Origin of the sequence: Leeuwenhoekiella blandensis MED217, from assembly GCF_000152985.1 — a bacterium.
Lineage (GTDB): Bacteria > Bacteroidota > Bacteroidia > Flavobacteriales > Flavobacteriaceae > Leeuwenhoekiella > Leeuwenhoekiella blandensis.
Map to the genome: position 1 here is coordinate 3,663,523 of NZ_CH672395.1, position 115,343 is coordinate 3,778,865.

A 115,343-nucleotide genomic window follows, 5' to 3' on the forward strand; every position below is an offset into this window, starting at 1 on the left:
ACTTTTTGAATTTTCTATAAATAAATTCGTTTATTTTACCAAATATTATGCAAGCATAGTAAATTGCTTGTTACTATCTTATTTTATTCAAAAAAGCCGATAAGTTAAGAAAACGATATAGTACAATTTAAAAGCACAAGTTAATATGGACTTTAGTTTAAGCGAAGAGCATATAATGATACGCGACGCCGCTCGTGAGTTTGCTCAAAATGAACTGTTACCGGGCGTTATAGAGCGCGATGAGAAGCAACATTTCCCAAAAGAATTGATCAAAAAGATGGGAGATATGGGCTTTTTAGGCATGATGGCTCCTACCGAGTTTGGCGGCGGTGGCATGGACACGATCTCGTATGTTTTGGTAATGGAAGAATTATCGAAGATAGACGCCTCAGCATCGGTAATCGTTTCGGTAAATAACAGTCTCGTAAATTATGGTTTAGCCACTTATGGCTCTCAAGCTCAAAAAGAAAAATACCTTTCCAAATTAACTACAGGTGAAAAACTAGGAGCTTTCTGTTTGAGTGAGCCCGAAGCCGGTAGTGATGCTACTTCTCAAAAAACCACTGCCATAGATCAAGGCGATCATTATATTCTTAACGGAACCAAAAACTGGATTACCAATGGCGGCTCTGCAGATTATTATCTTGTGATCGCACAAACCGATAAAGAAAAGAAACACCGCGGCATCAACGCATTTATCGTTGAAAAGGGTTGGGAAGGTTTTGAGATAGGACCTAAAGAACAAAAATTAGGAATTCGTGGAAGCGACACACATTCCCTCATCTTTAACGACGTAAAAGTACCTAAAGAAAATAGAATTGGGGAAGATGGCTTCGGTTTTAAATTTGCTATGAAAACGCTAAGCGGTGGACGCATTGGTATTGCGGCTCAGGCACTTGGGATCGCAGCAGGCGCTTTTGAGCTTGCCCGTGACTATTCAAAAGTGCGTAAAGCTTTTGGTACCGAAATTTGTAATCACCAAGCTATCGCATTCAAGTTGGCCGATATGCAGGTTGAGATCGAAGCGGCCCGTCATATGGTGATGAAAGCAGCCTGGGATAAAGATCAAGGAAATAACTACGATATTTCGAGCGCCATGGCAAAGCTACACGCCTCAAAAGTAGCAATGGATGTCACTGTCGAAGCAGTACAGGTTCACGGCGGCAATGGTTTTGTAAAAGAGTATCACGTAGAACGTCTTATGCGTGATGCCAAGATCACACAGATTTATGAAGGAACTTCAGAAATTCAAAAAATTGTGATTTCTCGCGGATTACTCAGCGATTAAATCAGCTCTGGATAGTATATACTTGATCCTACTTATGAAAAAGCCTTGAGCACGATGTCTCAAGGCTTTTTATTGGCACCCCTAAGGGTTAAATATGCCGAGGCCTGCCTTTGTCGGCAGACAGGCTTGCCACGAAATTGCACATTTGTTTCCAAACAATAACTCAAGAGCTTGCCCTGAGGTGGCTTACTTTAAACTTCTGTTCATCTAGGGTACATTCTGAAATGTTGAACGATTAAAATGAATATCCTAGTCTTAGAAAAATATCGGGTAGAAAATAATAGGGATCTGCACTTAGATAAGGCTCTTCAAGATTGGCCGCTACTCCTGCTCCCAATCCCAACTCAAAACTGAAATGTTGTCCATAAACACGCCGCATTCCGGCATTGAAAGTAACACCTGCTGAAGAAACAACGTCTATAGTATCTTCGCTTGAAATGGAAAATAAATCGGGAAGCAATGCAAACTTCAGACTTAAAAAATCTGCAGAATTCCCGGCTATCGACTTTCCTTTGCGCACTCTTCTATTTAAATTGCGGTACCAACGCGGCTCGATGCGCAGCACCGGAAGGAGTGCGTAATCAAAAGTATCGCCTGCTCCCCAAAAACCACCGTCAAAGCCAAGTTCAGAACGCAAAGCAACTGACGAAGTTAATCGCGATTCATTGTGAGCCCATATTCCGAGTAAACCCGTTTGAACTCCCCAAACCGATTTTTCTACAGCGATCTGAGTAGGTTCTTGAGCCTGAAGATTTGCAGTAAACACTACAAACAGAAAAAATACTACTTTATACATATTTATTATTTTCAGCAATATATACAATTATTCTAAAGAATTTCTTCCATAAAAAAAGCCCATTGAAAAATGGGCTTTTTGATAACGTATTAGACCGTCTCTATTTTGCGAAATAGATGTAAATACCTACCACAATTAAACAGATCACAAGCCCTACTTGATTTACATATTTGTACGGTTCTATCGAAACTTTTTTGGTGTACTCCAGTACGAAAGGCTCTTTTCTTGGAGCAATTTTTCCTATGATCAACATAATAATGATATTGGTCACAAATAGAATGGCCATCACGTGTAAATAATGTGGATAATTCTCTTCTCCAAAATAAGGCTTCATCACAAACTGACTGATGATGTATAGAATAGAACCTGACACGATTCCTATTTTTGCGGCAATCGCCGGTACGCGTTTTGTAAAATACCCTACCACGATAATGGTAAAAATCGGAATACTATAAATACCATTGATCTCTTGCAAATAACTGAATAAACTTCCTGCATTTGCAATCAAAGGAGCGATGAACATCGCTGCAAGTGCCAGGCAAACCCCAAAGATCTTCCCATATTTTACAACCACGCTTTCTGATGCTTCTTTATTGATATGTTGCTTGTAAATATCAATACCGAACAAGGTTACAGAACTATTCAACACACTGTTAAACGAACTCAAAATTGCTCCAAACAATACCGCTGCAAAGAAGCCCATTAAAGGTTTTGGCAACACTGCACGCACCAATTCTGGATACGCTAGATCACTGCTGTCAAGTCCGCCTTCAAAATAATAATACGCGATCATTCCCGGCAATACGAGAATAATAGGACCTAAAATCTTCAAGAACGCAGCAAGCAAAAGTCCTTTTTGACCTTCAGCTAAACTTTTTGCTCCCAATCCTCTTTGAATAATTTGCTGATTAGTTCCCCAATAGAAAAGTTGCACAAGCATCATTCCTGTAAAAATAGTTGCAAAAGGCACTTCTTGGCCAGGCTCTCCGGTAGAATCAAAACGCTCAGGATTTGCATCTACTAATGTACTTAAACCCTCTAGAACGCTTCCGTCACCAATAGCCATCAAACCAAAAACAGGAATCATGACACCTCCAATAATCAAACCTACGGCATTAATACTGTCTGAAACTGCAACTGCTTTCAATCCGCCAAAAACCGCATAAATAGAACCGATGATCCCGATTCCCCAAATACAAATAACCAGCGCTGTGGTATCAGAAACGCCCAGCAAAGTAGGTACGTCAAACATTCCGCTTATGGCAACAGATCCTGAATATAAAATCACCGGAAGCAACACCACCACATAGCCGGTTAAAAACAAGCCGGAGGTTATGGTCTTGGTTGTGGTATCAAAACGTTCTGCCAAAAATTGAGGTACGGTAGTAATTCCTCCTTTTAAATATCGCGGCAATAAGAAAATCGCAGTCACTACAATAGATAAAGCTGCAAGCGTCTCCCACGCCATAACTGAAAGTCCATCTTTATAAGCACTACCGTTAAGTCCCACGATTTGCTCGGTAGAAAGGTTGGTGAGTAATAGTGAACCTGCAATTACACCTGCGGTTAAACTTCGCCCTCCTAAAAAATACCCATCTGAAGTTGACTCATCAGACTTTCGCACAGCCAACCATGAGATGACTGCTACTAAAATTGTAAATGCTAAAAAGGAAATTAATGCCATAAAATAATCTTTAGATTAGCTACACCGTTGTAGTTGCTGTAGCTACAACGTTTTTCAAAAAAGGCAAAGGTAGCTTTTTCAAATTGCCCGCTTTTATTTTTATGTTTTAAAAATGTCAAAATCCTACAAAAATGCGTCAATTTTCATTCACAACAAGAATTTATGACGTGAATTTTAGATTTAGATTTTCAGCCCAGAGAATGCTCCCCAGAAAATGCGGTAAGGAGAAGCTTCAGCTATAAAATATTATCGCTTCAAAATGAATCAATTAATTCATTCTTCAAGTCCATCGCATAACAATTCTGAAAAATACTTATAATATTTATTAAACGTAAAATTTACATTTAATATTATTTGTATCTTTGACATTCAATAACAGCAACAAGCTAAATCACCTACGGTATTTTGGAAAATCTAATAGCTACACAGTCGCCCGAGCACACCGCACAATTAGGAGCTTTTCGTGCAGAAGTAATCATCAACTCTCCGGGGAGGGTAAACTTGATTGGTGAACACACCGATTATAATAATGGTTTTGTGATGCCCACCGCGATCGACAAAACGATCCAGTTTCATTTAAAAAAGAATGGAACCACATCTCAATGTCGTATAAACAGTCTTAATTACAACACCAGCTATACCTACGACCTCCACAAGGCAACCACAGATGATGCCGAGTGGACGCACTATATCATTGGTGTGACCGAAGAGATTAAAAAGTTGGGCAAAACACTCGCCGGCTTTGACTGCATGATGTACAGCAATCTGCCTATGGGAGCCGGGATTAGTTCTTCGGCTGCTTTAGAATGCGGTCTGGCAAAAGGTCTTAATGAATTGTTTGATCTTGGTCTAACCGATTTGGAGATCATCAAATTATCGCAAATGGCAGAGCATAATTATGTAGGAACCAAGTGCGGTATTATGGACCAGTTTGCTTCGGTGATGAGTAAAGAAAATCACGTGATTCAATTAGACTGCGAGAGCTTAGATTACAAATTGCTTCCGTTTGCGATAGAGCCTTATAAATTATTATTGCTTAATACTAATGTTTCTCACAGTTTATCTACAAGCGAATACAATGTACGCAGAGCGGAATGTGAAGCGGGCGTTAGCTTACTACAAAAATGGTATCCTGAGATTTCTTCGCTGCGTGATGTAACTTTAGAGCAATTGCAAAAACATCAGGACGCATTTGAACCTGTCGTTTTTAAGCGTTGTGAGTATGTCCTAGAAGAAAATCAGCGTGTTGAAGCAGCTGCCAAAGCTTTAAAGGAAGAAAATCTGGAAGAATTTGGTAAGCTTATGTACGGTTCACATGAAGGACTTCAGCATAAATATGAAGTAAGCTGTAAAGAGCTGGATTTCCTTACCGATTTTTCTAAAAACCACGATGCCGTTTTAGGCTGTCGTATGATGGGTGGCGGTTTTGGCGGCTGTACGATAAACCTAATTCACGAAGACGAAATTCTAGCGTATATTGAAGCAGCCGAAAAAGCATATCGCAAAGAATTTAATATCAAGCTTACCGCATTTACTGCAATGCCGGCAAATGGCGGAAAACGTATTCAATAAACAAATAAGCCTCACTATGGTAGATTTTAATGATAATTCACACAGACGTTATAATATTTTAACCGGAGAATGGATTTTGGTCTCTCCTCATAGAACCAAACGCCCCTGGCAAGGAAAAGAGGAAGATGTCACTGTTGAAGAGCGCCCCTCGTATGATCCTAAATGTTATTTATGCCCGGGTAACGAGCGCGCCGGAGGTCATCAAAATGAGGATTACAAAGAGCCTTGGTCGTTTGTTAATGATTTTGCAGCCCTAAAAAATGATGTCCCTCAGGCAAAATTTAAGTCGGGTTTATTGAAAGCAGAATCGGAAAGTGGAATTTGCAAAGTGGTTTGTTTCTCGCCAGATCACTCGCTCACCTTACCGGTAATGGAAACCGAAAATATTGACAAAGTAATTGCGCTTTGGCAAAAAGAATATCGCGAATTGGGCAAAAAAACCGATATCAATCACGTGCAGATTTTTGAAAATAAAGGAGCCGTGATGGGGTGTAGTAATCCGCATCCACACGGGCAGATCTGGGCACAACGCACCATCCCGCAAGAAGTAGCAAAGAAAAACAAACAACTACGAGAATATTGGAGCAATAACGGCGTTAGTCTTCTAGCTGAATATTTAAAGGAAGAATTACAACTTAAAGAGCGCATCGTTGTAGAAACAGAACATTTTGTAGCTTTAGTTCCGTACTGGGCGGTATGGCCTTATGAAGTAATGATCGTTCCAAAAAAACAGCATAAAACGATTTTAAGCCTTTCTGAAGAAGAGCGTAAAGATTATGCAAAGATCATTAAAGCGGTGACTATTAAATACGATAATCTGTTTAAGACTTCATTCCCGTATAGTTCAGGAATTCACCAGGCGCCTACAGATGGTCAAGATTGGGACTGCTGGCATTTTCATATGTCCTTCTATCCTCCATTACTGCGCTCGGCAACGGTTAAAAAGTTTATGGTAGGTTATGAAATGTTTGCAACTCCACAAAGAGACATTACTGCAGAGATGGCTGCCGAAACTTTACGTAATTTAGCAGACACACATTACACTAAAGAGTAACATGCCAACTAAAACTACATTAAAAGGAATTGCTGAACATTTGAAATTGTCGATTTCGACCGTTTCAAAAGCACTTGCTGATAGCCCTGAGATTAGTGAATCAACAAAACTCTTGGTCAAAACAGCTGCAAGACAACTTAAATACCGTCCTAATGCAATGGCACGCGGTCTTAAAAGCAGCCGAACCAACACGCTAGGCGTTGTGATTCCGAATATCATGCATAACTTTTTTGCAAAAGTTATTGTGGGTATGGAAGAAGAAGCCACCAAAAACGGCTATAGTTTGGTCACCTGTATTTCTAACGAATCTCTAGAAAAGGAAAAGCAAAGTCTCAATATGCTTAGCGATGTTTCGGTAGATGCGATTATCATAAGTCTCACTTCAGAAACACAAGAAACCAACGAAATAGAACATCTTAATGATATTTTGCATTATGATATTCCGATGGTAATGTTTGATCGCGCCAATACAGATGTTGCCTGCGATAGTGTAGTGATCAATGATTTTTCTGGAGCGTTTGAAGCTGCCAGCTATCTGTTTAATACCGGCTGTAAAAACGTAGGCTTTCTTTCTACTTTAAGCAACACTTCGGTGGGAAATAAAAGACTCGCGGGATATCAAGCCGCCGTTTCTAAAGAAGAAGGTGCGGTTCCTAAAGTTTTATATACCAAACTAGCAACGCTGGAACAAGATTTAGGAACTTTTCTTGACAAGAATGAAATAGATGCTTTGATCACGACAGATGAATCGAGCGCGATCTATGCAATGAATACGATTCGTACCAAAGGGCTGGAAGTTCCTAATGATGTAAGTGTGATAGGATTTACTGATGGAACGCTGGCGCGCAATTATTTCCCTTCGGTTACCACTGTAAAACAACAAGCGGAAATCATGGGAAAAAAAGCGATTGAAATCGCGATACGAAACATCAATGCTAAAGAAAAGCAAGCTCCCCAACAAGAAGTTATAGAAACCGAATTGGTCATCAGAAACAGTACGCGCAAGCTGTAAATTTTCAGTTTTCACAAATAAAAAAAGCCCAAAATCAGATTGATTTGGGCTTTTTCAGTTTTTCAAACCGGTCATTCAATTATTTAATGCCGCGTACTTTTTTCTCCCATTTCCAGGCAGAATCCAGTGCATCAGCAAGTGTTAATTCTGATTTCCAACCAAGTTCGTTATTGGCATGTTCTGTGTCTGCATAAGCTGCAACCACATCGCCTTCTCTTCGATCTACGATTTTATAAGGTAATTTGACTCCTGAAACTCTTTCAAAAGTCTCAATAACTTCAAGAACAGAACTTCCTGTTCCGGTTCCTAAATTAAAGACTTCGTAATTGGTTTTATTCTCATGTTCTACCAAGCGGGTCAATGCTTTTACGTGAGCTTTAGCCAAGTCAACCACGTGAATGTAATCGCGTACACACGTACCGTCTTCGGTAGGATAATCATTTCCAAACACACTAAGCTCGTCACGCAATCCTGCAGCAGTTTGCGTTATAAATGGCACTAAATTCTGCGGAACGCCTAGCGGCAACTCGCCTATCTCTACACTTTCATGTGCGCCTATAGGATTAAAATAGCGCAATGCAATGGCATTGAAATTCTCGTAAACCTTGGCCGTATCTCTAATGATCTCTTCACCGATTTGCTTGGTGTTTCCGTAAGGTGATTCTGCTGGTTTTACGGGTGCATTTTCAGTAATAGGAAGTTCATCGGCTTGGCCATAAACCGTACATGACGAACTAAAAATAAAGTTAGCTGAAGCTTTTTCTGTGAGTTCTTTCAACAAATAAACTAACGAGCTTAGATTGTTTTCATAATACAGCAACGGCTTATGAACACTCTCTCCAACTGCTTTAGAAGCAGCAAAATGAATCGCTCCGCTTACGTCTGCATATTTTTTAAAAAAAGCTGAAACGGCATTGCGATCTCTTAGATCCAGTTTTTCAAATTCTGGCTTCTTGCCGGTGATGGCTTCAATACCATCTAAAACCTCTTCAGAAGCATTAGATAGATCATCAATTACAACGACCTCATATCCTGCATTCTGCAATTCGACTACGGTGTGCGAACCTATAAATCCGAGTCCGCCGGTTACTAGTATTTTCAAAATTCTGCTACTTTATTTTCAACAGAAAGCTTTTCTAAAGCCTCGTCGATGTTAAAATCCTTAAGTGAGTCAATAATCATATCAGGCCCAAAAGCATATGTGCCGATATCTTTCTGCTTAGAAACTCCAGAAAGCGTTAGGATCGTTTTATATCCCATTTGGATAGAACCTAGAATATCGGTATCCATCGTATCTCCAATGACAATAGTTTGATCTGTAGTCAAGCCTAACTTTTTACGCGCAGCGCGCATCATCACCGGACTTGGTTTTCCTACCGAAAAAGCTTTACGCCCGGTGGCTTCTTCGATCATTTTCACGATCGCTTTGATCCCTAGGTTAGACCAACCGATTTTCTTTGGCGATGGATCTAAATTGGTAGCGATCAATTTAGCGCCACCAAGAATCATGTCTACCGCATTATTAGCCATTTCTAAAGTGAAATTTCGGCCTTCTCCTACAACCACATAATCAGGATCTTGGGTCACCAAGCTGTATCCATTTTCATGTAAACTACTTAAAAGTCCTCCTTCACCCAGAACATAAGCTGTTCCATTAGGCTTTGTAAAGCCTAAAAACCAAGCCGTTGCCATCGCGCTGGTGTACACATTATCTTCTTTAATGTGAATTCCCATGGGGCGTAATTTATTTACGACATCAATAGGACTACGCTGGCTGTTATTGGTCATAAACAAGAACGGAATTTCCCGATCCTGTAATGTTTTTATAAATGTATCTGCTCCCGGAATCAAGTCATTACCGCTGTAAATGACTCCGTCCATATCTATTAAAAATCCTTTATCCATTGGGCTATTTATTTAAGCGTAAAAATAACGTTTAATTATTAAGAGGTAGAAAGCTTAAGCAGAAAATTAGCTAAGAATCTCAGATTCATAAAAATGCGTCGCATCGTAAATCAATTCGTCAAGCTTCTTGTTTTCAAAAGCCACTCGTGCTTCATCCCAATCTAAGTAATTGACAAAATCCTGAACTGCAATATGACGGTATTGAGCTACGGTCTCGATGTTAAAATACAGTCGGCCGGTACGACGCACAAAGAAATCTGCAAGACTGTTAGTCATTTCATAATTTACACTGTACCACAATTCGGCGCGCAATAGCCGATCATTTACATCTGCATCTCTAAAGTAATTGATCTTGTTTTTAATGATATCGGTTTGCTTTCCGTAAGTTGAAACGAGATACCAAGCTTTAAACGCTGCATTCTCAATTTGAAGAAAATCTAATTCCTGCTCCAGATACTTTTGGTAATCTTCAACCTCTTGAGTATTACGCATCGCGTGGGAAGTCAATGCGATGTGTTGCGTTCGCGACTCATCGTAGGTTTTGCCAAACTTCTCTTTAAGTCGCTTACTTACGGTTTCATTAACGCGTTGCGCCATTTTACGGTATCCGGTAAGCTTTCCTCCGGCAATAGAGATCAGACCACTTTTACTGATGAAGGTCTCATCCTTTCGCGATAATTCTGAAGGATCTTTCTCATCCTCGTGAATCAATGGACGCAGCCCTGCCCAGCTCGACTCGATGTCTTCTTCGGTCAAATTTATATCTGGAAAAGTCCCGTTTACGGCATTGAGCAAGTACTTAGTATCGGCTTTAGTTGCCACTACGCGATCTAAGCTCCCGGAGTAATTGGTATCTGTGGTTCCCACATAAGTCACTCTTCCCCGCGGAATTGCAAAGATCATTCGGCCGTCTGGTACGTCAAAATAGAGCGATTGATGTACGGGTAATTTTTCTTTCGGAAAGACCAAATGCACACCTTTTGTCAAATGCAAATGCTTGTTATTCATCGACTGGTCTTTCTTCCGTAGCTTATCAACCCAGGGTCCTGTCGCAGAAACAAAAGTTCTTCCTTCTACTTCAAAGGTTTTTCCTGTGTTGTGATCCTTGCAGTTTACTGCGGTGATCTTGCCTTTGTAGTTGTAGACAAAATCTTCCATCTCACAATAATTGAGACAAATTGCACCAAAGCCGGCTGCTTTTTTCATCAGCTCTACCGTAAGTCGCGCATCATCTGTACGGTATTCTGCGTAAAAACCTCCTCCCAATAACGTGCTTTCATCAAGTATGGGTTCGCGCTCAAGAGTTTCTTCTTTGGTCAACATACGTCGCTTATCATCATCGTCTACATTAGCTAGCAAGTCATAAACTTTAAGTCCGATAGAAGTCAAGAACTTACCATATTGCCCACCTTCAATAAGCGGCAGTAGCATTTTCTCCGGTACGACAAGATGCGGCGCCAACTTGTGTACGATGGCGCGCTCAGTCCCTGATTCTTTAACCAGACCGATTTCCATCTGTTTTAAATAACGCAGACCGCCATGTACCAATTTGGTACTTTTATTACTGGTTCCTGAGGCAAAATCATTTTTCTCGATCAGGCAAACGCTCATACCACGGGTCGCTGCGTCAAGCGCGATCCCGGCTCCGGTAACTCCGCCACCAATAATGACCAGGTCAAATTTTTTCTTCTTCGCCTTTTTGATATAGCGTTTACGGTCTATGATACTGAAACGCAATTGTTTCTTTTCTTTCTCTACCGCCTCTGCATACCCCGAACGTGTACGCATCACCGCAAGCTCCCAACCTTGTTGTTTATGATTGCGCTCACGCACGCCCATCTTTGGTTCAAAAACCTGATCTGCAGTGCGTAAACCGGCAATATCCTTTTGGGTCCAAATACCCACTTTGATACCCGCTAATAAGGCTGCACCCCAGGCGGTAACTTCTAACATTTCTGGGCGGTCAACCTGCGCATCTAAAAGATCTGCCTGAAACTGCATCAGGTAATCATTAGCACAAGCACCACCGTCAACCTTCAAGGTTTTTATTTGCTTGCCGCTGTCTTCTTCCATCGCTTTGATCAAGTCGGTTACTTGATATGCAAGCGCTTCCACAGTAGCTTTCACGAGTTCTTTACGACCCGTAGAAAAGGTTAAACCTTGAATACTTCCTTTGGCGTTTCCGTCCCAATAAGGCGCTCCAAGACCGTTGAATGCAGGAACAAAAAACAGGTCTTCAAGCGGCGGAATACTTTGACAAATTGCATTGGTTTCTTCGGCATTCTCAATAATTCCTACCTGATCCCGCAACCATTGAATGGAAGCTCCTCCTACAAAAACACTTCCTTCTAAAGCATATTTTGGTGTTTTATCTTCAAGCGTACAGCACAAGGTTGTAATGAGTCCGTTTTTAGAAAACGAAGGTTTTTTCCCCGTGTTCAACAGCATAAAACAACCCGTTCCATACGTGTTTTTTGCCATTCCTGACTTATAACCACCCTGACCAAAAAGTGCCGCCTGTTGATCTCCGGCAACTCCGTAAATAGGAAATTCAGCATCTTGAAAGCTTATTGCTCCAAAATCTGAAGATGATGGCTGTACTTTAGGCAACATGGTTTTGGGGATTGTTAATTCTTCAAGCAACTCTTCATCCCAAGTCAAATCTTTAATGTTGTACAACATCGTTCGGCAAGCGTTGGTGTGGTCGGTGACGTGTTTGCCTGTGAACTTGTAGATCAACCAACTGTCTACCGTACCAAAAAGCAAATCGCTAGCTTCGGCCTTCTCACGTGCACCTTCAACATTATCGAGAATCCACTTTATTTTGGTTGCCGAAAAATAACTGTCGATTACAAGTCCGGTATTTTTCAGAATATATCTTGAAAGTCCGCGCTCCCGTAACCCTTCACAAATGGCTTCGGTACGTTTATCTAACCAGCAAATCGCGTTGTATACCGGTTTGCCCGTTTTTTTATCCCAAACAATAGTGGTCTCACGCTGATTGGTAATCCCAATTCCCTTTATAGCATCTAACGGAACGTTTGCCTTTGTGATCACCGCTTCAAAAACTTCTTTCTGATCTTGAAAGATCATCTCAGGATCGTGCTCTACCCAACCTGATTTCGGGTAATATTGTTTCAATTCCTTTTGCGAAATAGCAACAACCTTACCGTGCTCATCAAATAAAATGGCCCGAGTACTGGTTGTGCCCTGATCAAAAGCGATGATGTGTGAAGTATCCATTTATAAAAATTTATACGTGATGGTATGCTTATACTGTGCTCCCGGCTTTAAAACCGTAGATGGAAAATTGGGATGATTGGGCGTATCCGGGAAAAACTGCGGTTCTAAACACAAAGCCGGTGAAGGCCCTTGAATCGTTCCTGTCTTATTTTCTATTTTTTCAATTCCGTTGGCGCTGTAAAACTGGATTCCCGGTTGGGTGCAATACAATTCTAATTTAGGTGTGCCCGAAGGCGCCGCGAGTACGGCAGCCGGCACTTCTTTACTGTATTTTTCTAAAACATAATTGTGATCGAAACCGCCTTCAAGTTGTTCAAGTGGCTGTTCTAAAATACTGAGTTCGCGCAAGTCAAACGGCGTATTCTCAACCGGTTTTACACTTCCGTCAGGAACGTTTTGCTCTGTTTTTGGTAAAATTCCTTCTCCATTGATCAACAGTTGATGCTTTGCAATTCCTTCTCCGCTTGACGGATTCAGATTGAAATATTCATGACGGGTTAGATTCACAACAGTTTCTTTGTCAGTTGTGGCTTCTAAGCGCATTTCAAGCGCATTTTCTCCAGTCAGTTTAACAAACATTTTAGTCTCCAAATTCCCGGGATAACCTTCTTCACCATCTTTACTCAAATAGGAAAAAACCACCTCATCTTCTAGTTCAGCAACCTCCCAAAGCTTTTTCCCAAAACCTTCAAAACCGCCGTGAAGATGATTTGTTCCTTCGTTGGCACTCAAAGCGACTTTTTTCCCGTCGAGGCTCACGGTAGCATTAGCGATTCGGTTTGCGCTTCGACCTACTAATTGTCCCATAAAAATCTGATCTTCTTCATAGGAATGCAAATCGTTATACCCCAAAACCACATCAGTAAAACCGTCGCCATCAGGAACAATTAATCGTTGTAAAATCGCGCCATAGGTGATAAAATGCGCTTCCATTCCAGACGTATTTTTCAGTTTTACGCTTAAAACCGGGCGTCCATCTTCTGTTGTATCAAAGGGTTCTATTGTAATCAAAGGAAAGTTGTTTTTAAAGCTAAATATATAAAATACTAAAGGGAAACTGCGCTTATTTAAACAGGTCTTTTTGAAGCAGACTATAATTCACGAGCTTCACATTTTTATAAAAATCAAACCAAAAAAAGGCTTTCTTCGTAAGTTTTACCAGAAATAAGGATCAGCCTTTTTAAAACTATTTCATGAAATTCAAATTGCTCGTTGTGCTTTTAATTCCGTTTATAGGTTTTTGTCAGAAAAAATCTATCGACAAGTTGCTGGACACCTATAATACCCGCAGCATACCATACATTTCTGTACAGCAGCTCAAAATGAACACTGAAGCTTTTGCTATTTTAGACACGCGAAAAAAGGAAGAATTTGACGTAAGCCATCTTCCCGGAGCCGTTTGGGTGGGAGAAAAAACTGAAGATGCATTCTTAGACTCTTTAATGAATTCAAAAAAACCGGTAGTGGTCTATTGCTCGGTGGGAATTCGCAGCGAAGATTTTGGCGAAAAACTTGCGCGTAAAACCGGCAAAACCGTGAATAACCTCTACGGCGGAATTTTTGCCTGGAAAGATGCAGGCTTTAAAATCGTGGATGCTAAAGGCAAAACCACTCAAAAAGTACATACCTTTTCAAAAAATTGGGAAGATTATTTAAGGACGGGAATCCCGGTTCATTAAATTTGACTTTTATCAATTAACAACATTCAATGGGTCTATTAAGCAAAAAAGACACCGATTCTGAAAAAGATTTCGAGACAGAATTTCATTTCCCTACCTCAGATAAAGCCCTTTTGATCTTTACCCGTAATCCCGAATTAGGTAAAGTAAAAACCCGACTTGCCGGCGGTGTAGGCGATGCTGCTGCGCTTGAGATCTATAAATTTTTGCTTCAGCATACGGTTAGCATCACCCAAAATTTAAGCCTAGATAAACAGGTTTTTTATTCTGAAAAAATACGTGCTTCAGATTATTGGGATGAAAACACGTTTAGCAAAAAACTCCAGCACGGTGATGATCTGGGAGCTCGAATGCAAAAAGCATTTTCAACTGCTTTTGCCAGCGGTTATAAAAAAGCGATCATCATTGGCAGCGATATGTATGACCTTTCTCAAAAAGATCTAGAAGAAGCATTTTCAGCGCTTGATGATCACGATTTTGTGGTTGGTCCGGCTGAAGACGGCGGGTATTATTTACTCGGAATGACCTTCCTAAAGCCAGAACTTTTCAGCAATAAAACTTGGGGGACCGAAACCGTTCTTAAAGACACGCTTGCCGATTTAAGTTCAGAATCTGTTAAATTGCTAGAAACCCGTAATGATGTAGACTATTACGAAGACATAAAAGGTATCGAGGCCTTCAAGCCTTTTTTACCAGAACATTTGAAATAAAAAATCCATGAAAAAATTTATTGAAGAATCTGCGCAGTTTTTAAAAGAGCGCGGTTTTGAAGCTCCCGAAATCGGTATCATTTTAGGCACCGGTCTTGGCCAATTTGTAGACAAAGTTGAGATCATCAGCTCGGTGAGTTACAACCACATTCCCAACTTCCCAACCGCCACGGTTGAATTCCATACCGGGAAATTGATCTACGGAACCTTAGGCGGAAAAAAAGTGATCGTGATGCAAGGACGTTTTCATATTTATGAAGGCTACACCCTGCGCGATGTGAGCTACCCGGTGCGTGTTATGAACGAACTCGGCATAAAAAAACTACTCATCAGCAATGCAGCCGGAGCGATCAACCTCAACTTTAAAAAAGGCGAGATTATGCTTATCGAGGATCATATCAACCTGCAAGGCGGTTCCCCGCTAGCTTTTAAAGGGGTTGAGCAATTAGGTTCACGTTTTACTGATATGAGTGCACCTTACGATGCTGAAATGCGTGGTATTTTAAAAGATATCGCAAAGACAGAAGGAATTACGCTGCACGAAGGTGTTTATGCATCTGTAGTTGGCCCACAACTAGAAACCCGTGCTGAATATAGATTTCTTAAGATCATTGGCTCTGACACGGTTGGGATGAGTACCGTGCCTGAAGTGATCGTGGCCAATCACCTCGATTTGCCGGTTGCAGCAGTTTCTGTAATTACCGATGAGTGCGACCCCGAAAATCTAGCGCCTGTAGACATTCAGGATATTATGGCTGCCGCCGGAAAAGCAGAGCCCGATATGGTTACACTTTTTACGCAGCTCATTGAAAAACTTTAGGGTTTTTCCGCATTAAAAAAACCACAACACAATTATCTCCGTAACTACTCATGTAGTTATGCTTTTTATAACTCAAAACAAAAAACAAATGGCTAATAACAATTATTACGACCCGGCAGACCTGAGAAAATTTGGTAAGATCACCGAATGGAGCGAGGAACTGGGCACAAAATTCTTTGATTACTACGGAAAAGTTTTTGAAGAAGGTGCACTTACCGCACGAGAAAAAGCCCTTATTGCGCTTGCCGTTGCGCACACCGAACAGTGCCCGTATTGCATCGATGCTTATACCAAAGACACTTTGCAGCGCGGCGTGACCAAAGAACAAATGATGGAAGCCATTCACGTAGGTGCTGCGATCAAGAGTGGCGCTACCCTCGTACACGGTACAATGATGATGAATAAAGTGAATAAGCTAGAAATGTAGCACTTAGACCGTATTTGTTTAAACTTAATCCTATCTTAGACGCTATTGAAAAAGAAAAATAAACGCTTTTATGCCTGTTACTGAAACAAAAAAATCCCTACATAAACGTCACGACGATCTTGCTCAAGCCAATAAACAGCTTGAGATTTTATCCAGTGGAATTTTTGCCGATGGCGAACTCCCTACGTTTGCCGAGAAGATCAAAGAGACCAACCAATTTCCGTTACGACCTAAAAAACTGGAGATCCTTCAGATCAATGTGGGATATATGTGTAATCAGGTGTGTGAGCATTGTCACGTAGATGCCGGTCCCGATCGTAAAGAAATAATGACTTGGGAAACGATGGAGCAGTGTCTCGAAGTGATCAAAAACACGGGCGCGCACACGCTTGACCTTACCGGCGGTGCGCCTGAGATGAACCCTAATTTCAGACGTTTTGTAGAAGAAGCGAGTAAAGCAGGCATTAAAGATTTTATCGTGCGCAGTAACTTGACGATCATTCGCGCCAATAAGAAATACCACGATCTGCCGGAGTTTTTCAAAAAACACAATGTGCACGTAGTGAGCTCGATGCCGCACTGGACGCGTGGTAAAACCGATAAGCAACGTGGTGAAGGTGTTTTTGACAAGTCGATCAAAGCCTTACAGGAATTAAATGCGGTTGGCTACGGAATGCCGGACAGTGACTTGCGCTTGGACCTCGTGTACAATCCTAACGGTGCTTACCTTCCTTCTGATCAAGCAGGAATGGAAAAGGATTTCAAAAAAGCCCTGATGGAAGATTTCGGTATTCAGTTTCATAATCTGTTTGCGATCACCAATCTTCCTATCGCACGTTTTTTGGACTACTTGATAGCTTCAGAAAACTACGAGGATTATATGTACCAACTTGTTGAGGCTTATAACCCGGCTGCGGTGGCGAATGTGATGTGTACTAATACGATCTCGATTAGTTGGGACGGCTGGTTGTACGATTGTGATTTCAATCAAATGCTGGATTTAAAAGTAAATTCAAAAGTGAAGCATATTTCAGAATATAATGAGGATGTGCTTAACGATCGTAACATTATCATTTCTCAGCATTGCTACGGCTGTACTGCCGGCGCAGGAAGTAGCTGTCAGGGAACTGTAGCTTAATTCAACATAAAATAACCAAAAGCACGCGTTGCATTTACCGCTTTATTGAATACTAAAACCGCCATATTAATTTTTGCCCGCTCTGCGGAAGAAGACGCGCGACACAAGTCGATGCATAATGGCGTGCAACTCTTTGAAGCGCTCAATCGGCAGACTTTAAAAACGGTAAAACAAAGCGGACTCCCCTTCTTTACTTATTCTGAAAAGAATCAAAAAGGCTCCACGTTTGCTGAACGCTATACACAAGCCTTTACAGAAATTTATGACTTGGGCTATGACAATGTCATCAGTATTGGGAATGACAGTCCGCATTTAACTAAGCAGCATTTACTTACCGCCGCAAGCGAATTGCAAAACTGCCCAATGGTCATAGGTCCTTCCGTTGATGGTGGGTTTTATTTGATGGGACTGAACAGAGCGCATTTTAATGCACAAGCGCTTTTAGAACTGCCTTGGCAGACTTCAAAACTCACGCAAATCATTCTTAGAAAAGTGCGTGAGCAAAAGATTCAAGCTAAAACCCTTGAGGTACTGCACGACTTAGATTCAGCTTCAGATATTGCGCCGCTTTTACATCGTGGGCAACTTCCATATTTAATCAAAAAACTGCTTTTACGCATACATTACAGAGGGACGCGACCAATCACCAACCAAAAGTTCTTCTTTGATGCCTTTCAGTATCAAAACTACTTCAACAAAGGTTCTCCGGTTAGTTTAAGTATTTAGGACAAAACCATTTGTCTCGCGGTATGCTGTACAATCAAGCCGCTTTCCTTTACTAATCAGAAACAAAAAAATGAAATACCTTTATTTTGGGCTCATGCTCTTGCTGTGTGCAGTTGCCAATAGCCAAACTACCATTTCGGGTACGGTAACCACTGCAAGCGACGGGACGACCGTACCGTTTGTAAATGTCATTGCCGTAAATACCGATGCTGCTACGATAACCGATGAAAACGGAATGTTTTCTCTAGATGTTCCTGCTACAGCCAACGAACTACGCTTTTCAGCAATTGGCTTCATCACCCAAACCGCATCAATCAACGGGCGAACTACTATCAATATCATTTTACAAGAATCTACTACAGACCTCGACGAAGTGGTCATCACGGCGCTCGGTCTCGAGCGCGAGACTAAAGAGTTGGGCTATGTAGTGCAAACCATCGAGGCAGAAGAAGTTTCTGCGGTAAAAGCGCCTAACTTCCTCGACAATCTTGCCGGAAAATTAGCCGGGGTTACGGTTTCACAAGGTGCAACCGGCGTGGGTTCTTCTTCAAAGATCACCATTCGCGGTGAGGCTTCCTTTTCAAACAACAATCCGCTGTTTATCGTTGACGGAACACCCATCAATAACAACACGGTTTTTAATGAAAGTAACGAAGCGGCAGCCGGTTTTCAAGAGATCGATTTTGGTAACGGCGCCATGGAAGTCAATCCCGACGATATTGCTTCGGTGAGTGTGCTTAAAGGCCCAAGTGCCGCAGCGCTTTACGGCACGCGCGCATCAAATGGTGTCATTATTATCGAAACTAAAAACGGAAGTCAAAGCAAAGGTTTAGGCATCAGCATCAACACTTCGGTTTTTGTAGATACGCCTTTTAAACTTCCTGAATTTCAAAATCAATACGGGCAAGGAAATTCCGGTCAGTTTGAATTTGTTGACGGTTTAGGTGGCGGGGTCAACGACCTCATCTCCTATTCTTGGGGACCGCGTTTAGATCAAGGCTCCTTGATAGCGCAATTTGATTCACCTGTAACTTTACCTGACGGAACGATCGTTCGTGGTGGAGATACTTCGCTTTACAACGGGATCGCCATCACACCAACAGCCTTCAGTTCGCATCCCGATAACCTGAAAGATTTTTACGAGACCGGTGTGACCACGATCAATAATGTGGCGATAGGCAGCGGTTTTGACAAAGGAAACTATCGTATTTCGTTTACCGATTTACGTAGCGAATCGATCATTCCCGGAGTAAATCTGGACCGTCAAACCGTCGCTACCAAACTGAATTTTAAACCGACTGACAAAACCACGTTTAATGCTTCTATCAGTTATGTCAATTCCGGGAGTGACAACCGCCCATCTAACGGCTACGGAAGTGAGAACGTCAATTATGCGCTTGTGGCTTGGGGACCGCGCTCGCTAGACATTAACAGCTTGCGTCAATATTGGCAACCGGGATTAGAAGGTGTGCAGCACTACTCCTTCAACTATACGTATTTTGACAATCCGTTTTTTACGATGTATGAAAACCGGAACTCCTTCAACCGGGACCGGGTTTTTGGAAATATTTCTATCAAACAGCAAATCACAGAAAATCTCAGCCTTTCGTTGCGTTCCGGAATGGATTATTCTTCAGAAACGCGCCAGCTGCGTCGTGCTTTCAGCGCTAACCGTTTTAAAAATGGAGGCTACGCCGAGCACGATGTTTTTTATCGCGAGATCAACACCGATTTCTTACTGAATTACAACAACATCTTTGGCGACTTTTCTCTTGATGTTTCGCTGGGCGGAAACCGTCTGGATCAAAAAGCCAGCACCAAACAGTCACAAACGGTGAATCTTGCGCAACCGGGAATTTTCAATCTGAATAATGCTGCTTCGCCAATTGATGTGTTTCAATTTGAATCAAATAAGCGCATCAATTCTTTCTACGGAATAGCAAAACTGGGCTATCGCGACTTTCTATTTTTAGACCTTACCGGCCGTAACGACTGGTCAAGCGCGCTCGCCACGCCGTTTTCGGTAGATGGGACTTCGTTCTTTTATCCTTCGGCTTCGGCGAGTTTTATTCTTTCTGAAGTTACTGAATTACCCAAAGCTTTTTCCTATGCGCAACTTCGCGCGAGTGTAGCTCAAGTGGGTAACGATACGCAGCCTTATCAAACCAGCGGTGCGTTTATTTCGCAAACCGCTTACAATGGGCAACCCGCCTTCAGCAATCAAAATTTTATACCAAACGCTAATCTGAGACCTGAGCAAACTACGTCGTATGAAGTAGGTGCCGACATCAGATTTCTTAAAGATCGCATTCGATTAGATGCGACGTATTACAATGCGTTAACTAAAGATCAGATCATTTCGCTACCCATCGCGATCTCCTCGGGATACAATCAGCAAGTGGTGAATGGCGGTGAAGTGCGTACGCAAGGGGTCGAACTTATCGCAGATCTAACACCGATTTTAACCGCTAATTTTAAATGGAATACTACGTTCAACTTTAGTAGCAATACGTCGAGAGTGGAAAGTCTACCGCAATCTGACGGAAGGCTAACTTTAGCCTACAGCCGAATTTACGACAGTGCCAACCAGACGGTTTGGTTTCAAGTAGAAGAAGGCGGAAAAATTGGCGATATCTACGGAACCGGCTATCAAAAAACCGAAGACGGACAGTTTATACTAACTCCTTCCGGTAGCTATATTGCAGACAATAATCTCAAAAAAATAGGAAACTACACCCCTGACTTTATGCTAGGTTGGAACAACTGCTTCAGCTATAAAAACTGGAGTTTGAGTTTCTTGTTTGACTGGCGACAAGGTGGCGAACTCGTTTCACGCACTCGAGCGCTGGGAACTGTAGGTGGTCAACTTGCAGAAACAGCCAATCGCCCGGAAGCAGGTATTGTTCCGCAAGGTGTGGTCAATACAGGCACAGCAGAAAATCCGCAGTATGTGCAAAATACCACAGCGGTTTCAGCAGAAACCTATTACCGCCAATTTTACGATCGTAACCACGAAGAAAACAATGTTTATGATGCTTCGTATTTAAAACTGCGTCAGTTTTCAGTGGGATATACCTTTAATCTAAAGGATGGCTTTTTAGGCTTGAGTAACGGGATGGACATCGATCTGGCTCTTGTGGGGCGTAACCTCTTTGCCTTTTCAGAAATACCACATTTTGATCCTGAGCAACTCGCAGTGCAAGGCAGCGGCTTTATAAGCGGTGTTGAAGATATGAGCTACGCCACCACGCGCAGTATTGGTTTAAAAGCAGGCTTTAATTTCTAGGGCTTGAAGCCTATCAAAACTAGTTAGAAGATGAAAAACACGATATATACAATTCTAATCTTGAGTCTGAGCTTTTTTACGGCTTGCACCACAGATTTTGAAGAAAAAAATACCAATCCCAATGCACCGGTTAGTGTGCAACCGGGATTACTTTTACGCCAGGTTATTTATGATTTTGGCGAGCAAATGAGCTATGAAGGTTTTGCCGCAGGCGATCTCCTTTCGCAGCATCGCACGGCTTTAGACTTTAACCTCTTTGACCGTCACGCATTAAAATCGCCGCAATTGGGTGGAAATCCTTGGCCTGTTTTTTACACCAATCTTAGAGACAACGAACTCTTGCTTAAACAGGCTCAGGAAGTTGAAACCTTTAAGGTTTATGAAGGGCCGGCATTGATTCTCAAAGCGTATATGGCACAAGGCCTTACCGATTTGTTTGGCGATATACCCTATTTTGAAGCATTTAATGGAATTGATGGAACCGTCACCGCACCTTATGATGCTCAAGAAGACATCTATTTAGCAGAAGGCGGAATTCTGGACAACCTAGATCAGGGGATTGCCGCGATCAATGCCTACTCCGGCGCTGTGGCTCTAGAAGGCGATCTGTTTTTTGAGGGAGACCTCAGCAAATGGGTACAGTTTGCAAACTCCTTAAAGCTAAAAGCCTTGATGCGTATTTCAAATCAGGAAGATGTAGCGGCCGCTATCGCTTCGATTTATGCCGAAGGAAATTTCATAACTACTAATGCAGATAATGCTGTTTTTGATTTCACTTCAAGTGCTCCTAATAGTTTTCGCTTTGCGCAATTGCGGGCAGGAGATTTCAACAACTTTGTGCTTTCTGAAACTATGGAGGATATTTTGACTGATCTTGATGATGATCGTATTTCGGTATTTTTCCGTCCTTTTGCCAATTCGACTTCCGGTGAATTTAACGGACTCATCAACGGAATTGATGCCTCACAAACTTCGATCGAACCTGCTAATTATTCGTTGGCAGGAACGCTTTTCCGTGAGAACACTGCACAATTAGACGCTAATTTTATGACCGCTTGGGAAACACACTTTATCCTCGCGGAAGCTGCAGAAAAAGGTTTTATAAACGCTGATGCCGAAACCTTATACAATCAAGGTGTTCAGTTGGCTTTTGATTATTGGCTGACCGATCTTCCAGCAGATTACTTGACCGGCTCGGCTGCGTATCACGCTGCAGGAACCAAACCTATACAACAGATTATCACGCAAAAATGGATCGCTAACCTCATCAATGGCTATGAAGGTTGGATCGAATGGCGTCGCACCGGCTTCCCGGAATTTAGACCGGTAGCAGCAAGTTTGAATGACGGGATCATTCCTGTGCGTATGCCGTACCCGGCAGAAGAGCAAGCTTTGAATGCAGATAATTATCAGGCTGCGGCAGCAGCCACAAACGACAACAGTTTAAACAGTCCCGTTTGGTGGGATAATTAAAATTACCAATTTGGATATAGCAATTTGGCAGTGGATCTTGATCATCGCGTCTAGCGTGACGCTCTTTTTCCTTTCGCCTTTGGCAAAAACAACCGATGATTTTTTTAAAGCGACGCATCGCAAGAAGGCGCCCAATACCCTTATGCTTACCGGTAGTTTGATCATTTCTTGGATCTTTGCCAAGAGTATTACCAATGCGGCCAATCTGGGATTGGAATTTGGCATTGTGGGTGGTGTTGCTTATGCCGCATACTATTTCTCGTTTATAATGGCGGGTATTATCATTTATTCGCTGCGTACGCGTGGTGGCTTTACCAGTTTGCATCAGTTTCTTACCTCGCGCTTCGGTAAAAATGCAATGCGTGTGTTTTCCGTGTTGATCGCGATACGATTGTTTAATGAGGTTTGGAGCAATACGATGGTGATCGGTAGTTATTTTGGCGATATTGGCAGCACTCCATATTACGCCTCGATTATTGTTTTTACGCTGTTAACGCTTGCGTATTCGCTAAAAGGTGGCTTGAGCAGTTCGATCTTTACCGATGTTTTGCAGATGGGCCTTTTTGGGATCTTACTGTTTGTAATTTTAGGAAGTATTTATTCATCTACAAACTTTACAGTCACGGACACGCTTCAATCTGGAGTTTGGAGTTTTGATACCGGTTTAAATTTACTCTTTGCTGCGCTTATTCAAAGTTTGAGTTATCCGTTTCACGATCCTGTTTTGACAGACCGCGGCTTTTTAAGTTCGCCAAAAGTCACGCTTAGAAGTTTTCTTTGGGCAGGTATTTTAGGAGCGATCTGTATAGTGCTTTTCAGCATTATTGGGGTTTATGCTAAAGCGATGGGAATGCAAGGCCAGGCGGCTGTAGAAGTAGGAAAAGCTTTTGGTAGCGTGATCTTGTTGATCATCAATTTTATAATGATCACTTCAGCAGCTTCGACTTTAGACTCTACGTTTTCATCTTTTTCTAAACTGGCAGCAGTAGATTTAAAACTAGGTGAAAGCATCAGTTTTGGTCGACTGGCAATGTGTGTACTTGTGGTTCTGGGAACGATCCCTATCTTTTTAGATGCTGAAATTTTATCGGCAACAACCATTTCAGGAACAATGGTTATTGGCCTTACGCCTATATTCCTATTTTGGAAACTCCCCGCTCCCAAACTCAGTTTTTACCTGAGTGTTTTTTGCGGGATCGGTTTTGGGTTTTTACTGGTTTTTAAGCTTATTCCCGATTGGTGCGTTCTAACGGAAGGCCGTTATGCCGAGCTTTTATGGGCCAACATTTGGGCGGCGGGATGTTGTTTAATTTTATATATGATACCGGCATGGATAAAACTGTGGTAGATCTGGGCAACCTTAACGGAAAGGTGCTTTTGTTTGGCGGAGTGTACAGCAATCTTCAAGCTTTAGAAGCGCTGAAGCATATTGCCGAAGCGAAACACATCGCACCACAAAATTGCCTGTGCACAGGGGATATTGTGGGGTATTGCGCACAACCCGAAGAAGTCGTACAACTTTTTAAAATTTGGGGAGCGCAAAGTATTTTAGGTAATGTAGAGATCCAATTGCGAGATGGCGCAGAAGATTGCGGCTGTGATTTTAGAAAAGGTTCGCGCTGTGATGGGTTTAGTCAAATGTGGTTTCCTTATGCACAAAGTAAACTCAGTAAAAGTTCGTTAGATTTTATTGCCACTCTACCTGACCATATACAATTCCGCTTTGCAGATAAAAAGTTCGTGATGGTTCACGGCGACTATTTTAATGTTTCAGAATTTGTTTACAAGTCGACCGAGTGGTCCCTTAAACAGAAAAACTTTGATGCAACCGGTGCCGATGCGATCATCGCCGGTCATTGCGGTTTACCCTTTAATCACAGTAAGAATGAAAATCTCTGGCTCAATCCCGGAGTGATCGGAATGCCGGCAAATGATGGGAGTCCGCACGTGTGGTATGCGATCTTAGAAGAGCAGGATGGGCAATTTGAGTTTACGCATCACACGATGGATTACAATTACAAATTGGCCAACCAACATATGCAAACCGACTTTTTACCGCAGGAATACGCCCGAACCCTGATCACCGGAATTTGGGACAACACCGAAATTTTGCCGGCATACGAAAGCGGCTTGCAAGGTTTTGGCATTCAACTTTAAAGGTATTAATCTAAAAAAACGAAATTATGAGCTATTTAGAAACCACCAAAAATGTATATCGTGACGCTGCACTCACTCCAGATATTGGACTTTGTTGCACCACAAATCCCATTTGGGAATTACCTGGATTGAAAATCCCTAAGATTATGCAAGAGATGAATTACGGCTGTGGAAGCACCGTAAATGCGCGTGATCTTACTAATGATCCAAGGGTTCTTTATGTAGGCGTAGGCGGGGGAATGGAGCTTTTACAATTTGCTTACTTCTCGCGCCAAAAAAGCGGCGTGGTAGGCGTTGATGTGGTGGATGAAATGCTCGAAGCTTCGCGTAAAAACTTTGAGGAAGCTGAAGAGTTGAATCCTTGGTTCAAGAGTGAGTTTGTAGATCTTAAAAAGGGAGACGCGCTTCACTTACCTGTGGAAGACAACAGCATCGATGTAGCAGCTCAAAATTGTCTCTTCAATATTTTTCAAGCCGAAGAATTGAAAAAAGCGATTGAAGAAATGTACCGTGTACTGAAACCTCACGGCAGACTCGTAATGAGCGATCCTACTTGTGAGCAGGAAATGAATGAAACGCTACGCAACGACGAGCGCCTACGTGCATTATGCCTAAGCGGAAGTTTACCCATAAAAGAATATGTAAAAGCACTTACTGATGCCGGTTTTGGCACTATCGAAATCCGTGCGCGCAAGCCGTATCGCATTCTCGATCCTAAAAACTACCCGACAGACGAACTCATCTACATCGAATCGATTGAGGTGGCAGCGATTAAAGATCCTATGCCCGAGGATGGTCCGTGTATCTTCACCGGAAAAGCTGCCATCTATTACGGCGCAGAAGATTATTTTGATGATAAAAAAGGCCACGTTTTATTGAAAAACCAACCATTGGCCGTGTGCGATAAAACCGCCGGTGCGCTTGCTGCTTTGGATCGTGACGATATATTTATTAGTGAAAGCACTTTTCACTATGACGGTGGCGGATGCTGCTAACCGCCGGCTTGCAGCCATAGATAAAAATAAAAAGCCCCGCGATGCGGGGCTTTTTTAAATTCATTTATTTCTACAGATCAAAATCGAAAAAATAAGCCTTCTCTTGCTTAGAATCATACCAAAAATATTTGTTATAATTTTTACCATTGGTCCAACTATACTTTTGCAGTTCTACAATACGTTGTTTATCCCACCAATGAAAATCGTGCTGGATATTGAAAGCATTATCTGAATTAGTAGTGTCTATTTCGAAGTTATGAACTTCAATTATTTTTTGTGCGGTTTCTTCGTTACAATTGAAAGAAAACATATAATCTGAATCGATTCCAATGACGTCGTCAAAACAATAAATATTCTTTACATCGTCACTCAACTTGACTTTTAAAAATTCTTTAAAGCGTCTTTTATTGGCTGGAGTATCACTCAATTCAGAATTAAAAGTAGGAAACAACTCATCCAAAAATTGTTCTTTCTTTTGGCTAAGCTTATCACAGGATAAGTTGCAACTAATTAGAAAAAGGCAAAGAAGATATGTGAATAAGGATTTCATTGATTTTTTTATCATCCATTACTTCCCATTGTATCCAAAGCGACGCAACTCGCGCTCGCTGCTGCGCCAGTCTTTGTTGACTTTTACATAGAGTTCTAAATGCACTTGTTTGCCAAAGAAAATCTCGAGATCCTTTCGAGCTTCTACGCCTATGCGTTTTAGCGCCGCACCTTTATGACCGATGATGATTCCCTTTTGACTATCGCGCTCCACCATAATGATGCTGCGCATTCTAATGATATTTTCTTCTTCAACAAACTCTTCGGTATCGATCTCTACAGAATACGGAACTTCTTTTTTGTAATGCATCAAGATCTTCTCGCGAATGATCTCATTTACAAAAAAGCGCTCGGGTTTATCGGTCAACGCATCTTTTGGGTAAAATGGTGGCGACACCGGTAAAGCATCAAGAATACGATCAAACACCTGACTTACACCAAAATCTTCCAAAGCTGAAATAGCAAAAATCTCTGCATTCGGAACCTTTTCTTGCCAATGCGTGCGGCTGGCTTCAAGCAGCTCTTCATTACCTTTATCGATCTTGTTGATGAGCAGCAACACCGGAATATCAGTATTGCGAATTTTATTGAAGAAGTCTTCGTCTTTCAACTCTTTTTCGCCCAACTCAACCATATAGATCAACACATCGGCATCCTCAAAAGCCGACTTTACAAAGTCCATCATCGACGCTTGCAGCTCGTATGCGGGTTTTATAATTCCCGGAGTATCGCTAAAAATCGCCTGAAAATCATCACCATTCACGATACCTAAAATACGGTGGCGCGTAGTTTGCGCTTTTGAAGTTATGATCGAAAGGCGCTCGCCCACGATCGCATTCATCAAGGTAGATTTACCCACATTTGGGTTTCCGATGATGTTTACAAAACCAGCTTTATGCGGTTTGTTTTCGGCTTCAGATTGCAATGGATTATTATTTTGAGCTTCCAAGATTGAGGTATTTTTGAGGTTTTAAGCTGCAAAGATACGGTTTAAAATCAGCGTTTGAGATTTTGTGAGGAAGGGAAAATGTGAGTATCCCGTAATCAGAGATTCAAGATTTTGAAATGGATGAAATTTGTGAGATTTCCGCCTTTGCGGAAATGACTAAAGCGCTTCGCACTACTCAAATATTAATCGACCGGTATAAGTCTCCTCAACCTCAACAATGGGCGGACGGTTGACTGAAATTAAATCACCCGTGCTTAAAACACTTCCGCGCAAGGACTGAATGGGATTTACGATCACTTTATTGGTTCCGCGGTGATAGATATTGGCATTTTGAATGGCAAAATTTTCACCTTCAAAACGAATATCGCCTTCAAGAAATTCAATAGTTGCTGTTTCGGCTGCACCGGAAATAAAGAAATTGCTGAGTCCGTTTGCCGTGATGTTGAGCGTATTCACATCAAGCTCCAACCTAAAATCACCGTCTTTATGATAAAAGTCTTCTTCTTCAACATCTTCGCTGGTCAGGGTTAACGAGTCAAAAGACAATACGCCATCGCTTTGCACTTCATATCCTGAAGCATTACGGATTTCGGTCAGCTCTGGAGTCGTTACATAAACTTTGCTGATGTTGTAGTCGCGCACGAGATTGCAGCCGTTGTCGTTAAACAGTGTAAGAACACCATCGGTAACGCTTACTTCGATATCATCGACCAGATTTTCACCTGTGGCAAGTACTACTTTTTGCGTCTCTCCCTGTTTTACAATAAGCTGCAAACGCTCTTCAACAATGATCTTAGAAAATGCTTCTACCGGGATTTCGTGCTCGATGCGTTCCCCTTCTGCCTGAAAACAATTGAGTCCCTTTTCTGAGTTACAGGAGAGAAAAAAGATAAGGCTAAAAGATAGAAGCAGGTAATTTTTCACTGACAAGAGTTTCTGTGGAATTATTATAATGCAATTTATAGTTTAAAATCTGGCTGATTCTAAATCAAGGAATTTTAATTTTGAAATTAACGCTTTAATCCTATTATCGGAAATGTAATCAAAACATCTACATTTTCTCCATTATGCTTACCCGGAATAATTCCTTTAAGTTTCTTAAGCGCCATTATTGCCGATAATTCAGCCTCGGGAGAACCACCCTCAGCAACAATAAATACAAAATCTCCTTCAGAATCTATTTTACATCGAATATTAAGTTTGTATTTCCCTGGGATGGAAATGGTGCTATCATCAAAATATTTTGAAACCCCAGAAGCTAGAAATCTTGAAAAACAAATACGTTGCTCTTTTCTTGAGTCTTCTTTCAAACACCTTTTAGTTGCAGCACTATGATCTAAATCCTGATTTTTAACCGCTATGCTATTCTTCATTTCTTCAAGAATTGCTTCCAGATCAAAATTTTCGGACTCAAAGTCTTTAGCTTGAATAATCTTTGCTTCTTCCCCTTTTCCTATAGAAACGCTTTGAGACAATACATCAAAGAAAGGAATTAATAGAAGTATGGCGAAAATTGTCTTCCTGCACACAGTTGAATAGTTTCATCAAACATAAACATCTCAATTACAAAAACCTACTAGTTTTTTGTAAGCAATTTCAAATACTATTGTTTTGTATACTCAGCATCGGCATTGCTTATTCTTCCTCTTCGCCTTCAGCCATAAAGATCTCTTCATTAAGCTTATCTCGACGTTCTTGAGCAAGCCTTAAGACAGGGTCATATTTAGCATACTCGCCTTTCTCGTATTTTTTAATAAAGTCCTCGTAGAGTTTGAGCACCGCCCGGCGGTCTTCATAATAATTGTCTGCGATAATGGCTTTGGTATATTCTGCGTTTTTATTTTCGGGTTTCTCTTCTAAAGACCGGTTGACGTACTTCATGGCGTTTTTCCAGTCTTTCTTCATCTCATACGTACGCGCCAAAGTATAATACTCTTCATCAAGCGGAAGATCTTTATATAAAACGGCAAACAACCCGTGCGTTTCAGCCGATTTTAGATCGGCAGTATGATTGTACAATTTGGCAAGTGTCGCGTGGAGATACCAGTCTTCTGGAGAAAACTTTAAAGCTCCCAGATATTGTTCAACAGACTTCTCATATTTGCGCTTTTTATAATACAAATTCCCTAGTTTTTCTCTGATGAATTGGGTGTCTTGCCCAAGCGCGAGTAATTTCTCAAACCACTCGATGCCTTCTTCATTCCATCCTTTGTAATAATAACTTTGCGCAAGTGTGCTGATGATCTCAACATTGGTGGGATAACTTTCTAGAGCTTTAAACGCCAGTCTTTCAACTACGGGATAATCCTTCCGTTTTAGATACGAGGTAGCAACTTGAGCGAGTGCTTTTTGATGGGTACTGTCTAATGCCACAGCTTTTTCATAGTCTTCTAAAGGTTTATGCACTTTTGCTATTTTTTGCTTCAGAATACTATCAGGTTCTTTTATTGAAATTGTGCTGGGACGATTTTCATTAGCCCTTCCGCGCTGGTAATAAAAGTCTGGATTGGTTTGATAAACTGAAATTAAAGCTGAAAAAACACTATCTGCTTCTTTAAATTGACGTTTGGTGATAAGCAGTTTTCCATACTCATTCATCGCGATAACCTCATCTGTACTTGTTGCTGCCAATTTATAATTGGTCAGCGCGTCATCCAGAGTTCCTTTTGCCTGATGGGCCCGTGCCAACTTTAAATAGACCTGCTCGTTTTTATTAGCAATTTGCTCATATTGCGCAATGGCCTTGCTGTAGTTACCCACGGCATATAAACTATCTCCAATGGCCAAAGCCGAAACTTCTTGTGCTTCGGCCCGGCTGGCTAGTACTAAAAATAAAAATAAATAAAAACTGCGCATGGAGCTGTTTTAGGGTTTTAAATCTACTGTGTTTGAAAAATAATAGGCAATGAATACAGTACATTTACTGCCTCTCCACGCTGTTTGCCCGGAGTCATATTGGGCAAAGTACTTACGACACGTATAGCCTCCTCTTCTAATTTAGGATGAGGTCCTCGAGAAGCTACATCGGTAACTCGACCATTTTTATCAATTTTAAAGCGCACATAAATCCTGTTGATACCCTTAAGTCCTAATTCTTTACCCAATTTGGTATTAAAACTTGTATTTACGTGTCGAGCAACTTGTTCAGACATGCATTTTTTACGCTCCTCATTGGTTTGCAGACTTTCACATCCCGGGAAAACCGGTACTTCATCTACAACGGCATAAGGAACATCATTAAGTACTTTTTGACTTTGAGTTTCTACCACTTCAATGACCTCTATGCCTTCTCCCACAAGAGCCTCATCTAGCATAACATTATTAGGTTTTGATGGGGCTGGTGGAGGAGGTGGTAAAGCCTTTTGATTTGCCTTCTTAAAAAGATTACTTACAAGTTCACGTTCTTCTGTACTTATCTCTTCTTTAGCGTCCAAAGTTGCCTCCAGATCTGCTACTTGCTCTTCAAGGGTAAGTGCTGCTTTATTTTCGGCAAGGCCGTTGTCATCGGTACATCCTACGTAGGTTAGAATTCCCGCAATGATGGGGATCAGGACTAAGTATTTGAGCCCGGCTCTTTGTTTACTTTGTTTTTGTAACATAACTATTCGTTTTTTGATTAATGAATGATTGAAAAATGTATTGATGAATGAAATATGTTGCGTACCAAAAGCAGTATTTAATAACTGATTGTAATAGGCTTTCATTTCGGTTTTGCGCATTGCCTGAGCATCTGCGATAAATTCGTGTATTTCAGCTAGTTTATTTTGATAGATATACACCAACGGATTGAACCAAAACACCACACGCATCAACTCAAATAGCATCAAGTCGAGACCGTGCCAGTGTTTGAGATGCACCTCTTCGTGCGCCATAATGTGCGCTTTCGCTTCAGCATTGATATTTTCACCAATAAAAATGGTTCCCATAAACGTAAAAGCGGCATCGCTGTTGGGTATGGTGATCATCTTAGGCGTTGTATCATTTTTACGCTTAAACCTAAAGTAGCGCTGAATCTCCTGATATTTTCTGAACAGCATTCCCGTGCTGAAAAACACGCCGGCTGCATAAAGTAATAGATAGATACTCCAGTCTGTTTCTTGTGGTACCGGTGCAGCTGCGACCTCACTTGCTTCGGCAGTTACCACCACTTCTGGTAAAAAGAATATGTTTTCGCGCAGCGGAATTTGATTCTGAAACAATTCAAATTGCATAAAGGGCAATAAAAAGGCCAATAGCGCTGTGCTTATCAAATAAATTCTATTGATATTGAAGAAGGTTTCTTTGCGAAACCAAAGCTGGTACACAGCTAAAAACAAGGCCTGAAAAACAATAACTTCGAGTATATATCTTACCATAACTAGTCGTCTTTATTAATTTCTTTTAAAATAGATTCGAGTTCACTCGCGCTCATTTCTTTCTTTTTCACAAAGAAGGAAACCATGCTTTTGAAGCTTCCGTTAAAATAATCATTGACCATTTTAGACATCGAAGCACTGCTGTACTCTGATTTTTTCACTAACGGAAAATAAATATGACCTCTACCCTGCTTCTTAAATCCTACAAACTCTTTGGTCTCCAGAATACGTACGATTGTTGAGACTGTATTATACGCCGGTTTTGGCTCAGGCATCACCTCTAGCATCGCTGCTACATTGGCTTCACCAAGATCCCACAGGATCTGCATTACTTCTTCTTCGGCTTTGGTTAACTGTTTCATAATTTACTGTTTAGGGAATTAATTTTGCGTGTTGAACATTTCAAATATAACTAATTAATTAGTTAAACTAACAAATTAGTTAATTAATTTTCATAAAAAATCCTGTAGACCAGTATTTACAAGACCTACAGGATGCTATTTTTCCTGACTTACCAGGGCTTTACGCCGAAACACCGATACTTACAACATAACCTTCCCAGTTACGCACATTAAATACCGTACCATCTTCAAAAATGAGGTACTGCCCTTTTATTCCTTTTAAAACACCCTGATACTCTGGGGTCTTTTCAAGATTTAAACTTTTCAGTTTTTTAGGGTATTGCAACACCGGGAATTCAATATTGGTTTCCTGATTGCTGGCGATGTAGTACTCTAGTGCCTCCTCTGGAATGTATTGTTTTAAGGCATCACGCTGCTCAACAAGATTCTCATCTTCGATCTCATTCTTGAGCATTTTGCGCCAGTTGGTTTTATCAGCTATATGTTCTTTAAGAGCGACTTCGGTGATTCCTGCCAAATACCGGTTGGGAACCTCAACGATCTCAATCGCTTCGTGCGCACCTTGATCTATCCAACGCGTAGGAACTTGGGTTTTGCGCGTTACGCCCACTTTTACATTACTGCTGTTTGCGAGATATACAATATGCGGCTGTAATTGCACTTTTTTCTCATACTCCAGATCGCGATCTTCCTGATCCAGATGCGCCTTACTCAGCTCAGGTTTCATAATCCAGTCGGCTGCTTGTGGCACTTTATAAAAGTCTTCGTAGCAATAACCTTGGCGATATATCTTCTTATTAAGACCACATGCGAGGCATTGATATTTTAAAAATTCGATGCGTATTTCTTTATCCAAAAGCTGGTTTACGTGAATAAAATCATCTTCAAAAACCAAATAATATTGCACCGGATTTTGGAGTTCGGTTTGCATTTTGGTGAGTACGCCTTGGTATTGCATAAAAGTGAAGGATGTTGAATTAATTCGATTTAAAAAAAGTATTTTTAGGCGTGATTTTTTATCAATCCTAATAAACTAGAGCTCAAATATACTAACAAAATGCCGATACCCTTAGTCAATTCTATCGCCAGCTGGTTTCTCAAAAAGCGTATTCACCAGATGGAATTGTTTCTAAAATATCCTCACGAAGTTCAGAATGAATTGTTGCTGAAGTTAGTACACAAAGCAAAAAACACAGAGATTGGTAAAAAATACGGGTTTAAGGATATTCGTTCCTATAACGATTTTGCCCAACAAGTCCCTATCACCAATTATGAGGCTTCACACGAAATGATCGAGCGCGCGCGTCGTGGTGAAAGCAATATCTTTTGGCCTTCGCCGGTTAAATTGTTTGCGCAGAGCAGCGGTACCACCAATGCAAAAAGCAAGTACATTCCTGTAAGTCCGGAAGCGCTAGAAGATTGTCACTATGCTGCAAGTAAAGACTTGCTTTGCGTATACCTCAACAACAACCCAGACTCTCAATTATTTACGGGAAAGAGTTTGCGTCTGGGGGGAAGCAAAAAACTTTATGAAAGTAACGGCACTTCGTATGGTGATCTTTCGGCAATACTGATTGACAATATGCCGTTTTGGGCAGAATTCAGCAGTACGCCCGGTAATGAAGTTTCACTTATGAGTGATTGGGAAGTAAAGATGCAAGCGATCGTACAGGAGACCATTCAGGAAAAAGTGACGAGTCTTGCAGGTGTGCCCTCATGGATGCTGGTGCTTATCAATAATATTTTAGAATCTACCGGTAAAGAAAGTCTTTTTGAGGTTTGGCCCAATCTGGAGGTTTACTTTCACGGCGGGGTGAGTTTTGAACCTTACAGAGATCAATACCGCAAAGTATTACCGCGTCACGACTTTAAATATTATGAGATCTATAATGCTTCTGAAGGCTTTTTTGCGCTTCAGGATAAAAATGGGAGGAGCGATCTTTTATTGATGCTGGATTATGGGATTTTCTACGAATTCATCCCAATGAACTGTTACGGAGAACCCGACCAGAAGATCATTCCGCTTAGCGAAGTTGAAAAAGGAAAGAACTATGCGATTGTGATTACCACAAACAGTGGTTTGTGGCGTTACCGCGTGGGAGACACGGTACGGTTTACCTCTATCGATCCCTATCGCGTACGCGTAAGTGGCCGTACCAAACATCACATCAATGCCTTTGGCGAAGAATTAATTATCGAAAATGCCGAAGAAGCCCTTAAAAAAGCTACAGCACTCACAAACTCTGAAATTGTAGATTATACGGCGGCTCCCATTTTTATGGACGGAAAAGAAAAAGGTGCTCACGAATGGTTTATTGAGTTTAAAGTGGCTCCTAAGAATCCGGAACAATTCAACCATATATTTGATAAGGCTTTGCAAGAGATCAATAGCGATTATGAAGCTAAACGTAAAAACAACATGACATTAAATCCCCCTACAATTCATTATGCACGAACCAATCTTTTCTACGATTGGTTGAAATCGAAAAACAAACTTGGTGGTCAACACAAAGTGCCTCGACTTAGCAATTCTCGCGAACTTGTTGAAGAGTTACGTGTTTTAAACACAGCTTTTGCTTAAGTCTTCTTCTTTCAAAATTTCACTTTAACGAATTTTCATTCCGCTTTAACTAAAATATTGGCATATGCGCCCAGTCTCCCTTAAATTGGATGCAACAAATCACAACTCAAATTACTCACGCTTTTCGAAGCTTATAGCTTTGACACTGATAGTAACGCTGAAAACAGTGTTACTATCGGGACAAAGCAAACTAAGTCAACAAGACTTAGCATTTTCAAGAGTGCCCTCACCCATTTTATTTGCAAACAGGTATATGTCTAGTGCAGACAATACCTATGCTGTTACAGAATTGAGCTTTAATACAGCAGCTGATGAATATGCTACCTGTATGTATCAAAAAAGCCTTGTGGTAGTCTCTAACCGAAAATTGAACAGACGTACCATTTTAGGGCAAAGTGACTATAAACTTCTGGGCTTTACGCAACAAAAATCGACCTGGAGTGTTCCTTATCTTTTGCCCGGGGTTTTTACCGGTAAGACCAATCACGGCGGAATCACATTTAACAAAAACGGAACTCAAGTATTTTTTACCAAAACACTTTCTACCCCAAATACCTACGCGCTATTTACTGCTCATAAAAGCACCAGTTATAACCATTTATGGCGCGATGAAAAACAAATTATAGTAGCCGCCTCAGGATTTTCTATTGAAAACCCTTGGCTAAGTACCGATGGAAAGCTTCTGTACTTCTCCAGTAACATGCCGGGTGGTTTTGGCGGATATGATCTATATGCGGTTCAGGTTTTCAAAAATGGAGTGATTGGGAAACCTTATAATTTAGGCGCACAAATCAACTCGAGCGCTAATGAGAACTTCCCGAGTTTGAATCCTGACAACACCCAACTTTATTTTGCTTCAGACCGCAAAGAATCTATAGGTGGTTATGATATTTTTTATGCGTTTACCGATACCAAATCCTACAGCGCACCTAAAAATATGGGCACGACTATAAATTCTTCTTCTAATGAGATACGATTCATTCCCACAAGCTCGACTTCGGGCTACTTCAGCTCTAATAAAAATTCGTTAAGCAGAACAATGAACGTTTATGCTTACGAAAAAGTAGCAGCAGCTGCAGAATTTTCAACTAGTTCACAGCAAGACTAAAAGGCTTAGTAAAAAATAACTTTTTGATTTTAAGGTTAGTTTTGGATATTGAAATTTTTAGCGACAAAAAAAGGCCCGGAAAATTCCGAGCCTGTCCTTTTCTATTTCGAACCCATTAAGAAACTGCTTTCAGCTTTTTAATGGTTGATTTCTCTAATTTAAACTCTGCGTATTCTTTATCTACCTTAAAACTGTTCAAATCTGAACTTGGCAGATCAAACATCGCATCGGTAAAAATCGCTTCACATAAAGAACGTAATCCACGAGCACCCAGTTTATATTCAATTGCTTTATTTACGATATAATCTAAAGCCGGACCTGTGATCTCAAATTCAATATCATCCATCTCAAAGAGCTTCTCATATTGTTTGATGATCGCATTTTTAGGTTCAGTAAGAATTGCTCTTAAGGTTTTAGCATCTAAAGGATCCATATGCGTAAGTACCGGTAAACGCCCAATGATTTCCGGAATCAATCCAAAATCTTTCAAGTCTTTAGGAATGATGTATTTTAAAAGATTCTCACGATCTATTACATCTTCACTCATACTTGCACTAAAGCCTACCGCTTGCATATTTAAACGCTTGCTGATCACACGTTCAATACCATCAAACGCACCACCGGCTACAAACAAAATATGCTCGGTATTCACCTCGATAAACTTCTGGTCAGGGTGCTTACGACCACCTTTAGGTGGTACATTAACCGTTGTTCCTTCAAGAAGCTTCAATAAAGCCTGCTGAACACCTTCTCCGCTCACATCACGTGTTATGGAAGGATTATCACTTTTGCGTGCGATTTTATCAATCTCATCGATAAATACGATTCCGCGTTGCGCTTTTTCAAGATTATAATCTGCAGCTTGTAATAGCCGCGTTAAAATACTCTCTACATCTTCACCTACATAACCTGCTTCAGTAAGCACTGTTGCGTCTACGATCGCTAATGGCACATTGAGCATACGTGCAATAGTTTTTGCCATCAGGGTTTTACCCGTACCGGTTTGCCCAACCATTACAATGTTACTCTTTTGTATCTCTATATCATCTTCAGTTTCTGGCTGTAATAAACGTTTATAATGGTTATAAACCGCCACGGCCATAACTTTTTTGGTATAGTCCTGACCAATGATATACTCGTCTAAAAAGTCTTTAATCTCTTTAGGTTTTTTTAAAGTGAGATCACCATCTAGTCCATTCTTATCAGACTCTTTTGCCTCTTCAAGCACGATCCCGTGGGCTTGCTCAATGCAGCGGTCACAAATATGTGCGTCCAAACCTGCAATAAGCAAGTTGGTTTCAGGCTTTTTTCTGCCACAAAATGAACATTCTAATTCTTCTTTCGCCATAATTCAATCTTTTGGGTATTCAACAACTTAAAAAAGTTGGTTTACTTAATCTCTCGCGAGGATCTCGTCTATCATTCCATATTCTAAAGCTTTATCAGCTTTCATCCAGTAATCGCGATCACTATCTTCATACACCTTATCATAGGTTTGACCAGAATGCTTCGCAATAATATTGTAAAGCTCTTCTTTTAAGGTAAGAATTTCTTTAGCTGTAATTTCAATATCGCTTGCTTGTCCTTGTGCTCCACCCATAGGCTGATGAATCATCACACGAGAGTGTGTTAATCCACTGCGTTTTCCTTTAGCTCCGGCGCACAATAAAACCGCTCCCATAGAAGCCGCCATACCTGTACAAATCGTCGCAACATCTGGCTTAATAAATTGCATGGTATCATAAATCCCTAAACCGGCATAAACACTACCACCCGGTGAATTGATATAGATCTGAATATCTTTTGAAGCGTCTGCACTTTCTAAAAACAACAGCTGTGCCTGTACAATATTTGCAACCTGGTCGTTAATCCCGGTTCCTAGAAAGATAATGCGATCCATCATCAAACGTGAAAAAACGTCCATAGCAACAGCATTCATTTGACGTTCTTCGATAATATTTGGAGTAAGACCTACAGGATACATGCTGCTTACGATTTTATCATAGTACATGCTATTTATACCCTGATCTTTGATCGCGTATTTTTTAAATTCGTCTGCGTAGTTCATAGTATTTTTTTCAAGTTCTTGAAGTGCTAAGCACTCCAAAATAAAAGTTCATTAAAAAAGGTGTATTAAACACCTTACTAATTTTTAAGTAAAAAGGCGTTTCAACATACCGTTAAAACGCCTTAAAGATACTATATAAATTAGAGAATTACTAGTTGTAAACTTCTTTGACAAACTCGTCAAAAGTCACTTCTTTCTCTTTTAATTTTACATTCTCTTTAAAGAAATCAAGCAATTTTTTATTCATCAACTGCTCAGATAATCTTTTAACTTCGTCTTGATTGCTCAAAATACGTGCTGCAATACCTTCAAGCTCTTCGTCTTTAGGATCGTTTTGGCCAAACTGCGCCATCTGTGCTTTGATCATTTCTTTTGCATAAGCTTTGATCTCTTCAAAAGTGATTTGTAGCTCGTTATCTGCGATGATCTTACCTTCGATCAACTGGTAACGTAAGCCTTTTTCAGAACGCTCGTACTCTTCAACAGCCTCTTCAAAAGTCAGCTCCTTCTCTCCACTTCTCTGAATCCATTTCTTTAAGAATTCAGCAGGAAGATCAAATTCTGTATTCTCGATCAATCTTTCGGTTACATCATTAAGCAACTGCTGATCGCTTTGTTGCTTGAATTGATTTTCACCTTCTTCTTTAATTTTTTCTTTAAGCTCAGTTACCGATGTGATCACACCAGGACCATAAAGTTTATCAAAAAGCTCCTGATCTAGATCTGCAGGCTCTCTGCGGTTTACTTCTTCAATAGTAAAAGAAACTTCAAGATTTTTCTCTTTTGCTTCTTCTTCTGAAAGACCAAGGAATGAACGGTAGTCACCGGCTTCTTCAAAAAGACCTTTTGTTGAAACGGTAACGGTGTCACCCACTTTTGCTCCAACAAATGCTGAAGTATTTGCTTTACCTTTAAGCTTAGCTACTTCAAACATAGTTTTCTTTTCAAACTCAGCCTCTTCATTTACAAAACTACCAGAAACCTCATCATCGTTCTCAACCTCTTGCTTGCTGGTGATTTTTCCGTATTGTTTTTGAATCGTAGTGATTTGATTGTCTACCATTTTATCGTCAACAACAATCGTATAGCTTGTGATCGCTTTTTTAGGCTGAAGATCTACTTCAAACTTAGGCGCAAGACCTAATTCAAATTCAAAGGTATAATCACCTGCATCCCAATTAAGATCTTCTTGGTCTTTAGGTAACGGATTACCTAAAACATCAAGCTTCTCCTCGGTAAGATATTTTTGCAAACTGTCTTGCAAAAGCTTGTTAACCTCATCTACCAAAACGGCCTTACCATACTGCTTTTGCACAAGCCCCATTGGTACGTGACCTTTTCTAAAACCAGGAATGTTTGCAGACTTTCTATAATCTTTAAGTACTTTTTGTACTTTCTCATTATAGTCGTCTTTTGCAATATCTACCTTAAGTACTGCATTTAAATCATCAATATTCTCGCGTGTAATATTCATCTTCTAGTGATATTTTCCTATAAAATTTGGAGTGCAAAAGTACATCTTTTTTATATCTACGCAAAGTTTATAAGCGTTTGGTATTCAGCAAGCTTCTAATCCTCTTTTATTAGCGCAAAAAGCATAGACTGAAACAGCGATAGCAACAAACTAAAAATCAATGCCCACCAGATGCCATCAACTGCAAAACCACCTACAAAATAGTCTGCGATAAGTATGATGATCGCATTGATAAAAAGCAGAAAAATCCCAAATGTTATTATGGTAATAGGTAGCGTGAATATGATCAAGATAGGTTTTACAATAAGCCTTAATAGCGCAAGAACAATAGCCACAATAAAAGCGGTGAAGAACGAAGTCACTGCTACTCCGGGCAGCAAATACCCTAGAATGATCACAGCCAGCGCAGTAAGTAAAAGTTTTATAAGCGTTTTCATAGATTTATATTTAGTATAAAAAGAAGTTGAAAGCTAAAAGCATTGCTGTTCCCTCACGAGTAAAAATAAAAAAATCGCCACCGGAAACCGATGGCGATTTATATAAAGTAAACTTAATGTTTTACCTAGTTACTGATGTTTACCGTACCATAACTACCAATATTCACGGTAGGAATGGTTGAACCGTACATTTCATTAATTGCAGCAATTGCTTGATTTGCTAAATAGGCATATCCTCTTGGCGTAGGATGCACCCCGTCTAAAGAAAAAGCACCACCGGTTGCAAAAGTCGAAGTCAAGGTTCCCGCATCGTAAGAAATTCCACTTGAAGCCAGTTGATTCAAAATCGCACGTGCATCAACAAAAGCCAAACCGTTTGCTTGAGCCACAGCTTGAATGGTCGCGTTGTATGAAGTTTGTGCTGCAACTACTGCAGCCTGCTCTTCAGGAATTAAAACATCTGCATCACCTAAAGGCACTCCAACTCCTATCACAGAACTTGGATTACTAGGATCTGCAAGGGTACCTAAAGTACTAGACGCAGTCAAAACGATTAAATCTTCAGGAGTTGCTTGTCTAATATTTGGTAGCGTTCCACCGGCAGGATTTGGCAATGTGGTTAGGTTTTCATCTTCAATAACCACAGCATTTTGTCCTTCTTGAAAGTTGATTGTACGTGCATCACGCTCTTCCGGAGTAATGACGCCTAAAGCAGCATACTGCGCAAGACCTCCATTGTATTGTGCATAAGCTTGGTTTACTCCTGCAGCTGTTGCAGCATCTAAAGGAATTGCGTTATAAGGTACAGTAGTGAAAAATGGAATTGAAGTCACATCTGGAATATTAAAAACCACTCCACCAGAAGCAGAAGCCGCTAACGCCTGAACTTCCTGACTGTAAACACTTGCAAAAACGTTAGGATCTGTAATATCATTAGGACCATAGCTAGACGGATCTAAATTTCCTGTACGATCTACTCCTGTTCCACCACTTGTCGCATAGCTTAAGATATCATTATTCCCAATCCAAAGTGAGAAAAATGACGGACTTTGTGCCGCTGCGTCACCGATGATGGTTGCGTCTGCAGCTGATGCAAAACGCACAAAATAAGGATTAGAAGCTCCGGTCAAAACTCCGCCGATATTTCCGTAACCCGGTGCTACCAAATGAAAACTCTTTGCTCCGGGAACCCCCATATTATTGAAAGAACCCTCAAGACCATTGGCAATATCTGTAGTCGCTGTACCTTGAAGACGCACAGGTCCAGGGTTTCCATCAGCATCTACAGCTAACACAAAACGGTTGGGCTGAATCTGCGTTCCGTTTGCTAAAAGTCCACCTGTATTATCATCAACAAGCGGCTGTGTAAATTCGCCTCCACCTGCTAAGGCAAACTGCCCTGCAAGAATGTTAGGTAAACTATTTTGCTGCCCTGTGACATAGAGTGCACCATCAGCATAACCCGCAGTCAAGGAATTTCCTACAGCCACATAATTTGAAAGATCTGCAGAACCACTGGAGTAAACTCCGCCATCTTCAATAGGATTGTCTAATTCTGCCTCACAAGCTGTTAAAAGCACGGCTGACAAAGCCATATATTTAATATAATTTTTCATCGTCTAGCTTTTTTAAAGTTTATAAGTGAGTCCTATTCCCGGTACAAATGCACTTGATTTGTATGTTCCACCAAAAGAAGAACCGTCATCTACATAATCATAGGATTCATTAACCTCTTTAAATCGAACATACAAGAACGAAGCATCTATTGCGAAACTATTTGAAATCGCATACGAGAGTCCTGCTGAAAAACCGTTGCTATCATTACGTGGGGTTTCTGGCGCAAAATAACCGGATTGTACCGGAGACTCGTCAAAGTAGTATCCTGCACGCAGCATAAATTTCTCACTCGCAGCGTAACCAAACCCAAACTTATAGATTGAAGAATCTTGGTAATTACGAGGATTAATAGACTCAGAACCATCTGCAAATACGATATCAAGATCTTCATAAACGCTCCAGAAAGTACGGGTGTAATCAAAGTTGACAACCCATTTATCTTTGCTGTAAGAACCACCCACAGTAAGTTCTGCAGGAAGCGGAAGTGACGCATTAAAGCCTTGAGTACCGTTAGAAGGTATTCCTGTTCCACCTACAACTATTGGCTGCCCACTGTCATTTGGGAAATTGGCAAAAGTTGCTGTACCGTCTTCTGACTCTAAAATGATCTCTGAACGATAGTTTGCACCAAACGTTAGATTGTCGCTTGCTCTAAACATCGCGCTCACCGAATATCCCCAATTGGTAACACCACTATCATCGATAGTAACATTAGAACGGTTTCCTTCTAGATCTGTAAGGAATCGATTTGCGTTTCGGTTAAAGTTTACATTACCGGTCACAAAGATCGGCCCACCACCTACGCTGAATTTATCACTGATCTTAAACGACACCAACGGCTGAATAAAAACTGCAGCCAGTTCAATGTTATTCACGAGATGCGAACCTGCCCAGTCTGTAGGCCATTCTACCGTACTACCATAAGGCGTATAAACAGCAAGACCCAGGCTCAAATTTTCATTTAATGTGTAAGACCCATATAAGTAAAAGGGCGTTCCCATTGGGCTATCGGTATTGGCAAATTGACCTGTGCTTTCATTTTGCCAAGCGACACTAGAAAAAACGCCAAAACCACCGGCTGAGGCATTTATCTTGTTTTCTAAATACACTAAACCAGCAGGGTTAAAAAACGCTAATTCTGCGCTATTTACATAAGCCACACCGGTATGCCCCATCGCGAGGGCGCGTTGTCCTTGCAGTCCAACTCTATAACCTCCCGCAAACGTTATCGCTGAGGCTAATAAGAATAAAGACGTTACTAAAACTCTCTTCATACTTTAAAAGGGTAAAATTATAATTTAATAATTGAGGTGAATTTTTTTAAGAATACATCAAAAATAAGGCATTTTTATTGTGCATGCATAATAAATTCTACAAACAATGTTATAAAAATTTATTGAGTTGCAATACGATTTACGCCGATTTTATGATTCAAAGCCTACTAATTCGTTTAAGTATAGCGCTTCGTTATCACAATCGAAGAATTCTTTTAAACCAATCACCAATTTTAAGCGGCGAATATAACTTTAAACCGCAAAACCAAGTGGTTTATCGTAGAAAATTCATCACCTCAGCAAAAAAATCTTTGGGATTCTCAGCGTGCAACCAGTGACCGGCATTAGCAATTCCCTTTATTTTTGCATTTGGAAAGTGAGCTTCGATCAAAGCTGTATCCTCTTTGGTGATATAATCAGACTTCAATCCGTTTAAGAAAAGGGTTTGCCCTTCATAAACCGTTTGTGTAGGTAAAGCTTCGCCTATTGCCTCAACTTGATCTGTAAGCACGGGCAAATTCACGCGCAAGGCCAAGGTTTTATCTTTTTGCCAATACAGGTTTTTCAATAAAAATTGACGCGTTCCCCAATCCTTAATGTACTGCTCTAAAAACGCATCTGCCTCACCTCGTGATTTTCTTGCCGCTTCATTTTCAGAAAGCGCATTTAAACCTTCCAGAATTTTCTGATGATGTGGTGCGTAATATTTGGGAGCAATATCGGCAACAATGAGTTTGTCTAGTAATTCAGGATAACGCATTGCAAATAGCATGGCGGTTTTACCTCCCATCGAATGCCCTAAAAGAATGATCTTTTCCAGATTATGCGCCGCGCAATACTCCTTCAAATCTTCTGCTAAAACTTCGTAATTAAACGTATCGCTATGGAAGCTTCGCCCGTGATTGCGTTGGTCTACCAAATGTATCTCATAGCCTTCTTCGGCAAATTGATTGGCTAAGGTTTTCCAATTGTCTCCCATTCCTAAAAAGCCGTGCAAAATCACAAATGCCTTTCCTGAACCGGTAATACTGCTGTGTAACGTCATAAATTAAGATAAGGCTTCTAAATACGATTGAATGGTTTTCTCCAGGCCGTCATACAAGGCTTCTGCGATTAGCGCGTGACCTATAGAAACTTCTAACAACCCGGGAATACTATCAGCAAAAAACTTGATATTTTCTAGAGATAAGTCGTGTCCTGCATTAAGACCAAGGTCCAGGTCCTGCGCCAGTAAAGCAGCATCTACATAGGGTTTTACCGCATTAGGATGTCCCTCTTTAAAACCTTCGGCAAAAGCTTCGGTATACAATTCGATACGATCTGTACCTGTTTCCTTAGCTCCTTCGATCATTTCGGCAACCGGATCTACAAAGATTGAAGTGCGAATTCCGTGGGATTTAAATTCGGCTATGACCTCTTTTAAAAACAGTCTGTTCTTAATAGTATCCCATCCTGCATTTGAAGTAATTGCATCTACCGAATCTGGCACTAAAGTCACCTGATCTGGCTGCACCTCCAGCACGAGGTTGATGAACTTTTCTACAGGATTCCCTTCAATATTCAATTCGGTTTTAACCACACCTTTCAAGTCACGGGCATCTTGATAACGTATGTGTCGCTCATCTGGGCGCGGGTGAATCGTAATCCCTTGCGCACCAAACGATTCAATATCTTTTACTGTCTTAATTAAATCTGGAACATTACCGCCTCGAGCATTACGCAATGTTGCGATCTTATTAACATTTACACTTAATTTTGTCATCTCAATAATTGTAACTTTGCCTGCAAAAATACGAAGTAACACGGGCTAGCCCGCTACTTTTTTAATTAAATTGCATTAAAGAGGCTATGAAAATCACTGATTACATCATAAAAGACATCGACCCGCTCGACGAGCAATTACTGCTGGGAGACGCACAAGAGCTCTTTACGCAAACCACATATTCACACGTACCCATCTTGCGCGAAGATGTTTACGTAGGCTGTCTTAATGAAAATGACGTACACTGCCTGGATGCCAAAGAGGTCATCGCAGACAACAATCATATGTTTGAGGTATTTTTTGTGCGCACAGACACCAATTGGCTCAATGTTTTAGAAGCTTTTGCTCAGAACAACGCTAACTTGATGCCGGTTTTAGATGAAGACACGGCAGCTTATTTAGGATATTATGAGCTTGCTGATGTGATGACCTATTTTAACAGCACACCCTTTTTGAGTGAAAGCGGAAGCATTATTGTTATTGAACACGGCATTTATGATTACAGCTTTAGTGAGATCAGTCAGATTGTAGAATCTAATGACGGGAAAGTACTTGGGGCATTCATCTCTCAGATTAAGAATGAAGTGGCTCAAATTTCTATAAAAATAGGTTCAGACACGAGCTTCAACACCATACTTCAAGCATTTAGAAGATATGGCTATGTTGTGGTTTCTCAACATCAGGAAGACGCCTTCATAAAAGATTTGCGCGAGCGCTCGCAGTATTTAGACAAATACCTCAACATATAACTATGAAAGTAGGCATCTACGGTCAATTTTATCACAAAAATTCAGGACACTACGTTCAGCAATTGCTTGATCTACTCAATCAAAAAGACGTTGAGGTTATCATCGAAGAAAACTTTCTTAAACTCATTCACGATAATGAGGATATCAATAAGACCTATTCCCATTTTAGCACGTTTGAAGAGCTAGACAATACCTATGATTTATTTTTCAGTATTGGTGGGGACGGAACCATTTTACAAACCGTAACCTACGTACGTGATCTGGATATTCCCATCGTTGGAATAAACACAGGGCGTCTGGGCTTTTTAGCTACTGTGAACAAGGACAAACTGGTAAGCTCTGTAGAAGAAATTCTTAAGAACAATTACAGCATTACCGAACGCTCCCTCATAAGCATTAAAACTTCTGAAGGAGAGGAAACGTTTGGCGGACTCAATTTTGCTTTGAACGAAGTGACCGTCAGCCGAAAAAACTCTACTTCAATGATTTCGGTAGACACTGCACTTAATGGCGAGCGGCTTACCAATTACTGGGCAGACGGATTGATCATCTCTACCCCCACAGGTTCAACAGGATATTCTTTAAGTTGTGGCGGACCGGTTATTATGCCAAAAACCTCAAGCTTTATTTTAACACCCATTGCACCGCACAACCTTAATGCGCGACCTATTGTAGTTCCTGATTCAACTGAAATAAAACTCACTGTAAGTGGTCGTGAGGAAGATCATTTGGTTTCCTTAGATTCTAGAATCGCAACCCTACCGGTAGAAACCGAAATCACACTCACCAAAGCACCTTTCAATATTAAATTGGTTTTATTAGAAGAAGACACCTTTTTAACCACACTACGCAAAAAACTACTGTGGGGCGAAGACAAACGCAACTAGGCAATAAATCTGCAGCAATCTTGTTTATTCTGAAGATGCTTCATTCTTAATAATGAGCACCTAAACAATAATGTTATATTTGCAAACTTTTAGAAGCCTATGAAGTTTTTTTCTGTTTTTATGCTACTCCTATTTAGTGCAGCCACAGGCATAAGCCAGACTTATGAAGTAGGTGTCTATGCAGGCGGAAGCAATTTTATAGGTGATGTAGGAAATTCTAGCTATATCGCACCCAACGCTTTGGTTTTTGGCGGAATCGCAAAATGGAATCGCAGCCCACGGCACGCCTTTAGAGCGAGCATTCTCTATGCCAATCTAGATGCCTCAGACCTAGACAGTGACGATAGCAGAAGACAACAACGCGGCTACTCCTTCACAGGCTCATTAATTGAAGGGTCGGTGGGTATTGAATACAACTTTTGGGATTTTGACATGCATCAAAGTTTTGATAAGCCACACACCCCCTATTTATATACAGGATTTACTTACTTTTACCACGATTCTTTTGCCCTTGATCCGGCTGAAGATGCTCTAGTGCGTACAGACTCAGAGTGGGATATGTCCATCCCGATGGTTATTGGGTATAAAGTTTATGTAGGTAGCAGCATTGTGCTTGCTTTAGAACTTGGAGCACGTTATACATTTACCGATAATCTAGATGGAAATTACCCCGGGACCGAGGAATACAATTTTGCCAGTTTTGGTAATATCAATAATAAAGACTGGTATATGTTTTCAGGAATCACTGTAACTTATACCTTTGGCAGACAACCGTGCTATTGCGGTTTTTAATGAAGAATAATGGATTTTTTAGACGAAATAGATCAACATAAGCTCCCTAAGCATATTGCCGTTATTATGGACGGCAACGGTCGTTGGGCTAAAAACCAAGGACTTCTGCGTGTAAAAGGCCATAAAAAAGGCACAAAAGCCGTGCGCGAGACCATTGAAGCTTGCGCAGAGTTAGGTGTTCCTTTTGTGACGCTCTATGCCTTTTCTACAGAAAACTGGAACCGTCCTAAACTAGAGGTAGACACCCTAATGAACCTTTTGGTCTCTTCCTTAAAAAAAGAAATAAAAACACTTCAAGACAATAATATATCCTTATCGGCAATTGGCAGTCTTCAAAGCCTTCCTGAGAAAGCACAACGCGAACTCAAAGAGGTTATGGAAAAGACCAAGAACAATTCGCGCCTTCGACTCACCCTAGCCTTAAGCTACGGAGCACGAGAAGAGCTCGTAAAAACTATACAGGATATCAGTCTTAAAGTTAAAAAAAACTTAATTTCGCCACATTTAATAAATGAATCAGTCATTAAGGAGCATTTGTATACTCATGATATGCCTGATGTAGATTTACTTATTCGCACCAGCGGAGAGCAGCGAATAAGTAATTTTTTATTATGGCAAATCGCCTATGCAGAGTTATATTTCACTCCTGTATTATGGCCAGATTTTACAAGAAAACATCTGTACGAAGCAATTTATAATTATCAGAAAAGAGAACGACGATTTGGAAAGACGAGCGAGCAAATTAATTAAGCAGATGCCTAAATCAGCAGGCCTGTTCTTGGCCTTTTTATTAAACTGCCTAACTTTTACTACCGCAATTGCCCAAGATGATTTACCGGTTTCAAACGGTAAGCAATATACTATAGGTGAGATATCTGTAGTAGGTGCAAAACAGTATAATGAACAAACGGTTATCGCCTTTACACGTTTAAGAAGCGGAGAGCGCGTGTATTTACCGGGAGACCGCATTAGTAACGTAATCAAGCGTCTATGGGATCTTGATCTCTTTAGCGACATTAACCTTTATGCTACAATTAATGGTGATGTGGTTGACCTTAAATTTGAAATTGAGGAAGTACCTGAGTTAAACAAGGTAACCATCAATGGAATCAAAGAGAAGAAAGCTAAGGATATCATCAAAGATAACGACCTTAAAAAAGGCACTAAGGTAACCGAAAACCTGATCACTAAAACCAAGTTCTACATTGAGAACAAATACAAAGAGCAAGGTTATCTAAATTCGAAAGTAAGCATTATCACCAGACCAACTTCTGATACCACAGAGAATTCTAAAGTTGACATGCTGGTTAATGTAAACCTCAGTGATCGTGTTAAGATCGAAGATATTGAATTCATTGGCAACGAGCAGCTTTCTGACGGAAAACTGCGCAAAGCGATGAAAAATACCAAACGTAAAAACCTTATACGCTTCTGGAAACGCTCTAAGTATATCGCTGAAGATTTTGCTGAAGACAAAGTTTCTATCGTAGATAAATACAAAGAGCGTGGTTTTAGAGATGCGCGTATTGTCTCTGACACCTTACTTCATACCGGCGATGATTTAATCACCTTAAAACTAAGCGTTGAAGAGGGTGATAAGTACTATATAGGAGATATTGATTTCTTAGGAAACACAGTATACTCAGATCGTGAACTAGCACGTCAGTTAGGTCTTGAAAAAGGAGACGTGTACAACGGAGTTTTATTGAAAGAACGTATTTCTGCTGATGGAGATCCTAACGCAGAAGACCTTTCTAACCTATACAAAAACAGCGGTTACTTATTCTCTTCTATAAATCCGGTAGAAACCAATGTTGAAAATGATACTATCGATTTTGAAATACGCATTACCGAAGGTAAACTGGCCTATTTTGACCGTATCACGATCACAGGTAACGACAAGACTAAAGACCGTGTTATTTATCGAAACTTACGTACAAGACCGGGCCAACGCTACAGTCAAGCAGCCGTCTTACAAACAACGCGTGAATTAGGACAAACAGGATTTTTTGATCCAGAACAACTTAACCCACAATTCCTAAATGCAAATCCGTATGATGGTACAATTGACATCAACTATGCATTAGTTGAACAAGGTGCCAGCCAGATCGAACTACAAGGTGGTTACGGTGGTGGTGGCTTTGTAGGAACACTCGGGCTTTCGTTCAACAACTTTTCTATTCAGAATTTATTTAACAAGGATGCTTATCAACCGCTACCTATGGGTGATGGTCAAAAGTTTAGCTTAAGAGCACAAGCAAGTACGTTTTATCAAACCTATAGTGCTTCACTTACAGAGCCTTGGTTAGGCGGTAAAAAGCCTGTGCAATTACAAATGAGCTTCTCTCATAGTGTTCAGTATTTATACAACTATGGAACGCGTGGTGCAGATGTTGATCGAGATCGCCGCTTCTTAATTACCGGTGGGTCGCTAGGATTAGCTAAACGTCTTGAGGTACCAGATAACTATTTTACGATCTCACACGCCATAAGCTTTCAGCATTTTGATTTGAAGAATTACAACGTAGGTCTATTTACCTTTGGTAATGGTTCTTCAGAAAACTTAGCCTATACCATTGGTATTTCACGTAATGAAGGTGACGTTAACCCTATTTTCCCGAGAACCGGTTCAAAATTCAGCCTTACTGCTAAGCTAACTCCGCCATATTCTTTATGGAATGGCACCGATTACAAAGAATTAGCAGACGATCGTGCAGCAGCTGTAGAAAACGGAAACAATGATCGCATCGCAGAAATCGATCAAGAGCGCTTCAACTGGTTAGAGTATTACAAAGTTAAGTTTGAAGGACAATGGTTTACTTCACTTGTAGGTAAATTGGTATTAAGCTCTAAAGTTAATTTTGGTTTCTTGGGCGCTTATAATAACGATCGTGGTATTCCTCCATTTGACAGGTTCTTCTTAGGTGGTGATGGTCTAGGAGGTTATGCTTTAGATGGTCGTGAGGTTATTCGATTAAGAGGTTATCCTAACCAATCGGTTGTTCCTTTAGATCGTGATGAAGCAAGTACTTTAAACGGAAACACAGGTGCAACGATTTTTAATAAATTTGAATTTGAGTTGAGATATCCTATCACCTTAAAACCATCAGCATCTATTTATGCATTGATGTTTGCCGAGGCAGGATCATCATTTGACAATTTTAGAGATTATAATCCGTTCTTAATGAACAGATCAGCCGGAGCCGGTGTACGTATCTATATGCCAGCATTTGGTTTATTAGGTATCGACTTTGGTTACGGGTTTGATCCTATTCCTGGTACCGTTGGAGGTCCTAACGGCTGGGAAACACACTTTATAATTGGACAACAATTTTAATTTGGCACGATATTTTCTAATATCCTAATGCGTATGAAAACCAACGTTATTTTTCTTAGTATCGCCCTCTTGATTTTTGGGCTTACCGCAGAAGCACAACGTAGTATTCGTATAGGGTATGTAGATATGAATTATATCTTAGAAAATGTTCCCGAATATCAAGAAGCGCAAGCGCAGTTAGACAACCGCGTGGCGCAATGGAAAAACGAGATAGAGAAAAGGAACAAAGAGATCGCACAGATGAGAAAAACTCTAGATAATGAGCGCGTGCTGCTCACTCAAGAGTTGATAGAAGAGCGAGAAGATGAGATAAAGTTTGTTGAAAATGAAGTTTTAGAATATCAACAAAAGCGTTTTGGACCTAATGGAGATTTGATGAAGCAGCGCAGCATTTTAGTTGAGCCTATTCAAGATCAGGTATTTAATGCGGTTCAAGAGATTGCAGAAGCAAGACAATATGACTTTGTGTTAGACAAATCTTCAGACCTTGTAATGCTTTATGCTAATAAAAGACACGATATTAGCGATCAGATTTTATTGAGCATTAAGCGTTCTGCAAAACGTACACAAGTAAATTCTAGAGCTGATAAAGAAGAATTGAAAAGAGATGAAGCCTTAACTTTAGATCAAGTTAACGAGCGTGAAGAACGCGAGGCAGAGGCTCAAGCACAACAAAGCGAGCGTGAACGTATCATCGCAGAGCGTAAAGCAACTCGGGATTCGATTCAAGCAGCGCGTAAAGCAGAATATGAAGCACGCAGACAAAAGCTTTTAGAAGATCGTCAACGCAGAAGAGATTCGATCTTAGAGGCTAGAAAAAAAGTAAAAGATTCTATAAATTAAACCTTGCCAACAGGTCATAATTGGCAGCAGTAAAACTTAAATAATTATAACACTTAATATTACTAAAATGAAACACGTTAAAACCCTAGTTGTAGCCTTAGCTTTAATATTAGGAACAACAGGATTTGTTCAGGCTCAAGATTCTAAAGTAGCACATATTGCCACTCAAGAATTGTTAACTTCTATGCCAGAATATAAGCAGGCTCAAGCTGATTTAGAGAAACTACAAAACTCTTATGATGCTGAGATGAACACTATGGCAAATGAGCTTAAAAAGACTATGGAGCGTTATGGTAATGAGGCTCAAAGTCAAACTGACGAAACAAATCTTCAACGCCAGGCTGAAGTAGAGCAAACTCGTAATAAAATTATGGAGTATCGTCAAAATGCGCTTAGAGACTTACAAAAGAAAGAATCTGAAGCATTACAGCCTATTGTAGAAAAAGCACGTACAGCGATTCAAAAAGTTGCTAGAGCAAAAGGATATAAATATGTTCTTGACAGCACTACCGGTACTGGTCTTATTTTAGCTGACGGTTACGATCTAATGGCTGACGTTAAAAAAGAATTAGGCATCTAATCCTTTAAATGTCTCACAAATTTTTAAAAGCCCTTCTGTTGATTCAGAAGGGCTTTTTATATTTGAGCCATGCAAAACAAACGACCTATTGGTGTATTTGATAGCGGTGTTGGTGGCACTTCGATCTGGAAAGAAATCGTAGCGAAACTTCCTTATGAAGACAGCATCTATCTCGCAGACATTAAGAATGCACCCTACGGTGAACGTTCTAAGGAGGAGATCATCGCGCTTTCAGTAAAAAACACTGAATATCTTATAGATCAAGGTTGTAAAATCATTGTCGTAGCCTGTAACACTGCTACTACAAACGCTATCGATGTGCTACGTGCCAATTATGACATCCCGTTTATTGGGATTGAACCTGCAATAAAACCTGCAGCTTTAGCCTCAAAAACAAAAGCCATTGGCATACTTGCTACAAAAGGAACATTAAGCAGTGCTTTATTTGCCCGTACTTCTAGTTTATATACTAGCGAACTCAACGTTGTAGAAGTCATAGGAAAAGGCCTCGTTGAGCTTATAGAAGCCGGAAAACTACATACTGAAAAACTCTTCAATCTATTGAAGAGCTATATAGAACCGATGCTTGCACAAAATATAGACTATCTTGTTTTGGGCTGTAGCCATTACCCGTATCTTATTCCGGTCTTAAAAAAAATACTTCCAGAACACATTCAAATCATTGACAGCGGCCAGGCTGTAGCAAAGCAAACCGAACGCGTTTTAGGAGCAAACCAACTTTTGAGCCAGGTTGACCAATTTGGTAAGCACAAGCTTTACAGCAATGCATCTATTGAAATTTTAGAAGCACTTACTAAAGAGCTTCAAGTGGAGAAAGAAGTAAAATATCTAGCTTTTTAAGTTTATTGATTCACCGCCGGACAGTTGCATTCGTAAGGTTCGCGACGCACACCAAAATCATAACCTAACGTGATTTGATGGAAACCATTTGCGAGAACAATATCGTTGCGCTGATAGGTATAGGTATAGCCAACTAAAAACCGCTTATAAGTCACCCCTAAAAATGGCGTGATGTATTGTGATTTTTGACTTTCAACACTTCCATCGCTATTGAGGTACTGGGCACCGTCCAGATTTCTACGGTAGGAAAGACCTCCCCAGAGTTTACCCCAATCAAACTTACGATACACTTTTCCGTTAATATCTATGGATACTTCTTGGGTTTCATCAGTCGCTTGAAACATCACAGAAGGTTCGTAACTCCAAGGGCTATTCAGTTTACTAAAAACATATCCGGCAGAAGCCAGATACCTACGCTGGTTTGTAGATTCGAGCGCCGTAAACATGGCTCTACTGCGCGGTAAAACATTTTTAACGGTAGCATGTGCCCAAAAATCAAGAAAGTAATACGACATCCCAATATCTACATTAAAGTAATTATCGGTTTGACTGCCACCACTAATGATGGGATCAAAATCGGTAAGATCAAAACTACTCTCGTCTAAGGTATTTTGCATCACTCCAACACTTACTCCAAAAGAAAGCTGATTGAGGTCAACATAGTTACGTGACAAAAGCAAATGATAAGCAAAAGTACCGTATACTCCGCGCTGAGAAAAATTTCCATTTTCATCAGAAAAAAGCTGCATTCCTAAACCTACCTTCTCGCCTACACGCCCGTTAATTGCAGCGGTATAAAGATTAGGCGCATCTTCAACATCAAACCATTGTTGACGCCCTGTAAGTCGTATTTGATTAGCATTTGCAGCACCTGCCATAGAGGGGTGAAGCAAATAAAGATTTTCTGTTAGGTAATCCCAATATACCGGTATGCCTTCTTGCGCCTTACCGTAAAAACCACACAATAAGCAAATTAAGAATAGAACTTTTTTCAAAATAACCTTGGGCTGTTTAATGCTTAAATTTTATTTGTGTTAACCCTGTAAATCTAAATAAATAATATAAGGAGTTGGCATGATACACGACTAAAAAAAGAGTCACGACTTATAAATTAGCTAAATTTGCACAAAATTGAATCATGAGCACTTTTAATATAACCATAGAACCTACATCAAATCCTGCGATAAAGAAATTCCAGGCAAATTCGTTTCTTGTTGATCACAACAGTTATGAATTTAAAAACATTGATGAAGCCAAAAATTCGCCACTGGCGCAACAACTTTTTTACCTTCCATTCGTAAAAACGGTTTATATCTCACAAAATTTTATTGCGATTGAAAAATTCAATATCGTAGAATGGATCGACATTCAAGATGAGCTTTCTGCGCAAATTGAAAACTTTTTAAATGACAACGGGGTTGTTATTATTGAAGATGCAACTTCAGTCAAAAAAGTTCCTGTAACGGTCTATGCCGAAAGCACACCGAATCCTGCGGTTTTAAAGTTTGTAACCAATAAGAAAATCGTTACTGAAACTTTAGAATTCAAAAACATTGACGAGGCTAAAAACGCACCACTTGCGCTTGCACTGTTTCATTTTCCTTTTGTAAAGGAAGTGTTTATGGATTCTAACTACGTGAGTGTTCAAAAATATGATGTTGCTGAATGGGACGACGTTTTTCAAGAAGTGCGTGAGTTTATCAAAACCTATATTGAAGAAGGAAAAGAGATCATTTCTGAAAACTTCAAAAAAACACCACAAGCTGTTGAAGAGCAAAAAGAAGTAGAATTTGAAGCGATGGACGACACGTCAAAAGAAATCGCAAACATTATTGAAGAATATGTAAAGCCTGCTGTAGCTAGTGATGGCGGTAATATTCTTTTTAAACATTATGATCCCGAATCAAAAAATGTGAAAGTTATTTTACAAGGCGCTTGCAGCGGATGCCCTTCTTCAACTTTTACCCTAAAAAACGGAATCGAGAATATGCTTAAAGAAATGCTACGCGGAAAAATCAACAGCGTAGAAGCCATAAACGGTTAACACATTAACAACAAATTGATTTTTAAAACCGTCTAAATTATCGTATCTTCAAATTTCGACTTAGAAATTAACTAAACTAATAATTATGGCAGTTTTAAAAGTAATCGAAGTATTGGCAAGCTCAAACAAAAGTTGGGAACAAGCCACAGCAAATGCTGTAAAGGAAGCTTCAAAAACAATAAAAAATATTCGTTCGGTATATGTAAATGAGCAAAGTGCTGTAGTTACAGGCGATACCGTTTCAGAATTTAGAGTGAATGTAAAAATCACTTTTGAAGTAAAATAATTGGCACTCATATAGCCTTTGAAAATCCCGCAGTAGCGGGATTTTTTATTTCACACTAATATCGAATAATTATTAAAAATAGATTTCGCATCCCAAGTATTAAGGCTTTAACAATTAACGATATTTAAACATTCGGTTTTTTTATTTACGCTCATTATCTGTGACCTTTGCATAAACTAAAAGATTTTATATGGATTTTGACATTACCCAATGGGAAGACTACGCCAATAAATTTGGTACAAAAATTATAGATTTTATACCAAGTCTGATAGGTGCTATTTTAACACTACTTATCGGTTTTTACATCATCAAACTCATCAACCGTCTGGTAAAGAAGTTTTTTGACAAAAAGGATTATGATGTAACTCTTGAGAAATTCATTGCAGATTTGATCAATTGGACTTTAAAAATACTACTCTTTGTTTTGGTTGTCACACAACTTGGTGTTGAGTCTGCATCGCTCGTTGCTGTAATTGGTGCCGCAGGTTTAGCTATTGGTCTGGCACTTCAAGGTTCTTTATCAAACTTTGCAGGAGGTGTTTTAATTCTTTTATTGCGTCCGTTTAAAGTAGGCGATTGGATCTCTGCTCAAGGTGTTGACGGTTCTGTAAAGGAAATCTCGATTTTTAATACGCGTCTCATCACCTTCGGAAATCAGGAAGCTGTAATCCCTAATGGAAAACTTTCTAACGATAATATCATCAACTACTCTTCATTAGGCGTAAGAAGAAACGCGCAAACCTGGGGAATCTCTTATGATAGTGATATCAAATTGGCTAAAGATATTTTACTAGAACTCGTAAATGAACAAGAGACTGTACTTCACGATCCACACCCAGAACCGATGATCGTTGTTACAGAACTTGCAGATAGTTCTGTAAATATGTCGTTACGTTTCTGGGCAACTAATGATGATTACTGGGCATTACACTGGTATATTCTTGAAGAAGGTAAAAGACGTCTTGAAGATAAAGGTATTGTTATCCCATTTCCACAACGCGATGTACACGTGTTTAATGAAAGTGGAGCTACTTTTTCTGGGAAATAAGGCGTTACTTTTTAGACTTTGTCACCACGAAGTCTTTCAAATAAAAAGGTTCAAAATAAGCGACATCTTCGGTGTCGCTTATTTTATATTTAGCCTCAGCCAAAAATGCCATTTCGCGAGCTGAAGGCAAAGCTTCAGTATTAAAATGCGCGTGTTTGTGTTTTAGAATAGGTTGTAGCTTTTCGGCGCCATTTCCTATGAATAAGCAGTTCCCGTCAGCTAATTGTTCTTTAAAAGAATCTTCTTCTATAATTTGCGCTTCAATACCGCGTTTCTCTTCAAATTCTGAATTAAAAATCGCGCTATAGACTTCCATTCTACGCGCATCAAGCACCGGGATGATCGTTTTGATATCAGTTATCTCTGCCTGCATAGCGAGAGCCTCAAGTGTGTTTGTAGCAATAAGCGGAATATCTAACGCAAAGCATAGTCCTTTTGCACTACTCACGCCAATGCGCAAACCCGTATATGATCCCGGACCTTTGCTCACTGCAACCGCATCTAGATCATTTTTGGACAGTTTTGCTTCTTTTAAAACTGAATCAATATAGTCGTGTAAGCGTTCTGCGTGACTATAATTAAGTCCCATATCTTCTTTGAGCGCCAGAACTTCCCCATCACGGGAAAGCGCTACGGAACAATTGGTAGTTGTAGTTTCTAAGCAAAGTATTAAGGCCATAATCTAGTCTTCTTCTGAAGGACCAAATTTAGCATCTTTTTGCACCTCTACCATATCACCGTCTTTAAGTATTTTAGTCACGGTATTGTAAGGACCTGTAATCACCTCATCTCCTACTTCTAGACCTTCTGAGACTACGATATTTGAATCGTCTTGAATTCCTGTTTTAATACGCTTTAAAGCAGCTTTATCACCGCTTTTAACAAACACAGCCTCATATTGCGTTTCTCCAAAACCTACTGATGCGGTGTCATTTTTTATAACAATTGCGCTAATAGGTACCGAAATCGCCTCATTTGCTCTGTTGGTGATAATATCAACAGTTGCAGTCATTCCCGGTCTGAATGGTGAATAGGCTTCAGGCTTACCTTCGGTTAGATCTTTATACGACTCTTCAAGAATGCGCACTTTCACTTTAAAGTTGGTCACCTGATCTGCCGTAAGATTACTTTCCGCAGAATTTGCTATTTCGGTTACTTCCCCTCTAAAACGTTTCTTAAGATAAGCGTCTACTTCAACACGTGTAGAATCGCCGATGTTGATCTTCACAATGTCATTCTCATTAACATCAACCTCAACTTCCATATTTCCAAGATCGGCCACACGCATCATTTCGGTACCGGCCATTTGTTGTGTTCCCACAACACGCTCACCTAACTCTACATCTAGCTTAGAAATGGTGCCGCTAATTGGCGCATAAATACTTGTTCTCGATAGATTATCGCGGGACTGATTTACATTTGCCGCTGCACTTTGTACATTGTAATAAGCAGATTTTACATTGGCTTGAGCGATCTCATAGTCAGAGATAGACTGATCCCACTCAGATCGTGAAATCACTCCTTTTTCAAAGAGTTTTTGATTACGCTCATAATTGGCCTTTGCCACTTTAAGAGCCGCTTCTGACTGCGCCTGATTTGCCTTTACATTTTGCAACGATGCTTGTGCCTGTGTGAGCGCAGACTGAATTAAATCTGGATTGATACGAACTAAAAGATCTCCTTTTTCAACTTGCTGGCCTTCAACAACAGGTAATTCTATGATCTCTCCTGAAACTTCAGAAGAAATCTTAACCTCTGTTTCCGGTTGAATTTTTCCGGTAGCGGCTACCGTTTCAACAACAGTTGCCAGAGCGATCTCTTGCGTTTCTACAGGTTTAAACTCACCTGTTTTACCAAACCAACCGGCTTTCTTTCCACCAATTAACGCAGCGATTAGGACTACTGCTGCAACAAGAATAATTATAAGGGTCTTTCTATTCATCTTTTTATTATTAAAAAGAAACTACTCGTTATGCTCTAGAATTTTAACTCTTCTACAGGAACTCCAAAGTATAACTCGAGTACTTTCAGCTTAAATATATAATCATATTTTGCGCGGTTTAAATCTATTTGCGCATTGTCGTAACGTTGTTTTGCCTGACTGAAATTAAAGGCATTGATAAGCCCAACTTCGTAACGGTCTTGAGAATAAGAGAATGCCAGCTCTTGCGATTCTACAGCAGTTTGTGCAGCCTCATACGCTTTAAGCGCTCCTTGAGCATCTAAATACGCCTGATACACATTAGACTCCAGATCTAATTGTGCTTGCTCCAAATTTATTGCAGCACGGTCTGCCGCGATCTTACTGCGACGAATGTTATTTTTAGTCTGAAATCCATTAAGGATAGGAACATTTAAACGCAGGCCGTAAGAGATACCGTCGTTAAGGTATAACTGCTCTTGAAATGTGTTTGTAATATCTTGCTCTGAATAACGCGTGCTATACCCAAAAAATGCTGAAAGTGTAGGCCAACTCGCTCCTTTTGCAATTTGAACATCTTTTTCTGCCAAGGCTAAATTGTTCTCTGCGATTTTCACCTCGTAGCGCTCCTCTTTAGCCGCATCAGTGATTTCTGCAGGCGATTTGAGCAACACCTCTTCACCATAGATCTGGTAATCACCATCTGCAATATCAAAATTCTTATAATCTCTTATGAGCAGAGTTTGTGCTAAACTGATCAAAGAAATCTGAACCGCATTTTCTGCCGCTACAATATTTTGAACTTCGTTAGCATTTTGCGCCTGTACTTCGAGTAAATCCCCCCTTGGAGAAACACCTCCTTCAACAAGATCTTTGGTTTGTTGAAGTTGCTGCTGCGTCACTTCGTTTTGAGATCGCAACACATTTAAATTCTCTTTGTTCAGGATAACTTGAAGATATCCGTTAGCCACGTTAAGCGCGATATCGTCTTCTAATTTTTCATAGCCATATTGCGCCGAAAGTGCCGTAAGCTTTGCACGTTGCAATTGCTTAAAATTACGCAAGCCGTCAAAAAGATTATAGGAAGTATTGATCCCACCACTAGCAGATAAGAACTGTGTGGTTGTCGCTAAGTTACTTGTAGGATCAAAGTTAAGACCGGTGTTTTCTGATATCGAAGCATTGGCATTAAGTGTAGGTAAAAAATTCCCTTCGGCATCAGATTTATCTAAAGCCGCAGCTGCCACATCCAATTGCGCCTGACGCACTTGAATATTTTCATCTAACGCGCGCTGAATACATTCTTGCAGCGTCCATTTTTTCTGAGCAAAACCAGAGGCTGCCGAAAAAACTAAAATAAAAAAGAGTATTGCGTTTCTCATGATTTAAATTCTGTATGATATGTAGTACTTAACAATAAAGTGTTACACAATAGGTTTTATTATTTCTTAAAAAGTTTGTGCAGGCTTTACTGCATTCCATACTTTGATCTTTTCATTTTCTGAAATTCCATCTAGGATTTCTACATAAATACCATCGCTTACACCAAGCTTTACGGCTCTTCTCTCAAACTCCTGGTCTCCCGTTTCTACCTCAACAAATGGTTCTTGCGTTTTTGAATCATACTGAACCAAAGCTTCCTTAATAGCAAGCACGTCATCTGCTCGTTCTAGAATAATCGATGCATTGGCACTTAAACCGGCACGAATGAAGGTAGAATCTTTTTTGGCCAAAGTTCCCTTAATCTCAAATTGAATGGCTCCATTTTCTGCAACGCCTTTTGGCGCAATATAATCTAAGGTTGCATCAAACTTTTTATTTTCAATAGCCCCAACCGTAATCTCTAACGGAAGGTCTTCTTTAATTTTACCTACTTCGCTCTCATCTACTTTTCCTTCAAAGATCATATCATTAACATTAGCCAAAGAAGCGATCGTCGTCCCGTCGTTAAAATTATTAGATTCAATAACCTGGTTACCTTCTTTTACAGGAACTTCCAGCACCATCCCGGTAATCGTTGCGCGTACTGAAGTTGTCGCATTATTCCCCAATCCAGTTGTGGTACCCGTTTTTACGATATCATAGTTTTGCTGCGCACTAGACAAACTCACTTGTTGTTGCTTAAAATTTTGCACCGCCTGATTATACTCACGCTGACTGTTATCAAAATCATTGGCACTCACAACACCTTTATCAAAAAGTGCTTTCTGTCTTTGATAAATACTTTCTTGATTTTCAAGCGTTAACTTTGCGGTCTCCAAGTTGGTTCTAGCCGTTTGAATGTTATTACGTGCACTCACGAGCGAAGAAGCATTAGGAACAACTTCGATCTGCGCAAGCAAATCCCCGGCTTCTACAAACGCGCCGGCTTCTACAAGAATCTCTTTGATAATTCCTGAAATATTAGGCTTGATAAGCACCTCTTCCCGCGGAACAATACTTCCTGTAGCAACCGTTTTTTTAACAATGGTTTGTTTAGAAGGGGTTTCGGTGGTGTACACCACAGGGTCCTCCTGATTTTTCTGATATAAATAATAGAGTGATCCTATAAAAACGATAGCGATAACCGCCAGGATAACAATAGTAACCGATTTTTTCATGAGTTAATGATTCGTTTTGTTGATGAAATTTTTATTCGGTGCGCAAGGCATCAATAGGTTTAACTTTAATAGCATTTTGAGCCGGAATAAAACCAGCAAGTAATCCGGAAAAAATAAGAATGAAAAGCGCTGTGATCACTGTTCCCAGATCAACGCTTGGATTGGCAAACATCTCAACCGGACCATTAGCGTCGAGTATCGCGTTAAGCACATAAATAAGCGCTGCGCCTAGAGAGATCCCTACCATCCCGGAAATTATAGTAAGAAAAACAGACTCCATAAGAATTTGACCCCGTATAGACCAAGGGCTCGCACCCAATGCTCTGCGTATGCCTATTTCTTTGGTGCGCTCTTTTACGACAATAAGCATGATATTGCTTATCCCGATAATCCCTGAAAGAAGCACTAGGATCCCTACAAAATAGGCGACTACTTTAAGCGCGATAAACAGTCCGTCTACTTTTTGATATTGCTCATAAAGGTCAAAATTACCAATAGCACGATCGTCTTCGGGATGAATCGTATGTCTTGTTTTTATAATGTCAAAAACTTCAGACTTGAGCGCGGTGATCGAGTAACCATCTTTAGCGGTGACTGCCATCCAGCCAACTCGATTTCCCATATTGAAAGCCTGGGAGAACGCAGTAAAAGGCACATAAATCTCCTTTTGATTTTCTTCGGAATCGCCTTCGCTGGCAACTTTGGCATACGTACCCACAAGCATAAAATTGACTCCGTTAATTTTGATGTACGTACCAATGGCCTCTTCGCCATTTTCATATAAAGCGTTACGCACGCCTTCGCCTATAATCGCCACTTTACGCTTCTCCTGAATATCTCCATAATTCATAAAGCGACCAGAAGTAATATTCATAGGTTGCTGCTCGATAAATTCAGGATAGTCGCCATAAACATTAAAGGCTCCTGAGTTGAGGCCACGCACAACATTATTCGCTCCGCCAAAACCACCCAATTGATTGCGGGGTGACACAAAGCGCAGTTCTGGTATATTTTGCTTTATTGCCGCCACGTCATCAAGATCATAATTAAATCTTCGACCTTTAGGTAAACCTTTATAAGGTTTCGATATGCCTTGCGTCCACATAAACATCGTGTTGGTTGCAATGCCTCCAAAATCTTTCTTTACACCATTCTCAAGCCCTTTTCCGGCAGCAAGAAGCACCACAAGGATAAAGATTCCCCAAAGCACTCCAAATGCCGTAAGCGCAGTCCTAAACCAGTTTCGGCTTAGCGCTTCTATAATTTCATCCCAGCGATCTTTACTAAACATAATAGTGTTATTCTTCGCGAAGTGCGGTTATGGGTTTAATACGTGCTGCGCGCCAGGCAGGAACAAATCCCGCTAAGGCCCCGGCAAGTACCAAAATAAAAACAGTAGTTATGGCCACATTAAAATTCACCGATGGATTTTTGATATAATCCATTTGCATATTGGGGCCCAGCACTTCAAGTAGCGCCATACTTAAAATCAATCCTGTAAAGCCAGCAATGGCAGTTACAAAAATAGATTCGTGTAGGATCATCCCTATGATCGATAATGGCTGCGCACCTAAGGCTTTGCGTATTCCTATTTCTTTTGTGCGTTCTTTCACAATGATGAGCATAATATTACTCACGCCGACCACCCCGGCGATAATGGTACAAATACCCACGACCCAGAAAAAGGTTTTGATCATACCTATCAGGTCATAAAATCGCTTAGCATTCTCTAGCGTGTTATTTACATTGATCGCGCTCGTATCTTCTGGCGCTACCAAATGACGTTCTTTTAAAAACTCTTCAATTTCTGCTGAAAACTGAAGCGACTGTGCTAAAGCATCTTGAAAATTCTCCTGCGGTTTTAAGGTAAATCCTAGGTTACGCACCTTATCTGATCCACCAAACACTCGTTGTGATGTTGAAAGCGGCACAAATACACGCGTCTCTTCGCGCTCTCCTCCCGGATCAGAATACACCCCCACGACTTTAAAGTTGATTCCGTTGATTTGAACATATTCTCCTACAGCTTCTTTACTTCCAAAAAGATCTTGCTTCACCTTATTACCTATGATCATGATCTTTGACTTTAACTTTTGATCATCATAATTGATGTAACGGCCAGCAACAAGATCTTCGTTTTCTAGAAATTGATAGTCCGGGTATACACCTTCAACGCGGTAGCTTCCACTCTCATCGCCGTAATTTAAAGTACCACTCCACACACGATAAATTGAAGATTTAAATTCGATATCATCTTCATATTTAGAAACCAGATAATTGTAATCATCGTTGGTCATTTCAATAAATCGCCCCGGATTCAGTCCTTTGTAGCCCATAGAGGTCACCCCGCTATACACTGAAATACGATTGGCAGCATCTCTTTGAAATTCTGCACTTATTCCGTTCTGCATTCCTTGTCCAAAACCCAAAAGAATAACCAGAATAAATATTCCTGAAGCTACAGATAGGCCCGTTAAAAAAGTACGGAGTTTATTTTTAGAGATAGTCTCTAATATTTCTTGCCAGCGTTCTAAACTAAACATGACTCGCTGCTCTAACTTGATTTACCGGTGCATCGTCTATGATCAACCCATCTTTGAGATTCACAATACGTTTAGTCATATGTGCGATATCGTCTTCGTGTGTTACGATAAGGATCGTTTTCCCTTCGTCATTAATTCCTTGAATCAAATCCATAACCTCATAACTCGTCTTTGTGTCTAATGCACCGGTTGGCTCATCAGCCAAAAGCACTTTTGGATCACTGGCCAAGGCTCTGGCGATAGCTACACGTTGCTTTTGCCCTCCGGAAAGTTCATTAGGCATATGATGTGCCCAGTTTGCAAGGCCCACTTTTTCTAAGTAAGCCATGGCTTTATCTGTGCGTTCTTTACGCTTCATCCCTTGATAATAAAGTGGCATCCCCACATTATCCAGCGCGCTTTTATAATTGATAAGATTGAAGGACTGAAAGATAAATCCCAAAAATTTATTGCGGTATTGGGCTGCAATTTTCTCATTGAGATTTTTTATTGGCACGCCATCTAATGTATAGGAGCCCTGATCTGCTTCATCCAGCATACCCAAAATATTGAGCAGTGTTGACTTTCCCGAACCAGACGAACCCATTATAGATACAAGTTCTCCTTCTTGAACTGAAAAATTAATACCCTTGAGAACATGAAGTGAATTTGTTCCCATAGTATAAGATTTGTGCAAATCTTTGATGGTGATCATAAACAGATGATGGTTTAAAGTACTGATGAAAGTTTAAAATTTTAACGTTCATCTGTTTAATAGACCCGATAAAGCAAAAAATGTTACACTAAAGCTGAAGAAAATCCCACAACTTAATCTTGAGAGGTTCTTTTAGCTTTCTTGCGACTTTTGTAAATAAACCAGATCAATCCACCCATTAATAAGTAGGGAATGGCAGCCAAATAAATAATCCCATTATTCACGCCTTCTGCCATGCTATTATCTGTTTCACTTTCTAAAACAGCTCTACACATTGCACATTGCGCACTTGCAGAAAGGGATATAAAAAGGAACACTAACGATAACAAAAAACGTTTCATAATTTAGAATTTAGGCCGGATAGTATGGGAAAATCATGAAATAAACGATTACACCAGTCACAGCGACATATAACCAAATTGGAAAGGTAATACGCGCAATTTTTCGGTGCATCGCATATTTACCCAGCATAGCTCTTACGTAGGTCACCAACACAAACGGAATCACTCCAATGGAAAGCAAAATATGAGAGATCAGAATAAAATAGTAGATATATTTAAAAACACCCACAGCTGCACTTTCAGCATCTGAAACCACCCCGTCTAAATTAGCATCACCAAACTTGGTTGAATCTGAAGTCGCGTGATACAAAACATACAATACCAAGAAAATCACTGAAAGTACAATACATACTTTTATGAGTTTCTCATGCAGTTTTCGGTTTCCCTTTTTCACTTGAATAACAGCGGTAAAAAGCAGCACAGCGGTGATCGCATTGATGGCAGCATAAGTTGGAGGTAAGAATCCTAATCGAGGTACATCTGGAATGCGTATCGTGAATAAAAACGCAACCGCAACCGGAATAGCGATCGACAACGCAATAATCCAACGGTTATAAACCTTTTCTTTTTGAGCTAGATTCTCCATTTATTTCTTATTCTTATTAAGCAACTTGTTTATGTCTTCCATCAAAATATCTATTTGTGAGGTTTCTTCTCCTTCAACTTCCGGCGCTCCTTGCGGAATAAACCCACGATAATAGATCAAAGGATTTCCAAAATCATCTTTTCGCGAGCGAATGAATCCATTTTGATCTACCAAAGCAAATAATCCTGAATGCTGAAAATTTCCTTCAATATTAGGGTTCTCCTGAGCCAAAAGATTGAAACCCACATTAGCCAACTCATAGATTTCTTCTCGTGCTCCGGTCATTAAATGCCAGTCAGGATCAGTAATACCGTAACTCTGGGTATATTCTTTTAAAACTTCTGGAGTGTCATGCTCCGGATCTATACTAAAGCTCGCGATACCAAAATTTGGATTGTCTTTAAATGTGTTTTGTATATGTACGAGATTTTTGTTCATCGGGATGCAAATAGTAGGACATCGAGTGAAAAAAAACTCTACAAGAAAGACTTTTCCTTTGTAGGTATCTTCGGTTATAGTATCTCTGTTTTGATCTATAAACTCAAAATGTGGCACTTTTCGATCAGCGCCATTGACATTGATATAAGACAACTCGCCATCATCTTCTTGAGTATCGAGCTGCACAACATTAAGTCGGTCATTGTCGAGCACCTTGCCACCCATCACGCGATCTATAATTTTTGGGATCACAATGATTCCAAAAATGAGGACTATCACGGCAACACCAATATATGTTTTCTTTCTATTCATTGCATTTACTTTTTGCGATCTGCATTATTCTTTTTTAAAGCCAAGCGATATTCAGCCAAAACAATTTTAACGTCATCTTTCATTTTATCGGCCAATTCAGCAATATCAGAGCTATCATATCCGTAAAGTACACCGTAATCTTCATCATCATCTCTCCCGCGCAGCTTTCGGTCTTTATCAATGATAAAAATATAGGGGGAGCCTCCATCCTCTTGAAGGGAATAAGGCGTGTTTAAAGAATTAAAAACCGTGTTGATATTGGCCTGAGGGGTTTGTACAAAATACCAGTTAGATAAGTCTACTAGTTGGCTTAACTCATAGGTCACCTTATCTAAAGCATCCTGATCGATAGTCTCTGGCACTAAATACACGAATTGAAAATCATCAAAACCAGAAAACGACTTAAATATTTTTTGGTTCAAATTGAAAAGATCACCGCCGTCTCGCTCGATGGTATTGCCTAAAAAACCGAGTACCGTGATTTTATTTTCTAACCTCACATCTTGCTGAAGCTTTAACTCTGGAATCTCTTCCTCAATAACTGGTAATTTGGCAAAATTGTGCACACCAGAAGCAAAGAAAAGGTAGGCTACAATGGGTAGAATAAACAAAACACCTAGAACAATAAACTTCTTCATCTCAACCTTATTAAGCTATTTTAAACAGCGATTGCAAAGGTACATCACAGGGAGCTTTCCATAAAACAAGGCATAAAAAAAGACGGCGATTGCCGTCTCTTTTTTTTATGTTTTGATCTTCTTAAAAATCCCAGCTGATGTAACCATCTCGATAAACATCAAAGATGTAATCACCTTCTGTAAGAAGTATAAAAATCAAATAGCATACTAAGAAAATTCCGGTCCAAACAATTGAACGACGAAGTCCTTTAGTCTCGTGCTCCATGTGCATGAACGCCCAAGTAATATAATATGCTTTGTATAATGTAAGAATGATAAAGATCCAGTTAAGTAAGTGCATTCTTAAAAGATGCGTCTCAACAAGGAATTCTGGTCGTATAATACCTAGTATTACTTCTACAATTGTCACAACCGATAGGATTGCAAAAACTGTCCAAATTCTTTTTGTGGCTGAACCGTGATTTGATGCGTCGTGTGCCATTATAATGTTTTTAAAATCTCGTATTAATTAAACTAGGTAGAAGAATGTAAATACAAATACCCAAACTAAATCTACAAAGTGCCAGTAAAGACCAACTTTCTCAACCATCTCGTAGCTTCCTCTACGCTCATAAGTTCCCAGGATCACATTGATAAAGATAATAATGTTAATTATTACCCCAGAAAATACGTGGAAACCATGGAAACCTGTAATAAAGAAAAAGAAATCAGCAAAAAGTGGAGGTCCATATTCGTTATGCACCAAGTTTGCTCCTTGAACTACACCAATAGCATCATTCTCTAATTTTGCTAAAGATGCTTCACGAGATAAAATAGTCTTTTCTCCAGCTTCGTTTAACATTTGCGTACGCACCAAAAGATCTGGATTTGCTTTAAAGCCTTCAACAACTTCTGCAAGTTCAAAATCTGGCATTGAACTTTCAGACTCATACCATAAAGCTTCACTCTTGGTTAGCTGTGTTCTATCGCTTGGTAATTCTACCGCAAAACTTTCTAAAGCTACTTGCTCTCCTTCAGCATTTACTACTTGAAGAATTTTACCTCCTTTAGTTTCTATAGCGCCATACTCACCAGAAATGAAATTTGCCCATTCCCAAGCCTGAGAACCTACAAAGACAAATCCTCCTAATATGGTAAAGAACATATACCATATCACTTTGTTCTTCTTCATCTGGTGCCCTGCATCTACCGCAAGTACCATGGTTACCGAAGAAAAAATCAGAATAAACGTCATCAATGCCACATAGTACATTGGTGCATCTACCCCGTGCAAAAACGGAAAGTGTGTAAACACTTCATCGGCAATGGGCCACTGGTTAATAAATTTAAATCGAGAAAATCCATAAGCAGCAAGAAATCCAGAAAAGGTAAGGGCATCAGAAAGGATGAAAAACCACATCATCATCTTTCCATAGCTCGCTTTTAATGGCTGAGAGTCTCCGCCTCCCCAAATTTTGCCTTCGGTGCCTGTTTTAACAGCAGTAGCGTCCATATTTTAATATCGGTTTATAAGCGTTGCAAAAATAGTTATTTTAAAAATGCTTTTCAAAGCAATAATCGGTATTTATAACCATTCAAAAAAAAGAATTTTAAAGAATCGTTAGTATTATAGGCTGTCTTTGTTAATGAATCAAATCATCTGCAAACAGAAAAAACAAAAACAGATACACCCAAAGGATGTCTACAAAATGCCAAAACGTTGCTCCTAAAGACAAACCAAGCATTTGATCTTTAGTGTATTTACCTCTTAGTTGCTGCACGATCACCACCAGAAGCACAATCAATCCGGCAGCTACGTGTACAATATGACTTATTACAAAAGCATAGATAAACGACGTGGTCACGGTACTTTCACTACCTGTAAAAAAGTATCCGTTAGCGATAATTTGGTCAAAACCTACAAACTGAAACACCACAAAAGCGACTCCCAGTGCCAGCGTGACAAGCAAGGACAGGGTAGCCAAACTCTTTTTTCCCGATTTCACCGCTTGTTTAGACACAAGCATAGACAAACTGCTCAAAACAATGATCAAGGTGCTGATGTAAAAAGCCTGAGGCAATTCAAAATCGCGCAACCAGTCGCGACGCTCACTACTCACAATGTATGCACTGGTCAAACCGGCAAACATCATCGAGAGACTAATGATCCCAAACCACAGCATCATTTTTTTTGAACGTGCTATTTTGACTTGTTCAGATTGTGAAGTATAATCCATCTTATCTCAAAAATTTATCTGCTACGTAAATGATCTGAATCAAGGTAATATAACTTACGCTTGAAAGCATCAAACGCTTTGCAGTAACATTATTTTTATATTTAAAAAGCCGAATTGCATAATACAGTAAAAGCAACCCTAAGATGGCCACCAAAACTGCCGAAATAGGCGTTAGATATAATCTTCCGGTCACTCCAAAAACAGGAATCAAAGAAACCAAAACGGTCCAAATCGTATACAAAATCACCTGTACTGCGGTCCCGCGATCACGCTTTCCGGTAGGTAACATAAAGAATCCACCTTTTTTATAATCGTCATACAGAAACCAACCAATAGCCCAAAAGTGCGGGAATTGCCAAAAAAACTGAAGCATAAATAGCGTCCCTGCTTCAATACCAAAATCTCCTGTTGCTGCTACCCAACCCATCATAAATGGAATAGCACCCGGAAAAGCCCCTACAAAAACAGAAAGCGGTGTTTTGGTCTTTAAAGGTGTATAAACACACACATAAAGAAAAATAGAAATTCCACCAAAAATCGCAGTGATCGGGTTGATGTAGTAAAGCGTAATGAGCCCTAAAATAGTAAACACACAAGCTATTATAAATGCTGTGCGCACGCTCATTCTGCCCGAAGGAACCGGACGATTTTTGGTTCGATCCATCAAGGCATCAAGATCTTTCTCTATGATTTGATTATACGCGTTAGAAGCGCCAACCATAAGATAACCACCTACAGCCAATAAAAGAATCGTTAACCAGTCAAATGTATAAGCGCCTAGAAGATATCCTGCCATACTCGAAAAAACCACACTGATAGCAAGACGCATCTTTGTGATTTCTTTGAAATCGATCCAGAGTGATGATGGCGACTTATGGGTTTCTACGAGGCTCAAAAGTGTGTTATTCAAGGGCTTTAAAAAGTCGTGCAAAGATACTGCACGAAGTACTTCTACACAACCAAATCACAACTTAATATAAGTGCTTTAACTCCTTAAATCTTCAGCCGTAAAAGCTTTGATTTACTCCAAACCTACTGCATCATAAACCTGAACGCGCTCCCATAAATGCTCAGCTTCTTCAATAAATTTTAGATGCACGGGCTCTTGTTGATACTTATTCTGAATTTCTTTGGAAGGAAAAGTCAATATAATCGAATACGTCCAACTATTGTCTACAACCTCACGCGGCGTGTTGGCCGGCTGCCCGATAAATTGCGTTTGTGCATATTCACTGGTACTTAAAAACTTTTTTAACGAAGCTTCAAAAGCCTTGCGATCTTCTTGACTGTCGGGATTCTTTAACCAGAAGTAAACGACGTGTGCAAAATTTGGATCAAATTCTTTCATAGTTGAAGTTTCAGTTTTACAAGATACAGCCGTTACACAAAAAAGCACAACCAGCCCTAGCAGTGTTGTTTTCATCTTTAAAATTTTAATAATCGTAATACCAATTAAAGATATCGGTTCTAATACCAAAATTCACCCAAACCGTGCTTTCTTCAAAGTTCACGGGGTCAAATTGGTCTATAGTATGATTGCGATATAAGACATTGGTATACAATTTAAAGTTTGTAGAAGGATTAACAATGTAACCTAATTCTATATTCCCGATTAAGGTGTTTGCCGTATTTCCCTGACCGATCTCAATACCAAATTCGCTCGGGATATTTTCATCATTTCCATAAATACTTCCTCCATAATAAACATCATCTATAGCTCCCAGTTCAAAACCGCGCTTGCCATAAATTGCTTTTGCTGTACCATACCAGCGGTCATTTTGATATCTGGCAATCGCAATAAACTCTCTAAAGTTAGCACCCCACAAATGCGCCATAGACTGATTGTTGTGACCATAATTCAACACAATCTCATTATTACTATACACATAAGGACGCACCTGATTATACTCCAGCTGAAGTTGTAAATTCTCAATATTGAAAGCATCGTAATACTTGACACCTAACTGCACTCCTTGTTTATTCTGAAAACTTTTGTTTGAACTAAAAACCGCTCCGGTTGAAAATTCATCGATGATCACTTGAGCATAAGCATTAAAACGGTCGCTAAACTTATATTTTGCACTCAAGCCGATAAGCGCATTTCCGCCACGAGAACCGGTTGAAAATTCGATTGCCCGATAAAAAATTATAGGATTTAAATAATTTAAGTCAAAGCCTCGGTCATTATCATTGGTCCAGATCACATTTTCAAAAAATCCTAAATTCAATCGTTTGGTAGCATTAAAACTCAAATAATGATTTGCCATGAATTTAGTTCTAAAAGAACCATTCTCGGTGACATCCGATCGAACATCTCTTAAAGACATCCACGTATTGGTGTATTTAAACTTCCAAAACTTCGTACTCATTTTAAAAAATGGATACGGACTCGCATTATCACTCAACAACAACGAGCGATAGCCATCACCTATAAAGTTTTTCCCGTGACCAAATTGAAAATTGAAATACTTGCTAGGCGAGTAAGACAAATAAGCTTCAGCTACCGGATAATCAAAATTCCCATCAGCAGCCTCTGCCGCAATACCTCTTCCCGGTACAATAGCAGGATTTCCGCCATCTGGCGCGATCGAGCGTGCTAATCGATTGTAATACCCGGCAAAACTTCCCTGGCTTTCATAAAAAACGGTGTAAAAATTAAGTTTACTTCCTAAACCTCCTTGAAAAATTACCGCCCGCGTATTGTTGTAGGTAAAACTTTGATCTTCATTATCTGCAGTTTCAAAACCCAACTGCAAATCTGCAGCAGGATCCAGCGTAAACCAATAGTCATCACCTTGCAAAGTCACCATATGTTCATTCCAAAGCTTACGCCCGAACCAAGATGATTTATCCTTATAAAGCGTTTCACGCTTTTGCTTAAAATCATAATAATTATTTACCTCTGTATAAAGGAAGGGCTTACTACTCGTGTGCGCATTTGTTCCTACCGCATTCATCTCCTGATCAAATCTGCTATAGGTTTGATGTGAAAAAGGCACATACAATTGAGAGTCGTACTCTCTGTTTTTAAATGGAAAAGTCTTGATCGCATCATATTCCGACTCTAGATCTTCAACCGGAGTTGCTCCGTAAGACACATTATCCTCTTCATTACTAGATTCAGACTGAAACCCTTCGGGCACCGGTATAGGCATACTGAATTGCATATACGTAGGCCTACCATTATATGTCGCAGGTTTGATCTTAGGCAACTTCTCAAAAACGCGCATAAGCGCTTCTCGCAAAGCTTCAGAAACTGCCGTGACATTAATTATTTTAAATTCACCTTCTCGGGTCACCTCAAACAAAACCACCATATCACCGGAATAACTGGAATCAATGATATCCTGCGGAATGACAAAATCGGCTTTAATTTTCGATATTAAAGTTTGATTAAAGCACTCTTTTAAAGCAGCATCGCTCACCTGCTCACAAGAATCAAAAACAGGATATTTTTCAAAATTACCATTGATTAATTGTGCTCTTACCGAAGCTATAACCAACAAGAAAAGAATAATGCTTATCGCCTTTTTTATAGACATGAATTTAGAAGATTTAGGTTGCGGAAAGATAGCACTTTTTAAAAACAAGCTCAGCACTCGTAATTCAACAAAAAAAGCCCGCCTTTTCAGGCGAGCTTCTCGATACGTATTCTTATATCATGTTAATTTTGAACTTTAAACCGAATGGGTTGAGAATAAATAACACGCACATTTCTGTTACGCTGTTTACCGGGCTCCATCACGGGAAGTTTATTCATAACGCGTTTAGCTTCTTTTTCTAAAGCCGGATGCGGCGCGCGCGTTTTAAGGTTTATAATTTCACCATATTCATCAATAGTAAATTGCACGTCTACCCTATTTACTCCTGATAAACCATATTCTTCCCCTAAGGTCGTATCAAAATTTCGACCGATAAACGCATTGAGTTTTTCCTGCATGCAGGCTTTGCGCTCTGCATTGGTTTTTAAACCTTCACATCCGGGATAAATAGGAACAGTCTCTACCGCAATAAAAGGTACAGACTCCGGTTCTTCATCGGGAATATCTTTTAAATCTTCTAAACCAGGTACTGCCTCTGTTACCGGTTCAGGCTCCTCAAAAATTAAATCATCAATGGGCTCAGGCACATTTTCATCAATCACCGGCGAAACATCAAAAGATTCGATAGGTTTTGGCGGTTTAGGTTTTACCTCCTCACGTCTGATGGGTTCATTCCACTCATTCATCGTGAGGACTGCAACATCAGGAAGAACTTCTAGCTCATAAACCACAGCAGGTGATTTGATTTCGATGACTACGATAGCCAGAATAAGAGCTACAATAAGCCCTATTTGAAAATAAACGACGTTGTTTTTACTTAAATTTACGTCGTGCTTGCTTGTTGTGCGTGCATCGCTTTGCCGAGCGACTGCAGCGCGTTCTTGTGAATTTTTCATAAGAAAAGTTTTAATGATTACTATTCTTTAAAACTTTAACAATAAGCTTGCCACAAAAAAATCCCGTCGCACATTTGTGGACGGGATTTTAAACTTTATATGTATTCAAGAATTAATCCTGAACTTGGAACACAATAGGAAGTGAGTATAATACCCCTACTGCCTTTCCTCGCTGCATACCAGGAGTCATTTGAGGCAATAGTTTAATTACACGTGCAGCTTCTTGCTCTAAACGCGGGTGCGGCCCACGAGAACCTATATCTACAATGTTACCTTTTTGATCAATTTTAAAACGTACATAGATACGATTAATACCAGACAAACCAAGTTCACTACCTAATTCAGTGTTAAACTTACGGTTCACAAACTGACTAATCTTTTCAGACATACATTTTTTCTTAGCATCGTTTCCTTTCTCGCCTTCGCAACCAGGATAAACCGGTACGTTTTCGATAACAGCAAACGGTACGTCTTCGATCACTTCTTCTTCTGCAAAAGTAACCTCTTCAACCTCAACGATCTCTTCTTCCTGACTGGTTTCAGTAGACTCGATTACGGTTTCTTCGATTTCTTTATCGTCCTCAACAACCTCAATAATTTCCGGTGCTGGTGGTGGCGGTGGAGGAGGTGGCGGTGGTGGTGGCGTGTTTAACTCAGTAATCGGCACATCTTCTTCAATCATATCGTCCATCTGTAATTGTCCGATATCAATGGCCTTTTTCTCATACGTCTTCCACTCGATAGCCATGTAACTCAGCCCGAGTATCAGAATAAGACCTAACTGAAAGAAGAGTACACTTCTTTTACTTAGATCTGCTTTAGGATTTTTCTTAGGTTCCATGTGAATCTTTAGTTATTAAGGATTGCTAATTTAATTAAAAATAGTATCAACTCGAAATTAAAGTTTTGATTTTAGCGCATTAAGTTGAGGTTTTGCTAGAAAAACTATCAGTATTCCTATTAAAATCCCAACTGAATTTGCCAAAACATCTTTAAAATCTGCTGACCTAGAGGTTGTTAACTCACCTTGTAAAATCTCAATAATTATACCATAAATCAATGCAAGGCTACAAGATTTTATTAATGCTCTTGAAAAATTGTCTTTTTTCTGCTTTAAAACATAAAAAAACAGAAACCACAAGCTTACAAAAACAGCATACGCCAGAAGATGAACGACCTTATCGCTATCTTCTGGCGCATCGCTAATATGCGGCATAGGCATTAAACAAATGCTTGCAATGAATGCCGTATAAAGGTAGACTGCTATTTTAAGCAGATTAACCACCTATGATTTCTTGATAAGCTGCTACATCAAGCAATGTATCGAGCTCACTCTCGTCACTAAATTTAATTTTGATCATCCAACCTTTACCGTAAGGATCTTCATTTACAGCTTCAGGCTCAGATTCTAAGTCTGCATTAAACTCAATGATCTCACCGGTAAGCGGCAAAAATAAGTCTGAAACCGTTTTTACGGCTTCTACCGTTCCAAAAACCTCTTCTTTATCTAAGGTTTCTCCTTCGGTTTCTACTTCTACATAAACGATATCTCCTAATTCTCCCTGAGCAAAATCAGTAATGCCCACAGTAGCGATATCTCCTTCTATACGCACCCACTCGTGGTCTTTTGTATACTTTAAATCAGCTGGTAAACTCATAGTTAGTGTTAATTAATTTCCGAAATTATATCTCAATGTTATTCCTGAACGTATTGTGGTTTGCGGGTATGCCGTTGAAATCGCATAAGTCGCAAACGCGTGATCGTAATAAAATATCGCCGTCAGGTTTTTACTCAACGCATAATCTGCTTTAAAAGTCAACCCATAAATATCTTGCCCGGCAGTGATTTGACTGTTTTCTAAATCTAAATAACGTACGATCGTCTCATTCTGTCGCAACGACAAATCTGCTCTAAAGTTTAAATCACTTTTTAAAACGGTTTGCCTTCCTCCTATTCTGGTAGCAAATCTAATATCTTTTAGTCGATATCCCAGCCCTATTATATATTCGTTTCCGTGAATTTCTGTGAGTAGGTTGTTGTCAAAACTCAATGAAAGGGTGCGATCTTTTCTTAATTCTGCTAAAATTTTAACCGAATTATTCATCTCAAAATCCAAACGAATTAAAGGTGAAAACAATTCCGTCAGGTTGATATTGGAGTACAACATCGAATTCATAAAGTCTCCTGCCTGATTGGTTTGCGCATCACTGGGATCATTATTCAAATCTGTATCGTAATTCAAATTGGTACGGAATTGATTTATCGTATAGCCTGCTTGATAGCCGTGATTGATAGAAAAACGTTTAAAGCGCTTTTTAAACCAATCGATTTTCATCAAACCGGTATATTTTAAATTCCAGTTAGGAAGCGGAAAACTTCTAAAAGCTCCCAGCGATACATCTGAAGCATTGCCCGGCGTATACGCTGCTAGAAATGCCGGCAATAATACACGCTGGCTTGTGCGGCCAAAACCTACCGGATATCCGTTCTGATCCCGAGGATATTGATCATTACCATAAAAATCTGTTGCAAGACGTTCTGCAATCACAAGACGATTAGACCGGAATCTATTGAAGTTTGCTGAAGATTCTAACGAACTCGAGTTAAAAGCTGTCCCGATCATCAAAGTCGAAATACTGTAATTACCTAGCGTATTCCCGGTAAGACTATTGTACTCGAGCGTCGTTGGGTCTACTCGATAATTCTCATTATAAGTTTCTTGATAGATACGGTTCATGTTAATATCGATCGTAAGATCTTCAAGAAAACTGGTTTGAGCCTGTATGTCTAGGTTTCGATTTTCTACTTCGCTGTATTGCTCGTTATACTCTTGATATAAAGTAAGCCAACCTTGACGCGCAGCATAATCTCTAACTTCTGCCTGACTACCAAAAACAAAACCAGTCGTTGGACGTACGGTTCCTAAAAAGCCTACTCCCGGTAAATACCCGGGAAGATACGTCCCGTTGTTTTGCTCATAATTAACTTGTATTCGCTTGATTCCCGTAGCAAGACCTATTAAGGTATTGGTTGCTTTGTCTCCCGCACTCAATTTATTTTCTTCCTGTGGCTGTCTGGGCTGCGTTGGCGTTCCCAAAGTAGGTACGGCTCTGCTTCGGTCTGATCTAGAAGAAGGTCCGGCGGTTTTCTTTGACAATCCTAGAGCATCATAAAGCGTCTTCATGTCTAAAGTTGTTTGCAACGCATGATTATTTGCATTTTGAACCGAATTCCCCAAATCAGGAATTCCTTCTAAAGTTTGCAATTGATAAGAACCCCGCGTCCACTGAAAGTCTGCACTATATGAATAAGTAGATTTGATAAAATCCAGATACGGGATTTTATTTATCGGCAATTCATAATTGAGCTGCATGGTCTGATTATGCCGATCTGGTGTACCCACATCAAAGAACTGAGAATAAACGCCTCCAGCATTTTCATCCAGCGAGTTATCAGGATTTAAATAATTACGCACCACTCGGTTTTGGTACTGATCCAAATTGATACGCAAGGACTTAGTTACCGGATAATTAATCGTAAAAGTTCTATCAAACTGATAATTACGCTGTAAATATTCTGGGATAGGAATAGAATTTTCAGTTGCAAGAATATCTCTAAAACGCTGTCTACTGAATTGTCTTGTAATATTGGAAGAAATATTAACGCTAGCCGGCAAATAATTAAAGTTGAAATCTTTCAGCAACTTCCAATACTTACTGGTAAAAAGCGAATCATTCTTCTTAAAGGGCTCTACCGGTTTTGGCTGAAAGGCCATCGTATACGTCGCTCCGGCGCGCACATTTTGATCAACAGATTCTTCGATCTCAAAGTCTTTGTGCTCTTCTTGATTATGACTATAAGCAAAAGTAAAATTTTCAACATCCCACGGCATTGGCTTTTTATCTCCTGTACGTTCTTTACGCACTCCAATAAAGTTGATACTTTCTCGCTTAGTACGCTCAATAGCAATCTCCTTGATTCGCTCGCGTTCAGCTTCAGAAGATGCCGCCGCCAGCCTATCATCTAGTTCGAGATCGGTATACAGCGGGTCATATTGCGGCGTTATGGTTTGCACACCTTTAGCATAATTGAAAGGCACTTTTACCCCCCATTTTTGCGGCAACAGCTGCCCCAAATTAACGTTAGTAACCACATCGTACGACTTCACGTCTTCACGCGCACGTTGATTGGGCCCTGCATCAATACTACCAAAACCAGTAGTAGACTGTCTTGCCGTTCCTGAAAAGGTTGCGAAATCAGCGAGATTGGCATCCATATTTACAATACCGGCCCAGCCGCCTTCATTTTGCAGTCCAGATAAGCGCAACTCATTAAACCAAGCTTCAGCACACACCGTACCGCGACCTTCGTCATTTCCATTTTTAAGACCAAGCATCAACACACGCACGTCTCCAAAACTAGGATTCCCTTGAATACCTACCCTAACTTTTCCGGTTTCATAAGGCGTACTCGCAGGGTCTACAATAGGATTACCTTCTTCATCAAAATAGGTGATTTGATCTGCAAGCGTATTGTAGTCTCCATTAAAAAAGGTCGCCTTAACCGTTTGCAAAACCTCAAGTGGTAATTTTAATTGATTCACTTCCGGCCAAATCAAATCAGGACTACTGGTCCCGAAAGCCGTTGGGCTCAGTGGTAATTCAATCTGATAGAAATTTGAGGTCAAATCGGTACCCATCCTGATGATCGCGACCACTTCATTCTCTACTACCTGAATTTCATTAATAAGCGACTCCAGATGCACAAACATTTCCAGATTCTCGTACTGTCGCATATCTAACCTGAAGTTCTTGTAAACAGCACGGCTATCCTGAGTCTCCAGATCACAAACCGTTAAAGATAAGGACTGTTCATTCTGGCGGATGTTGTTATTGTTATTGATAAGTTCTTCCCGATAAACTCCGGGAGGCAACACATAAGGTATTGGGTTACGGTTGTTGTTTTCTTCAATATTTACTGAAGTCACCTCAAAGCGTGTATTTTCGGTTGAAGGGTCTGACTCATCAGGATCTAAAGTGTATAAGTAACGACGGTAATCACCACGCACCAGATCAAAAGCTCCAAAGCGCAATACTGTAGGATCTTGCCATCCACTCATAAACATGCGCATAAAGCGAATAGACCTAAAATCGTTTATTCCACCTTTGCTTCCGGTAGGTTCACTGATCGGGATTTTAAATTGATACCAAGTTACCGGCATCGTATTTCCGTTTTGAAGAGTCACTTCTATATCGCGTTGATCAACGATAAACTCGTTTGAGATATCCAGGCTTTGAGGTGTAATATCAAGTTGATACTCATAATAACTATCAACGGTATTCATTGTAAAATCTCTGTTGAAATCTTCAACATCAGGAACCGTTGTAGACCCGCGGTCTGTTTGCGATACATCAACGGGCGAGTTCCCCTCAAGACCGTTATAATTTTTATATCGATTTAAAACCGAACCGGTCGCTGAAACAAAATATTGATAATTATCTCCTGAAGGATCTTCCAGACCTGCAAACTCCGGATAATTTTCTGCTTCCTGCGCATCACTTAAACCATCATAACCTACATCTTGATTGGTACGCTGCTCTCCTTCGGTATCAAAAGCATAGATCAAAGCTTGATTGTTGGGCACTTTTCCCCAGGCAGTCTCTACCGTATTGCTTGCCGAACCGTCTTGCGGCAAACCATTTTCATATTGTTTTCTTCCGTCTTTGAGTACGTCTTCAGAAATGTTACCCAAGTTTAGTGTAAGTCGGCCTCCGGGATTGGTTGCATTTTCAGCATAAATAAATGGATCCATTACCCAGAACTCAATGAACTCTACATTTTGCTGTTCAAAATCTGTAGAAGCAAATTGGCGCATGATTCCTCCAAAATTCTCTGTGGGATTTTCCAAAACACCATCCTGAGCATCCTGACTAAAATTATAAGGACCACGCTCTCCCGGATAGTAGGCCAGATCTAAGGTAAACAACGCCTGCGTGGTACCGGCAATAATATCTTGCTCCGGAAAAATCTCATCCCTAAAAACCCTACGCGTAGCATAGGTTGAAACATCGGCGTCTGTTATTCCATCAGGACGTTGACTTGTGTAAAAAATAGGATCTATCGTATACCAAGCCAACTTTGCCCTTTTGTAGCCTGTTCTTAAATCGCCATTCATCAATTCTCCTCCAAAATCAATAGGCGCCGAAGACAAAAACCATTGCAAGGGCGAACTGATATCAAGCGAAGTTTGAGTTCCTTCAAAGTCATCAATGTAAGAGGCTGCTTCCCCGCCAAAATCGGTAGCTTTAGGTTGTCCCGGAATTAAATAAGCAACTTCACCACGCAAAGAAACCGTAGAAGGTACATCGGTATCAATGTTTGGAAGCTTGTTGACCAGACGCGTTAAAAAGGGAACTTCTGTTGAAAAATTAGCATTAAGACCAAAAATAGTATTGTTGATAGGTTCAAAGCTATAGGTGGCTTTTTGCGTAAGCGGTCGCTCATTGAGATTGAGCAAAGTTCCCCCCACCACAAAATTCTCGTTGAATTGATGCTCCACATTTAAACCTGTAAAGCGTTTAGTTTGTTGACCAAAAAGCGCATTATTTTCGGTAGAAACCTGAATAGGAACTCCTGAACCTTTGAGCGCCTGATCTAGAATAATCACACGACCTCGTCGATAATCTACAGAATAGTCCAAACCTTCTTGCAACACACGACCGCCTGCAGTAACCGTCACAGACCCTTGTGGAATATTGAAACCGCCTATTGGGATTCCTTCTTCTTGCGTAGATTTAAAAGTACCCTGTAATTGAAATACATTTTTATCGGCATTATCCCGCGCGACAGTTTTGGTTGAATTATACAGTGAGCTGTATACATATTTTGCCTGGTTGGCATTATAGGTATCAGCCTCTCCATACTGCTCTCCGTTGCTCGCCCGAAGCTTGTTAAATAAATATTCTCCAAAAGGCTCAACCGAAGTAAAAATGATACTTCCGTTACGCACGTTTACCGTAATCCCTTCTTGAAAGTCAAAAAATCCATCACCTCCCACCTGTGGATCACCATATTGTGTGAGTCGGTCTAAATTGAACACATTCAATAATGGAGTGTTTGCCACATCATCTGGTAATGCCGGCCCGCCGGCTGCTGCTGTGATGTAGTTAATAGGTGAAGGCGAGTTGTAAACGATATTCATTCTAAAACCATCAGGCTCTAATTGTCCAACGCCTAAACCGTAGATATTTTTCATCATCAAATCCCAAACCGGTTCCTGAACATCTGTGATATTACTTTTAAGCAATTTTACCACCAGAGCTTGCGAAGTTCCACCTTGTCCCGGAGTAATAAAGCTATCTAGAATACCATCATTATTTACATCTCTCCCGTTGGTTTGATCGGGATCAGCAGCATCGGCGATCTGATCTCCATCGGTATCCTGACCATTATCATTTACACCATCTCCATCAGGATCTACGTCAACAATATCTGGCACACCATCACCATCGGTATCGGCATAAGCTCCGCTAGTGGCATCTACTCCATCATTTGCAAACTCCCCTACCTGATACACTTCGCCGTTGACCGTATATTGAAATGCCACACCCAATACTTCATCATTGTTCAAGCGCTGATTTAATGAGATATATCCCAATTGTGTATTCAAGGTATATTCTGAAGCGGTAAGTTTACGTGCATTTTCAAGCGAAACATAATCTGAACCGTCAGCAACTTGCACGCCACCAAACCCTTCTTGAACGGTTGCCGCATCACGTATCGCCGAAGTAAGCACAGAAGGTGCGGTACCGTTGATTCCGAAAGGGTTAAAATCATTACTGGAGTTTCTCGGGTATGCTCCTGCCGGCAGATTTATAAATCCGCCGGGAAGGTTAGGCAACCCTATTTTTGAAGGATCTGATTCCCCAATATCTTGAATTGCGACAATATTTCTAGTATTCTCAAACCGCTGTGTACGGTTGGTCACCCAAACTTCAATACGCGTGATTTGAACATTTGAATTGATAAAAGGATAATTTGCCAGCGCCCGGTCATAATTATCTCTAAAGTATTGTGCCAAAAAGTAATGGCGGTTCTCATCGTATTCTAAGGCAAATATGTCAAAATCCTGAATCGTCCCGTCACCTTGGGCAACCACTTGGTTGGTTTGTGATTGTTGTTCAGAAAACACACCGGTGATCGTCGTTTTTCCAAACTGAAGTTGGGTTTTTACCCCAAATAAACTTTGTGAACCTTGAATGAGCGCACTATTGAGCGGCATACTCACATTACCCACCTCTATTTTCTGAATGATGTCATCTTCGTTAGGCGTGTACTCTAACTTTATTTGATTCTGAAAATTAAAGGTAGACTCGGTATCATAAACAGCATTCACCTGCAAGCGTGTACCCACTTTACCCAGCAAACTCAAACTGATACGCTGATCAAAATCAAAACTGAAATTGCTTCGGTTACGTGGAGAGAAACTAGGGTTATCTTGCTTGGTAAACAATCCTCCAATATCCATTTCTACCGAACCTTGCGGTGTGAATTCAATAGTATTTCCGCCAAAAATAGATTCAAAAAAATCAGAGTCTACATAAAAGTTGGGCAATAGACTGTTTTGATTTTCTTTACCTTCTTCGGTGCGCCCGTCTACAGCGGCAATTTTCTCTTGAAAATAAGCCCGCATGCGCTCTTTTTTTACCAATTCTTTGAATTCGTCTGGCGTGAGAATTCTCGGGTAATTGATGTTATATGCTCCTAAAGTTTCAGAGTAGATATACTTATCGGTAAGTGGGTCGTAAGTATATTTTGAAATGATAGAATTGGGATTCTTTAAGCTTAATTTCCCTAGGCTTACACCGGCTTCTGTAGAGTCTTGTTCCTCTTCTTCTTGGGCAAACACCGGTATAGAACACAACAGCGTTCCTGATATCAATAGCATTTGTAAGGAAAACCAGCGTAGTTTTGTACCCAATGTCTATTACAATTTTTTTAGTGCCAATTTAATGATCGTCTCGACCGAAGCTTGCGGTTCATCACGCACAATAGTTGTACATACTTTTTCTGCCTGCTTCCGCGCAAAGCCCAAAGTCTCTAATGCAGATAACGCTTCTTCCTTATTGGTATTGTCTGCAATTGGTGAAACTTCATTAATATCATAAACTTTAAGAATTTTATCTTTTAAGTCTAAAATTACGCGCTGTGCAGTTTTGGCTCCAATGCCTTTTACTCCTTGAATGGTTTTAACATCGCCGGTAGCAATGGCCTGCTTAACCTGACTAGGTTCAAGAGAAGAAAGCATCGTACGCGCAATACTTGTCCCAACCCCACTTACAGATATTAGAAGTTTAAAAATCTCTCGTTCTGACTTATGAGCAAAACCGTAAAGCGTATGCGCATCTTCTTTAATATGCAAATAGGTATACAACATAATACTTTCGCCCTCGGGCAAAAGTGAAAATGTATGTAATGAAATATTCACAAAGTAACCCACACCATGACATTCAATGACAACATCTGTGTGATTTTTCTCAATTAACTTCCCTCTTAAAAACGTAATCATGTACTAATAAAACGTTAAGGCCTCAAATGTACTAAAATTAATCAGCACACCTAAGGCCTATTTATTTAAGGCGTTATGCTTTGTTTTCGCCTAAAAGCTCTTCCTGTAACTTCTTTCCTTTTTGCTGTGCATCGATCACCGCAACGGCAGACATATTTACGATCTCATCAACACTAGCTCCTAATTGCAAAACGTGAACAGGTTTATTCATCCCCATCATTATAGGACCAATATTGTCTGCATTATTCAACTCCTTTACCATTTTATACATAATATTGGCCGAATCGATATTTGAGAATACAAAGGTGTTGACTTTTTTTCCTGCGAGTTTCGAGAATGGAAATTTACTCTTCAGCATATCTGCGTTAAGTGCAAAATCTGCCTGAACTTCACCATCTACAGCAAGATCAGGATAATACTTATGCAAGTAGGAAACGGCTTCGCGTACTTTATCTGCTTGCGGGTTTTTTGAAGAACCGAAGTTAGAATACGAGATCATCGCAATTACCGGTTCCATACCAAAAAGGCGGACTGTTCGCGCTGTCATCAATGCGATTTTTGCCAATTCTTTTGCTGTAGGTTCAATATTGATCGAAGTATCTGCTAAGAATAAAGGTCCGCGACTGGTATTCATCAAGTTGGCTGCAGCTACTTTCTGAACGTTAGGCGCCGAACCGATAACCTCAAGAACAGGTTTTACCGCTGAAGGATAACTACTGCTATATCCTGTGATCATCGCATCAACATCGCCTTGCTTCACCATCATTGACGCATAATAATTGCGCTGTCTCAACAAACGCTGTGCGTCATAAAGCGTTACGCCCTTACGCTTACGCTCCTGCCAGTAAATCTGAGCATACTCGTTAAGTTTCGGTTTTTCTTCGGGTGTTTTAGGGTCTATTATTTGTACATCAGCATCAAAATCTAGCTCTTCCATAAGTTCAATTATGGTCTCACGATTTCCTAACAATACCGGCACACCTATACCTTCATCGTGAATGATTTGCGCTGCTTTTAAAACGTCAAGCTGATCTGCTTCAGCATAAACAATACGCTTCGGCTCCGTTTTCGCACGGTTGAGTATAAGGCGCACAATTTTATTGTCTGAGCCCATACGCTCGTGCAACTCATCTTCATACTTCACCCAATCGGTGATCGGCTCTCGTGCTACACCGCTATCCATCGCTGCTTTTGCAACCGCTGGCGGCACTTTTGCAATCAATCTGGGGTCAAAAGGTTTAGGAATAATATACTCGCTACCAAAGTTCAATCGCGTTTCGCCATAGGCAATATTCACTTGCTCCGGCACCGATTCTTTAGCCAGTTCTGCTAAGGCTTTAACCGCAGCCATTTTCATTTCCTCATTAATTTTTGTTGCACGCACATCTAGCGCACCTCTAAAAATAAAAGGGAAACCGAGCACATTGTTTACCTGATTAGGATGGTCAGATCTTCCTGTTGCCATAATGATATCATCACGCGTATCCATCGCAAGGTTATAATCGATCTCCGGATTTGGATTTGCCATTGCAAAGACGATGGCATTAGGCGCCATTGATTTTAACATCTCGGGAGATACAATATCTGCAATCGACAAACCGATAAACACATCGGCATCAACCATCGCTTCATCTAGCGTATCAATTTTACGATCTGATGCAAACTCGGCTTTTTCTGCAGAAAGATTCTCACGATCACTACGTATTACTCCTTTACTGTCGAGCATTACAATATTTTCGGCCTTTGCACCAAACGCCTTATAAAGTCGCGTACAGGAAACCGCAGCAGCACCCGCACCACTTACTACGATACGAATGTCTTCCATCTTTCTATCTGTCAACTCCACAGCATTGAGCAACGCAGCCGCAGAAATGATCGCTGTCCCGTGCTGATCATCGTGCATCACAGGAATATCGAGTTCTTCTTTCAAACGTCGTTCGATCTCAAAAGCTTCAGGAGCTTTAATATCTTCGAGGTTGATTCCACCAAAAGTTGGCGCAATATTCTTTACTGTTTCGATAAAAGCATCTACATCTTTGGTATCTACTTCAATATCAAAAACGTCTATTCCTGCAAAAATTTTAAACAGAAGTCCTTTACCTTCCATCACCGGCTTTGAAGCTTCGGGACCAATATCACCAAGTCCAAGAACCGCTGTTCCGTTAGAAATTACGGCAACTAAATTCCCTTTAGCTGTGTATTTATAAGCATTTTCTTTATCCTTTTCAATCTCCAGACAAGGCTCTGCAACTCCCGGTGAATACGCCAAGGAAAGGTCGCGTTGAGACGAATATTTCTTGGTAGGTACAACCGCGATCTTACCCGGTTTTGGTTTTGCATGATAAACTAAAGCCTCACGGCGCTTACTTTCTTTGCTCATAATTCTATTGTTTGCTAGTAGTACAAAAGTAAGCCTATTATTGAATCACCCTAAGAAATCTGAAGGTTTCCTTTTATCAATTTTTAATACTGAATTACCTCCTAACGGTTAAGACATATTAATTTCATCTGAAGAATAACTCTTTTTTAAACGCAAGGCCAATACTGCCGCGATAATAAAAAACACGCCACCAAAAAGAATTGCATTTACCGCATTATCGTCGAGTAGATTTTTGATAATAGGTCCAAATGTTACCGTTTGTATCAACATAGGAATCACGATCATCATATTTACAATTCCCATATAGACGCCGCGTTTTTGCTCTGGAATAACTTTAGAAACCATCGCATACGGAATCCCCATCATCGCCGCCCAGCCAATACCGAACAATACCATAGGAATAAGCAGCGCATATTCATTTTTTATGAAAGGCATGCTTAACAATGCAATTCCTGTAAAAACCAAACTCAATACATAAACATTGCGGGAACCGTATTTCTTAGCAAAAGGAACCAATGCCAGAGCAACGATCATCGTTACAAAATTGTAGGTCCCGTTCATCAAACCTGTTTGTGCTAAAGCCTGTTCAGAAATCATTTGAAAATTTTGAGCAAATGCAGTGTCTCCCGTCCCAACGGTTCCGCCAGATTTACATGCCTCCATAATCGCTTCAAAGCGTTGATTATCTTCATTGGTCAACCCGTAAATACTATTGCGCAACATAGGCGTGATAAACTGCCAATACACAAATAACGCATACCATTGAAAGAAATAAACCGCTGCTAATTTTTTAAGCATCTTAGGCATATTACCGATTGCAACTATAATTTCTGCAAATGGCTCTTGAATTCGCTGAAGAAAGGTGGATTCCTGTTTTTCCTTTTTTAGAATTGCCAAAGCCTCGTCTGACGGAGGAATTTCAGGAGTTTTCCAAACCGACCAAGAAATAGTTACTACCGAAGCAATTGCCCCAAGGAAAAACGAATAATACACCCACGTTGGAATATTAGAAACGGTCTCGGTTGCTGTAGAACATAACGCGGCACTCTGCTCTGCCGAAGTCCCGAACCAGTCTTGAAAGAGGAAAAGAGAAAAGTTAGCAATCGTAATCCCGGCTCCTACAAACAAGCTTTGCATTTGATAGCCAAACGTCAATTGATCATCATTGAGTTTATCTCCTACAAACGCACGGTAGGGCTCCATGGCTGTATTGTTTGCTACATCAAGTATCCATAACAAACCAACTGCGAACCACAACTCTGGACTATACGGAAATGCAAAAAGGCATAAACTTCCTAAAATTGCACCTATGAGAAAAAACGGTTTTCTACGGCCGCCCCATTTTGGCAACCATGTTTTATCTGAAATCGCACCAATTATGGGCTGAATTAAAAGTCCGGTTACCGGCCCGGCAAGATTAAGAATTGGCAAATCGGCGTGGTCTGCGCCTAAAAAAGAAAAAATAGGATTGATCGCTGTTTGCTGCAGCCCAAAACTGAATTGAATACCGAAGAATCCAACATTCATATTCCATATTTGCCAAAAAGAAAGATTTGGCTTTTTCAGCATACTCAGCACCTTATTCATAATATTTTAAATTTCAAACGTTTTCGGTTAGCAATTAATAATATTATGACATAAAAAGCAAAAATATCTCAGTTTTTAAAATATAAAAGTAGAATCAGTCAGCGTCTGCAGCATTCTCTAGAAAATCGATATTTCGTTTTAATCCGCTAAATTTTGTGCGCTTTACAGGAGATTTTTTGAAGATTTCAGAAAAAACTTCCTGCGTGAGCTCTTTCCACTCTTGTTTAGAGTATTCCAGTAGCTTCGGTTTTGGGTTGAATAAAGGTTCGTTATGTGGTTTTGAGAAGCGATTCCACGGGCATACATCCTGGCATACATCACAACCAAACATCCAATCATCCATTTTATCTTGAGCATAATCAGGAATCTCATTTTTCAATTCGATCGTAAAATAACTGATGCATTTGCTACCGTCTACCACATAAGGATCAACGATTGCCTGTGTAGGACACGCATCGATACACGCCGTACACGAACCGCAATGATCGGTAACCGGAGTGTCGTATTCCAGCTCAAGATCGATGATCAATTCAGCAATAAAATAAAAAGAACCTACTTGCTTGGTGAGTAAATTACTATTCTTCCCTATCCATCCCAGACCGCTTTTTGCCGCCCAAGCTTTATCTAAAACAGGAGCCGAATCTACAAAAGCTCTTCCATCTACCTCGCCAATATGTTCCCTGATCGCTTCGAGAAATCCCTTCAGTTTATCTTTAATTACAAAATGATAATCGGTACCGTATGCATACTTCGAAATCTTATAGGAATCGTCTCGCTGTCTTTCTTCAGGATAATAATTCAGCAGTAACGAAACCACGCTTTTTGCTCCGGGAACCAGCAAGGTTGGATCTAAGCGTTTATCAAAATGGTTTTCCATATAATGCATTTCACCATTTCGATTTTTATTGAGCCAATCTTCAAGTCGCGGCGCTTCTTGCTCGAGAAAACCTGCTTTTGAAATACCACAACTCATAAAGCCCAGTTCTTTGGCTTTGTCCTTTATCCACGAAGTATATTTGGCTTTAGTATTCAAAATCTCTTGGTGTAAAGGTGAGCAAGACATCTTTAGGTTTAAGCGTGATCAGCGGATTGATCGCAATAGGAGCGGTTTCTTTTTTGATCTTAAACTTTTTAACCAAATGACTCACCGTTAGAATCATCTCATACATCGCAAAATTATTGCCAATACACATTCGCGGCCCTGCCCCAAAAGGATAGTAATACGGAGAATATTTTAAGCTGTCATCAGCAAAACGGTCAGGATTAAATTCTTCAGGTCGCTCCCAAAAATCGGTATGTCTGTGAATTTCAAAAATGGAAAATAGAATATTGGTTCCCGCTTCAATCTCAAAATCGTCAAATTGATCTTTTTCAATGCTAATGCGATCGATAAAATACGCCGGCGGATATAGACGCATAGCCTCGTTGACCACCTGATTGGTATACTTGAGCGTTTTGATTTTTTCTAAAAGATCTACTTCGTTATCGGCTGCTAAGCTTTCGGCATAAAGTTTATCCTGAACTTCAGGATTTCGAGCCAACAAGGCTGCGGTAAAAGTTAATGCATTCGAAGTCGTTTCATGCCCCGCGATAAAGAGGATTAGAATTTCATCAATAAGTTGTTCGCGACTCATTGGCGTGTCGTCCTCATAACGCGCGTCTAGCAACATATCGAGTAAATCATCGTGTCGAATACCGCTAGCGATGCGATCATCTATAAGTTTACTTAGAATTTGCCGTGCTTCAAGCGATTGCTTTAAGGCACTTTTTAGAGCGCCAGAAACATGAAACCACCAGTTTAAGTAAGGCTGTCGCAACTCTTTGACCATCATACGCTGATTGCTCTCTGTAATATGCTGTAGTCTGTTGATCGCCTTTTGATCAATCACATTACTGAATAAGGCCTGAACGACCGTATTAAAAGCCAGATCATTGAAAATAGGAAAAATATCAAAGGCTTTACCGGTTTCAATTTTAACGAGTTCCTTTTGAATGACTTCGTCTACTTTCTGAAGTAATCCGTGTAGTGTTTTCTTTTGAAATGCCGGTTGAATGAGTTTGCGCTGTTTTGCCCAGTGCTTGCCATTTGCTGTTAAAAGACCTTGACCAACATATTTGGCCAGATCACGAGTTTGAATGGGAGACTTTTGATACTTTTTTTGATTTTTCTGAAGTGCGTGTTGTGCAAAATGTGCGTCTCTAGAAAAGAGAACGCTTCGGGTAAAACCTATTTTCAACTGAAACGTATTGCCTTTAGATTCAAAATTTCGGTGATGAAAGGGCAACGGGTTTTTTAAGATCGACAACGCCGATCTCAAAAATTGAAAAATGGAAACTTTTGGAAAAGCCTTCCCCATATCACAAGTTTAAAACAATCCACCTTGAATAGGTCCTTTCACTCGGTTCAAATGCGTATACGCCGCTTCGGTCACTTCACGCCCTCTTGGTGTTCTCACAATAAAGCCTTGCTGTATCAAAAAGGGCTCATACACTTCTTCAATGGTTTCGGCACTTTCAGAAACAGCCGTCGCGAGTGTGGTGATTCCAACAGGTCCGCCTTTAAATTTATCTATGATGGTTGCAAGAATTTTATTGTCCATTTCATCCAATCCGTGTGCGTCTACATTAAGCGCTTTAAGGCTAAAACGTGCGATCTCGATATCAATCGTTCCGTTTCCTTTGATCTGTGCAAAATCACGCACCCTACGCAACAATGCGTTAGCAATACGCGGTGTTCCCCTACTTCTACCGGCAATTTCTATCGCGGCTTCCATATGAATAGGAACATTGAGTATTTCGGCACTGCGTTGAACGATTGTAGTCAAAAGTTCGGTATTATAATACTGTAGTCTTGAAGAGATTCCAAAACGTGCACGCATAGGCGCGGTAAGCAATCCTGAACGCGTAGTCGCACCTATAAGCGTAAACGGATTAAGCGTGATTTGAACCGTACGTGCGTTTGGTCCACTCTCGATCATAATATCGATCTTGAAGTCTTCCATCGCAGAATACAAATATTCTTCAACAATTGGACTTAGTCGATGTATCTCATCAATAAACAACACATCGCGCTCTTCAAGATTAGTAAGCAATCCCGCAAGATCTCCCGGCTTATCCAAAACGGGACCAGAGGTCACTTTGATATTAACCCCAAGTTCATTGGCAAGAATATTTGCCAAAGTCGTTTTACCCAAACCCGGAGGACCGTGAAACAAAGTATGATCTAAAGCCTCTCCTCGACCATTAGCTGCTTGAACGAAAATTTCAAGATTCTCAATGACCTGTTCTTGACCGGTAAAATCATCAAAACTGAGCGGCCTTAAAGCACGCTCGATATCATATTCCTCGTGAGAAAAACCTTCTCCGCTTGGATCTAAATGTTCATTCATAACGTAAAGATACTAAATAGGCATTCATCGTTTACTTTAATACTGATGAATAAAAAAAGCCCGCGAACTGCGGGCTTTTACTTTTATATTTTCGAATCGACCTAGTGATTCATTTCTTCTTCATTAGGCTGAAGTGGAACATTCTGAGGAATATAATCTTGACCAGGAATTACATAATCTGTTTCATCCTCATTCAGTTTACTATAGTCATAAGACCAACGGTATACAGATGGAATCTCACCTTCCCAGTTTCCGTGAATGTGCTTCAATTCAGTAGTCCATTCTAAGGTATTTGATTTCCAAGGGTTCTTAGGACCTTTCTTTCCATAGAATATTGAAGAAAAGAAGTTGTATAAGAATACCAGTTGAACAGAAGCAGTAACGATCGCAGCAATGGTAATCATCACGTTTACGTCTGCCAAATCATCAAAGTATGGGAATGCTGTGTTTGAGTAATAACGTCTTGGAAGACCCGCCATACCAATAAAATGCATTGGGAAGAAAACAGCATAAGATCCAATCGCAGTCACCCAGAAATGAACATAACCTAGATTCTTATTAAGCATACGCCCTTCAAACATTTTAGGGAACCAGTGATATACTCCGGCAAAAAGACCGTACAGTGCAGATATACCCATCACTAAGTGGAAATGCGCTACTACAAAGTAAGTATCGTGAACGTTAATATCTAAGGTAGAGTCTCCTAAAATAATACCTGTTAAACCACCGGTAATAAATGTTGAAACTAAACCAATAGAAAACAGCATTGCAGGGTTCATCTGCAGATTACCTTTCCATAATGTGGTTATATAGTTAAAAGCCTTTACCGCAGATGGAATTGCAATTAACAAAGTTGTAAAGGTAAATACAGATCCAAGGAATGGATTCATACCCGATACGAACATATGGTGACCCCATACAATCGTAGAAAGGAATGCAATAGCTAATATAGAAGCAATCATCGCACGATAACCAAAAATCGGTTTACGTGAATTTGTTGCAATAACTTCTGAAGAAATACCTAATGCAGGTAGTAATACAATATAAACTTCAGGGTGACCTAAGAACCAGAATAAATGTTCAAACAAAACCGGCGAACCACCTGAGTTGTGTAGTACCTCACCTCCAATATATATGTCAGATAGGAAGAATGAAGTTCCAAAGCTTCTATCCATTATCAAGAGCAATGCAGCAGACAATAATACAGGGAAAGAAACAACCCCAATAATCGCAGTTACGAAGAATGCCCAGATGGTAAGTGGAAGTCTTGTCATAGACATTCCTTTGGTTCTCATATTGATTACAGTAACAATATAGTTAAGTGAACCTAATAAAGAGGATGCAATGAAAATTGCCATAGAAACTAACCATAAAGTCATACCGGTACCAGCAGCTGAAATCGATTCTGGTAGTGCACTCAATGGAGGATAGATCGTCCATCCAGCAGCGGCAGGACCTGCTTCAACAAAAAGTGATGAACACATGATAACAGCAGACAAGAAGAACAACCAGTAAGAAACCATATTCAAAAATCCTGAAGCCATATCACGAGCTCCAATTTGAAGTGGAATCAAAAGGTTACTAAAGGTACCACTCAAACCAGCTGTAAGTACAAAGAATACCATGATGGTACCGTGAATGGTAACCAAGGAAAGGTAAATACTTGGATCCATAACTCCTTCAGGAGCCCATTTACCAAGGAAAATTTCAAATACAGTAAAGCTTTCTTCTGGCCACGCTAATTGGATTCTAAAAAGTATTGACATTGCAATACCTATAACTCCCATTAACAAACCAGTAATCAAGTACTGCTTTGAGATCATCTTGTGATCTGTACTAAAAATATATTTACTTATAAATGTCTGATGATGATCGTGATGTGCGTGATCATCGTGAGCATGTTCAAAAGCTGTTGCGTTTGTTGACATATCTAGTTTCTTTTAAAAATCAATTTTACTGCTGAGCTACGCTCGCCTCAAAAGTCTGTTGTGTTTCTAACCAAGCTTCATAATCTTCTTGAGACTCCACCACTATTTTCATTTGCATGTTGTAGTGACTTGACCCACAAATTTTGTTACAAAGCAGGTAATAATCAAACTCATCATATGCATCCAATGCTGGCTCTCCTGCAGCTACCAATTCTTTATTTTTCTCCTTACGTATCTCTTGAATTGTACGCATTTTATCTTGCATATAATCCGTTTGACGAATCTCTTCAGTAGTTACTGTAGGCGTAAAAGAAAATTGAGTGATCATACCTGGCACCACGTTCATTTGCGCTCTAAAGTGCGGCATATACGCCGAGTGCAATACGTCCTGAGATCTCAATTTAAAAATCACCTGACGTCCTACCGGAAGATGTAACTCTTGCGTTACAACATCATCTTGACCATCTGCATCACTTGGATCGATACCTAATTGGTTAACACCCTCAATAAAACGTACGTTCGCATCACCTAAGATATTGTCTTCACCGGCGTAGCGTGCTTTCCAGTTGAAACGTTGCGCATAAAGCTCTACAACTAATGCATCCTCATCTTCCTCGAAATTCATAATGTCAGACCACGTAAACAAACCGTAAATAATTAGACCTGCTAAAACAATCACAGGAATAATGGTCCATATGAATTCTAATTTATCGTTATCAGCATAGAACAAAGCTCTTTTTCCTTTCTCTCCTTTGTATTTGTAGGCAAAAAAGTGAAGCAAAAACTGTGTAATGATTTGCACAACCATAATAAGTGCGATAGAGATAAACATCAAATTATCGTACTTACCACCGTGAGCAGAAGAAGCTTCTGGCAGATAGAATTTAGAATAATGCCAGAAACAATAGAACATTAAGAAGTAAAGGAACACCATAAACATAACCATCAATTTGGCATTGATACGGTTATCCTTTCCATTTGCAACGTCTGAAGTTCCTTCTTCAGAACTTCCCTTAGACAGCGCATATATTTTACTCATTTGCCATATTGCTACAGCAAAAAGAATGATTACAATAAGTACTAAAAAGACGGTCATTTTTGTGTTTTTTCTGTTCGTTGATATTAATAGTGAAAATGCTCGCTTTCTACTAAGAATGGATTATTCTTAGGTCTCAACGATACTTTAGCTAATCCTAAGCCTACCATTAAAATAAACAGGCCTAAGAAGAATAGTAACGCAGCGAATTCTGTGATTCCGAAAGACCAATGTGGTCCAACCGTAGATGGCATAACTAATAGGAAAATATCTATATAGTGTCCTACTAAAATGAAAACACCAGCGATCACAACAAACCAAGAAACGCGTTTGAAATCACTATTCATCAATATTACAATTGGGAATACAAAGTTGATGATAATCATTCCGAAGAAAATAGGATTATACTCTTGTATTCTCAAAATAAAATAAGTCACCTCTTCTGGAATGTTTGCATACCAGATCAACATAAATTGACCAAACCATAAGTACGTCCAGAATACACTGAAACCAAACATAAACTTAGCCAAGTCATGTAAGTGACTATCATTTACAAATTCTAATTTACCTATCGCTTTAAGTGAAACCGTTACTATTGCTATAACAGTTACTGCTGAAACGATCATACTAGCAAAGATGTACCAAGCAAAAAGGGTACTATACCAGTGTGGAGTCATCGACATAAACCAGTCCCAAGCCATTGTAGACTCGGTAACAATAAAGAATGCTAAGAAGTATACCGAATATTTGAATAAGTTCTTATATGGCTTATCTCCTTCGGCGGTATCCATTGCCAGAGAATTTTTTCTAGCAAAATGTCTGTATAAGTTCCACCCTATGATATAGATGATACCTCTGATCAACCAAAAAGGAAAGTTCAAATACACTGATTTTTCTTGAAGAATAGTATCCTCTGCTACTAACTCGTGATTTTGCCAAGGAAAAAAATGTTCTCCTGCAAAGATCACGATCAATAAAACGATCACAGATCCCGGAAGGAGATAGTTTGTAATCCCTTCCATCACTCTAAATAATACCGGAGACCATCCTGCTTGAGCTGCATTTTGAATTGCATAAAAAACAAGCGTTCCTAAAGCGATCATCATAAAGAAAAAGGCTGCTACGAAAACAGCAGACCAAGGTTTTGTCTGCATCTGATGCAATACGTGCTCCATATGCTCTCCTTCACCGTGCGCTTCGTGGCCCATATCCTTATCGTGTGCCATTGCCTTTTCAGAATACCCATGTTCCTGACGCGCCTCGTCAACAAAATTTGCTTCTTCGTGACTAGCTTCTTCACCATGATGCTCTTCATGAGAGGCAAGTACTTCACTTGCTTCTTCAACCGTAGCGGGTACAGATAAAAATCCATAAACCACACCTACAAGTCCAAGAACCATACTAATTATGGCAAAAAGTCTTAATTTACTTGATAACGTGTACATAATTTTGAAATATCCTGCCTTTATTATTCTTCAGTTTGCGCTTCAGTTTCCTCTTCGGTTGCAGTTGCTTCAGCACTTGCAACATCTTCAGAAGTAGCTTCCTCTTCAAATGCTCTTTTAGGCTTTCCGTCAAGGGCATCTTTTAGATCGATCACATAATGGTTAATTAACCAAAGCTCACGCTCTGTTGTTTGAGATGCATAAGATCCCATAGTGTTAAGACCATAATAGGTTACGTGATATACACTTCCTTCAGTAATCGCACGTCCCTGATCATTATAAGCAGGAACCCCTAATATTTTTTCGCGTTTAGCTAATGTACCTTTACCATCACCTTTGTCACCGTGACAAATAGCGCAATAAATAGTGTACAACGCTTTCCCTTCATTTAAGTTATCTTCTGTGTATGGCACCGGGTTAGTCAAACTAGCTTTGGCCGCCTCATAACCTTCTGTGCTGTTCTCATAACCGTAAGGCATCCAACCACGCGAAACAGTTCCCTCTGCAGGCTGCATAGCTTCCATTCCGTTAGGGAAAACCTCATAATTACCATAGGTTTCATAACCTACATCTTCATACATGTTAGGCATGTATTGGTAATTGGGATGATCTTTATCCTGACAAGAGGCCATAAAAACCAACATCATTATCAATGAGCCTAATATTTGAATATTATTTTTCATTTGTTAAGCGTGTTCTTCGTTATGAATTAGACTTATCTCTGTAGCTCCTGTATCATAAAGAAACTTAGAAAGTTCATCAAGATCGTGGTTTGCAGCATCAACTTCGATCAAAAAGTGATCATCTGTTGTACGCACATCAGGATTCTCAGCTTTTTTGAAAGGCCATATTTTACTTCTCATATAAAAAGTAATTACCATAAGGTGAGCCGCAAAGAATACTGTTAATTCAAACATAATTGGCACAAACGCCGGCATATTCTGCAAATAAGAGAAGCTTGGCTTACCACCAATGTTTCTTGGCCAATCTTCAATCATTATAAAATTCATCATAAGAGTAGCCACACTGAGTCCTATAAGTCCGTAGATAAAAGAACAAATAGCGATACGAGTGTATGGTAATCCCATAGCCTTATCCAAGCCGTGAACCGGAAATGGCGTATATACCTCAATAATTCGATAATGTTTAGAACGCAGCTCTTTTACTGCCTTCATAAGAATATCATCATCATTGTAAAGCACGTGTAAAACGTTTCCTGATGCCATAATTATTGTTTAAGATTTTGTGCCTGACCTGCCCAATCATCACGCTCTGCTCTACCAGGAAACGCATCGATAATTTCGTCTAAAAGGTCATATTCTGTTTTTGTCATTTTACTCACCTGATCGTAGGTATAAATCCCTAACTGATGTAGCTTTTGCTCTAGCACCGGACCAACACCACTAATCTTTTTCAAGTCATCAGCAGTTTGCGTCGCAGGATCATACTTTCCTATTTTAGCAAGCATTAAGTCGATTTCTGCTTTCTTAGTTTCGGTATCTACCAAAGCGTCAGCATTAACTGTTGATTGGTGATAGGTAGCATCTGCATTTGAAGCTGAAGCTAAACTTTCAGGTCTTGCTGCATAGTTAGAAGTACGCTCATCTGTTGCCGTACCCGCTAGATCTTCACCAGATTCTCTAATACGCTTGTATCGTTCTCCTGAAGATTTAAGAATACTCTTCACCTCTGCTTGTGCAATTACCGGGAAGGTACGTGCATACAATAAGAACAGTACAAAGAAGAATCCTATTGTCCCTACAAAAACTCCGATATCAACAAAGGTAGGTGAGAACATCGTCCAAGTAGAAGCCAGACGGTCTTTACTCAAACAGATCACAATAATGTCAAAACGCTCAAACCACATACCAATGTTAATCACAAGAGCAACTATAAATGTCCAAAGAATATTTCTTCTCCATTTCTTCACCCAAAGTGTAAGTGGCACGATAAGGTTACAAATAATCAGTGCCCAAAATGCCCACCAGTATGGTCCGGTAGCAGCACCAAACGACAAGTATGTATAGTTTTCGTAAGGTACACCTGAGTACCATCCGATAAAGTATTCTGTTAAATAAGCTACTGTTACAATACCACCAGTAAGCAAGATTACCTTATTCATAAATTCAATATGAACAATGGTAATGTAGTTTTCAAGATTCACAACCTTACGCATTACTAACAGAAGCGTTTGTACCATAGCAAATCCAGAGAAAATCGCTCCTGCTACGAAATAAGGAGGGAAGATGGTACTATGCCATCCCGGTACAACCGAAGTAGCAAAGTCAAAAGATACGATTGTGTGTACCGAAAGTACCAAAGGAGTCGCAAGACCTGCAAGAACAAGAGAAACCTCTTCAAAACGCTGCCAGTCTTTTGCACGACCACTCCAACCAAAACTCAAGATACCGTATATCTTTTGCTGAAAAGGACTCTTAGTACGGTCACGAATCATCGCAAAATCAGGTAGCAGTCCAGTCCACCAGAATACTAATGAAACTGATAAATATGTTGAAATCGCGAATACATCCCAAAGAAGTGGTGAGTTAAAGTTAACCCATAAAGACCCAAACTGGTTTGGAATTGGCACAACCCAATAGGCTAACCAAGGACGACCCATGTGAATGATAGGGAACAAACCTGCCTGCACAACAGCGAAGATCGTCATCGCCTCTGCAGAACGGTTAATCGCCATACGCCATTTTTGACGGAATAATAATAATACAGCAGAAATAAGTGTACCGGCGTGACCAATACCTACCCACCATACAAAGTTTGTAATATCCCAAGCCCAACCAATGGTTTTGTTAAGACCCCAAACTCCAATACCTGTAGACACTGTATATACAATACAGCCAAGACCCCACAAGAACGCAATAAGCGCGATAGAAAAACAAATCCACCAAGACTTATTGGCTTTACCAAGAATAGGAGCACCTACATCTACACTGATGTCGTGATAAGATTTCTCTCCAAGAATCAAAGGCTCTCTTATGGGTGCTTCGTAATGTGACGACATATTAATATATTGATATTTATTTTATACTAAATTAAGCTTCTGCAGTATTCTTAACTTTTACCTGATAGAATACATTAGGCTTCACACCAATATCTTCAAGTAAATAATACTTACGTTTATCATTTTTCAATTCTACGATCTCAGAATCTGGCATATTCACATCACCAAACTTGATAGCGCCGTTATCACAAGCATTACTACAAGCGGTTGCAAACTCACCATCCTCTACTGCTCTACCTTCACGTTTCGCATCAAGAATTGTTTTTTGTGTCATCTGAATACAGAAAGAACATTTCTCCATAACCCCGCGAGAACGTACTGTAACGTCAGGATTAAGCACCATACGACCAAGATCATTGTTCATGTTGTAATCAAACTCATCGTTTTCTGCATATAGGAACCAGTTGAAACGACGCACTTTGTATGGACAGTTGTTAGCACAGTAACGTGTACCTACACAACGGTTATAAGTCATCTGGTTTTGACCTTGTCTACCGTGACCAATCGCAGCTACAGGACATACAGTCTCACAAGGAGCGTGATTACAGTGCTGACACATCACAGGCTGGAATGCAACTTCAGGATTGTCATAAGACTGCTTTTCTACCACTGAGTAACTGTCAAAAGCAGGAAGCTCCTCAAGAGTTTTAGTTTCCTCTTCAAATGTATCTACAGAAGAATAGTAACGGTCAATACGCAACCAATGCATATCTCTGAAGTTTCTAACTTCTTGCTTACCTACTACAGGAACATTGTTCTCAGAGTGACAGGCGATAACACACGCACCACAACCGGTACACGCATTAAGGTCGATAGAAAGGTTAAAATGCGGCCCCATGGTATCGTCAAAAGATTCCCAGATATCTGCATTCTTATCTCTTACGGAAATTTCAGAGTGGTTATAATCAACCTCTCCTACGGGGTTCCAAGCGTGAACGTCTTTAGTATTAAAAATCTCTAAAGTGGTCTCCCGTATAATATCATCCGCACGCCCAGCCATCGTGTTCTGCATTTGAACACAAGCAAATTCGTGCACACCACCTACTTTTTCAATCTGAACAGATTGTGTGGCGCTAAAATCTTTATATAATGGGTAAGCATTAACACCTACCTGCATTTCTTCTTGAACAGCAGCTTTTTTACCATAACCTAAAGCTAAACCTACTGATCCCGGAGCTTGACCTGGTTGCACATAAACAGGAACATTCTCGATAGTTTTTCCATCAAGAGTGATGTTTACATAATTACCGTTTAAAGCTCCTTTAGAAGTAATTTCATTTTCAATCCCTAACTTGTCTGCATCTACTTTAGACATAGTCAGGTAGTTATCCCAAGAAGTTCTTGTGATCGGATCTGGAAACTCCTGCAACCAAGGATTGTTAGCCTGCTCTCCATTTCCTATACCAGTACTTGAATACAAAGTCAACTCATAACCAGATGTTGAAGCTTCTTCTTGAGCTAGAGCAGCAACAGCGCTCAAAAGCGTGATCGCACCGTTTGAAGTAGCACTTGACATTTCAGCAGTTTCTTCAGCTGCAGGAATAGAACCGGCAACAAAACCATCGTGCAATGCCTGATTCCAGCTTGTTGAAGCGTTACTCCAATTATTTTTTAGATACTCATAATACGTAACCTCTTGATCTGTCCAGGCTAATAGCGAATCCTGAAATTGTCTTGTATTGAATAAAGGACGAATTGTAGGCTGCGTTAAGCAAATCTGCCCTTTCTTGATTTCAACATCACCCCAAGATTCAAGATAGTGAGGAGCTGGAGCCAAATAATTACAAAGAAGTCCGGTCTCATCTTCTTTCATATTGAAAGAAACCTTAACATCAACATTCTCTAATCCGGCAACAAACTCTTCAGCATTAGGCAAACTATAAGCAGGATTCACACCCGCAACAAGTAGCGCACCTACCGCACCAGAACTCATATCAGCAACCAATTGCTGAACTTCTTCAGCATTACCTTGACGTGTCATCTTAGGCGCCTGAACATCAATTATTGTACTACCTAAAGTTTCATTAATTGACAAAGCCACCATTTGCGCGTTTGCATCCTGAACACCAGTCACAAACACACCTTTACTTCCAGCTTTACGCAGTTGAGCTGCAGCACTCTTTACCGCTTCATCTAACTCTGCAGGTAATCCTGTATTAGCACTTCCTCCAGAAACAATTGATTGAATAGCCGCAACCACTTTTTTCTGTTGAGACGGAGTCATCGGCACACGCTTATCAGCATTTGCACCAGATAAAGTCATATTCGCCTCAAACTGTACGTGACGTGACATTTTTCCATTTTTAGGAACACGGCTCTTAGCATAGGTTGGACCGAAACCACCACCTTGCCAATCACCTAAAATATCAGCACCTACTGAAATTATAACTTCAGCTTCAGAGAAATCATAATCAGCCAATGCACGCTCACCATATTTGCTTTCAAAAGCATCCAAAGCCGCCTGCTCTCCTATCGCATCGTAAGTAACATGCTTTACATTAGGATACGCTGCACTAAACTCTGAAATCAACTTTGAAGTTGAAGGAGAGGCAAAAGTTTGCGTTAATAACACAATACTTTTTCCTCCTAAATTTTTTAATTTATCACCTAACTGACTATCTAACTCTGACCAAGAAGCATCTGCTCCATCAATCTTAGGACCTTGCAACCGCTTAGTATCATACATAGACAACACAGAAGCATGAACCCTTGCATTATTACCTCCTAAAGAAGCAGCCAGTTTGTTATTTTCAATTTTAATAGGTCTTCCTTCGCGCGTTTTAACCAAAACACTAGCAAAGTCAAAACCATCTGCCATGGTTGTAGCGTAGTAGTCTGCCTTTCCTGCGGTAATGCGCTCTGGAGCCACTACGTAAGGAATGGACTTGTTTACAGGCCCTTCACAAGCCGCAAGTGTTGCAGCCGCAGTAGAAAAACCTACATACTTTAAGAAATCACGACGCGTAGTTGACGAAGCATCTAACGAATCTTTGTCCCCAAGAAACTCATCCATAGGAATTTCTTGCGCAAATTCATTCTGTTTAAGCGCCTCAACAATAGAGCTATTCTCATTTAGCTCCTCAACACTTTTCCAGTATTTCTTGTTTGATGACATAAAATCTATTGTTATTTATTTTGAAACGCGAGTTAGACTACACGCAATCTTAACTTATTAATAATGGCATTTACCACACTCAAGACCTCCCATTTGTGCCGCAGTCAACTGCTCTACACCATACTTCTTAGAAAGCTCTTCGTGAATTTTTTCGTAATACGGATTTCCATCCATCTTCACATTAGTCTCACGGTGACAGTTAATACACCAACCCATAGTTAATGGTGCATTTTGATACATAATCTCCATCTCCTCCACAGGACCGTGACAAGTTTGACACTGCACCCCGGCAACACTTACGTGCTGTGAGTGATTAAAGTAAGCAAAATCTGGTAGATTATGAATACGCACCCATTCTACAGCCTGAGTCTCCCCGGTATATGATTGAGTCGCAGGATCCCATCCAGTAGCTTTATATAACTTCTGAATTTCTTTATCGTAAAATTCTTTTGAATAATCCTCAGTAACTGAACTGAATTCTGAAGTCGCATCAGCAACTTCACTAATACTTTTGTGACAGTTCATACACACATTCAAAGAAGGAATTCCTGAAGTTTTACTCGTACGTGCTGAAGAGTGACAATATTTACATTCGATCTGGTTATCACCTGCGTGAATTCTATGCGAATAATGAATTGGTTGAATTGGTTGATAGCCTTGATCAACACCCACCTGCATCATCCAACCGTAAGCGAAGTAAGCACCACCTAAAAGCAATACAATCACAGAAACAAGAACCAAGAATTGATTTTCAACAAAAGCCTTCCAAATTGGCTTGCGCGATTCTTTAACAGGCAACGCGACACCTTGTGCAACTGCAAATTTTCTAAGTGTATTATTCACAAGAAGCAATACCGCAACAAGCATCACAAGCACTACAGCCAAAATAGCTAAGATCACAGTGCTCGAAACACCACCTCCACTCTGACCGGCGCCACCACCAGCATTTGCCGGCGCTACAGGCTCTGGCTTTGGAGTTTCGGTATACGCTAAAATATCATCAATATCCGCATTACTTAGTTGCGGAAAAAGATTCATTGCAGTTTGGTTATACTCCTCATAAATCGCAATTGCTTCAGGATCCCCTGAATCAATTAGCGCACGGTTATTTTTAATCCACTGATACAACCACTCTCTGTCACGACGCTCAGTTACATTATACAATGCAGGCCCAGTCGCACGATTATACAACTTGTGACAAGCAGCACAGTTTGCATTAAATAATGCCTTACCGGCAGCAGCATCACCACCCTGAACAGCAGGAGTAGTTTCTGATTGCGCAGCACCTTCTGCAGCCGCATCAGCATCCTGAGCAAATACAATTGAAGAAAATGAAAGCAATAATGCTAAAGTGATTATAGAAAATCGAGAAGCTGAATTAAGGTAGTTACCCTGTTTCATAGTATGATAGAATTGTCATAATAATGCGGCACCAAATCTAGCTATTTAAGCATTAACCACCTAAACAAAATGCCGACAAATTTGATGGCAAAAGTAAGACTTAGAAGTGGATTTTTGAAGTGTTACTAAAGCGTTAAAAGGTAATTTATACCTGTTCTAAATAATAATTCCCGTGCATTTTGAGTTATTACAATTACTTTTGCTTAAACAATTTTTCTTATGAAAAGAACCCTTTTATCGTCTATATTTTTCTGCACTTTTGCCGGAATATTTTCCAATGTCGCTTTAGCACAATCTGCCCAAGCTCAAGTAGTTCAGGACAGTAGAATACCTGAATTATTAAAGTTAAAATCTCAGATGACCGTAAACGACGAATTAGCAGATCGTTATAAAATTCAGCTTTTTTATGGTCAGATTACTGAAGCTAATAAAGTTCAGGATGAGTACAAGAGCAAGTATAAACAATGGGAACCCAAAATTGTATATGAAAGCCCTAACTATAAAGTATGGGTAGGAAACTTTAGAAATCGCCTGGAAGCCGATCGCGCATTGCTAAAAATAAAAGAGAATTTCCCCAGTGCTTTTGTAATGAAGCCCGAACGTTAAAAATACCAGTATCACTAAATAAAGAAAGCCCTTGATTCAAAATCAAGGGCTTTCTTTTTATATGCTGTTAAAATATGTTATTTCAACTTTTTCTTAACCGCTACTTCCTGGTAAGCTTCAATAACATCTCCTTCTTTGATATCATTATAGTTTTTGATCTGCATACCGCAATCATAACCTTTACTTACCTCTTTCACATCATCTTTGAAACGTTTCAGCGAAGCAAGCTCTCCAGTGTAAACCACAACTCCGTCACGGATTAAACGAATTCCAGAGTTACGATAAATCTTTCCAGAAGTCACCATACAACCTGCGATGGTTCCTATTTTAGAAATCTTAAACGTTTCTCTAATTTCAGCATTACCAGTTACTTCTTCTTTCATCACAGGAGAAAGCATACCTTCCATCGCATCTTTAAGATCATTGATCGCATCATAGATGATCGAATATGTTCTAATGTCGATTTCTTCCTTATCAGCAACTTGACGCGCATTTCCTGCAGGACGCACATTAAAGCCGATAATGATCGCATCTGAAGCCGAAGCAAGCAACACATCACTTTCAGTAATTGCACCAACTCCTTTATGGATGATATTTACAACAATCTCTTCCGTAGATAGTTTTCCGAAACTATCTGTTAATGCCTCAACAGATCCATCAACATCACCTTTAAGAATAATGTTAAGCTCTTTAAAGTCTCCAAGCGCAATACGTCTTCCAATCTCATCAAGCGTAATGTGTTTCTGCGTTCTTACAGATTGTTCACGCTGAAGCTGCGTACGCTTATTGGCGATATCTTTAGCCTCACGCTCATCTTCCATCACATTAAACTTATCCCCAGCCTGTGGCGCACCATCAAGACCTAAGATCGAAACCGGAGTTGAAGGTCCTGCTTCTTTAATTTCTTTACCACGCTCATCCTGCATCGCTTTAACCTTACCACTATTGGTTCCTGCAAGTACATAATCTCCAATTTTGAGTGTACCTCCTTCAACCAACACTGTAGAAACGTAACCACGACCTTTATCAAGGAACGCTTCAACAACGGTACCGTTTGCACGTTTATCAGGATTCGCTTTAAGCTCAAGTATTTCTGCCTCAAGAAGTACTTTTTCAAGCAATTCTTCTACACCTATACCTGTTTTTGCTGAAATATCATGAGACTGAATCTTACCACCCCAATCTTCAACAAGCAAGTTCATGTTTGCCAGCTGCTCTTTAATTTTATCTGGATTAGCCGTAGGCTTATCTACTTTGTTTATTGCAAAAACGATAGGAACTCCTGCCGCTTGTGCGTGAGAGATCGCTTCTTTTGTTTGTGGCATCACATCATCATCTGCCGCGATTACAATAATAGCAATATCAGTAACCTGAGCACCACGCGCACGCATCGCCGTAAAGGCTTCGTGACCCGGAGTATCCAAGAAGGCAATTTTTTGACCATCTTTCAAAGTAACTCCGTAAGCACCAATGTGCTGCGTAATACCACCACTCTCTCCAGCAATTACATTTTCTTCACGAATGTAATCCAGAAGCGAAGTCTTACCGTGGTCAACGTGACCCATTACAGTTACGATTGGAGCTCTTGGCTTAAGATCTTCTTCAGCATCTTGCTCTACAGCAACCGATTCTTCGATATCTGCATTCACAAAATCAACTTCATAACCAAACTCATCAGCTACAATAGATAAGGTTTCCGCATCCAGACGCTGGTTCATCGTTACCATCATACCCAACGACATACACGCTGAAATAATCTGTGTAACTGAAACATCCATCATCGTAGCCACCTCACTTACCGTAACAAACTCAGTTACTTTTAAAACCTTGTTTTCTGCTTCTTGCTGCGCTTGTTCGCTTTCAGACTTTTGACGGTGCTGATCACGCTTATCCCTACGATACTTAGCTCCTTTTCCTTTGTTAGATTTACCCTGAAGCTTCTCAAGAGTTTCTCTAACCTGCTTTTGCACTTCTTCTTCTGAAGGCTCTTCTTTTACAACAGGTGCATTTCTACGGTTTCCGCCGCGTTGATTGCGCCCTCTGTTATTGTTATTTCCGCTATTAGGATTTGCACCAGGTTTGCTTATACGCTTACGCTTGCGCTTCTTATCATCCTTATTAGCTGCCGGTTTTTTCTTCTTTTCAGGCTTTTTAAACTGAGAAAGGTCAATTTTTTGACCTGTAAAGTTTGGACCGTCTAATTTCTTATAATCTGTCTTTAAGACATCATCACCAAGTTTTGGCTCTTCAGTCTTAGCTTCAGCTTTCTTCGCTTCTGCAGGTTTAGGCTTTGGCGCCTCTTTTTTAGCTTCAGGTTTTGCTGCCGCCTCAACTTTAGGTTTTTCTTCAGCCTTAGGCGCTTCCTTTTTCTCGGTTTGCTCAGGCTTCGCTTCTGCCTTTGGCGTTTCTTCTTTTTCCTCCTCTACAGCTGGCGTTTCTTTTTGTTCAGGAGCAGGCGCTTCTTCTTTAGCTTTTTCAGGTTCTGCCGCAGGTTTCGGTTTTCCTGATTTATCCAAATCAATCTTACCTACCTGCTTAGGTCCTTGAAGATTAGTCTTAGCACGAATAACCTCTTTATCTGATTCTTGCTGTTCTTGACGCTTTTCTTCAATCTCTTCTTCACGCGCTTGTCTAATAGCTTCCTTCTCCTTCTGCTTTTCCTGCGCTACTTCTTTGGAAGCTACTTTCTTGCTGGCGTCTGTCTGAAATTGATCAGATAATACCTCGTAGATTTCGGCAGAGATTTTTGTAGTAGGGCGCGCCTCGATCTCGTGTCCTTTTTCCTTTAGGAAATCAACAGCACGATCAAGTGAAATATTAAGTTCACGCAATACCTTATTTAACCTCATGTTTTTTACTTCTGCCATAAAATGCTTTAATTCGCTATAAAATTAACCTAAAAAACCTGTACAGTCCTAAATTTATTCAAACTCTTCACGAAGAATTCTCATTACGTCTGCAATGGTTTCTTCTTCAAGGTCTGTTCTTCTAACCAGGTCTTCTACGTCTTGTTCTAAAATACTTTTTGCGGTGTCTAAACCAATTTTTGAAAATTCGGCAATAATCCAATCTTCAATTTCATCAGAGAATTCGGTAAGCTCAACGTCTTCTTCTACTCCTTCTCTGTACACATCTATCTCGTAACCAGTAAGCTGACCAGCAAGTCTAATATTATGACCTCCTCGACCAATTGCTTTGGAAACTTCTTCTGGTTTCAACATCACCTCTGCCGTCTTGTTCTCATCATCTATTTTAATAGAAGTGATTTTTGCCGGACTTAACGCTCTAGTGATGTAAAGTTGCAAGTTGTTTGTGAAATTAATCACATCTATATTTTCATTACCCAACTCACGAACAATGCCATGAATACGAGATCCTTTCATACCCACACAAGCTCCTACCGGATCAATACGATCATCGTAAGAATCTACAGCAACTTTTGCTTTCTCCCCAGGAATGCGCACCACTTTTTTAACAGTGATCAATCCATCAAATACTTCAGGGATTTCAGATTCAAACAATTTCTCTAAGAAGAGCGGTGATGTACGAGACATAATAATTGCAGGCTTATTTCCTTTCAATTCTACACTCTCGATAATTCCTCTTACGTTCTCCCCTTTTCTAAAGAAGTCTGAAGGAATCTGCTTGTCTTTAGGCATGATGATCTCATTACCTTCATCATCAAGCAAGATAATCGCACGATGTCTTATATGATGTACTTCCGCATTATAAAGCTCTCCTTCAAGATCTTTAAACTGCTTATAAATATTAGTATTATCGTGCTCGTGAATTTTACTGATCAAGTTTTGACGTAAAGCTAAAATAGATCTACGCCCTAAGTCAATAAGTTTTACTTCTTCAGAAACATCTTCACCTACTTCAAAGTCAGGCTCAATTCTACGGGCTTCAGTTAAGCTTATCTCAGAATTCTCATCCTCTACCTCACCATCTGCCACTACAACACGGTTACGCCAAATCTCTAAATCTCCTTTATCTGGATTAATAATAATATCAAAATTATCATCACTCCCAAAACGTTTTTTTAACGTACTTCTAAAAACTTCTTCGAGTATTGCCATAAGCATTACTCTATCTATGAGCTTATCATCTTTAAACTCAGAAAATGATTCGATTAACGCAATATTTTCCATGCTGTGTACTTAAAATTTTATCTTAACTTTTGCTTGCTTGATAGCATCATAAGCTATCACCTCTTCCTTCTCAACGGTCATCTTACCTTTACCCACTTCTTTAGGTACGCGTTCTTTCCAGAACAAAACAATACCCTCATCGTGTACTTGTATAAGATTCCCTTTGATTTTTGCACCATCCTGAAGAATCACCTCCAGATCGCGACCTTCATTCTTTTTATATTGCCTTTTATTCACTAAAGGCTCTGTAGCCCCGGCAGACATCACCTCTAAAGAGAAATCCTCTTCCTCTCTATCTAGATTATGCTCCACCTTACGGCTCACATTTATACAATCTTGAACACTCACACCCTCGTCACCGTCGATAATCACGACGATCTCATTATTTCCTTTGATCTTTAGATCTATTAAATAAAGGGATGGATATTCTTTAAAAGCCTCATCAAGTAAGGCAGCAACTTTTTCCTTCAACATGTTCCTATAAAAAGAGGGGACTCAATGTGCCCCCTCGATTAATTTTCTTAATTCAACGATGCAAATATAATAATATTTATCAACATATAAAATAGAACACGCTCGCTATTAATTGCTTAACTTTAATACAGCCCATTGAAATCTATATAACTTTTAAAGTCAGTAAATTATGATCTCAAAATTATTACTACCGACAGATTTTTCTGAACAGGCGCACCACGCATTTGAAGTTGCTTGCCAGCTTGCAAAACAGTACAAGGCACAATTACACCTAATTCATTTAGTTGAAATCCCTTACTCGCTGATTAACACCGCAGACGGAAATCCGAGCTCAGAACTTCCGGAGGCATTTTTCTTTATGAAACTAGCACAACAAAACTTTAAAAAGCTAAAGTCGGAGCCGTTTGCTGAAGATGTTGATCTTGTTGAACATGTAAGTTTCAGCAATATTCACAGCGGAATTCTTGAATATGTCGAAAAACACGATATCGACGCTATCGTTATGGGTTCTCACGGTTCAACCGGTTTTGAAGAATTATTTATTGGCTCCAATACCGAAAAAGTAGTACGCCAATCAAAAGTCCCGGTTTTTGTCATCAAAAAGCAACACATCCATTTTAAAATCGACACTATCGTTTTTGCAACAGATCTTGAAAAAGACAATATAGAGCCCTTAAAACAAGCGCTCTTATTTGCAAAAACACAAAACGCAACACTCAAACTGGTATACATCAATACGCCAGATCGCTTTGAGGCTACAGACGATATCATGCTTCTGTTTGATAAGTTCGCAAAAGACTTAGAGTATGACACGTTGAATTTTGAAATATACAACGACCTGAAAGTAGAACGCGGAATTATGAATTACGCCAAAAGTCAACATGCCGATTTAATCGCGTTGGGCACGCACGGAAGAAAAGGGCTTGCTCATTTTCTTACCGGCTCCTTAAGCGAAGGTTTGGTCAATCACGCCAAACGTCCTGTTCTCACGTTTAAAATAAGCTAAAGGTTAATAATTTTCTAAATAACACTTCTTTAATGTTTTGACCCAACGCTAAAAAGTAATTTCAGAAAAAAAATTAAACGTTATGCAAACAGAAAGTCAAACCACGATACATGCGCTTTACAGACTTATTGAAGAAGGCTGCAGCACCACCTCGAATTCTGAGCGTACACTGCAATTACAGAAAGCGATCTTAAAGAAATTCTTTAAAGCTTCTGACGTCGAAATCACGCATCTTCAAAACGAGGTTACTATTACCATGCGACCTATGCTTTCTGATGCGCGTAGTACAGAGATCAATCTAGAAATCCCCAAGAAACAGTTTTCAGGATTTTTACAAAATTGCATTAAGAACGACACCAAAGGAGAAGTATTCTACATCAATATGATGCGTTACTTTGCTACCCAGAGTTAAACAGGTTAATTTAATAAATTGACTTAGAGAGCTGGCCTACAGCATTAGATCCTTCAGTTGTGCTAATAAACAAAAAAACCCGCAATCAAATTGCGGGTTTTTTATTGCAGTTGGCCTACTAGGGCTCGAACCTAGACTCTTCTGGACCAAAACCAGACGTGTTGCCAGTTACACCATAGGCCAGTACCTTTCTTTAAAAAGAAAACATTCACCTGACTTGCGAATGCGGCTGCAAATTTAATACAAACTTTTTGTTCACCAAATATTTTTTCAGGAAAATTTAAAGCAAAGAATAAATTAGACTTTAAGTACGTTAAAACTAAGCGCCTACTAAAAACACATTTTTAAAAAATGTAATTCTCGTTTCTTTTAGCGCATTACTTATAAAACAGAATAGATTACGCTATTAATTCTTAAATTCGCTCCTTGCTAATTTTGCCTTATGATTATGAACAACTTCAACTTTGCGAAGTACAACAAAATTGTAGGATGGCTAGCATTTGCCATCGCTCTACTCTCTTATAGCCTTACCGTAGAACCCACAGCAAGTTTTTGGGATGCCGGCGAGTATATCTCAACCTCCTCAAAGTTAGAAATAGGACACCCACCGGGAGCACCACTCTATCAAATGTTGGGAGCCTTCTTCTCTATTTTTGCTCCAGACAGCACCTACGTCGCGCTCTGTGTAAACTTTATGTCGTGTTTGGCTTCAGCATTCACCGTGTTATTTATGTGCTGGTCTATCTCTTTATTGCTGCTTAAATTACTTAAACGCAACAAGGAAGTCGTAAGCGCTACAGATCATATGGCAATTCTTGCTGCTTCTTTTATTGGCGCCACAGCTTTTGGATTTACTGATAGTTTTTGGTTTAGCGCGGTTGAGGCAGAAGTTTATGCGATGGCCATGTTTATGTTTTCCGCATTGTTTTACACGGCTTTATTATGGGAACGCGACATGTTCAAACCTCGTGGCAATCGCTGGTTGATGCTTATTTGCTTTATCATTGGTCTTTCATTTGGCGTTCACTTTATGGCACTACTTGCCATCCCGGCCATCGGATTCCTTTATTTTTTCAAGAATTACAAAAAAATCACCATAAAGAATTTCATCCTAGCCAACATCATAGTCGTTGGTGTATTGATGTTTATCTTTAAATTTTTATTACCATACACCCTTAGCTTTTTTGGCTACGCCGAAGTATTCTTTGTAAACACTTTTGGACTCCCTTTCAATAGTGGAACCATAATCGCTGGTATTGTTTTTATTGCCGTATTCTATTACCTGCTGAGTTACACCAGAAAGAAGTCGTATTACCAACTTAACACGCTTGTACTTTCAATCTTATTCATCTTTATCGGCTTTTCGAGTTGGTTAATGCTTCCCATAAGAGCAAATGCCGGCACAACGATTAACGAGAATAATCCAAACAACGCACGAGAACTTTTAGCGTATTACAACCGTGAGCAGTATCCTGAAACACATCTTTTTTATGGACCACAGTTTACAGAAATCTTTGGTGGACTCGACGCTCAGAATCCATACATCGACGGAAAACCTAACTATGAGAAAGACGAGGAAAGCGGTAAATATGTGATTGTCAACGACTGGAAGAATTCCGTTCAAAACTCTGAAGATCGCCACAAGGTATTTTTACCGCGTATGTGGAGCACCGATCATATTGTAAACTACATGCAATTTACCGGGCCGCTAGAGTTTCAGGTAAAACCTGAATACGCAGACAACCAAGAATTGCAGCAGGCTGTTGCCCAATTTAAATCTGATTATGCGCAAGGTCGTATGGATAATGAAGGCTTTCAGTCTACATTAATGCGCCTCAGACAATATATTAATGTAAACCCTCCTTCATTTGCAGACAACCTGCGTTACATGTTCGATTTTCAATTCGGATACATGTATTGGCGTTATTTTATGTGGAATTTCACCGGACGCCAAGATGATATACAAGGAAAATATGATGACCTTCACGGGAACTGGCTCAGCGGAATTTCATTTATAGATGAAGCTCGCTTAGGGCCTCAAGACAACTTACCAAGCGATGCTTTGGACAATAAAGCACGAAATACGTATTACTTTCTACCCTTAATATTAGGACTTCTTGGTTTGGTATTTCAAGCCAGTAAAGACAAAAAGAGTTTTTGGGTGCTTCTTGTTCTTTTCCTTTTTACAGGGATCGCTTTAAAAATATACTTGAATGAACGTGCCTTTGAACCTCGTGAACGCGATTATGCACTTGTAGGTTCATTCTACGTTTTTGCAATGTGGATTGGTTTTGGAGTCTACGCGCTTTACGATATGCTTAAAGAAAAGCTAAGTGCAAAAGTGGTTTTACCTATAGTCACTGTTGCTTGTTTACTCGCTGCCCCGGTACTCTTAGCTGCACAAAACTGGGATGATCACGATCGCTCGGGCCGTAAAACCGCACTCGCGATGGCAAAAATGTATCTGGATAGTTGTGATGAAAATGCCATCTTATTTACCATCGGAGACAATGACACTTTTGCCCTGTGGTATGCCCAAGAGATTGAAGGATACCGTCGTGACGTGCGCATTGTGAACACGAGTCTTTTTCAAACCGCCTGGTATATTGACGATATGAAACGCAAAGCCTATGATAGCGACCCTATCCCTTCTCAGCTTACTCACGATAAATATGTAGCTGGTAATAGAGATGCTATCGCGTATAACGGCCTTAGACCCAATGACACTTTAGACATCAAAACTTGGATGAACTGGATCGCCAGTGACGACCCACGAACCAAAGATGAACTTGAAAGCGGGACCAGTGTACACACCTTCCCCACACAACACGTGAGCATTCCGGTTGATAAGCAAACGGTACTTGCCAACGGTATTGTCGCACAAAAAGATGCAGAGGAAATCGTTTCTGAAATTGTAGTGAACATTAATGAGAATTGGATTTACAAAAACCGACTTCTAATGCTTGATGTTATTGCAAACAACAACTGGGAACGCCCAATATATTTTACCGGTGGAAGTTTTGGAGATGACGACTACCTTTGGATGAAAGATTATCTACAACTTGACGGTGTTTGCTATAAACTCGTTCCTATAAAAACACCAATAGATCCTCAGGCGCCTTACGACATGGGACGCATTGATTCTGAAAAATTCTATGATATTGCTACCAATTGGTATTGGGGTAATAGTGGTGATCCAGACATTTACCATGATACTGAGACCCGTCGTAACGGAATTACTTATCGTGGTAATTTGGCACGACTTACCGAAAAGCTTATTGAAGAAGAGCAATATGACAAAGCAAAAGATATTCTTGACTTAGCGATGGAAAAAATGCCGGTTGATATTTTTGAATATTACACACTCTTAGAACCCTATATAAGCGGATATTATGAAGTTGGTGAGCAAGCCAAAGCCCGCGAATTATGGCAACAAGTAGCCGGTAAGTATCAGGAGAAATTGGATTATTGGAGCACTTTAAGCTTAGAACGACAATATCAATATGCACAAGATATCATTACAGACATTGAGCGTTATCGTAGTTTGGTTGATCTGTTGATCATCAATCAAGATCAGGAGATCATTCCTGAAAAAGCGAGAGAGTTCAATTCTTATCTACGTAAATTCAATCAGTTTTATGGTGAAGATGAGACCGAACCCGAAACGGTAGAATCGATGTTGCCCAATGAACCAACCGGTGATAGTTCAGTAGCAATACCCGCAGCTACAGATTCGCTTCAATAATGAATTTCAAAATAAACCTACCCGTAAAGACGCCTAAGTTGCTTAAGCGTCTTTATTCGGGTTATGTGTGGGATAAATTCAGTAATGCTGCAACCGAAAAGACATTATATATAACCTTTGATGACGGCCCCATCCCAGAAGTGACTCCTTGGGTTCTAGACACGCTAGAAGAATATAATGCCGAAGCTACCTTTTTCTGTATAGGTGACAATATCTACAAAAATCCTGAAGTCTTTAAGCGTTTACTTGACAGCCCCCACAGTATAGGAAATCATACGCACAACCATTTGAAAGGGTGGAAAACCAATTTTGAAAAGTACATTACGAACTTTGAAAAAACAGAAGCGCTGATCGCCCACTATCGCGAGCCTCAAAAACTCTTTAGACCTCCTTACGGAAAAATCACACGACATCAAGCCAAAGCAATAAAGAAAAAAGGCTACGCTATTGTAATGTATGATGTGATTGCCTGCGATTGGGATAAGGAAAAATCTGGGAAAACCTGTTTAAACTATGTGATTAAGCACGCCCAACCGGGAAGTATAATCGTTTTTCACGACAGTCTGAAAGCCGAAAGCAATATGAAATATGCACTTCCTAAAGTTTTAAAACACTTTACTGAAGCAGGCTATTCCTTTAAAAAACTCTAGATAAATTTTTGGATTACAGAAGTAAGCGAATTGACACTTTGCGCTCCACTTTGACGCCACTTCATCTCGCCCTTTTTGTAGACCACCAAAGTTGGCAATCCTTTTACCCGAAGTGCTTCGGCAAGATCTGGATTTTTCTCAACGTCAATTTTGATCACTTTCACCTGATCACCTAAAGCAGCGGCAACTTCCCTTAAAACAGGATTCATAGCTACCGACGCCTGATCACCTTCAGCAAAAAAATCGATCAACACCGGGATTTCTAAATCTATAAGAGCTCCAAATTTTGACATAAATTATGCACTTTACACCCCTAAATATAAGGTTTAATAGGATATAAAGTAAAAATGAGCATATCTTTTGCAAAGCCGCTTTTAGATTACAAGTTATTCTAGCCCCACAAATAAGAGGAAACAACTTAACCTAAAGCTTTAGATTTAAGCGTGATCACTGTCACTTCAGGCCAAATACCTACACGTCCCGGGTATCCTAAATACCCAAATCCACGATTTACATTTAAAATGCGCCCTGCTTCTTTATATATTCCTGCCCAATTCTCATAGCGGTACTGCACAGGGCTCCAACGTATAAAACCGGGTATTTCAATCCCAAATTGCATCCCATGCGTATGACCACTTAAGGTAAGTTGGAAATTCTTGGGATCTTCTTTTAAACGTTCTGACCAATACGACGGGTCATGACTCATTAAGACTTTAAAATCTGAAGCTTTTAATCCCGCTGAAGCTTTATCTATATCACCCGCCTGCTTAAAACCAGCTCCCCAATTTTCAACTCCAACTAAGGCAATACGCTGCCCATTTTTCTCCAGCCACCTGTGTTCATTAAGGAGCAACTTCCACCCCATTTTTGCTTGAAGCTCTTTTAGGTCTTGTAGATTTTGAGCTTTTGCAGTTTGCGTTTCCCAATCTGCATAATCACCATAATCATGGTTTCCTAAAACAGAATATACGCCATCTTTGGCCTTCAATTTTGAAAACAAAGGCGTCCATTCGTTCATTTCGCTTGCAAAATTATTAACCAGATCACCGGTGAATAAAATGACATCGCTTTGTTGCTCATTAATAAGATCAACACCGTAAGCTATTTTTTCAGCAGCATCAAAGCTTCCGCTATGCACGTCACTTATTTGGGTGATTTTATAGCCATCAAAAGCTTCAGGCAAATCGTCAAATTCGAGTTCGTAGGACAGTACGCGATACCTGTATTTTCCTTTGTACATTCCGTAGATCAAAGAAGCAAAGGGAACAGCAGCAATACCAAGCGCAATTGCACTTATAAACTTGCGCCTCGAGGGAAGATGAAAACTTTCTTTTCCTGAAACAGCAGAAAAAACACCCGCAAGAACGCGAATAATATCTTCCCCAAACATAAAAACGATCAAAATAAGCTTAGGAACAAAAAAGACCAGAAACCACCCCAACACATACATTTCATCGATCGTGATACCGTTAGACCGGTCTAGATGGGTCAATGTGTAAATTAAAACCGCGAGTACTCCAACTGATAGTGCTATGTAAATACCATTTAGCCAAATCGATTTTGAAAATGTTCTAAACACCTGAAAGGCATAAATATCTATGAGAATATAGAAAATGATAAAAATTAACCAGCGCATGAAAATGTTTTAAGATTAGCAATATTACTAAAGGACTGCTCAGAAAAATCTAATATTTTCTTATTTTTTTGAAGATAATTTTCTCAAGAATAGTGCGGGCTTTAGTAACTTTCCAACCAAACACAAACACAAATGAAACGTCGTAATTTTATTACTAAAACCAGCATGAATACCTTAGCATTAGGCTTAGGAATTCACAGTCTGGCAAAAGCAAAACCCTTGAATAAACCCTCTAATAAAACCAAAATCAGCACTGCAGCTACAAAACCCGTCGCGATTTGCACTTGGCAATTTACTGAGGCCAACGCCACTGCGGGAGCCCTTCTTGATCAAGGAGCGTCTGCACTGGATGCTGTTATAAATGGTGTTGCTGTCGAGGAAGAAAATATAAAAAACACGACAGTAGGTAAAGGAGGTTCACCTGATCGTGAAGGTAATGTAACCTTAGACGCTTGTGTAATGGACCATACCGGAAATTGCGGTTCTGTTATGTGTGTTGAAAACATTACAAACGTTGCTGCACTTGCGCGAAAGGTGATGGAAGATACTCCACACGTTATTTTAGCCGGAAAAGGAGCTGAAGAATTTGCGGTTAAAAATGGTTTTACTGCTGAAAATCTACTAACTCCAGAGAGCAAGAAAGCTTACCAAGAATGGCTAAAAACTTCGCAATACAAACCAATTATCAATATAGAAAATCATGATACCATTGGGATGTTGGGTCTTGATAAAGAAGGAAACATCTCTGGAGCTTGTACTACCTCTGGTCTAGCCTACAAAATGAAAGGACGTGTAGGTGACAGTCCGGTGATAGGAAGCGGTTTATTTATTGATAATGCCATAGGTGGCGCTGCAGCAACAGGAATGGGTGAAGAAGTTATTAAAACTGTAGGTAGTTTTCTCATTGTAGAGCTTATGCGCAATGGAATGTCGCCACAAGAAGCTTGCGAAGAAGCCGTAAGACGTATCGTGACCACAAACCCTAACCATACTAATTTTCAAGTGGCGTATATTGCCATCAATAAAGCCGGAGAAACCGGATGTTACTGCATTCATCCCGGATTTAAGATGATGAAATACGCCAATGGAGAGAACACCCCAATCACCGCTGGAAGTCATCTGAAATAAGCTAGACAAAC

At 40.0% G+C, this 115,343-nt stretch carries 98 protein-coding genes and 1 tRNA gene; 34 read left to right on the forward strand and 65 right to left on the reverse strand.

What is annotated here, in order from left to right; all coding sequences use genetic code 11:
* The first annotated feature begins 145 nt into the window (after positions 1 to 145).
* Entirely contained in the window at positions 146 to 1,288 is a 1,143-nt protein-coding gene (locus MED217_RS15750) for an acyl-CoA dehydrogenase (protein WP_009781542.1), read from the forward strand.
* Positions 1,289 to 1,523: 235 nt separating this feature from the next.
* Here the strand turns inward: MED217_RS15750 and MED217_RS15755 are convergent, their stop codons facing one another.
* Complete coding sequence (locus tag MED217_RS15755; RefSeq protein ID WP_009781543.1) at positions 1,524 to 2,084, reverse strand: hypothetical protein; 561 nt, start codon at positions 2,082 to 2,084, stop codon at positions 1,524 to 1,526.
* A 100-nt stretch (positions 2,085 to 2,184) separates the two neighbouring features.
* The gene (locus MED217_RS15760; protein ID WP_009781544.1) at positions 2,185 to 3,768 is read right to left on the reverse strand and encodes a solute:sodium symporter family transporter; all 1,584 of its coding nucleotides are present in this window, start codon (positions 3,766 to 3,768) and stop codon (positions 2,185 to 2,187) included.
* A 405-nt stretch (positions 3,769 to 4,173) separates the two neighbouring features.
* Here MED217_RS15760 and galK point away from each other — a divergent pair, with 405 nt between their 5' ends.
* Genes galK through MED217_RS15775 form a run of 3 tightly spaced genes read left to right on the forward strand, consistent with a single transcriptional unit; the run spans position 4,174 to position 7,406 of the window.
* Complete coding sequence (gene galK, locus MED217_RS15765; protein WP_009781546.1) at positions 4,174 to 5,340, forward strand: galactokinase; 1,167 nt, start codon at positions 4,174 to 4,176, stop codon at positions 5,338 to 5,340.
* Between the two features lie 16 nt (positions 5,341 to 5,356).
* The gene (locus MED217_RS15770) at positions 5,357 to 6,394 is read left to right on the forward strand and encodes a UDP-glucose--hexose-1-phosphate uridylyltransferase (RefSeq protein WP_040533752.1); all 1,038 of its coding nucleotides are present in this window, start codon (positions 5,357 to 5,359) and stop codon (positions 6,392 to 6,394) included.
* Position 6,395: 1 nt separating this feature from the next.
* Positions 6,396 to 7,406 (forward strand): LacI family DNA-binding transcriptional regulator, encoded by a 1,011-nt coding sequence (locus MED217_RS15775; RefSeq protein ID WP_009781548.1) that lies wholly within the window; start codon positions 6,396 to 6,398, stop codon positions 7,404 to 7,406.
* A gap of 79 nt (positions 7,407 to 7,485) precedes the next feature.
* On the opposite strand, the gene galE is transcribed toward MED217_RS15775, so the two are convergent.
* From galE to MED217_RS15795, 4 genes are all read right to left on the reverse strand, one after another.
* Complete coding sequence (gene galE / locus MED217_RS15780) at positions 7,486 to 8,508, reverse strand: UDP-glucose 4-epimerase GalE (protein WP_009781549.1); 1,023 nt, start codon at positions 8,506 to 8,508, stop codon at positions 7,486 to 7,488.
* A complete protein-coding gene (locus tag MED217_RS15785; RefSeq protein WP_009781550.1) occupies positions 8,505 to 9,311 on the reverse strand; it encodes an HAD-IIA family hydrolase in 807 nt (268 codons plus the stop codon). Before MED217_RS15785 ends, galE begins: the two co-directional genes overlap by 4 nt.
* Positions 9,312 to 9,377: 66 nt before the next feature.
* The gene (gene glpK, locus MED217_RS15790; RefSeq protein WP_009781551.1) at positions 9,378 to 12,554 is read right to left on the reverse strand and encodes a glycerol kinase GlpK; all 3,177 of its coding nucleotides are present in this window, start codon (positions 12,552 to 12,554) and stop codon (positions 9,378 to 9,380) included.
* Entirely contained in the window at positions 12,555 to 13,565 is a 1,011-nt protein-coding gene (locus tag MED217_RS15795) for an aldose epimerase family protein (protein ID WP_009781552.1), read from the reverse strand.
* A 182-nt stretch (positions 13,566 to 13,747) separates the two neighbouring features.
* Here MED217_RS15795 and MED217_RS15800 point away from each other — a divergent pair, with 182 nt between their 5' ends.
* The 11 genes from MED217_RS15800 to arsM all read left to right on the forward strand — a co-directional run bounded on the left by MED217_RS15800 (position 13,748) and on the right by arsM (position 25,965).
* A complete protein-coding gene (locus MED217_RS15800) occupies positions 13,748 to 14,233 on the forward strand; it encodes a rhodanese-like domain-containing protein (protein WP_009781553.1) in 486 nt (161 codons plus the stop codon).
* Between the two features lie 29 nt (positions 14,234 to 14,262).
* Positions 14,263 to 14,943, forward strand: a complete 681-nt coding sequence (locus MED217_RS15805; RefSeq protein WP_009781554.1) for a TIGR04282 family arsenosugar biosynthesis glycosyltransferase — start codon at positions 14,263 to 14,265, stop codon at positions 14,941 to 14,943.
* 7 nt (positions 14,944 to 14,950) lie between these two features.
* A complete protein-coding gene (locus MED217_RS15810) occupies positions 14,951 to 15,763 on the forward strand; it encodes a purine-nucleoside phosphorylase (protein ID WP_009781555.1) in 813 nt (270 codons plus the stop codon).
* A gap of 88 nt (positions 15,764 to 15,851) precedes the next feature.
* Positions 15,852 to 16,190: an arsenosugar biosynthesis-associated peroxidase-like protein gene (locus MED217_RS15815; RefSeq protein ID WP_040532960.1), complete on the forward strand. Its 339-nt coding sequence runs from the start codon at positions 15,852 to 15,854 to the stop codon at positions 16,188 to 16,190.
* Positions 16,191 to 16,260: 70 nt separating this feature from the next.
* Positions 16,261 to 17,328: an arsenosugar biosynthesis radical SAM (seleno)protein ArsS gene (gene arsS, locus MED217_RS15820; protein ID WP_009781557.1), complete on the forward strand. Its 1,068-nt coding sequence runs from the start codon at positions 16,261 to 16,263 to the stop codon at positions 17,326 to 17,328.
* A 45-nt stretch (positions 17,329 to 17,373) separates the two neighbouring features.
* Positions 17,374 to 18,054 (forward strand): TIGR04282 family arsenosugar biosynthesis glycosyltransferase, encoded by a 681-nt coding sequence (locus tag MED217_RS15825; RefSeq protein WP_009781558.1) that lies wholly within the window; start codon positions 17,374 to 17,376, stop codon positions 18,052 to 18,054.
* 70 nt (positions 18,055 to 18,124) lie between these two features.
* Complete coding sequence (locus tag MED217_RS15830; RefSeq protein WP_009781559.1) at positions 18,125 to 21,340, forward strand: SusC/RagA family TonB-linked outer membrane protein; 3,216 nt, start codon at positions 18,125 to 18,127, stop codon at positions 21,338 to 21,340.
* 30 nt (positions 21,341 to 21,370) lie between these two features.
* A complete protein-coding gene (locus MED217_RS15835) occupies positions 21,371 to 22,813 on the forward strand; it encodes a SusD/RagB family nutrient-binding outer membrane lipoprotein (RefSeq protein ID WP_009781560.1) in 1,443 nt (480 codons plus the stop codon).
* Between the two features lie 10 nt (positions 22,814 to 22,823).
* The gene (locus tag MED217_RS15840; RefSeq protein WP_009781561.1) at positions 22,824 to 24,161 is read left to right on the forward strand and encodes an SLC5/6 family protein; all 1,338 of its coding nucleotides are present in this window, start codon (positions 22,824 to 22,826) and stop codon (positions 24,159 to 24,161) included.
* A complete protein-coding gene (locus tag MED217_RS15845) occupies positions 24,143 to 24,970 on the forward strand; it encodes a metallophosphoesterase family protein (RefSeq protein WP_009781562.1) in 828 nt (275 codons plus the stop codon). Before MED217_RS15840 ends, MED217_RS15845 begins: the two co-directional genes overlap by 19 nt.
* A gap of 26 nt (positions 24,971 to 24,996) precedes the next feature.
* On the forward strand, positions 24,997 to 25,965 hold the full coding sequence (gene arsM / locus MED217_RS15850) for an arsenosugar biosynthesis arsenite methyltransferase ArsM (RefSeq protein WP_009781563.1): 969 nt from the start codon (positions 24,997 to 24,999) through the stop codon (positions 25,963 to 25,965).
* 70 nt (positions 25,966 to 26,035) lie between these two features.
* Here the strand turns inward: arsM and MED217_RS15855 are convergent, their stop codons facing one another.
* The 8 genes from MED217_RS15855 to MED217_RS15890 all read right to left on the reverse strand — a co-directional run bounded on the left by MED217_RS15855 (position 26,036) and on the right by MED217_RS15890 (position 33,138).
* Complete coding sequence (locus MED217_RS15855; RefSeq protein ID WP_009781564.1) at positions 26,036 to 26,425, reverse strand: hypothetical protein; 390 nt, start codon at positions 26,423 to 26,425, stop codon at positions 26,036 to 26,038.
* A 108-nt stretch (positions 26,426 to 26,533) separates the two neighbouring features.
* Complete coding sequence (gene era / locus MED217_RS15860) at positions 26,534 to 27,463, reverse strand: GTPase Era (protein ID WP_009781565.1); 930 nt, start codon at positions 27,461 to 27,463, stop codon at positions 26,534 to 26,536.
* A gap of 171 nt (positions 27,464 to 27,634) precedes the next feature.
* The gene (locus MED217_RS15865; protein ID WP_009781566.1) at positions 27,635 to 28,387 is read right to left on the reverse strand and encodes a head GIN domain-containing protein; all 753 of its coding nucleotides are present in this window, start codon (positions 28,385 to 28,387) and stop codon (positions 27,635 to 27,637) included.
* Positions 28,388 to 28,473: 86 nt separating this feature from the next.
* Complete coding sequence (locus tag MED217_RS15870) at positions 28,474 to 28,938, reverse strand: hypothetical protein (RefSeq protein WP_009781567.1); 465 nt, start codon at positions 28,936 to 28,938, stop codon at positions 28,474 to 28,476.
* A gap of 160 nt (positions 28,939 to 29,098) precedes the next feature.
* A complete protein-coding gene (locus tag MED217_RS15875) occupies positions 29,099 to 30,319 on the reverse strand; it encodes a tetratricopeptide repeat protein (protein WP_009781568.1) in 1,221 nt (406 codons plus the stop codon).
* 23 nt (positions 30,320 to 30,342) lie between these two features.
* On the reverse strand, positions 30,343 to 31,818 hold the full coding sequence (locus MED217_RS15880; protein WP_009781569.1) for a M56 family metallopeptidase: 1,476 nt from the start codon (positions 31,816 to 31,818) through the stop codon (positions 30,343 to 30,345).
* Positions 31,819 to 31,820: 2 nt separating this feature from the next.
* Entirely contained in the window at positions 31,821 to 32,180 is a 360-nt protein-coding gene (locus tag MED217_RS15885; RefSeq protein WP_009781570.1) for a BlaI/MecI/CopY family transcriptional regulator, read from the reverse strand.
* A 160-nt stretch (positions 32,181 to 32,340) separates the two neighbouring features.
* Complete coding sequence (locus MED217_RS15890) at positions 32,341 to 33,138, reverse strand: DUF2797 domain-containing protein (RefSeq protein WP_009781571.1); 798 nt, start codon at positions 33,136 to 33,138, stop codon at positions 32,341 to 32,343.
* Between the two features lie 99 nt (positions 33,139 to 33,237).
* Between MED217_RS15890 and MED217_RS15895 the strand changes: the two genes are divergently transcribed.
* Together MED217_RS15895 and MED217_RS15900 are read left to right on the forward strand one after the other, a co-directional pair.
* Complete coding sequence (locus MED217_RS15895) at positions 33,238 to 34,761, forward strand: GH3 auxin-responsive promoter family protein (protein ID WP_009781572.1); 1,524 nt, start codon at positions 33,238 to 33,240, stop codon at positions 34,759 to 34,761.
* Positions 34,762 to 35,014: 253 nt separating this feature from the next.
* On the forward strand, positions 35,015 to 35,869 hold the full coding sequence (locus tag MED217_RS15900) for a TolB-like translocation protein (RefSeq protein ID WP_009781573.1): 855 nt from the start codon (positions 35,015 to 35,017) through the stop codon (positions 35,867 to 35,869).
* A gap of 115 nt (positions 35,870 to 35,984) precedes the next feature.
* Here the strand turns inward: MED217_RS15900 and clpX are convergent, their stop codons facing one another.
* The 8 genes from clpX to MED217_RS15940 all read right to left on the reverse strand — a co-directional run bounded on the left by clpX (position 35,985) and on the right by MED217_RS15940 (position 44,501).
* A complete protein-coding gene (gene clpX, locus MED217_RS15905) occupies positions 35,985 to 37,217 on the reverse strand; it encodes an ATP-dependent Clp protease ATP-binding subunit ClpX (protein ID WP_009781574.1) in 1,233 nt (410 codons plus the stop codon).
* Positions 37,218 to 37,262: 45 nt separating this feature from the next.
* Positions 37,263 to 37,937: an ATP-dependent Clp endopeptidase proteolytic subunit ClpP gene (gene clpP / locus MED217_RS15910; RefSeq protein ID WP_040532964.1), complete on the reverse strand. Its 675-nt coding sequence runs from the start codon at positions 37,935 to 37,937 to the stop codon at positions 37,263 to 37,265.
* Positions 37,938 to 38,088: 151 nt separating this feature from the next.
* Positions 38,089 to 39,411, reverse strand: coding sequence for a trigger factor (gene tig / locus MED217_RS15915; protein WP_009781576.1), 1,323 nt, complete (start codon positions 39,409 to 39,411; stop codon positions 38,089 to 38,091).
* A 95-nt stretch (positions 39,412 to 39,506) separates the two neighbouring features.
* Positions 39,507 to 39,848, reverse strand: coding sequence for a phage holin family protein (locus MED217_RS15920; protein WP_009781577.1), 342 nt, complete (start codon positions 39,846 to 39,848; stop codon positions 39,507 to 39,509).
* A gap of 125 nt (positions 39,849 to 39,973) precedes the next feature.
* On the reverse strand, positions 39,974 to 41,464 hold the full coding sequence (locus tag MED217_RS15925) for an SGNH/GDSL hydrolase family protein (protein ID WP_009781578.1): 1,491 nt from the start codon (positions 41,462 to 41,464) through the stop codon (positions 39,974 to 39,976).
* Positions 41,465 to 41,476: 12 nt separating this feature from the next.
* Positions 41,477 to 42,739: an OmpP1/FadL family transporter gene (locus MED217_RS15930; protein WP_009781579.1), complete on the reverse strand. Its 1,263-nt coding sequence runs from the start codon at positions 42,737 to 42,739 to the stop codon at positions 41,477 to 41,479.
* A gap of 274 nt (positions 42,740 to 43,013) precedes the next feature.
* The gene (locus tag MED217_RS15935; RefSeq protein WP_009781580.1) at positions 43,014 to 43,784 is read right to left on the reverse strand and encodes an alpha/beta fold hydrolase; all 771 of its coding nucleotides are present in this window, start codon (positions 43,782 to 43,784) and stop codon (positions 43,014 to 43,016) included.
* 3 nt (positions 43,785 to 43,787) lie between these two features.
* Positions 43,788 to 44,501, reverse strand: coding sequence for a pyridoxine 5'-phosphate synthase (locus tag MED217_RS15940; protein ID WP_040533756.1), 714 nt, complete (start codon positions 44,499 to 44,501; stop codon positions 43,788 to 43,790).
* Between the two features lie 86 nt (positions 44,502 to 44,587).
* On the opposite strand from MED217_RS15940, the gene MED217_RS15945 reads away from it, so the two are divergent.
* The 8 genes from MED217_RS15945 (at position 44,588) to murI (ending at position 52,550) form a co-directional block, all read left to right on the forward strand.
* The gene (locus MED217_RS15945; RefSeq protein WP_009781582.1) at positions 44,588 to 45,250 is read left to right on the forward strand and encodes a CBS domain-containing protein; all 663 of its coding nucleotides are present in this window, start codon (positions 44,588 to 44,590) and stop codon (positions 45,248 to 45,250) included.
* Positions 45,251 to 45,252: 2 nt separating this feature from the next.
* On the forward strand, positions 45,253 to 46,137 hold the full coding sequence (locus MED217_RS15950) for an NAD kinase (RefSeq protein ID WP_009781583.1): 885 nt from the start codon (positions 45,253 to 45,255) through the stop codon (positions 46,135 to 46,137).
* Positions 46,138 to 46,236: 99 nt separating this feature from the next.
* On the forward strand, positions 46,237 to 46,929 hold the full coding sequence (gene porG / locus MED217_RS15955) for a type IX secretion system protein PorG (RefSeq protein ID WP_009781584.1): 693 nt from the start codon (positions 46,237 to 46,239) through the stop codon (positions 46,927 to 46,929).
* 9 nt (positions 46,930 to 46,938) lie between these two features.
* Positions 46,939 to 47,679 carry an undecaprenyl pyrophosphate synthase gene (locus MED217_RS18865; RefSeq protein WP_009781585.1) on the forward strand — a complete coding sequence of 247 codons (741 nt, stop codon included), beginning with the start codon at positions 46,939 to 46,941 and terminating at the stop codon, positions 47,677 to 47,679.
* A 4-nt stretch (positions 47,680 to 47,683) separates the two neighbouring features.
* Complete coding sequence (bamA, locus tag MED217_RS15965) at positions 47,684 to 50,266, forward strand: outer membrane protein assembly factor BamA (RefSeq protein ID WP_009781586.1); 2,583 nt, start codon at positions 47,684 to 47,686, stop codon at positions 50,264 to 50,266.
* A gap of 33 nt (positions 50,267 to 50,299) precedes the next feature.
* On the forward strand, positions 50,300 to 51,109 hold the full coding sequence (locus tag MED217_RS15970) for an OmpH/Skp family outer membrane protein (RefSeq protein WP_009781587.1): 810 nt from the start codon (positions 50,300 to 50,302) through the stop codon (positions 51,107 to 51,109).
* A 67-nt stretch (positions 51,110 to 51,176) separates the two neighbouring features.
* The gene (locus tag MED217_RS15975; RefSeq protein WP_009781588.1) at positions 51,177 to 51,689 is read left to right on the forward strand and encodes an OmpH/Skp family outer membrane protein; all 513 of its coding nucleotides are present in this window, start codon (positions 51,177 to 51,179) and stop codon (positions 51,687 to 51,689) included.
* 69 nt (positions 51,690 to 51,758) lie between these two features.
* Positions 51,759 to 52,550, forward strand: a complete 792-nt coding sequence (gene murI, locus MED217_RS15980) for a glutamate racemase (RefSeq protein WP_009781589.1) — start codon at positions 51,759 to 51,761, stop codon at positions 52,548 to 52,550.
* Between the two features lie 2 nt (positions 52,551 to 52,552).
* On the opposite strand, the gene MED217_RS15985 is transcribed toward murI, so the two are convergent.
* The gene (locus MED217_RS15985) at positions 52,553 to 53,545 is read right to left on the reverse strand and encodes a PorP/SprF family type IX secretion system membrane protein (RefSeq protein WP_088124390.1); all 993 of its coding nucleotides are present in this window, start codon (positions 53,543 to 53,545) and stop codon (positions 52,553 to 52,555) included.
* A 143-nt stretch (positions 53,546 to 53,688) separates the two neighbouring features.
* Between MED217_RS15985 and MED217_RS15990 the strand changes: the two genes are divergently transcribed.
* The 3 genes from MED217_RS15990 (at position 53,689) to MED217_RS16000 (ending at position 55,928) form a co-directional block, all read left to right on the forward strand.
* Positions 53,689 to 54,594 carry a NifU family protein gene (locus MED217_RS15990; RefSeq protein ID WP_009781591.1) on the forward strand — a complete coding sequence of 302 codons (906 nt, stop codon included), beginning with the start codon at positions 53,689 to 53,691 and terminating at the stop codon, positions 54,592 to 54,594.
* Between the two features lie 85 nt (positions 54,595 to 54,679).
* Entirely contained in the window at positions 54,680 to 54,880 is a 201-nt protein-coding gene (locus MED217_RS15995; protein ID WP_009781592.1) for a dodecin family protein, read from the forward strand.
* 190 nt (positions 54,881 to 55,070) lie between these two features.
* Positions 55,071 to 55,928 carry a mechanosensitive ion channel family protein gene (locus tag MED217_RS16000; RefSeq protein ID WP_009781593.1) on the forward strand — a complete coding sequence of 286 codons (858 nt, stop codon included), beginning with the start codon at positions 55,071 to 55,073 and terminating at the stop codon, positions 55,926 to 55,928.
* Positions 55,929 to 55,932: 4 nt separating this feature from the next.
* Here MED217_RS16000 and tsaB read toward each other — a convergent pair whose 3' ends face one another.
* The 36 genes from tsaB to MED217_RS16180 form a co-directional block, all read right to left on the reverse strand.
* Positions 55,933 to 56,607 (reverse strand): tRNA (adenosine(37)-N6)-threonylcarbamoyltransferase complex dimerization subunit type 1 TsaB, encoded by a 675-nt coding sequence (tsaB, locus tag MED217_RS16005; RefSeq protein WP_009781594.1) that lies wholly within the window; start codon positions 56,605 to 56,607, stop codon positions 55,933 to 55,935.
* A 3-nt stretch (positions 56,608 to 56,610) separates the two neighbouring features.
* Positions 56,611 to 57,870: an efflux RND transporter periplasmic adaptor subunit gene (locus MED217_RS16010; protein ID WP_009781595.1), complete on the reverse strand. Its 1,260-nt coding sequence runs from the start codon at positions 57,868 to 57,870 to the stop codon at positions 56,611 to 56,613.
* A gap of 35 nt (positions 57,871 to 57,905) precedes the next feature.
* Complete coding sequence (locus tag MED217_RS16015) at positions 57,906 to 59,231, reverse strand: TolC family protein (RefSeq protein ID WP_009781596.1); 1,326 nt, start codon at positions 59,229 to 59,231, stop codon at positions 57,906 to 57,908.
* A 66-nt stretch (positions 59,232 to 59,297) separates the two neighbouring features.
* Positions 59,298 to 60,449, reverse strand: coding sequence for an efflux RND transporter periplasmic adaptor subunit (locus MED217_RS16020; protein WP_009781597.1), 1,152 nt, complete (start codon positions 60,447 to 60,449; stop codon positions 59,298 to 59,300).
* A 31-nt stretch (positions 60,450 to 60,480) separates the two neighbouring features.
* On the reverse strand, positions 60,481 to 61,740 hold the full coding sequence (locus MED217_RS16025; RefSeq protein WP_009781598.1) for an ABC transporter permease: 1,260 nt from the start codon (positions 61,738 to 61,740) through the stop codon (positions 60,481 to 60,483).
* 7 nt (positions 61,741 to 61,747) lie between these two features.
* Positions 61,748 to 62,992 (reverse strand): ABC transporter permease, encoded by a 1,245-nt coding sequence (locus MED217_RS16030; RefSeq protein WP_009781599.1) that lies wholly within the window; start codon positions 62,990 to 62,992, stop codon positions 61,748 to 61,750.
* Positions 62,985 to 63,686, reverse strand: a complete 702-nt coding sequence (locus MED217_RS16035) for an ABC transporter ATP-binding protein (RefSeq protein ID WP_009781600.1) — start codon at positions 63,684 to 63,686, stop codon at positions 62,985 to 62,987. The genes MED217_RS16030 and MED217_RS16035 overlap by 8 nt, the downstream gene beginning before the upstream one ends.
* A 113-nt stretch (positions 63,687 to 63,799) precedes the next feature.
* On the reverse strand, positions 63,800 to 64,027 hold the full coding sequence (locus tag MED217_RS16040; protein WP_040532972.1) for a hypothetical protein: 228 nt from the start codon (positions 64,025 to 64,027) through the stop codon (positions 63,800 to 63,802).
* Between the two features lie 10 nt (positions 64,028 to 64,037).
* On the reverse strand, positions 64,038 to 64,613 hold the full coding sequence (locus MED217_RS16045; RefSeq protein ID WP_009781602.1) for a DUF420 domain-containing protein: 576 nt from the start codon (positions 64,611 to 64,613) through the stop codon (positions 64,038 to 64,040).
* Positions 64,614 to 65,363: an SCO family protein gene (locus MED217_RS16050; protein WP_009781603.1), complete on the reverse strand. Its 750-nt coding sequence runs from the start codon at positions 65,361 to 65,363 to the stop codon at positions 64,614 to 64,616.
* 5 nt (positions 65,364 to 65,368) lie between these two features.
* Positions 65,369 to 66,001 carry a hypothetical protein gene (locus MED217_RS16055; RefSeq protein ID WP_009781604.1) on the reverse strand — a complete coding sequence of 211 codons (633 nt, stop codon included), beginning with the start codon at positions 65,999 to 66,001 and terminating at the stop codon, positions 65,369 to 65,371.
* 121 nt (positions 66,002 to 66,122) lie between these two features.
* Complete coding sequence (locus MED217_RS16060; RefSeq protein ID WP_009781605.1) at positions 66,123 to 66,482, reverse strand: cytochrome C oxidase subunit IV family protein; 360 nt, start codon at positions 66,480 to 66,482, stop codon at positions 66,123 to 66,125.
* 27 nt (positions 66,483 to 66,509) lie between these two features.
* A complete protein-coding gene (locus tag MED217_RS16065) occupies positions 66,510 to 67,493 on the reverse strand; it encodes a cytochrome c oxidase subunit 3 (protein ID WP_009781606.1) in 984 nt (327 codons plus the stop codon).
* A gap of 130 nt (positions 67,494 to 67,623) precedes the next feature.
* Positions 67,624 to 68,217 (reverse strand): cytochrome c oxidase subunit 3, encoded by a 594-nt coding sequence (locus MED217_RS16070; RefSeq protein WP_009781607.1) that lies wholly within the window; start codon positions 68,215 to 68,217, stop codon positions 67,624 to 67,626.
* 1 nt (position 68,218) lies between these two features.
* Positions 68,219 to 69,112 carry a heme o synthase gene (gene cyoE / locus MED217_RS16075; protein WP_040533763.1) on the reverse strand — a complete coding sequence of 298 codons (894 nt, stop codon included), beginning with the start codon at positions 69,110 to 69,112 and terminating at the stop codon, positions 68,219 to 68,221.
* 126 nt (positions 69,113 to 69,238) lie between these two features.
* On the reverse strand, positions 69,239 to 69,640 hold the full coding sequence (locus MED217_RS16080; protein WP_009781609.1) for a Dabb family protein: 402 nt from the start codon (positions 69,638 to 69,640) through the stop codon (positions 69,239 to 69,241).
* Positions 69,641 to 69,650: 10 nt separating this feature from the next.
* Complete coding sequence (locus MED217_RS16085; RefSeq protein ID WP_040532975.1) at positions 69,651 to 71,759, reverse strand: gliding motility protein RemB; 2,109 nt, start codon at positions 71,757 to 71,759, stop codon at positions 69,651 to 69,653.
* Positions 71,760 to 71,881: 122 nt separating this feature from the next.
* A complete protein-coding gene (locus MED217_RS16090; RefSeq protein WP_009781611.1) occupies positions 71,882 to 72,655 on the reverse strand; it encodes an energy transducer TonB in 774 nt (257 codons plus the stop codon).
* Positions 72,656 to 72,767: 112 nt separating this feature from the next.
* Complete coding sequence (locus MED217_RS16095; RefSeq protein WP_009781612.1) at positions 72,768 to 73,496, reverse strand: energy transducer TonB; 729 nt, start codon at positions 73,494 to 73,496, stop codon at positions 72,768 to 72,770.
* A 57-nt stretch (positions 73,497 to 73,553) separates the two neighbouring features.
* On the reverse strand, positions 73,554 to 73,871 hold the full coding sequence (locus tag MED217_RS16100) for a VanZ family protein (protein ID WP_050759337.1): 318 nt from the start codon (positions 73,869 to 73,871) through the stop codon (positions 73,554 to 73,556).
* 61 nt (positions 73,872 to 73,932) lie between these two features.
* Complete coding sequence (gcvH, locus tag MED217_RS16105; RefSeq protein WP_009781614.1) at positions 73,933 to 74,313, reverse strand: glycine cleavage system protein GcvH; 381 nt, start codon at positions 74,311 to 74,313, stop codon at positions 73,933 to 73,935.
* Positions 74,314 to 74,325: 12 nt separating this feature from the next.
* Complete coding sequence (gene sov / locus MED217_RS16110; RefSeq protein ID WP_009781615.1) at positions 74,326 to 81,603, reverse strand: T9SS outer membrane translocon Sov/SprA; 7,278 nt, start codon at positions 81,601 to 81,603, stop codon at positions 74,326 to 74,328.
* A gap of 39 nt (positions 81,604 to 81,642) precedes the next feature.
* Complete coding sequence (ruvA, locus tag MED217_RS16115; RefSeq protein ID WP_009781616.1) at positions 81,643 to 82,224, reverse strand: Holliday junction branch migration protein RuvA; 582 nt, start codon at positions 82,222 to 82,224, stop codon at positions 81,643 to 81,645.
* A 73-nt stretch (positions 82,225 to 82,297) separates the two neighbouring features.
* Entirely contained in the window at positions 82,298 to 84,604 is a 2,307-nt protein-coding gene (locus MED217_RS16120) for an NADP-dependent malic enzyme (RefSeq protein ID WP_009781617.1), read from the reverse strand.
* A 108-nt stretch (positions 84,605 to 84,712) separates the two neighbouring features.
* Positions 84,713 to 86,191 carry an MFS transporter gene (locus MED217_RS16125; protein WP_009781618.1) on the reverse strand — a complete coding sequence of 493 codons (1,479 nt, stop codon included), beginning with the start codon at positions 86,189 to 86,191 and terminating at the stop codon, positions 84,713 to 84,715.
* A 94-nt stretch (positions 86,192 to 86,285) separates the two neighbouring features.
* Positions 86,286 to 87,254 (reverse strand): tRNA epoxyqueuosine(34) reductase QueG, encoded by a 969-nt coding sequence (gene queG, locus MED217_RS16130; protein WP_394330431.1) that lies wholly within the window; start codon positions 87,252 to 87,254, stop codon positions 86,286 to 86,288.
* Positions 87,214 to 88,548 carry a cytochrome P450 gene (locus MED217_RS16135; protein WP_009781620.1) on the reverse strand — a complete coding sequence of 445 codons (1,335 nt, stop codon included), beginning with the start codon at positions 88,546 to 88,548 and terminating at the stop codon, positions 87,214 to 87,216. The genes queG and MED217_RS16135 overlap by 41 nt, the downstream gene beginning before the upstream one ends.
* Before the next feature lie 9 nt (positions 88,549 to 88,557).
* Entirely contained in the window at positions 88,558 to 89,580 is a 1,023-nt protein-coding gene (ruvB, locus tag MED217_RS16140; RefSeq protein ID WP_009781621.1) for a Holliday junction branch migration DNA helicase RuvB, read from the reverse strand.
* Positions 89,581 to 89,681: 101 nt separating this feature from the next.
* Positions 89,682 to 91,508, reverse strand: coding sequence for a cytochrome c oxidase subunit I (locus tag MED217_RS16145; RefSeq protein ID WP_009781622.1), 1,827 nt, complete (start codon positions 91,506 to 91,508; stop codon positions 89,682 to 89,684).
* Positions 91,509 to 91,533: 25 nt separating this feature from the next.
* Positions 91,534 to 92,604: a cytochrome c oxidase subunit II gene (locus MED217_RS16150; RefSeq protein ID WP_009781623.1), complete on the reverse strand. Its 1,071-nt coding sequence runs from the start codon at positions 92,602 to 92,604 to the stop codon at positions 91,534 to 91,536.
* Between the two features lie 26 nt (positions 92,605 to 92,630).
* Complete coding sequence (locus tag MED217_RS16155; protein WP_040532977.1) at positions 92,631 to 93,989, reverse strand: hypothetical protein; 1,359 nt, start codon at positions 93,987 to 93,989, stop codon at positions 92,631 to 92,633.
* Positions 93,990 to 94,012: 23 nt separating this feature from the next.
* The gene (locus tag MED217_RS16160; protein ID WP_009781625.1) at positions 94,013 to 94,672 is read right to left on the reverse strand and encodes a c-type cytochrome; all 660 of its coding nucleotides are present in this window, start codon (positions 94,670 to 94,672) and stop codon (positions 94,013 to 94,015) included.
* A gap of 3 nt (positions 94,673 to 94,675) precedes the next feature.
* The gene (locus tag MED217_RS16165) at positions 94,676 to 95,215 is read right to left on the reverse strand and encodes a DUF3341 domain-containing protein (RefSeq protein ID WP_009781626.1); all 540 of its coding nucleotides are present in this window, start codon (positions 95,213 to 95,215) and stop codon (positions 94,676 to 94,678) included.
* 2 nt (positions 95,216 to 95,217) lie between these two features.
* Positions 95,218 to 97,008 (reverse strand): NrfD/PsrC family molybdoenzyme membrane anchor subunit, encoded by a 1,791-nt coding sequence (gene nrfD, locus MED217_RS16170; RefSeq protein ID WP_009781627.1) that lies wholly within the window; start codon positions 97,006 to 97,008, stop codon positions 95,218 to 95,220.
* Between the two features lie 31 nt (positions 97,009 to 97,039).
* A complete protein-coding gene (locus tag MED217_RS16175; protein ID WP_009781628.1) occupies positions 97,040 to 100,123 on the reverse strand; it encodes a TAT-variant-translocated molybdopterin oxidoreductase in 3,084 nt (1,027 codons plus the stop codon).
* Between the two features lie 57 nt (positions 100,124 to 100,180).
* Positions 100,181 to 101,524, reverse strand: a complete 1,344-nt coding sequence (locus MED217_RS16180; protein ID WP_009781629.1) for a c-type cytochrome — start codon at positions 101,522 to 101,524, stop codon at positions 100,181 to 100,183.
* Between the two features lie 219 nt (positions 101,525 to 101,743).
* Between MED217_RS16180 and MED217_RS16185 the strand changes: the two genes are divergently transcribed.
* Entirely contained in the window at positions 101,744 to 102,130 is a 387-nt protein-coding gene (locus MED217_RS16185) for an SPOR domain-containing protein (protein WP_009781630.1), read from the forward strand.
* A gap of 77 nt (positions 102,131 to 102,207) precedes the next feature.
* Here the strand turns inward: MED217_RS16185 and infB are convergent, their stop codons facing one another.
* From infB to rimP, 3 genes are read right to left on the reverse strand one after another with little or no spacing between them, the layout of a single operon-like run.
* Complete coding sequence (gene infB / locus MED217_RS16190; RefSeq protein WP_009781631.1) at positions 102,208 to 104,997, reverse strand: translation initiation factor IF-2; 2,790 nt, start codon at positions 104,995 to 104,997, stop codon at positions 102,208 to 102,210.
* A gap of 54 nt (positions 104,998 to 105,051) precedes the next feature.
* Positions 105,052 to 106,281, reverse strand: a complete 1,230-nt coding sequence (gene nusA, locus MED217_RS16195; protein WP_009781632.1) for a transcription termination factor NusA — start codon at positions 106,279 to 106,281, stop codon at positions 105,052 to 105,054.
* 9 nt (positions 106,282 to 106,290) lie between these two features.
* The gene (gene rimP, locus MED217_RS16200) at positions 106,291 to 106,755 is read right to left on the reverse strand and encodes a ribosome assembly cofactor RimP (protein ID WP_009781633.1); all 465 of its coding nucleotides are present in this window, start codon (positions 106,753 to 106,755) and stop codon (positions 106,291 to 106,293) included.
* 169 nt (positions 106,756 to 106,924) lie between these two features.
* Between rimP and MED217_RS16205 the strand changes: the two genes are divergently transcribed.
* Positions 106,925 to 107,761, forward strand: a complete 837-nt coding sequence (locus tag MED217_RS16205; RefSeq protein WP_009781634.1) for a universal stress protein — start codon at positions 106,925 to 106,927, stop codon at positions 107,759 to 107,761.
* 82 nt (positions 107,762 to 107,843) lie between these two features.
* Entirely contained in the window at positions 107,844 to 108,173 is a 330-nt protein-coding gene (locus MED217_RS16210) for a hypothetical protein (protein WP_009781635.1), read from the forward strand.
* Between the two features lie 110 nt (positions 108,174 to 108,283).
* Here the strand turns inward: MED217_RS16210 and MED217_RS16215 are convergent.
* Positions 108,284 to 108,356 (reverse strand) — tRNA-Gln (locus MED217_RS16215).
* A 265-nt stretch (positions 108,357 to 108,621) separates the two neighbouring features.
* On the opposite strand from MED217_RS16215, the gene MED217_RS16220 reads away from it, so the two are divergent.
* Together MED217_RS16220 and MED217_RS16225 are read left to right on the forward strand one after the other, a co-directional pair.
* Positions 108,622 to 111,918, forward strand: a complete 3,297-nt coding sequence (locus MED217_RS16220) for a glycosyltransferase family 117 protein (protein ID WP_009781636.1) — start codon at positions 108,622 to 108,624, stop codon at positions 111,916 to 111,918.
* Positions 111,918 to 112,568, forward strand: coding sequence for a polysaccharide deacetylase family protein (locus MED217_RS16225; protein ID WP_009781637.1), 651 nt, complete (start codon positions 111,918 to 111,920; stop codon positions 112,566 to 112,568). Before MED217_RS16220 ends, MED217_RS16225 begins: the two co-directional genes overlap by 1 nt.
* Here MED217_RS16225 and MED217_RS16230 read toward each other — a convergent pair.
* Positions 112,565 to 112,861 carry a thioredoxin family protein gene (locus tag MED217_RS16230; RefSeq protein WP_009781638.1) on the reverse strand — a complete coding sequence of 99 codons (297 nt, stop codon included), beginning with the start codon at positions 112,859 to 112,861 and terminating at the stop codon, positions 112,565 to 112,567. The two genes, MED217_RS16225 and MED217_RS16230, sit on opposite strands and share 4 nt — an antisense overlap.
* 125 nt (positions 112,862 to 112,986) lie before the next feature.
* Complete coding sequence (locus MED217_RS16235; protein ID WP_009781639.1) at positions 112,987 to 114,204, reverse strand: metallophosphoesterase; 1,218 nt, start codon at positions 114,202 to 114,204, stop codon at positions 112,987 to 112,989.
* 132 nt (positions 114,205 to 114,336) lie between these two features.
* Between MED217_RS16235 and MED217_RS16240 the strand changes: the two genes are divergently transcribed.
* Positions 114,337 to 115,332: an isoaspartyl peptidase/L-asparaginase family protein gene (locus tag MED217_RS16240; protein WP_009781640.1), complete on the forward strand. Its 996-nt coding sequence runs from the start codon at positions 114,337 to 114,339 to the stop codon at positions 115,330 to 115,332.
* Positions 115,333 to 115,343 lie beyond the last annotated feature (11 nt).

Bases quoted from the DNA above. Each gene is read 5' to 3' on its own strand.
- MED217_RS15750 (WP_009781542.1), top strand. From the start codon at position 146: ATGGACTTTAGTTTAAGCGAAGAGCATATAATGATACGCGACGCCGCT.
- MED217_RS15755 (WP_009781543.1), bottom strand. From the start codon at position 2,084: ATGTATAAAGTAGTATTTTTTCTGTTTGTAGTGTTTACTGCAAATCTT.
- MED217_RS15760 (WP_009781544.1), bottom strand. From the start codon at position 3,768: ATGGCATTAATTTCCTTTTTAGCATTTACAATTTTAGTAGCAGTCATC.
- MED217_RS15770 (WP_040533752.1), top strand. From the start codon at position 5,357: ATGGTAGATTTTAATGATAATTCACACAGACGTTATAATATTTTAACC.
- MED217_RS15775 (WP_009781548.1), top strand. From the start codon at position 6,396: ATGCCAACTAAAACTACATTAAAAGGAATTGCTGAACATTTGAAATTG.
- MED217_RS15785 (WP_009781550.1), bottom strand. From the start codon at position 9,311: ATGGATAAAGGATTTTTAATAGATATGGACGGAGTCATTTACAGCGGT.
- glpK (WP_009781551.1), bottom strand. From the start codon at position 12,554: ATGGATACTTCACACATCATCGCTTTTGATCAGGGCACAACCAGTACT.
- MED217_RS15800 (WP_009781553.1), top strand. From the start codon at position 13,748: ATGAAATTCAAATTGCTCGTTGTGCTTTTAATTCCGTTTATAGGTTTT.
- MED217_RS15805 (WP_009781554.1), top strand. From the start codon at position 14,263: ATGGGTCTATTAAGCAAAAAAGACACCGATTCTGAAAAAGATTTCGAG.
- MED217_RS15810 (WP_009781555.1), top strand. From the start codon at position 14,951: ATGAAAAAATTTATTGAAGAATCTGCGCAGTTTTTAAAAGAGCGCGGT.
- MED217_RS15815 (WP_040532960.1), top strand. From the start codon at position 15,852: ATGGCTAATAACAATTATTACGACCCGGCAGACCTGAGAAAATTTGGT.
- arsS (WP_009781557.1), top strand. From the start codon at position 16,261: ATGCCTGTTACTGAAACAAAAAAATCCCTACATAAACGTCACGACGAT.
- MED217_RS15830 (WP_009781559.1), top strand. From the start codon at position 18,125: ATGAAATACCTTTATTTTGGGCTCATGCTCTTGCTGTGTGCAGTTGCC.
- MED217_RS15835 (WP_009781560.1), top strand. From the start codon at position 21,371: ATGAAAAACACGATATATACAATTCTAATCTTGAGTCTGAGCTTTTTT.
- MED217_RS15845 (WP_009781562.1), top strand. From the start codon at position 24,143: ATGGATAAAACTGTGGTAGATCTGGGCAACCTTAACGGAAAGGTGCTT.
- arsM (WP_009781563.1), top strand. From the start codon at position 24,997: ATGAGCTATTTAGAAACCACCAAAAATGTATATCGTGACGCTGCACTC.
- MED217_RS15875 (WP_009781568.1), bottom strand. From the start codon at position 30,319: ATGCGCAGTTTTTATTTATTTTTATTTTTAGTACTAGCCAGCCGGGCC.
- MED217_RS15880 (WP_009781569.1), bottom strand. From the start codon at position 31,818: ATGGTAAGATATATACTCGAAGTTATTGTTTTTCAGGCCTTGTTTTTA.
- MED217_RS15885 (WP_009781570.1), bottom strand. From the start codon at position 32,180: ATGAAACAGTTAACCAAAGCCGAAGAAGAAGTAATGCAGATCCTGTGG.
- MED217_RS15890 (WP_009781571.1), bottom strand. From the start codon at position 33,138: ATGCAATACCAAGGCGTACTCACCAAAATGCAAACCGAACTCCAAAAT.
- MED217_RS15895 (WP_009781572.1), top strand. From the start codon at position 33,238: ATGCCGATACCCTTAGTCAATTCTATCGCCAGCTGGTTTCTCAAAAAG.
- MED217_RS15900 (WP_009781573.1), top strand. From the start codon at position 35,015: ATGTCTAGTGCAGACAATACCTATGCTGTTACAGAATTGAGCTTTAAT.
- clpX (WP_009781574.1), bottom strand. From the start codon at position 37,217: ATGGCGAAAGAAGAATTAGAATGTTCATTTTGTGGCAGAAAAAAGCCT.
- clpP (WP_040532964.1), bottom strand. From the start codon at position 37,937: ATGAACTACGCAGACGAATTTAAAAAATACGCGATCAAAGATCAGGGT.
- tig (WP_009781576.1), bottom strand. From the start codon at position 39,411: ATGAATATTACACGCGAGAATATTGATGATTTAAATGCAGTACTTAAG.
- MED217_RS15920 (WP_009781577.1), bottom strand. From the start codon at position 39,848: ATGAAAACGCTTATAAAACTTTTACTTACTGCGCTGGCTGTGATCATT.
- MED217_RS15925 (WP_009781578.1), bottom strand. From the start codon at position 41,464: ATGAAAAATTATATTAAATATATGGCTTTGTCAGCCGTGCTTTTAACA.
- MED217_RS15930 (WP_009781579.1), bottom strand. From the start codon at position 42,739: ATGAAGAGAGTTTTAGTAACGTCTTTATTCTTATTAGCCTCAGCGATA.
- MED217_RS15935 (WP_009781580.1), bottom strand. From the start codon at position 43,784: ATGACGTTACACAGCAGTATTACCGGTTCAGGAAAGGCATTTGTGATT.
- MED217_RS15940 (WP_040533756.1), bottom strand. From the start codon at position 44,501: ATGACAAAATTAAGTGTAAATGTTAATAAGATCGCAACATTGCGTAAT.
- MED217_RS15945 (WP_009781582.1), top strand. From the start codon at position 44,588: ATGAAAATCACTGATTACATCATAAAAGACATCGACCCGCTCGACGAG.
- MED217_RS15950 (WP_009781583.1), top strand. From the start codon at position 45,253: ATGAAAGTAGGCATCTACGGTCAATTTTATCACAAAAATTCAGGACAC.
- porG (WP_009781584.1), top strand. From the start codon at position 46,237: ATGAAGTTTTTTTCTGTTTTTATGCTACTCCTATTTAGTGCAGCCACA.
- MED217_RS18865 (WP_009781585.1), top strand. From the start codon at position 46,939: ATGGATTTTTTAGACGAAATAGATCAACATAAGCTCCCTAAGCATATT.
- bamA (WP_009781586.1), top strand. From the start codon at position 47,684: ATGCCTAAATCAGCAGGCCTGTTCTTGGCCTTTTTATTAAACTGCCTA.
- MED217_RS15970 (WP_009781587.1), top strand. From the start codon at position 50,300: ATGAAAACCAACGTTATTTTTCTTAGTATCGCCCTCTTGATTTTTGGG.
- MED217_RS15975 (WP_009781588.1), top strand. From the start codon at position 51,177: ATGAAACACGTTAAAACCCTAGTTGTAGCCTTAGCTTTAATATTAGGA.
- murI (WP_009781589.1), top strand. From the start codon at position 51,759: ATGCAAAACAAACGACCTATTGGTGTATTTGATAGCGGTGTTGGTGGC.
- MED217_RS15990 (WP_009781591.1), top strand. From the start codon at position 53,689: ATGAGCACTTTTAATATAACCATAGAACCTACATCAAATCCTGCGATA.
- MED217_RS15995 (WP_009781592.1), top strand. From the start codon at position 54,680: ATGGCAGTTTTAAAAGTAATCGAAGTATTGGCAAGCTCAAACAAAAGT.
- MED217_RS16000 (WP_009781593.1), top strand. From the start codon at position 55,071: ATGGATTTTGACATTACCCAATGGGAAGACTACGCCAATAAATTTGGT.
- tsaB (WP_009781594.1), bottom strand. From the start codon at position 56,607: ATGGCCTTAATACTTTGCTTAGAAACTACAACTACCAATTGTTCCGTA.
- MED217_RS16010 (WP_009781595.1), bottom strand. From the start codon at position 57,870: ATGAATAGAAAGACCCTTATAATTATTCTTGTTGCAGCAGTAGTCCTA.
- MED217_RS16015 (WP_009781596.1), bottom strand. From the start codon at position 59,231: ATGAGAAACGCAATACTCTTTTTTATTTTAGTTTTTTCGGCAGCCTCT.
- MED217_RS16020 (WP_009781597.1), bottom strand. From the start codon at position 60,449: ATGAAAAAATCGGTTACTATTGTTATCCTGGCGGTTATCGCTATCGTT.
- MED217_RS16025 (WP_009781598.1), bottom strand. From the start codon at position 61,740: ATGTTTAGTAAAGATCGCTGGGATGAAATTATAGAAGCGCTAAGCCGA.
- MED217_RS16030 (WP_009781599.1), bottom strand. From the start codon at position 62,992: ATGTTTAGTTTAGAACGCTGGCAAGAAATATTAGAGACTATCTCTAAA.
- MED217_RS16035 (WP_009781600.1), bottom strand. From the start codon at position 63,686: ATGATCACCATCAAAGATTTGCACAAATCTTATACTATGGGAACAAAT.
- MED217_RS16040 (WP_040532972.1), bottom strand. From the start codon at position 64,027: ATGAAACGTTTTTTGTTATCGTTAGTGTTCCTTTTTATATCCCTTTCT.
- MED217_RS16045 (WP_009781602.1), bottom strand. From the start codon at position 64,613: ATGGAGAATCTAGCTCAAAAAGAAAAGGTTTATAACCGTTGGATTATT.
- MED217_RS16050 (WP_009781603.1), bottom strand. From the start codon at position 65,363: ATGAATAGAAAGAAAACATATATTGGTGTTGCCGTGATAGTCCTCATT.
- MED217_RS16055 (WP_009781604.1), bottom strand. From the start codon at position 66,001: ATGAAGAAGTTTATTGTTCTAGGTGTTTTGTTTATTCTACCCATTGTA.
- MED217_RS16060 (WP_009781605.1), bottom strand. From the start codon at position 66,482: ATGGCACACGACGCATCAAATCACGGTTCAGCCACAAAAAGAATTTGG.
- MED217_RS16065 (WP_009781606.1), bottom strand. From the start codon at position 67,493: ATGGACGCTACTGCTGTTAAAACAGGCACCGAAGGCAAAATTTGGGGA.
- MED217_RS16070 (WP_009781607.1), bottom strand. From the start codon at position 68,217: ATGGATTATACTTCACAATCTGAACAAGTCAAAATAGCACGTTCAAAA.
- MED217_RS16080 (WP_009781609.1), bottom strand. From the start codon at position 69,640: ATGAAAACAACACTGCTAGGGCTGGTTGTGCTTTTTTGTGTAACGGCT.
- MED217_RS16085 (WP_040532975.1), bottom strand. From the start codon at position 71,759: ATGTCTATAAAAAAGGCGATAAGCATTATTCTTTTCTTGTTGGTTATA.
- MED217_RS16090 (WP_009781611.1), bottom strand. From the start codon at position 72,655: ATGAAAAATTCACAAGAACGCGCTGCAGTCGCTCGGCAAAGCGATGCA.
- MED217_RS16095 (WP_009781612.1), bottom strand. From the start codon at position 73,496: ATGGAACCTAAGAAAAATCCTAAAGCAGATCTAAGTAAAAGAAGTGTA.
- MED217_RS16100 (WP_050759337.1), bottom strand. From the start codon at position 73,871: ATGCCGCATATTAGCGATGCGCCAGAAGATAGCGATAAGGTCGTTCAT.
- gcvH (WP_009781614.1), bottom strand. From the start codon at position 74,313: ATGAGTTTACCAGCTGATTTAAAGTATACAAAAGACCACGAGTGGGTG.
- sov (WP_009781615.1), bottom strand. From the start codon at position 81,603: ATGCTATTGATATCAGGAACGCTGTTGTGTTCTATACCGGTGTTTGCC.
- ruvA (WP_009781616.1), bottom strand. From the start codon at position 82,224: ATGATTACGTTTTTAAGAGGGAAGTTAATTGAGAAAAATCACACAGAT.
- MED217_RS16120 (WP_009781617.1), bottom strand. From the start codon at position 84,604: ATGAGCAAAGAAAGTAAGCGCCGTGAGGCTTTAGTTTATCATGCAAAA.
- MED217_RS16125 (WP_009781618.1), bottom strand. From the start codon at position 86,191: ATGAATAAGGTGCTGAGTATGCTGAAAAAGCCAAATCTTTCTTTTTGG.
- queG (WP_394330431.1), bottom strand. From the start codon at position 87,254: ATGTCTTGCTCACCTTTACACCAAGAGATTTTGAATACTAAAGCCAAA.
- MED217_RS16135 (WP_009781620.1), bottom strand. From the start codon at position 88,548: ATGGGGAAGGCTTTTCCAAAAGTTTCCATTTTTCAATTTTTGAGATCG.
- ruvB (WP_009781621.1), bottom strand. From the start codon at position 89,580: ATGAATGAACATTTAGATCCAAGCGGAGAAGGTTTTTCTCACGAGGAA.
- MED217_RS16145 (WP_009781622.1), bottom strand. From the start codon at position 91,508: ATGTCAACAAACGCAACAGCTTTTGAACATGCTCACGATGATCACGCA.
- MED217_RS16150 (WP_009781623.1), bottom strand. From the start codon at position 92,604: ATGACCGTCTTTTTAGTACTTATTGTAATCATTCTTTTTGCTGTAGCA.
- MED217_RS16155 (WP_040532977.1), bottom strand. From the start codon at position 93,989: ATGTACACGTTATCAAGTAAATTAAGACTTTTTGCCATAATTAGTATG.
- MED217_RS16160 (WP_009781625.1), bottom strand. From the start codon at position 94,672: ATGAAAAATAATATTCAAATATTAGGCTCATTGATAATGATGTTGGTT.
- MED217_RS16165 (WP_009781626.1), bottom strand. From the start codon at position 95,215: ATGGCATCAGGAAACGTTTTACACGTGCTTTACAATGATGATGATATT.
- nrfD (WP_009781627.1), bottom strand. From the start codon at position 97,008: ATGTCGTCACATTACGAAGCACCCATAAGAGAGCCTTTGATTCTTGGA.
- MED217_RS16175 (WP_009781628.1), bottom strand. From the start codon at position 100,123: ATGTCATCAAACAAGAAATACTGGAAAAGTGTTGAGGAGCTAAATGAG.
- MED217_RS16180 (WP_009781629.1), bottom strand. From the start codon at position 101,524: ATGAAACAGGGTAACTACCTTAATTCAGCTTCTCGATTTTCTATAATC.
- MED217_RS16185 (WP_009781630.1), top strand. From the start codon at position 101,744: ATGAAAAGAACCCTTTTATCGTCTATATTTTTCTGCACTTTTGCCGGA.
- infB (WP_009781631.1), bottom strand. From the start codon at position 104,997: ATGGCAGAAGTAAAAAACATGAGGTTAAATAAGGTATTGCGTGAACTT.
- nusA (WP_009781632.1), bottom strand. From the start codon at position 106,281: ATGGAAAATATTGCGTTAATCGAATCATTTTCTGAGTTTAAAGATGAT.
- rimP (WP_009781633.1), bottom strand. From the start codon at position 106,755: ATGTTGAAGGAAAAAGTTGCTGCCTTACTTGATGAGGCTTTTAAAGAA.
- MED217_RS16205 (WP_009781634.1), top strand. From the start codon at position 106,925: ATGATCTCAAAATTATTACTACCGACAGATTTTTCTGAACAGGCGCAC.
- MED217_RS16210 (WP_009781635.1), top strand. From the start codon at position 107,844: ATGCAAACAGAAAGTCAAACCACGATACATGCGCTTTACAGACTTATT.
- MED217_RS16220 (WP_009781636.1), top strand. From the start codon at position 108,622: ATGAACAACTTCAACTTTGCGAAGTACAACAAAATTGTAGGATGGCTA.
- MED217_RS16225 (WP_009781637.1), top strand. From the start codon at position 111,918: ATGAATTTCAAAATAAACCTACCCGTAAAGACGCCTAAGTTGCTTAAG.
- MED217_RS16230 (WP_009781638.1), bottom strand. From the start codon at position 112,861: ATGTCAAAATTTGGAGCTCTTATAGATTTAGAAATCCCGGTGTTGATC.
- MED217_RS16235 (WP_009781639.1), bottom strand. From the start codon at position 114,204: ATGCGCTGGTTAATTTTTATCATTTTCTATATTCTCATAGATATTTAT.
- MED217_RS16240 (WP_009781640.1), top strand. From the start codon at position 114,337: ATGAAACGTCGTAATTTTATTACTAAAACCAGCATGAATACCTTAGCA.